Annotated in this window: 76 protein-coding genes and 1 riboswitch; of the genes, 25 read left to right on the top strand and 51 right to left on the bottom strand. The window is 60.4% G+C overall.

Going from position 1 to position 89,997, the window contains the following annotated elements; genetic code table 11:
• The 7 genes from RBQ93_RS09750 to RBQ93_RS09720 all read left to right on the top strand — a co-directional run.
• Positions 1-1,886 (top strand): cation:proton antiporter (locus RBQ93_RS09750; RefSeq protein WP_320371925.1); only part of this gene is annotated, 1,886 nt, incomplete at its 5' end.
• Between the two features lie 86 nt (positions 1,887-1,972).
• Positions 1,973-3,001 carry a 4Fe-4S dicluster domain-containing protein gene (locus RBQ93_RS09745; protein ID WP_320371924.1) on the top strand — a complete coding sequence of 343 codons (1,029 nt, stop codon included), beginning with the start codon at positions 1,973-1,975 and terminating at the stop codon, positions 2,999-3,001.
• Positions 3,001-3,663, top strand: coding sequence for a formate dehydrogenase subunit gamma (locus RBQ93_RS09740; protein ID WP_320371923.1), 663 nt, complete (start codon positions 3,001-3,003; stop codon positions 3,661-3,663). The genes RBQ93_RS09745 and RBQ93_RS09740 overlap by 1 nt, the downstream gene beginning before the upstream one ends.
• A gap of 135 nt (positions 3,664-3,798) precedes the next feature.
• Positions 3,799-4,689: a zinc transporter ZupT gene (gene zupT, locus RBQ93_RS09735; protein ID WP_320371922.1), complete on the top strand. Its 891-nt coding sequence runs from the start codon at positions 3,799-3,801 to the stop codon at positions 4,687-4,689.
• Positions 4,690-4,767: 78 nt separating this feature from the next.
• Positions 4,768-4,961, top strand: a riboswitch (cobalamin riboswitch).
• A gap of 147 nt (positions 4,962-5,108) precedes the next feature.
• Positions 5,109-7,133, top strand: coding sequence for a ribonucleoside triphosphate reductase (locus RBQ93_RS09730; protein ID WP_320371921.1), 2,025 nt, complete (start codon positions 5,109-5,111; stop codon positions 7,131-7,133).
• Positions 7,130-7,312 carry an anaerobic ribonucleoside-triphosphate reductase gene (gene nrdD, locus RBQ93_RS09725; RefSeq protein ID WP_320371920.1) on the top strand — a complete coding sequence of 61 codons (183 nt, stop codon included), beginning with the start codon at positions 7,130-7,132 and terminating at the stop codon, positions 7,310-7,312. The genes RBQ93_RS09730 and nrdD overlap by 4 nt, the downstream gene beginning before the upstream one ends.
• Entirely contained in the window at positions 7,291-7,887 is a 597-nt protein-coding gene (locus tag RBQ93_RS09720) for an anaerobic ribonucleoside-triphosphate reductase activating protein (protein ID WP_320371919.1), read from the top strand. The genes nrdD and RBQ93_RS09720 overlap by 22 nt, the downstream gene beginning before the upstream one ends.
• On the opposite strand, the gene RBQ93_RS09715 is transcribed toward RBQ93_RS09720, so the two are convergent.
• The 8 genes from RBQ93_RS09715 to RBQ93_RS09680 form a co-directional block, all read right to left on the bottom strand.
• Positions 7,888-8,013, bottom strand: coding sequence for a FeoB-associated Cys-rich membrane protein (locus RBQ93_RS09715; RefSeq protein WP_320371918.1), 126 nt, complete (start codon positions 8,011-8,013; stop codon positions 7,888-7,890).
• A gap of 2 nt (positions 8,014-8,015) precedes the next feature.
• Positions 8,016-10,178 (bottom strand): ferrous iron transport protein B, encoded by a 2,163-nt coding sequence (gene feoB / locus RBQ93_RS09710; protein ID WP_320371917.1) that lies wholly within the window; start codon positions 10,176-10,178, stop codon positions 8,016-8,018.
• Positions 10,175-10,408: a FeoA family protein gene (locus tag RBQ93_RS09705; RefSeq protein ID WP_320371916.1), complete on the bottom strand. Its 234-nt coding sequence runs from the start codon at positions 10,406-10,408 to the stop codon at positions 10,175-10,177. Before RBQ93_RS09705 ends, feoB begins: the two co-directional genes overlap by 4 nt.
• Positions 10,405-10,680: a FeoA family protein gene (locus RBQ93_RS09700; protein WP_320371915.1), complete on the bottom strand. Its 276-nt coding sequence runs from the start codon at positions 10,678-10,680 to the stop codon at positions 10,405-10,407. Before RBQ93_RS09700 ends, RBQ93_RS09705 begins: the two co-directional genes overlap by 4 nt.
• Before the next feature lie 21 nt (positions 10,681-10,701).
• A complete protein-coding gene (locus RBQ93_RS09695) occupies positions 10,702-11,508 on the bottom strand; it encodes a transporter (RefSeq protein ID WP_320371914.1) in 807 nt (268 codons plus the stop codon).
• Positions 11,509-11,592: 84 nt separating this feature from the next.
• Entirely contained in the window at positions 11,593-11,721 is a 129-nt protein-coding gene (hemP, locus tag RBQ93_RS09690; RefSeq protein WP_413818375.1) for a hemin uptake protein HemP, read from the bottom strand.
• A complete protein-coding gene (locus tag RBQ93_RS09685) occupies positions 11,718-12,452 on the bottom strand; it encodes a DUF3793 family protein (RefSeq protein WP_320371912.1) in 735 nt (244 codons plus the stop codon). The genes hemP and RBQ93_RS09685 overlap by 4 nt, the downstream gene beginning before the upstream one ends.
• Before the next feature lie 101 nt (positions 12,453-12,553).
• Positions 12,554-13,006: a transcriptional repressor gene (locus RBQ93_RS09680; RefSeq protein ID WP_320371911.1), complete on the bottom strand. Its 453-nt coding sequence runs from the start codon at positions 13,004-13,006 to the stop codon at positions 12,554-12,556.
• A gap of 172 nt (positions 13,007-13,178) precedes the next feature.
• On the opposite strand from RBQ93_RS09680, the gene RBQ93_RS09675 reads away from it, so the two are divergent.
• The 10 genes from RBQ93_RS09675 to RBQ93_RS09630 all read left to right on the top strand — a co-directional run bounded on the left by RBQ93_RS09675 (position 13,179) and on the right by RBQ93_RS09630 (position 22,816).
• A complete protein-coding gene (locus RBQ93_RS09675; RefSeq protein ID WP_320371910.1) occupies positions 13,179-13,889 on the top strand; it encodes a cytidylate kinase-like family protein in 711 nt (236 codons plus the stop codon).
• Positions 13,890-14,002: 113 nt separating this feature from the next.
• On the top strand, positions 14,003-14,509 hold the full coding sequence (locus tag RBQ93_RS09670; RefSeq protein WP_320371909.1) for a rubrerythrin family protein: 507 nt from the start codon (positions 14,003-14,005) through the stop codon (positions 14,507-14,509).
• A gap of 229 nt (positions 14,510-14,738) precedes the next feature.
• On the top strand, positions 14,739-16,949 hold the full coding sequence (gene katG / locus RBQ93_RS09665; protein WP_320371908.1) for a catalase/peroxidase HPI: 2,211 nt from the start codon (positions 14,739-14,741) through the stop codon (positions 16,947-16,949).
• A 129-nt stretch (positions 16,950-17,078) separates the two neighbouring features.
• Positions 17,079-17,789, top strand: coding sequence for a thioredoxin-dependent peroxiredoxin (gene prxU, locus RBQ93_RS09660; protein ID WP_320371907.1), 711 nt, complete (start codon positions 17,079-17,081; stop codon positions 17,787-17,789).
• A 92-nt stretch (positions 17,790-17,881) separates the two neighbouring features.
• Positions 17,882-18,352: a DUF4149 domain-containing protein gene (locus tag RBQ93_RS09655; RefSeq protein WP_320371906.1), complete on the top strand. Its 471-nt coding sequence runs from the start codon at positions 17,882-17,884 to the stop codon at positions 18,350-18,352.
• Between the two features lie 3 nt (positions 18,353-18,355).
• Entirely contained in the window at positions 18,356-18,934 is a 579-nt protein-coding gene (gene rbr, locus RBQ93_RS09650) for a rubrerythrin (protein WP_320371905.1), read from the top strand.
• Positions 18,935-19,125: 191 nt separating this feature from the next.
• On the top strand, positions 19,126-20,679 hold the full coding sequence (locus RBQ93_RS09645) for an acyl-CoA carboxylase subunit beta (RefSeq protein WP_320371904.1): 1,554 nt from the start codon (positions 19,126-19,128) through the stop codon (positions 20,677-20,679).
• A gap of 9 nt (positions 20,680-20,688) precedes the next feature.
• On the top strand, positions 20,689-21,246 hold the full coding sequence (locus RBQ93_RS09640; RefSeq protein WP_320371903.1) for an OadG family protein: 558 nt from the start codon (positions 20,689-20,691) through the stop codon (positions 21,244-21,246).
• A 17-nt stretch (positions 21,247-21,263) separates the two neighbouring features.
• The gene (locus tag RBQ93_RS09635) at positions 21,264-21,641 is read left to right on the top strand and encodes a biotin/lipoyl-containing protein (protein ID WP_320371902.1); all 378 of its coding nucleotides are present in this window, start codon (positions 21,264-21,266) and stop codon (positions 21,639-21,641) included.
• A 5-nt stretch (positions 21,642-21,646) separates the two neighbouring features.
• Positions 21,647-22,816: a sodium ion-translocating decarboxylase subunit beta gene (locus tag RBQ93_RS09630; RefSeq protein WP_320371901.1), complete on the top strand. Its 1,170-nt coding sequence runs from the start codon at positions 21,647-21,649 to the stop codon at positions 22,814-22,816.
• Here RBQ93_RS09630 and RBQ93_RS09625 read toward each other — a convergent pair.
• From RBQ93_RS09625 to RBQ93_RS09530, 20 genes are all read right to left on the bottom strand, one after another.
• A complete protein-coding gene (locus RBQ93_RS09625) occupies positions 22,813-25,461 on the bottom strand; it encodes an HAD-IC family P-type ATPase (protein ID WP_320371900.1) in 2,649 nt (882 codons plus the stop codon). The genes RBQ93_RS09630 and RBQ93_RS09625 overlap by 4 nt on opposite strands.
• 346 nt (positions 25,462-25,807) lie before the next feature.
• A complete protein-coding gene (locus tag RBQ93_RS09620) occupies positions 25,808-26,761 on the bottom strand; it encodes a Tim44 domain-containing protein (protein ID WP_320371899.1) in 954 nt (317 codons plus the stop codon).
• A gap of 314 nt (positions 26,762-27,075) precedes the next feature.
• The gene (htpX, locus tag RBQ93_RS09615; RefSeq protein ID WP_320371898.1) at positions 27,076-27,957 is read right to left on the bottom strand and encodes a protease HtpX; all 882 of its coding nucleotides are present in this window, start codon (positions 27,955-27,957) and stop codon (positions 27,076-27,078) included.
• A 123-nt stretch (positions 27,958-28,080) separates the two neighbouring features.
• Positions 28,081-29,736: a Na/Pi cotransporter family protein gene (locus RBQ93_RS09610; protein WP_320371897.1), complete on the bottom strand. Its 1,656-nt coding sequence runs from the start codon at positions 29,734-29,736 to the stop codon at positions 28,081-28,083.
• Between the two features lie 42 nt (positions 29,737-29,778).
• Positions 29,779-31,545: an SLC13 family permease gene (locus RBQ93_RS09605; protein WP_320371896.1), complete on the bottom strand. Its 1,767-nt coding sequence runs from the start codon at positions 31,543-31,545 to the stop codon at positions 29,779-29,781.
• 16 nt (positions 31,546-31,561) lie between these two features.
• On the bottom strand, positions 31,562-33,187 hold the full coding sequence (locus RBQ93_RS09600; protein ID WP_320371895.1) for a mechanosensitive ion channel family protein: 1,626 nt from the start codon (positions 33,185-33,187) through the stop codon (positions 31,562-31,564).
• Between the two features lie 63 nt (positions 33,188-33,250).
• Positions 33,251-34,132, bottom strand: coding sequence for a mechanosensitive ion channel family protein (locus tag RBQ93_RS09595; RefSeq protein WP_320371894.1), 882 nt, complete (start codon positions 34,130-34,132; stop codon positions 33,251-33,253).
• Positions 34,133-34,160: 28 nt separating this feature from the next.
• Positions 34,161-35,519, bottom strand: coding sequence for an FAD-dependent oxidoreductase (locus RBQ93_RS09590; RefSeq protein WP_320371893.1), 1,359 nt, complete (start codon positions 35,517-35,519; stop codon positions 34,161-34,163).
• 31 nt (positions 35,520-35,550) lie between these two features.
• Positions 35,551-36,987 (bottom strand): DUF294 nucleotidyltransferase-like domain-containing protein, encoded by a 1,437-nt coding sequence (locus RBQ93_RS09585; protein WP_320371892.1) that lies wholly within the window; start codon positions 36,985-36,987, stop codon positions 35,551-35,553.
• A 24-nt stretch (positions 36,988-37,011) separates the two neighbouring features.
• On the bottom strand, positions 37,012-38,448 hold the full coding sequence (locus RBQ93_RS09580) for a putative nucleotidyltransferase substrate binding domain-containing protein (protein ID WP_320371891.1): 1,437 nt from the start codon (positions 38,446-38,448) through the stop codon (positions 37,012-37,014).
• A 43-nt stretch (positions 38,449-38,491) separates the two neighbouring features.
• Entirely contained in the window at positions 38,492-40,783 is a 2,292-nt protein-coding gene (locus tag RBQ93_RS09575) for a cation:proton antiporter (RefSeq protein ID WP_320371890.1), read from the bottom strand.
• Positions 40,784-40,869: 86 nt separating this feature from the next.
• Entirely contained in the window at positions 40,870-43,557 is a 2,688-nt protein-coding gene (locus RBQ93_RS09570) for a UPF0182 family protein (RefSeq protein WP_320371889.1), read from the bottom strand.
• The gene (otsB, locus tag RBQ93_RS09565; RefSeq protein WP_320371888.1) at positions 43,557-44,318 is read right to left on the bottom strand and encodes a trehalose-phosphatase; all 762 of its coding nucleotides are present in this window, start codon (positions 44,316-44,318) and stop codon (positions 43,557-43,559) included. Before otsB ends, RBQ93_RS09570 begins: the two co-directional genes overlap by 1 nt.
• Entirely contained in the window at positions 44,315-46,549 is a 2,235-nt protein-coding gene (locus tag RBQ93_RS09560) for a trehalose-6-phosphate synthase (protein ID WP_320371887.1), read from the bottom strand. The genes otsB and RBQ93_RS09560 overlap by 4 nt, the downstream gene beginning before the upstream one ends.
• Positions 46,550-46,629: 80 nt before the next feature.
• Entirely contained in the window at positions 46,630-47,997 is a 1,368-nt protein-coding gene (locus RBQ93_RS09555; protein ID WP_320371886.1) for a chloride channel protein, read from the bottom strand.
• Positions 47,998-48,052: 55 nt separating this feature from the next.
• Entirely contained in the window at positions 48,053-49,621 is a 1,569-nt protein-coding gene (locus RBQ93_RS09550) for a TIGR00341 family protein (protein ID WP_320371885.1), read from the bottom strand.
• 153 nt (positions 49,622-49,774) lie between these two features.
• Positions 49,775-53,107 (bottom strand): maltose alpha-D-glucosyltransferase, encoded by a 3,333-nt coding sequence (gene treS / locus RBQ93_RS09545; RefSeq protein WP_320371884.1) that lies wholly within the window; start codon positions 53,105-53,107, stop codon positions 49,775-49,777.
• A gap of 2 nt (positions 53,108-53,109) precedes the next feature.
• Positions 53,110-54,603: a 4-alpha-glucanotransferase gene (gene malQ / locus RBQ93_RS09540; RefSeq protein ID WP_320371883.1), complete on the bottom strand. Its 1,494-nt coding sequence runs from the start codon at positions 54,601-54,603 to the stop codon at positions 53,110-53,112.
• A 9-nt stretch (positions 54,604-54,612) separates the two neighbouring features.
• Positions 54,613-55,665, bottom strand: coding sequence for a mechanosensitive ion channel family protein (locus RBQ93_RS09535; protein ID WP_320371882.1), 1,053 nt, complete (start codon positions 55,663-55,665; stop codon positions 54,613-54,615).
• An 83-nt stretch (positions 55,666-55,748) separates the two neighbouring features.
• Complete coding sequence (locus tag RBQ93_RS09530) at positions 55,749-56,213, bottom strand: MarR family winged helix-turn-helix transcriptional regulator (protein WP_320371881.1); 465 nt, start codon at positions 56,211-56,213, stop codon at positions 55,749-55,751.
• A gap of 169 nt (positions 56,214-56,382) precedes the next feature.
• Here RBQ93_RS09530 and RBQ93_RS09525 point away from each other — a divergent pair, with 169 nt between their 5' ends.
• Complete coding sequence (locus RBQ93_RS09525; RefSeq protein WP_320371880.1) at positions 56,383-57,678, top strand: peptidoglycan DD-metalloendopeptidase family protein; 1,296 nt, start codon at positions 56,383-56,385, stop codon at positions 57,676-57,678.
• A 43-nt stretch (positions 57,679-57,721) separates the two neighbouring features.
• Here RBQ93_RS09525 and mnhG read toward each other — a convergent pair whose 3' ends face one another.
• The 14 genes from mnhG to RBQ93_RS09455 form a co-directional block, all read right to left on the bottom strand.
• Positions 57,722-58,138, bottom strand: coding sequence for a monovalent cation/H(+) antiporter subunit G (gene mnhG, locus RBQ93_RS09520; protein WP_320371879.1), 417 nt, complete (start codon positions 58,136-58,138; stop codon positions 57,722-57,724).
• The gene (locus RBQ93_RS09515) at positions 58,131-58,406 is read right to left on the bottom strand and encodes a cation:proton antiporter (protein WP_320371878.1); all 276 of its coding nucleotides are present in this window, start codon (positions 58,404-58,406) and stop codon (positions 58,131-58,133) included. The genes mnhG and RBQ93_RS09515 overlap by 8 nt, the downstream gene beginning before the upstream one ends.
• Positions 58,403-58,876 carry a Na+/H+ antiporter subunit E gene (locus RBQ93_RS09510; RefSeq protein WP_320371877.1) on the bottom strand — a complete coding sequence of 158 codons (474 nt, stop codon included), beginning with the start codon at positions 58,874-58,876 and terminating at the stop codon, positions 58,403-58,405. The genes RBQ93_RS09515 and RBQ93_RS09510 overlap by 4 nt, the downstream gene beginning before the upstream one ends.
• A complete protein-coding gene (locus RBQ93_RS09505) occupies positions 58,873-60,372 on the bottom strand; it encodes a Na+/H+ antiporter subunit D (protein ID WP_320371876.1) in 1,500 nt (499 codons plus the stop codon). Before RBQ93_RS09505 ends, RBQ93_RS09510 begins: the two co-directional genes overlap by 4 nt.
• Entirely contained in the window at positions 60,369-60,779 is a 411-nt protein-coding gene (locus tag RBQ93_RS09500; RefSeq protein WP_320371875.1) for a Na+/H+ antiporter subunit C, read from the bottom strand. Before RBQ93_RS09500 ends, RBQ93_RS09505 begins: the two co-directional genes overlap by 4 nt.
• A gap of 3 nt (positions 60,780-60,782) precedes the next feature.
• Positions 60,783-61,190 (bottom strand): Na+/H+ antiporter subunit B, encoded by a 408-nt coding sequence (locus RBQ93_RS09495; RefSeq protein WP_320371874.1) that lies wholly within the window; start codon positions 61,188-61,190, stop codon positions 60,783-60,785.
• Positions 61,190-63,421 (bottom strand): putative monovalent cation/H+ antiporter subunit A, encoded by a 2,232-nt coding sequence (locus RBQ93_RS09490; RefSeq protein WP_320371873.1) that lies wholly within the window; start codon positions 63,419-63,421, stop codon positions 61,190-61,192. The genes RBQ93_RS09495 and RBQ93_RS09490 overlap by 1 nt, the downstream gene beginning before the upstream one ends.
• 115 nt (positions 63,422-63,536) lie before the next feature.
• Entirely contained in the window at positions 63,537-64,949 is a 1,413-nt protein-coding gene (gene nhaD / locus RBQ93_RS09485) for a sodium:proton antiporter NhaD (protein WP_320371872.1), read from the bottom strand.
• A gap of 120 nt (positions 64,950-65,069) precedes the next feature.
• Positions 65,070-65,456 (bottom strand): hypothetical protein, encoded by a 387-nt coding sequence (locus RBQ93_RS09480; protein WP_320371871.1) that lies wholly within the window; start codon positions 65,454-65,456, stop codon positions 65,070-65,072.
• Positions 65,457-65,466: 10 nt separating this feature from the next.
• Positions 65,467-66,753 carry a sodium:proton antiporter NhaD gene (nhaD, locus tag RBQ93_RS09475; RefSeq protein WP_320371870.1) on the bottom strand — a complete coding sequence of 429 codons (1,287 nt, stop codon included), beginning with the start codon at positions 66,751-66,753 and terminating at the stop codon, positions 65,467-65,469.
• A gap of 115 nt (positions 66,754-66,868) precedes the next feature.
• Positions 66,869-67,276: a hypothetical protein gene (locus RBQ93_RS09470; protein ID WP_320371869.1), complete on the bottom strand. Its 408-nt coding sequence runs from the start codon at positions 67,274-67,276 to the stop codon at positions 66,869-66,871.
• A 139-nt stretch (positions 67,277-67,415) separates the two neighbouring features.
• Positions 67,416-69,224, bottom strand: a complete 1,809-nt coding sequence (locus RBQ93_RS09465; protein ID WP_320371868.1) for a sodium:solute symporter family protein — start codon at positions 69,222-69,224, stop codon at positions 67,416-67,418.
• A gap of 15 nt (positions 69,225-69,239) precedes the next feature.
• Positions 69,240-69,494 carry a DUF4212 domain-containing protein gene (locus RBQ93_RS09460; protein WP_320371867.1) on the bottom strand — a complete coding sequence of 85 codons (255 nt, stop codon included), beginning with the start codon at positions 69,492-69,494 and terminating at the stop codon, positions 69,240-69,242.
• A 185-nt stretch (positions 69,495-69,679) separates the two neighbouring features.
• The gene (locus tag RBQ93_RS09455) at positions 69,680-70,438 is read right to left on the bottom strand and encodes an IclR family transcriptional regulator (protein ID WP_320371866.1); all 759 of its coding nucleotides are present in this window, start codon (positions 70,436-70,438) and stop codon (positions 69,680-69,682) included.
• A gap of 517 nt (positions 70,439-70,955) precedes the next feature.
• On the opposite strand from RBQ93_RS09455, the gene RBQ93_RS09450 reads away from it, so the two are divergent.
• Positions 70,956-72,416, top strand: a complete 1,461-nt coding sequence (locus tag RBQ93_RS09450) for a DUF294 nucleotidyltransferase-like domain-containing protein (RefSeq protein WP_320371865.1) — start codon at positions 70,956-70,958, stop codon at positions 72,414-72,416.
• A 60-nt stretch (positions 72,417-72,476) separates the two neighbouring features.
• Here the strand turns inward: RBQ93_RS09450 and RBQ93_RS09445 are convergent, their stop codons facing one another.
• The 8 genes from RBQ93_RS09445 to RBQ93_RS09410 form a co-directional block, all read right to left on the bottom strand.
• A complete protein-coding gene (locus tag RBQ93_RS09445) occupies positions 72,477-73,856 on the bottom strand; it encodes a TRAP transporter large permease subunit (protein ID WP_320371864.1) in 1,380 nt (459 codons plus the stop codon).
• The gene (locus RBQ93_RS09440; RefSeq protein ID WP_320371863.1) at positions 73,853-74,527 is read right to left on the bottom strand and encodes a TRAP transporter small permease; all 675 of its coding nucleotides are present in this window, start codon (positions 74,525-74,527) and stop codon (positions 73,853-73,855) included. Before RBQ93_RS09440 ends, RBQ93_RS09445 begins: the two co-directional genes overlap by 4 nt.
• Positions 74,528-74,606: 79 nt before the next feature.
• Positions 74,607-75,602 (bottom strand): TRAP transporter substrate-binding protein, encoded by a 996-nt coding sequence (locus RBQ93_RS09435; RefSeq protein ID WP_320371862.1) that lies wholly within the window; start codon positions 75,600-75,602, stop codon positions 74,607-74,609.
• Between the two features lie 197 nt (positions 75,603-75,799).
• Positions 75,800-77,026 (bottom strand): MFS transporter, encoded by a 1,227-nt coding sequence (locus RBQ93_RS09430; protein WP_320371861.1) that lies wholly within the window; start codon positions 77,024-77,026, stop codon positions 75,800-75,802.
• Positions 77,027-78,394 carry a sigma-54 dependent transcriptional regulator gene (locus RBQ93_RS09425; protein WP_320371860.1) on the bottom strand — a complete coding sequence of 456 codons (1,368 nt, stop codon included), beginning with the start codon at positions 78,392-78,394 and terminating at the stop codon, positions 77,027-77,029. It abuts the gene before it with no gap.
• Between the two features lie 9 nt (positions 78,395-78,403).
• Positions 78,404-78,805 (bottom strand): response regulator, encoded by a 402-nt coding sequence (locus RBQ93_RS09420; RefSeq protein ID WP_320371859.1) that lies wholly within the window; start codon positions 78,803-78,805, stop codon positions 78,404-78,406.
• A 21-nt stretch (positions 78,806-78,826) separates the two neighbouring features.
• A complete protein-coding gene (locus RBQ93_RS09415; protein WP_320371858.1) occupies positions 78,827-80,281 on the bottom strand; it encodes a two-component system sensor histidine kinase NtrB in 1,455 nt (484 codons plus the stop codon).
• A 74-nt stretch (positions 80,282-80,355) separates the two neighbouring features.
• Positions 80,356-82,836: an ATP-binding protein gene (locus RBQ93_RS09410; protein ID WP_320371857.1), complete on the bottom strand. Its 2,481-nt coding sequence runs from the start codon at positions 82,834-82,836 to the stop codon at positions 80,356-80,358.
• A 94-nt stretch (positions 82,837-82,930) separates the two neighbouring features.
• Here RBQ93_RS09410 and RBQ93_RS09405 point away from each other — a divergent pair, with 94 nt between their 5' ends.
• Both RBQ93_RS09405 and RBQ93_RS09400 read left to right on the top strand, forming a co-directional pair.
• Complete coding sequence (locus RBQ93_RS09405; protein ID WP_320371856.1) at positions 82,931-84,778, top strand: UbiD family decarboxylase; 1,848 nt, start codon at positions 82,931-82,933, stop codon at positions 84,776-84,778.
• 87 nt (positions 84,779-84,865) lie between these two features.
• A complete protein-coding gene (locus tag RBQ93_RS09400; protein WP_320371855.1) occupies positions 84,866-85,375 on the top strand; it encodes a chemotaxis protein CheW in 510 nt (169 codons plus the stop codon).
• Between the two features lie 80 nt (positions 85,376-85,455).
• Here RBQ93_RS09400 and RBQ93_RS09395 read toward each other — a convergent pair whose 3' ends face one another.
• Positions 85,456-86,577 (bottom strand): methyl-accepting chemotaxis protein, encoded by a 1,122-nt coding sequence (locus RBQ93_RS09395; protein ID WP_320371854.1) that lies wholly within the window; start codon positions 86,575-86,577, stop codon positions 85,456-85,458.
• Between the two features lie 111 nt (positions 86,578-86,688).
• Between RBQ93_RS09395 and RBQ93_RS09390 the strand changes: the two genes are divergently transcribed.
• The 4 genes from RBQ93_RS09390 to RBQ93_RS09375 all read left to right on the top strand — a co-directional run.
• Positions 86,689-87,642 (top strand): metal ABC transporter solute-binding protein, Zn/Mn family, encoded by a 954-nt coding sequence (locus tag RBQ93_RS09390; RefSeq protein ID WP_320371853.1) that lies wholly within the window; start codon positions 86,689-86,691, stop codon positions 87,640-87,642.
• Complete coding sequence (locus tag RBQ93_RS09385; RefSeq protein ID WP_320371852.1) at positions 87,630-88,379, top strand: metal ABC transporter ATP-binding protein; 750 nt, start codon at positions 87,630-87,632, stop codon at positions 88,377-88,379. Before RBQ93_RS09390 ends, RBQ93_RS09385 begins: the two co-directional genes overlap by 13 nt.
• Position 88,380: 1 nt before the next feature.
• Entirely contained in the window at positions 88,381-89,217 is an 837-nt protein-coding gene (locus tag RBQ93_RS09380; RefSeq protein WP_320371851.1) for a metal ABC transporter permease, read from the top strand.
• 2 nt (positions 89,218-89,219) lie between these two features.
• Positions 89,220-89,997: N-6 DNA methylase (locus RBQ93_RS09375; RefSeq protein WP_320371850.1), on the top strand; the 778-nt coding region annotated here is incomplete at its 3' end.

Here is an 89,997-nt window from a genome sequence, read left to right as displayed (position 1 = left end):
TCATCGGTTTTTTGGTGACCGGTGTCCTGGCCGGACCCTATGTGCTGGGACTGATCAAGGACACCCATCAGGTTGAGCAGATGGCCGAGATCGGCGTGGTGCTGCTCTTGTTCACCATCGGTATTGAATATTCGCTCAAGGAGTTGATGCGGATCAAACACTTAGTGCTGTGGGGCGGCGGGGTGCAGGTGGCAGTAACCATCGTGCTGGTGGCGCTGGTGGGACTGGGCTTTGGCGTGCCCTGGAAGCAGGCCGCCTTCTACGGCTTTCTGGTTTCGCTCTCCAGTACCGCCATCCTGATGAAGCTGTTGATGGATGCCGGTGAGATGGATTCGCCCCACGGCAAGATCTGTCTTGGCATCCTGATCTTTCAGGATCTGTGCATCGTGCCGTTGATGCTGTTTACCCCCTTTCTGGGCGGGGCCGGCAACGGCCTGACCGGGATTGCGATCGTCTCCCTCAAGGCACTGGTGGTGGTGGTGGCCTCCCACTTCGGGGCCCGCTTCGCGGTGCCCTGGATCTTCAACCAGGTGGTTAAGGCGCGCAGTCGCGAACTGTTCATCCTGACCATTATCTTCGTCGGTTTCGGCACTGCCTGGCTCACCGCCCAGGCCGGCCTTTCGCTGGCGCTGGGTGCCTTCATCGCCGGTCTGGCCATCTCCGAGTCGGAGTACAGCCATCAGGTGATGGGCGATATCATCCCTTTCCGCGATGCCTTTATGAGTCTGTTCTTTATCTCGGTTGGCATGCTGCTGGACCCTATGACGCTGGTCAAGCATCCGCTGGCCGTGCTGCTGATTGTGGCCGGTATCGTGCTGATCAAGTGGCTGGTGGCCACCGGGGCGGCCCTGATCCTGCAGTTCCCCCCCCGTCCGGCCCTGATGAGCGGCCTGATGCTGGCCCAGATCGGTGAGTTCTCCTTTGTGCTCTCTCGCGCCGGCCAGCAGTACAACCTGCTCAGCCCCGAGCAGTACCAGATCTTCCTGGCGGCCTCAGTGGCCACCATGGCGCTGACCCCCTACGGAATTAAATACGCCGAGCCGATTGCCAATCTGGTGTCATCCTGGCTGCCGGCCGTGTTGAAGAGCGGCAGTCGGGTAACCGGGGTCAGCCATGACCGTTTCCCGATGGAAGACCACGTGATCATTGTCGGCTTTGGCGTCAATGGCAAAAACCTGGCCCGGGTGCTGAACGGCAACGGTATCCGCTACATCGCCATTGAGACCAACCACCATACCGTCAAGGCCGAGCGCAAGAAGGGCACCCGCATCATCTTCGGTGATGCCTCCAAGGCCGAAATCCTGTCCCACGCCCTGGTCGAGAAGGCCCGGCTGATGGTGATCGCCATCTCCGACGCCACCGCCACACGGCGGGTGGCGGCCCAGGCCCGCATGATGAAGCCGGGGCTGCATATCATCGTTCGTACCCGCTACATCGCCGAGATGGAGCCGCTCTACCAGTTGGGGGTCAACGACGTGGTGCCTGAGGAGTTCGAAACCTCGGTGGAGATCTTCTCGCGGGTGCTGCGAGCCTATCTGGTGCCCCATGACCAGATCGATCACTGCGTTGCCGAGATCCGCCGCGACTCCTACCAGATGTTCCGCACCATGAGCCGCCGTCACAGCCATGCCACCGGCGTCACCGGTTACCTTTCGGGGGTCGAGCTGGGCACCTTTCGGGTACGTAGTGGCTCACCGCTTGATGGCACGCTGCTCAAGGACGGCCTGCTGCGGGACCGCTGCGGCGCCACGGCCCTGGTGATCAAGCGGGGCGAGCAGGTCACTTCCAACCCGGACCCGATCTGGAAATTCGAGCCGGATGACATCGTGCTGGTACTGGGTAAGTCAGACCAGCTGGTCTTTGCGGCCCAGCTGTTCGAATCATAATCCTGCCGTCGTTTCACGCTCCTTGACAAAATATTCAAATATTCATATATTCTGTTTAATTTTGTCACTGAGGAGCGCAAACGTCCATGCATACCACGACCCACAACGGCATATCCCGGCGGGGCCTGTTCAAGGTCTCGGCCGCTTTGCTGGCAGGCGCCAGCGGTCTGGCGGCATTGCCCAAGCAACTGCTGGCTGCGCCGGTTGAGGGCAGGCTGGCAACCCTGATCGATCTGTCACGCTGTGACGGTTGTGCGGGACGTCCGCAACCGGCCTGCGTCACCAGTTGTAAGCAGGAGAAAAATCCCACCGTGCCTATGCCGGTTGATCCGATCCCGTCGCCGTTTCCCACCAATATCATCGAGGATTGGTCCAAGAAGCAGGAGGTTGCCGACCGGCTGACTCCTTACAACCGTATCTTTGTGCAAAAGGCCCAGGTAACCGTCAACGGCAAGGCACAGACCATCTCGATCCCTCGGCGCTGCATGCATTGCGACAACCCGGCCTGCGCCACCATCTGTCCCTTTTCGGCCAACACCAAAGATAAAAATAGCGCCGTGGTGATTGACCAAGAGCTCTGCTTCGGCGGGGCCAAGTGCAAGACGGTCTGTCCCTGGAAGATACCGCAACGCCAGTCCGGGGTGGGGCTCTACCTGAAGGTTGCCAAGGAGTTCATGGGCAACGGGGTGATGTACAAGTGTGACCTGTGCATTGATCGCCTGAAAGACGGCAAGGCACCGGCCTGTATGGAGGCCTGCCCCAAGCAGGCGATGCTGATCGGGCCCCGTGATCAGATCTACGCCGAGGCGGAAAAACGGGCTGCGGCCATCGGGGGGCATATCTTCGGCAAACAGGAAAACGGCGGCACTGCCACCTTGTATGTCTCGCCGGTGCCGTTTGAGGAGCTTGATCGTCAGCTGAGCCCTGCCTCGGCCGACCCCAAACAGGGACAGCCGCAACTGAAGCCGGGGGTAACGCGCAAGATGGCCGAAAGCGACGGCATGGCCAAGGCGGTGCTGGCAGCGCCGGCCATCGGGCTGGTGGCTGGCCTGGTGGGCGCTTTCAGTAGATTATCACAGCGTAAGGCTGAAAACGCCGGAAAGGAGAGCCGCTGATGGCCGGGAACAGTCTGGTGAAACGTCATGAACTGATTGTGATGCTGGAACACTGGGGCATTGCCATCTCCGGCATCGTGTTGCTGTTGAGCGGCATCTTTCAGCTGCCTTCGGCTGCCCGTTACAAGATCACTGCCATCCCCGGTTTCTGGTGGTCGGGAGAGTTTTTCTTCACCCTCAAGCTGCACTACATCGCCTCGCTGGTCTTTGTGGGACTGGTGCTGTTTCACCTGGTCTACCACCTGCTGCTGAAAGAGCGGGCCATGGTGCCCAGGCAGGGTGATGTGGCGGAGTCGATCAAGGTACTGAAAAGCTTTGTGACCAACCAGCCAGAACCGCCCTTTGGCAAATACCTGCCGGAGCAGCGCCTGGCCTATGTGGCGATAGCGATCCCGGTGTTGATGCTGGTGGTGTCGGGCCTGATCAAGACCTGGAAGAACGTCTATGCCCCGGACATGGATCGCACTCTGCTGTTGTGGGCCACCTGGGTGCATAATGTGGGCTTTATCCTGTTCTTCCTGGCCTTTGTGGGGCACATCGGCGCCTTGCTGATCAAGCCCAACCGGCCGATGCTGCGGGGGATGCTGACCGGCAAGGTGACGCGGGACTACGCCGAACACCGCCATCCGCTCTGGATCGATGAGCTGGAGGGTAAGCGGTAACGCAGGCAGCAGCACCATAGCACTACCATCATCCGGCAGAGGGGCCTACCCTCTGCCGTTTTTATGGGCTGGCGGATGCGTCGTCCTATGGTAAGCTTGCCAACGAATCAGTACCGAGCGAGGGACAGGCCAAGTATGGATCAGGTATGGATAGCACTAGGGTTGACGCTGTTTGCCGGCATGGCCACCGGCATCGGTAGCGCCATCGCCTTTCTGGCCAAGCGGACTGATTACCGCTTTCTGTCTATCGCCACCGGTTTTTCGGCCGGGGTGATGCTATACGTCTCCTTTGTGGAGATCTTTCACAAGGGGGCGGTCGCCCTGGTGGAGAGCTACGGCGAACCGTGGGGGCACTGGGTTAATGTGGGCTCCTTCTTTGGCGGCATGCTGCTGATCGGTCTGATCGACAACCTGGTGCCGGCGGCTGAAAACCCCCACGAGGTACACTCCGAGGCCGAATCTGCACCGCTGCACAACCCGGCTGCGCCGCTACCTGATTTCTCCGTCGTGAGCCCAGCCGCTGTGGGAGAACATCAACACAGCGACAGGCATCGCAAACTGATGCGAATGGGGCTGTTCACCGCCCTGGCCATCGGTATCCACAACTTTCCCGAAGGTCTGGCCACCTTTCTGGCGGCTCTTGAAGACCCCAAACTGGGTGTCGCCATCGCCATTGCGGTGGCCTTGCACAATATCCCTGAAGGCATCAGCGTCTCGGTGCCGATCTTTTACGCCACCGGCAACCGCAGCAAGGCCTTTGCCTACTCGGTCTTGAGCGGCCTGGCCGAACCGGTGGGGGCCGTGGTGGCCTACCTGTTTTTGCGGTTGGTGTTTGGCTGCGAGGCCGGCATGATCCCGCCCCAGGTGATGGGGGTGCTGTTCGGCGGTGTGGCCGGCATCATGGTCTACATCAGTCTGGATGAGCTGCTGCCCACCAGCCGGGCCTACGGCAAGGGCCACGACAGCCTGCTGGGGCTGGTGGCCGGCATGCTGGTGATGGCCCTCAGTCTGCTGCTGATGAAATAGTTGTGTGACTGCTTGACTCTATATCTTGTGGTGTGGTAGAGGTGTTGCCACAACATATTCCGCTGCTGGTTGGCGGGAGCAGCATACACGATCAACGGTGCCCGTAAGGGCTTGATAGGGAAGAGGGGTGACGCTCCACAGGAGCCATTCCCCCACGGACCCGCCGCTGTAAGCGACGACAACGGGCAACAGACCACTGGCTGGTTAGGCTGGGAAGGCGCCCGGAGGATGACTCGCAAGTCAGAAGACCTGCCTTGATCCAGTGCACAAGATTACTCTCCGGGGACTGGGAGTAGGTGAACAACGGAATCAGGCGACGTTAAATTCGGAACGTCCGCATGCTGTTTCAAGCAGCTGCGGACGTTTTCAGTTTTTGCCCCGCGACCTATCCCCGGACTCCAGACCAAAGGAGTCAGACCATGCAACAGATCGTATCAGCAGCACCCGTCAGTGTCATGAAACGTGACGGCAGCCGCGTCCCCTTTGAGGCGGCCCGTATCCAGTCGGCCATTATACGTGCAGGTCGGGCCACCAACGAGTTCGGTGAGGATGAGGCACAGCTGATCACCGGCCAGGTGCTGAAGGTGTTGCGGCACCGCTTCCCCCATGAACCACCCAGCATTGAGCAGATTCAGGATGTGGTGGAGCAGGCCCTGATCTCGGCTAACCACTTCGCCACCCTGCGGGCCTATGCGGTCTATCGCGAGCAGCGCAGCCGTCTGCGTCAGGATCGTAAAACCGTGGTGGATGTGACCGCCTCGGTCAACGAGTATCTGGAGCAGAGTGACTGGCGGGTCAGCGCCAATGCCAACCAGGGTTATTCCCTGGGGGGGCTGATCCTGAACCTGTCCGGCAAGGTGATCGCCAACTACTGGCTCTCCCAGGTCTACCCGCCGGAGGTGGGGGAGGCCCACCGCGACGGCAGCATCCATATCCACGATCTGGATATGCTGGCCGGCTACTGCGCCGGCTGGTCGCTGCGGATGCTGTTGGCCGAAGGGTTGAACGGCGTGCCGGGCAAGGTGGAGGCCGGTCCCCCAAAACACCTCTCCAGCGCCGTGGGGCAGATCGTCAACTTTTTGGGTACCCTGCAGAACGAATGGGCCGGGGCCCAGGCCTTCAGCTCCTTTGACACCTACCTAGCGCCCTATGTCCGCAAGGACAAGCTGAGCTACCGGGAGGTGCGTCAGTCTATCCAGGAGCTGATCTATAACCTGAACGTGCCGTCCCGCTGGGGCACCCAGACCCCCTTCACCAACCTGACCTTTGACTGGACCTGCCCCGACGACCTGAAAAATCAGGTGCCGGTGATCGGCGGGCAGGAGATGCCGTTTTGTTACGGCGAGCTGCAGGCCGAGATGGATCTGATCAACCGGGCCTACATCGAGGTGATGACCACTGGCGATGCCAAGGGCAGGGTGTTTACCTTCCCGATCCCCACCTACAACATCACCCCTGATTTTCCCTGGGAGAGTGAGAATGCCGAGCTGCTGTTCGCCATGACCGCCCGCTACGGCCTGCCGTACTTCCAGAACTTTATCAACTCGGAGCTGACCCCCAACATGGTGCGTTCCATGTGCTGCCGCCTGCAGCTTGATCTGCGGGAACTGCTCAAACGGGGCAACGGTCTGTTCGGTTCGGCCGAGCAGACCGGTTCACTGGGGGTGGTCACCATCAACTGCGCCCGCCTGGGCCACCAACACCAGGGTGACGAGGTCGGGCTGTTCAAACGGCTGGATCAGCTGCTGGAGATCAGCCGCACCAGTCTGGAGATCAAGCGCAAGGTGATCCAGCGCCATATGGATAACGGTCTGTTTCCCTACACCAAACGCTATCTGGGCACCCTGCGTAACCACTTTTCCACCATCGGGGTCAACGGCATCAACGAGCTGATCCGCAATTTTACGGCTGACCAGGAAGACATTACCACCCCGACGGGCCACGGTCTGGCGGTGCGGTTGCTGGATCACCTGCGGCAGCGGATGGTGGCGTTTCAGGAACAGACCGGCCACCTCTACAATCTGGAAGCCACGCCGGCTGAGGGCACTACCTACCGCTTTGCCAGGGAGGACAAAAAGCGTTTCCCCGCCATCATTCAGGCCGGCAGTGCGGAGGCGCCCTATTACACCAATTCAAGCCAGCTGCCGGTGGGCTTCACCGACGACCCGTTCGAGGCCCTACAGCGGCAGGAGGAGCTGCAGCGCAAGTACACCGGTGGCACCGTGCTGCACCTTTACCTGGGAGAGCAGGTCTCCAGCACCGAGGCCTGCAAGCAGCTGGTGCGACGTTCGTTGGAACGGTTCCGGCTGCCCTACATCACCATTACCCCCACCTTTTCGATCTGCCCCAAGCATGGCTATCTGAGCGGTGAGCACCCGTTCTGTCCGCTCTGCGATCAGGAGTTTGTTCGCCAACAGGCCATCAATGAAAGGAGTAACGCATGAACAACGAGCACCAACAACCGCAGACAGCACTACCGCAAGAACAACGGCAACCCTGCGAGGTCTGGACCCGCGTGATGGGCTACCACCGGCCGGTGGCCTCCTTCAACACCGGCAAAAAGTCTGAGTATGCCGAGCGTACCTTCTTCAAGGAAGTGGCATGCTCGCCATCGGCGGACTGACCCCCTTCACCACCATCGACTACCCCGGCAAGCTGGCAGCGGTGGTCTTCTGTCAGGGCTGCCCCTGGCGCTGCGGCTATTGCCACAATCAGCATCTGCTGGCAGTTGATCGTCAGGCCGGTATCGCGTGGCAAGAGGTCATGCAGCTGCTGGAACAGCGGCGGGGCTTGCTGGATGCGGTGGTCTTCAGTGGTGGCGAGCCGACCCTGCAGCCCGGATTGCCCCTGGCCCTGGACGCGGTGCGCCGACTGGGGTTTCTTACCGGCCTGCATACTGCCGGGCCGTTTCCCGACCGGCTGGCGGCCTGCCTGCCGCAGCTGGATTGGGTGGGGATGGATCTGAAGGCCCCCTTTGATTGCTACGACGCACTTACCGGGGTGACGGGCAGTGGCCGGGCAGCAGCACGCAGCGCGGAACTGGTACGAACGAGTGGTGTTGCACACCAGTTCCGCACCACGGTTGATCCGTTGCTGCAGTCGGACGAACGCCTGAAACGGTTGCAGCACACGGTTACAGGGTGGGGCGACCAACTGGTGCTGCAGGAGCTGCGGATCACCGCAGCTCCTGCAGCGTAATCAGTGGTGACAGCTGCCGCCGCAGTCGCCGCCGCTGCAGCCCTTTTTCTTCCAGAGTGAGCAATAGAGGAGCCAGATGGCTCCTCCCGCAATGGCTACCATCAGGATGATGTCGAACAGTCCCATGTCTAGCCTCCCAGACCCAGCAGCCTGCCGCCCTGATAGATGATCAGCGCCACCAGCCAGGCCAGCATGGTGGAGTAGGCGAAGGCCACGCCGGCCCATTTCCAGGTGCCGAACTCGGCCCGCATGGCCGCCCCCACCACCACGCAGGGCATGTAGAGCAGTACGAAGGCCATGAAGGCAAAGGAACTGAGCGGCGTGAACTGGCCTTTCAAGGCGGTCTTGAGCGCAGATTGCTCTGCCTCAGGTTCTTCTTCCTGGGGCAGGTAGAGCACGGTGCTGACTGCAGTCGTGACCGCGCCGCCAAAGGAGACCACGATCTCCCGCAGGTCTTCGCCCAGGGTGGGCTGCTTTTCTTGCTCTGCCTCTTCGGCTGCCGGGGCGTAGATCTCGCCCATGGTGCCCACCACGATCTCCTTGGCGATCACGCCGGTGATCAGCGATGAGGCCGCCTCCCAGGTGCCGAAGCCCACCGGCTGGAAGATCGGTGCGATGGTGGCGCCGGCCCTGCCCAGGTAGGAATCGCGCTTGTGTTCCAAGCCCCAGGGCAGGTTTAACAGGAACCAGACCAGTATCGAAACGGCAAAGATGTAGGTGCCGGCCTTGATCAGGAAGTGTTTGCCCTTTTCCCAGGTATGCAGCATCAGGCTGGTGAAACTGGGCATCCGGTAGGGCGGCAGCTCCATGATGAATAGGGGCGCCTCGCCCCTGAAGAGGGTCTTCTTGAAGATGTAGCCCATCATCACCGCCAGCAGCATCCCCAGGATGTAGAGTACCCAGATCACCGAGCCGGCATTGTCCGGAAAGAACACCGCAGCGAACAGCACATAGACCGGCAGCCGGGCACCGCAGGACATCAGCGGGATCAACAGGGCGGTCAGCACCTTGTCCTTCGGGTTTTCCAGGGTGCGGGTGGCATAGATGCCCGGTACGTTGCAGCCGAAACCCAAGAGCATCGGGATGAAGGACTTGCCGTGCAGGCCGATGGCATGCATGGCCCGGTCCATCACAAAGGCGGCCCGCGCCATGTAGCCGCTGCCCTCCAGGAAGGTGATGAAGAACATCATGGCAAAGATCACCGGCACGAACACCAGCACCGAGCCGACCCCGGCGATCACACCGTCGTTGATCAGCGACACGGTCCAGTCAGGCGCCCCGATACCGTTCATGATGGCGGTGGTCCAGCGTTTGAACGGTCCGCTGGTCATGGCATCCAGCCAGTCACTGAAGGGGGACGACAGGTCAAAGGTCAGCTTGAACAGCAGCCACATGGCCAGGGCAAAGATCGGTATCCCCAGGAAGCGGTTCAAAACCACCCGGTCGATACGTTCGGTCAGCTCGATGGTGCGTTTCTCCGGCTTGGTCATCACCTCGCGGCACAGGCCGCTGGCCAGCCCGTAGCGGCTGTCGGCCAATAGTCCCTCGACGTCGTCGCCGTGGGCGCGGCGCAGGTGTTCAAACAGCTGCTGCGGCAGCGACTCCGGTGTGATGTTGACCAGCTTCAGCAACGGGGCATCCCCCTCCAGCAGCTTCAGCAGCAGCCAGCGGGTCGGATACTGTTCCAGCAGGGCAGCGTGGTCACACTGGAGAACATCATGCAGCCCTTTCAGGACGGTCTCGATATCCTCACCATAGCTGAGCCGCTTGGGTGTGTGCTGTGCCGGTTCGGCAGCCACCGTCACCACCCGTTTAAGCAGCTGCTCCAGTCCGGTCTTGCGGGTGGCCGAGGTGGGCACCACGGCAACCCCCAGCACCTGTTCCATCTGGGTAGTGTTGATCTGGTAGCCCTTGGCCAACGCCTCGTCATGGATATTGAGGGCTATTATCATTGGTATGCCCAGCTCAAGTAGCTGGATGGTCAGGTAGAGGTTGCGCTCCAGGTTGGTGGCATCCACCACATTGACGATCAGGTCCGGTCGCTGGTTTACCAGATAGTCGCGGGTGATGATCTCCTCCTGGCTGTAGGGGGACAGGGAATAGCAGCCCGGCAGGTCCACCAGGCGAATGCTGCGTCCCTCCACCTCGAACAGGGCCTCCTTTTTCTCCACCGTCACGCCTGGCCAGTTGCCCACATGCAGACGACTGCCGGCGATGGCGTTGATCAGGGTCGACTTGCCGGCATTGGGGTTGCCGGCCACGGCCACAATGAGCGGTTTTTGCTGGCTCATGCCGCCACCTCTTCGATCTGGATACCCTTGGCCTCGCCCTTGCGCAGCGATAAGTTATAGCCCTTGACCGTCACCTCGATCGGATCACCCATTGGCGCCACCTTCTCCACCCTGATCCGCTCGCCGGGGATCACCCCCATGTCCATCAGCCGGCGTCGGATCGGTCCGATGCTGCTGTCCAGCTTGATGATCGTACCCTGCTGTCCTGGCTTGAGGTTGCTCAGGTTCATGCCGTTACTCCCTTCATGCTGATGCCACGGGCCATCCTGCGGTCAATGGCGATGCGTGCTTCGTCAACCATCAACAGCAGCAGATTGCCGTCGTTCTTGAGTACCTCTACGGTTTTGCCAATCCTCAGCCCCATCTCCTCAGCGCGGGTGGTGCTGGCCTGGTGCTTGTGCTTGCCATGGTGGTGCTGGCAGACGCCTCCGCAGCCACCGCAGTGTTTGATATCGGCGATCTGTCCCCGTTCGCCGGGGCTCATCAGTTCCAGTGGCATCATTCGTTCTCCTTGTGCGTTTTTCTAGAATTTCAACACAACGCCATACAGGGCCGTGATGTCGGTTTCGGAGCTGGTCAGGCCAAACTTGACGCCGGCATTGATATCCAGCAGGTCGTTCATCTCGTAGCGGGCGCCGGTCAGACCGTAGACCGGTAGCTCGTGGGCGTTTTTTTCCGGGTTAGACCCCAGCCCGAAGTCCGCCACCACCACCAGCCCTTCAATCAGTTCTGCCTCTCCGGCAATCGATCCGGTCCAGAGGTTGCCGTGGGTGGTGGATCTGATTGCATGGGTGCGGTAGCGGTGATGCTCGTAACCGAGGTTGGCATGCAGGGCGTAGCGTCCATCAGAAAATTCCTTGCTGGCGATCAGGGTGCCACCGCCATGCCAGTGCCCTTCTGAAAGTCCCTCTGAATATCTGCCGGTGGGTACTACCAGCCATGGTTTAACGGCCAGTGCAATGCCGCCCAGCTCGGTAAAGGCATATTTGAGTTCCAGCACCATATCGCCCAACCCCTGCGTCTTGTGAGTCAGCGCGTTGTCCTCTTCCACGCGCAGGTTGAAGGTATAGGGAAGCGCCAATGAAGCACTCAGGTCTTGGTAGAGTCCGGTGCTGATCTTCAGTTCACTGTCGGATGAAGACGCCTTGTAGCTGATTCCGCCTGAACGCTGTCTGTCCGATGCGTAGGAGCCGTTGAGCTCTACTTCGACTGATCCGACAGCGACGGTGCCGGCATCGTCGGTTGCCAGGGGAGGTCCGGCCAGTGCGGCTGATGTGGTCATCAGGGCAAACATCAGGGCGGTAGCGGTGGTGCGCAGTGCAGTCATCATGGTACTACTCCTTTGTGTGTAGTACTCTGGCTGGCTGCATGGCGTGACGACGGCCACAGGCTGGCTTGAGCGAATTGTTAAGGGTTACTTGGTCATAATCAGTTTGTTGTTGCTGGTAATCCGAATCCGGTACTGCTCGCCGGCGTGCAGGATGATCACCTCCTGGTCAGCCTGAAACAGGTTGCAGCTATCAATGGTTCTTTTGTTCATCATGTCACCTCTCTTTTTGTCTGGTAATGAATGCTTTTATCAATTTGCGATAAAAATAAATGTTGGCTATTGCGGTTAAGCGTCTCAAGGCAGGGGCCAAGCGTCGCACAATCTGACAAGCGGGCCCCCATCAATTGTCGTTGGTGACGGAACTGGTCTGCAAGGGACAGGCTTTGCCCAGGGTTGCCGTAGATCTTCCAGGGCCCCTGACAGGTGAAGGGAAGCTTGACCAGGCCCATAAAGGCGGCCACATCCTTGGCCGGATAGCCGATGAACAGGCCGATCTCGTGGGGGAAGGTTCCCTTGTTTGCTATGCGCTGTTGCAGTTCAGAAAGTAGTGCGTCGGTCCCTGCTTCGGGCTTGTAACCGGCCTTGCGAAGCAGGACACGGATGCCCTTATGAGCAAGATGGCGGTCGAGGGATGTTCTGTTGTAGCACAACAACAGCAATGCCGTTCCCTTGTTCTGCAAGATCGTGATCTGTAGTGTGCTGAGACGTGACTCAAGCTGATCCCCAAGCTGCTGCCACAGGAGATACAGGTTTCTGCCGCAGGGACGGGTGCGGTTAACCAGTGAAATAAGGTTAGCCGGTTTGACTTCTGCCAGCACCTCGGCAGATTCTAGCATCAGGTGGGCCGTCAGGCAGTCCAAGGGATCATGAAACTGTTCGAGCAGTGCGTTGGTAGGCGTTGCTGCCTTTGGGTGTTGGGTTTTTTGTGCAATCAGTGCTGCCATGAACCACCAGCCATGCAAATGAATTTTGTTATCAATAACTATTCACTGGAATCTTGTCAACAGATTTTTAAGCAGGATGGCAGAATGTGATGGGTGAGGGATTAGTGGCCGGCGCAGCTGTTACAGATGCCATAGACAACAATGGTCTTGGAGTCGATACGGCCCCAGGAGTCGATGTCTGAAGGCAGATCAAGGCGGTCGATGGCCGGCCAGAGGAAGTCGTACACACGTTTGCAACGACTGCAGATCAGGTGGTGGTGCGGGGCGTAGACGGCCTCAAAGCGGGCCTGACTTTCAGCGGTCTGGATGCGCGACACAAGTCCGTGTTGCTCCAGGGTGGTCAGGGTGCGGTAGACCGTGTCCAGCGAGATGGTCGGTAACGTTGGCAGCAGACGCTTGTGCAGTGTCTCGGCCGATGGATGATCGGGCTGCGACAACAGGTGACGAAAAATCTCGGTCCGTTGGTGGGTTACTTTCAAGCCGGCCTGTTTGCAGGCTGCGGTAAACTGTTGCATGGTCTGCTCTAGCTGTTCCGTTGTAAGGGGCTTCGCCACGGCAAGACTCCTGTTTTTGTATTATTTGTTAAGAAGTATTATTTTTTGCACTGGTTTTGTCAAGAAAACATTGTGTGCTTTTCTGCAGAAGCGCTTGTCCTGGCTTGCTTGTAGATTCATTAAACTGCGCTACACTTGGCCTGAACGTTACCACCTGAGAAAGGAATACGACATGCCTGACAATCTGTTTATTCCGTCGGTTGACCTACGGGTCGGCGCACTTGAAGAATATAATCGTAGACAGAAAGAACGTGCAGCGCAGCATAAGCAGCGTCCCAAGCCGCGTCCTTGTATTACCCTTACGCGGCAGTATGGCTGCCAGGGCTATCCGGTGGCTGAGCGGGTCTGCGAACTGATGAACAAACGGACCGGCGAGCCCTGGCTGTTGATCGATCGAGCAGTGCTTGATGAGGTGGCGCAGCGACATAATATCTCAAGGGACCTGCTGGAAGGGTTGGGTGAAAAAAATACTCTTCTGGCTGATGTGCTGGCGACCTTTTCGCCCCGTTGGGTGCATAGTCAGGATTGTTTCCAGTTGCTGTGCAAGCATGTGGTTTCGTTGGCCGAACAGGGCAACGTGGTGATCATGGAGCTGGGCGGAGCCATCATTACCCGTCATTTTGAGCATGCTCATCACTTCAGGATGTTTGCGTCGCAGCAGTACAAGGTGCGTACCATTGCACAGCGTCTGAAACTTTCGGAAGAAGATGCCGAGGCATTGGTACTCAAGCAGCAGCGCAAGCGGGATGATTTCGTGCGTGATTTTCTGCACTGTAACGATCATGATCCGCTGTTGTACGATCTGCTGATCAATAATGAGCGAGCGGGCATTGAGCAGATCGCGGATACTATCGTGCAGTTTGTGCTGGATGGCGAGCAGTGATATTCAGGACGGATTTTGTCTTGACAGATTACTAATTAGGTATTATTCCTGTTTTGCGTAGTAAGCAGACTGCATTTAACACGACACACAACACCACTAAGGAGGATGTACCGATGGCCAATGGACCGAAGACCGAAAAGAATCTGATGGAAGCCTTTGCCGGTGAATCACAGGCCAACCGTAAGTATCTGGCCTTTGCCAAGCAGGCAGATGCTGATGGTTACCCCCAGGTGGCTCGTCTGTTCCGCGCCGCAGCCGAAGCCGAGACGGTGCATGCCCACGCCCATCTGAAGGCATTGGGCGGCATCAAAAGCACCAAGGAAAATTTGCTGGAGGCGATCGGCGGGGAGACCCACGAGTTCAAGGAGATGTATCCGCCGATGATTGATGACGCCAAGCAGGAAGGCGCCAGCGAGGCGTTGCGCTCCTTCAGCTATGCCAACACCGTAGAGAAGACCCACGCCGAGCTGTATCAGAAGGCCTTTGATGCTCTGGGCCAGGCCGGTGAGCAGTTCGATTACTACGTCTGCCCGATCTGTGGCCATACCCACGAGAAGGTTGCTCCAGACAAGTGTCCGGTCTGCGGCGCAGCTGGCTCGGTCTTTATCAAGATCAATTAATTCAGGTTCTTGAGCGGGCAGCCGGTTTGGTGTCCGCTTTTAAACAATCAGTTGATAAGTATTTTTATTGTCTAGTTATGAGCCTTGATTTGTAGACATTCGGGAAATGTATGCTAATCGTATAGATGAGCAGTTGGTTTTGGCTGATGGCATCGGCAACAACTGATTTGGAGTAACGGGCGACGTCAGGATGCAGAACAGACCAAGCATAGCGAAAGGAGCCGGTTGTATGAGCAATGAAAGCAAGTGTCCGGTGACAGGCAAGTCCAGCAGGCAGGTGGCTGGCGGCGGCAGATCTAACCGTGATTGGTGGCCGAATCAGCTGAACCTTCATATCTTGCACCAGCATTCTGCCAAATCCAATCCGATGGGTGAGGATTTCAATTATCGGGAAGAGTTTAAAAAACTCGACCTGGCCGCCATCAAAAAAGACCTCTGCACCCTGATGACCGACTCGCAGGAGTGGTGGCCGGCGGACTGGGGCCACTACGGCGGTCTGATGATCAGGATGGCCTGGCACAGCGCCGGCACCTACCGGATGGGTGATGGTCGTGGCGGGGCCGGTTCAGGTTCCCAGCGACTGGCGCCGCTCAACAGCTGGCCGGACAACGTCAACCTGGACAAGGCCCGTCGGCTGCTCTGGCCGATCAAACAGAAGTACGGCCGCAGGATTTCCTGGGCCGATCTGATGATCCTGGCCGGTAACTGCGCCCTGGAGTCGATGGGCTTCAAGACCTTCGGTTTTGGCGGTGGTCGTGAGGATGTCTGGGAGCCGGAAGAGGATGTGTACTGGGGTTCAGAGGAGGAGTGGCTGGCCACCAGCGACAAGCCCAAGAGCCGTTACAGTGGTGAACGGGATCTGGAAAACCCGCTGGCCGCAGTGCAGATGGGCCTGATCTACGTCAACCCTGAAGGGCCGGACGGCAATCCTGACCCGGTGCTTTCGGGTCGCGACGTGCGCGAGACCTTTGCCCGTATGGCCATGAACGATGAAGAGACCGTCGCCCTGGTGGCCGGCGGCCATACCTTCGGCAAATGCCATGGCGCCGGTACGGCTGATCATGTCGGGCCCGAACCGGAAGCTGCGGGCCTTGAGGAACAGGGGCTGGGCTGGAAGAGCAGCTTCAAGAGCGGCAAGGGTGGCGACACCATCAGCAGCGGTATCGAGGGTGCCTGGAAACCAAACCCCACCACCTGGGACATGGGCTACCTGAAGGTGTTGTTCAAATATGACTGGGAGCTGGTCAAGAGTCCGGCCGGCGCCAATCAGTGGCTGGCCAAGGATGTGGACGACGAAGATATGGTGGTGGATGCTCACGACCCTTCCAAGAAGCGGCGGCCGATGATGACTACCGCCGACCTGTCGCTCAAGTTTGACCCGGTGTACGAAAAGATTGCCCGACACTACCTGGCTAATCCTGACCAGTTTGCCGATGCCTTTGCCCGGGCCTGGTTCAAGCTGACCCACCGCGACATGGGTCCCAAGCTTCGTTACCTTGGCCCTGAGGTGCCGGCTGAGGACTTGATCTGGCAGGATCCGGTGCCTGCGGTTACGCATGCTTTGATCGATGCCAAGGACGTTGCCGGCCTGAAAGAGAAGATTCTGGCCTCGGGTCTTTCGATTTCGCAGCTGGTCACCACCGCCTGGGCCTCGGCATCCACCTTCCGTGGTTCCGATAAACGGGGCGGCGCCAACGGTGCCCGTATCCGTCTGGCCCCGCAGAAGGACTGGGCGGTCAACCAGCCAGCCCAGCTGGCAAAGGTGCTTACCACCCTTGAGGGTATCCAGCAGCAGTTCAACAACACCCAGACCGGCGGCAAACAGGTTTCGCTGGCTGATCTGATCGTGCTGGGGGGCTGCGCGGGGGTTGAGCAGGCGGCCCAAAAGGCCGGCCACAACCTGACGGTGCCCTTTACGCCGGGCCGCACCGATGCCACCCAGGAACAGACCGACGCGGCATCCTTTACGGTGCTGGAGCCGAAGGCCGATGGTTTCCGCAACTACCAGAAGGCCAAGTATGCTGTGACTGCAGAGGAGTTGCTGGTTGACCGGGCCCAGTTGCTGACTCTGACCGCTCCCGAGATGACGGTGCTGATCGGTGGTATGCGGGTTCTGAATGCCAATTTTGGTCAGTCGCCCCACGGTGTGTTTACCACGCGTCCCGAAGCGCTCACCAACGACTTCTTCATGAACCTGCTTGACATGGGGACCAGCTGGAAGCCGACCGCGCAGGATCCAGACCTGTTCGAGGGGCGTGATCGGCGTAGCGGCGAACTGAAGTGGACCGCCAGCCGGGTTGACCTGGTCTTTGGCGCCAACTCGCAGCTGCGGGCCATTGCCGAGGTGTACGGCTGTGCCGATTCTCAGGAAAAGTTTCTGCAGGACTTTGTTGCAGCCTGGACCAAGGTGATGAACCTGGACCGTTTCGATCTTGACTGATGGTGAAGGTGTGTAGTCGGTATCGTCTGTCAGGTTTGTTTGATTATGTTTGAAGTATGATTACGTGCTGTTACGGGTTTGTCGAGGGGGTGGTTGCTCCCTCTGATTGCACTGAAAGGAGAACACAACATGGAAGCGGGACAAGGCTGCGTCAAACCGGCCGGAGGACCAGTCAGCATGCAAAGCGCTGCGCCACCATCTACCACACCACAAACTGCACAGGGGGTACAAACCATGAACATCGCACGGGTCGGGCATCCTGCCCCTGATTTTGAGGCAAATATCTATCTGAATGGCGGCTTTCAGACCATGAAACTTTCCGATTACAAGGGAAAGTGGATTGTGCTGTGCTTTTATCCGGGCGATTTCACCTTTGTCTGACCGACTGAACTGACGGCGGTCGCCGTCAAGCATGCCGAACTGAAGGAACTGGGTGTGGAAAGCTTCGCAGCAAGTACCGATAGCCGTTTTGTCCACAAAATCTGGCAGGCCGAAGAGCTTTCAAAGATGGTACCCGGCGGGGTGCCGTTCCCGATGATTGCCGATGCCAGCGGTCTGATCGGTCAGGCCTACGGTGTCTTTGAGCCGGCCGCCGGGGTTGATATTCGCGGCAGGTTCATCATTGATCCCGATTTCATCATTCGGGCCATGGAAGTGCTGACCCCTGAGGTTGGTCGCAGTGTCAACGAGCTGATCCGTCAGATCAAGGCCTTCCAGCATGTGCGTGCCACCGGCGAGGTGATGCCGGCCGGCTGGACACCGGGCAAGCCGACTCTCAAGCCGGGTCCTGACCTGGCTGGTAACGTCTGGAAGGAATGGAAGCCGGAGATGGCGTTCTGATTCTGCGATGTGAACTCAGCTTTATTGAGTAAACTGGCCGGGTGCTTAACGGCATCCGGCCAGACATATGTCGTTTATTCTGGAGGTTTTTTGTGCAGTACCTGTCCATTCTCTACCGTCTGCTGATCGCCTTTTGGGTGGGTGGTGCTGCCCTGTTCACCTTTATCCTGACACCTACGCTTTTCAAGAGCTTTGATCGTGACCAGGCCGGCGCCATTGTGGCAGTGTTGTTCCCCGGCTATTTCAAATGGGGGCTGATCTGCGGCGTGTTTGGCTTGGCCTGCCTGCTGTTTAGCCGGGGCCGTCATTGGGTGGCCTCCAGTGCGATTGTCGTGGCCATGCTGGCGATTACCTCGCTGCAGGCCTATGTTATCGAGCCCCGGGCTGCAGCCATTAAAAAAGAGATTCCCTCCTTTGTTACCACGCCGGCCGATCATCCGGCACGTCAGGCCTTCAAAAGGCTGCATGGCTGGTCGGCGGCGAGTAACCTGGGAGTTATCGGCGGTGGCATTGCCCTGCTGATTCTGTTACCATTTTACAACACCACAGGAAAGGAGCAGTAACCGATGGGAAAATCAGTAAAAGGTACCAAGACTGAACAAAACCTGATGAAGTCATTCGCCGGCGAGAGCCAGGCCCGTATGCGCTACACCTATTTTTCAGCCGCCGCCAAAAAGGAAGGCTACGTTCAGATCGCCGACATCTTCGAGGAGACAGCAAATCAGGAAAAAGAGCATGCCAAGCGCTTCTTCAAGTTTCTGGAAGGTGGCATGCTGGAGATTACTGCCAGTTTTCCGGCCGGCGTGATCGGCACCACCGCCGAGAACCTTAAGGCCGCTGCAGATGGCGAGCATGAAGAGCACACCGATCTGTACCCGGCCTTTGCCGAGGTGGCCAAGCAAGAAGGTTTTGCCGATATCGCTGCCGTCTGGACCGCCATCTCGGTGGCCGAGAAGCAGCATGAGAAGCGTTACCGTGACCTGCTGGCCAACATTGAGGCCGGTCGGGTATTCAAGCGGGACAAGGTGGTGGTCTGGCGCTGCCGTAACTGCGGCTACCTGCATAGCAACGCCGAGGCTCCGGATAAGTGTCCGGCCTGCGCTCATCCTCAGGCCCACTTTGAACTGCTGGGTGAAAACTGGTAACAGCAGACGAAGCTGCGCTAAATACAACGGCCGTCCTGGAATAACCGGGGCGGCCGTTTTTATGCAGGTTAGCCGCCAGGCTTGTTTGATGATCCTAAACTATATATGTGTCATTTGCTTGCATGTTGGCAGACCGGTTCTATAGTTAAAGGTAGGAGAAACGATCTGACGCGTTTGTAAGGAGTAGCACTATGGCATTACAACAGAAGTTGCTGGATGAGTTGCAGCAGCGTCGCGCAGCGGCGCTGGCGGGCGGCGGCAAGGACAAGATCAAGAAACGGCACGACGAGGGGCGCTTGAGCGCCCGTGAACGGGTCGAGCAGTTGTTTGATCCGGCATCGTTCAGTGAGTTGGGTATGCATGTCAACCATGCCTGTCATATGCCGGGCTTTGCCGACAAATTCATGCCGGGCGACGGGGTGGTGACCGGCACGGGCAACGTGGATGGCCGTCCGGTGGCGGTCTTCAGTCAGGACTTTACGGTGGGCGGCGGTGCCCTGGGGCATATGCACGCTAAAAAGATCTGTGACATCATGGCGATTGCCTGCGAGACCGGTATTCCGGTGGTGGCGATCAACGATTCCGGCGGCGCCCGCATTCAGGAGGGTATCCACAGTCTGTCGGGCTATGGCCAGGTCTTTTATCAGAATGTGGCCGCCTCGGGGGTGGTGCCGCAGATCGCCATCATCGCCGGTCCCTGTGCCGGCGGAGCCGCCTATAGTCCGGCCCTGATGGATTTTCTGATCCAGACCCGCACCCATTCCAGCATGTTTATCTGCGGACCGGAGGTGATCAAGTCCGCCACCGGTCAGGTGGCGCCGATCGAACAGTTCGGCACCGCCGAGGCCCATGCCACGGCCAGCGGTAATATCCATTTTATTGCCGAGGATGACCGCCATGCCATCAGCATTGCCCAGCAGCTGATCAGCTTTTTGCCGCTCAACAATATGCAGGACCCGCCGCACCAGATACCGGAAGAGATCGATCTGCAGCCGGACCCGGCGATGAATCAGCTGGTGCCGGATGATCCCAAGAGCGCCTACGATGTCTATGCCGTGATCGATCGTTTGCTGGATTCGGGCCAATGGCTGGAGGTGCAACGCGAATTTGCCCGCAATATCGTGGTTGGGTTTGGTCGCATCTGCGGCATGGTGGTCGGGGTGGTTGCCAACCAGCCGGCCTACAAGGCCGGGTGTCTGGATATCGACAGTTCGGACAAGGCGGCTCGCTTTATCCGCTTCTGCAATGCCTTTAATGTGCCGCTGGTAAACCTGGTGGACGTACCCGGTTTTATGCCCGGTCTGGCTCAGGAACGGGGCGGCATCATCCGTCACGGCGCCAAGCTGCTGTTTGCCTATGCCGCCGCCACGGTGCCCAAGATCACGGTGATCATGCGTAAGGCTTACGGCGGCGCCTATCTGGCCATGTGTTCCAAGGATATGGGGGCCGACTTCATCTTTGCCTGGCCCTGTGCCGAGATAGCGGTGATGGGAGCGGAGAGCGCAGCCAAGATCATCTACAAGAAGGAGATCGAGGAGGCTGCAGATCAGAAGAGCAAGGAGGCTGAGCTGGTGCAGTCCTACCGTGAACATTTCGCCACCCCGTATCAGGCGGCATCACGCGCTATGGTAACCGATGTGATCGAGCCGTCGGAGACCCGATCACGGGTAGCGCTTGCCCTGCGTATTTCGCTCACCAAACGGGTGAGCCGTCCGGCCAAGAAGCATGGTCTGATACCGTTGTAAGGGGGGATCGTGTCAACAACTGCACAACCGGAGACAACAACGCAGACAACCCCGGCCGTTTTCACGGTGTTGCCCGACGGCACGGTGTTGTACAAGACCTACCAAGATGCGGAAGCAGCTCGTCTGCTGAAAAACGGACAGCAGGGGTCTGAAGCGCTTACACACAAGTCGCAGGTCAAGCTGGGAGAGCAGTACCTGACAAAGGATGGTCAGGTTGTGCCGTACAGCATGGGTGGGCTGGTTGAGTTTCAGGTCACCGGCCTGATTGCGGTGATGGTGGTGCTGATCGCGTTGAGTCTGATCTGTTCAGCCATCGGTCGGCTGCTGGGCGCCCTGCAAAAACCGGAACCATCACCGGTTGACGTCCCGACGGTGAGCCCAACGGCGACATCAGGCATGCATCCCGGGCTGACCGATCAGCACCTGGTGGTGCTGTTGACCGCCGCTGCCAGCCAGGTTTTGGAGGGACCGGTGCGGGTCGAGCGTTTTCGTCCGCTGACCGCCAAAGATATGAACTGGGCTACCCAGGGCCGGCATGCCCTGCAGGATCACCGCTTAAACAAGTAGCGAAAGGAATGTACGTCATGAAAATGCTTCGAATTACCCTGGAAGGAAAAAGCTACGAGGTAGGTGTGGAGGTGCTGGATGACGACAATGACGCATCCCGTTCGTCTATTGCCTCGCTTCATCCTATCCAGCAAACATCGCAATCGACGGTTTCACCGGCAGGTAAGCCGGCGGCGGGTGGCCGGATGGTCACCAGCCCGATGGCCGGTAATGTCTTCAAGTGTCTGGTCAAGGTGGGCGATCAGGTGGCGGTCAACCAGACCGTGATCGTACTGGATGCGATGAAGATGGAGACTCCGGTTGCCTCGTCAATGGCCGGCACTGTTCAGGCCGTGCTGGTCAAAGAGGGCGATGCGGTGGATGAGGGCGCCGCGTTACTGCAGATCGGAGGGTGAGCACCATGCAGACCATTCTGAACGAAGTGCTGCAGATGTTTGTCCATGACACCGGCTTTCAGTACCTATCCGGACGGATGCTGATCATGTGGGCCATCTGCGGCCTGTTGTTGTATCTGGCCATCAAGAAACAGTACGAGCCGCTCTTGCTGCTGCCGATCGCCTTCGGCGCGCTGTTGGCCAACCTGCCCACCCGGGCCCTGTATGACGGCGGCTGGACCATTGACGGCATGTTTCATCCCACCGCCGGTCTGTACTATTTCATCAGCCAGGGGATCCATCTGGAACTGTTCCCGCCGATCATCTTTCTGGGGGTGGGGGCCCTGACCGACTTCGGCCCTCTGATCGCCAATCCCCGTACCTTGCTGTTGGGAGCAGCGGCTCAACTGGGGGTCTTCGCCACCATGTTCTGCGCCGTGGCCACCGGGATGTTTACCCTGGGGGAGGCCGCCTCGATCGGCATCATCGGCGGCGCCGACGGCCCCACCTCGATCTTTCTGGCCAACAAGCTGGCCCCGCACCTGATCGGCCCGATTGCGGTGGCGGCCTACACCTACATGAGTCTGGTGCCGCTGATTCAGCCGCCGATCATGCGGGCCTTGACCACCGATGCCGAAAAACGGATCAGGATGAAGAGTCTGCGTAAGGTGGGCAAGCTGGAGCGGATCGTGTTTGCGCTGGTGGTGATGGTGCTCTGCATCATGGTGGTGCCGGACGCCTCTGCCCTGGTGGCGATGCTGATGCTGGGCAATCTGCTGCGCGAATCCGGGGTGGTCGATCGGCTGGTCAAGGCCTGCCAGAACGAGATCATCAACATCACCACCATCTTTCTGGGTACGGCGGTGGGGATGACCATGCAGGCCGATATCTTTCTGCGTCCCGGCACCCTGGTAATCATCGGCATGGGGGTGGTGGCCTTCGGGGTATCCACCGCCGGCGGGGTGCTGCTCGCCAAACTGATGAACCGCCTGTCACCCAACAACCCGATTAATCCCCTGATCGGATCGGCCGGCGTCTCGGCGGTGCCGATGGCGGCCCGGGTCAGCCAGAGTGTGGGGGCCGAGTACGCCCCCCAGAACTACCTGCTGATGCATGCCATGGGACCCAACGTGGCCGGGGTGATCGGTACCGCCGTGGCAGCCGGCTATATGATCAGCCGTCTGGCTGGTGGCTAGGGCGCAGACCGCCGACGCAGCCACTTGTCCAGTTCCACCACCAGCACCACCGTTGCCGAGACCGCCAACACCCGCAGCCATTCAGTGCCTGTCAGCGGCACCGTGCGGAAGATCCACTGCAGGGGCGGCGCATAGATGAAGGCCAGCTGCGCCAGGCCGGCAGCGATCATGCTGGCAAACAGGAACGGGTTGCCGAGCGGATTGATGCTGAAGACCGACTCGTGTTCCGAACGGCTGTTCCAGGCCTGGAAGAATTGGAAGAAGACCATGGTGGTCACTGCCACGGTGCGGGCATTTTCCAGCGAGTTACCCTCCCGCAGGGCGGTCAGGTAGTTCCAGACCACGCCACAGGCGATCACCAACCCCACCAGGATGGTACGCTGCACCAGCAGGCGGGACATGATGCCTTCCTGGGGCGGTCGTGGTTGGCGACGGTCAATGCCGGCTTCTCCCGGTTCAAAGGCCATGGCCACATCCTGCAGGCCGTTGGTGACCAGGTTGATCCAGAGCAGCTGGGCCGCCAGATAGGGGATCGGCACCCCGAACAGCATGGTGATGGTGATCGAGATGATTGAGGCGATGCCGGTGGGCAGCAGGAAGAAGATCACCTTGCGCAGGTTGTCGAAGACAATCCTGCCTTCCCGTACCGCGCTGAAGATACTGCTGAAGTTGTCATCGGTCAGCACCATGTCCGAGGCCTCCTTGGCCACGTCGGTGCCGGTGATGCCCATGGCCACCCCGATATGGGCGCTTTTAAGGGCCGGGGCGTCGTTGACACCATCGCCGGTCATGGCCACCACCTGGCCGTGGCGGATCAGCTGGCGGGTGATCCGCAGTTTGTGGTCCGGCGCCACCCGCGCATAGACCGATACCTCCATGACCCGTGCGTAGAGTGCGTCGTCATCCATCCCCTCCAGTTCGCGGCCGGTCAGTACGGCGTCGTCCTGATCAATAATCCCCAACTGGCGTCCTATGGCTTGGGCGGTCACGGCATGGTCGCCGGTGATCATCACCACCCGGATGCCGGCCCGTTTACAGCCGTCAATGGCTTCGATCGCCTCGGTCCGGGGCGGGTCGATCATCCCCTGCAGGCCCACCAGTTGCAGTCCCTGGCCGGCATCGTCATGGGTCAGATCATCCTGATCCTCTCTGGCCTCTTTCCAGGCAAAGGCCAGCACCCGCATCCCCTCGGCAGCAAAGCTGGTGGCGGTGGCCAGCACCTGCTCCGTGGCCTGCGGGTCCAGGGTACACATCTCCACCACCCGCTCCGGCGCCCCTTTCACCAGGATCAGGCGGCGGGCGCCGTCCTGGTGTAGGGTGGCCATGTAGCCCCGTTCGGATTCGAACGGCACCATGGCCAACAGCGGGAAGCGTTCCTTTTCCTGCTCCTGGACCAGTCCCCCCTTGAGGGCCGAGACGATCAGGGCCCCTTCGGTGGGGTCGCCGTCCACCCTGAATTGATTATCTTCTTCATACAGGCTTGATTCATTGCACAACAGCCCGATCCGCAGCAGCAGTTCAAGAGCGGGGCGTTGATCAAGCCGTACGACCTGACCGTCGCAGGTCAGCGAGCCACGGGGGTCGTAGCCGTTACCGTCGGCCTGGTAGCGCCGCTGGCCGTCGAAGAGCCGGGTAACGGTCATCTGGTTGCGGGTCAGGGTGCCGGTCTTATCGGAGCAGATCACGGTGGTGCTGCCCAGGGTCTCCACCGCCGGCAGCTTGCGGATGATGGCGTTGTGCTTGGCCATGCGGGCCACCCCCACCGCCATGGCGATGGTGACCACAATCGGCAAGCCCTCCGGGATGGTGGCCACGGCTGCGGCCACCGCCACCATGAACATGGTCTTGACGGTCTCTCCCAGCAGCAGGCCGACTGCGAACAACAGCGACGAGGCGCCCAGCACCAGCAGGCCGATCAGCTTGGCAAACTGCTCGATCTTGATCTGGATTGGCGCCTTGACCAGGCCGATGTCGCGAACTTCACCGGCGATGGAGCCCAGTATGGTCTGGCTGGCAGTGGCCACCACCAGTCCCTTGGCCCGGCCGTTGACCACGGAGGTGCCCATAAAGGCCATGTTGATCTGATCGGCCGGCGGCAGGTCGTCTTCGACTATGGCGGCGGTCTGCTTCTCCACCGGCAGTGATTCACCGGTCAGCATCGCTTCATCGACCCGCAGTTCAATGGTCTGCAGCAGACGTAGGTCGGCCGGCACACGGGAACCGGAGGCCAGCAGCACGATATCTCCCGGCACCAGCTCGTGGCCTGCGATCTCCTTTTCATGGCCGTCACGGATGACCCGCGCCTTGGCCACCAGCAGGTTTTTCAGGGCCCGGACACTCTCCTCGGCCTTGTACTCCTGCAGGTAGCCGATCACCGCGTTCAAGAGCACCACAGCCAGGATTACACCACTGTCGATATACTCTTTCAGCAGCAGCGTCACGCCCGCTGCGATCAGCAGGATATAGATCAGGGGGCTGGTAAATTGATGCAGCAGGATCTGTAGCCGACTGATCTGCTCTTCCTCGGCCAGTTTGTTGGGGCCAAAACGGGCCAGCCGTTCGGCTGCCTCCCGGGATGAGAGCCCGCCTTCGCTGCTGGCCAGCTCACCCAGGGCCTGTCCGGCCTCTGTACGGTACCATTCCATGCGAGTTCCTTTCTGGTTGCCCTGCTGTTGCTGCAGACAACGGCATCTGCGTGCATGCCGAAAGCATAGCCGAGAAAGCTCGTGTTGACAAATCAGGGTCTGCTTCGCCTCCCCAGATTTATCTGGATATCTTCATGCCTTCCGACTAGCATGCCTATCTTGAACGGAAGCCCTAATGACCTGTCGCTGTATGGTTGGTACTTCGATCTTGCCGAAGGAATGCTTTTGGATTACCGGCCCGGGTGTCGGGAGCGGTCAAGTATCCGCTGTAAGCTGGTGGCGGGGAGGGTGTTCGTCTGAGTTGCTCCCCGGTGCGGGCACCGGGGAGCTTTTTTGTGGTTTCTATTCAGCGTTGATGGATGCCCGACAGCTGCCACGGGTTGCTGCCAACGGATCTGACGAAGGTCCAGTTCTCTTCAAAACGCACCGGTTCCGTAGTGCTCCCTGAAACCACGGCGCCTGTCGCCTCATCGGTCGTATAATCTAGCAGGTTGGCATGCACCAGCGCCGTAATGTAATCCTGTCCAGACTCCTGCCAGGCCTCGGCGATCTCCACCTTTCTGACGGCTATGTTTTCGAGCCGGTTGATCTGCTTGTCCTTCAACAGCTGGTCGATATCGCCCTGCATGATCGTCCGCATCTCGTCGGTCAGGAGCCCGGAAACCGTCGACAGGTCGCGGTTCATCCAGGCGGCCTGGATTCTGAAAAAATAGTCCATCACCATGTCCTGAAAGGCTGTTTCGTCAAAGCTGCGGTCCATCTGCTGGATATGCTGCAGCCCTGAATCGGCTGGCAGGTAGGCGGCCTCGACCGGCTGCATCCTGATCGCTTCGGGTTGCCGTGCGCCAAACGGTGCGCTGGAGTGCAGTGCTGGCGCCAGTTGGCTCTGCTCTCTCTTTTTCTTCATAAAGCGATAGATCAGGTAGGCGATACCGGCCAGCAGGGCGATCTCGAACAGGCCGATGCCACCCCCGCCCGGCATACCACCGGAGGCCCCGGCAAAACTGCTGAACAGCATACTGCCGAGCATGCCGCCCATCAGGCCGCCGGCCATACTCCTCATGAAGCTTCCGCCTGCTGCAGGCTGCTGCTGGAGCGACCCTGGAGTCGCTGTGGCCTGCTGCCGTTGCTGGCTTGACTGGTAGGTCGGTGCTGCCGGTTTGCTGTAGGTGCGGGAACCGCGACTGCCGATGGAACGTCTGCCGCCACCCCTCGCTTCGGCATGCAGTTCGAAAACGGTGATGCTCAGAAACAGAACTGCTGCCAGTACGGTAAATACTCTTGCGACCTGTCGTTGCATGTTCACTCCTTGGTTGGTTGGTAAGGTGGATACTTTGGGGTCTGCTCATTGTGTGCCCCGGCGTTCTACGTGAGTAGCGAGGGCAAAAAAAAAGACCTTTACCCCCGGTTGATTACCTGGATAAAGGTCTTGTTGACAGTATGCACTGTCCCGTTTCCGGGCTTTTCAGCCGTAGTGACGAAAACGGGTCGGCCTTGTTTGCGGCCGATAACTACTCCCCTTTAGGAGACTTACTTATACGTAAACTGGCCGCAGCTTGTCAACAGGTATCGTGCTCAGCACTGCAGGGTATGGCAGCGACCTGGTCCGGCAGATTACCTGCTACGCTGCAGGGCTGCGATCCGCTCTTCCAACGGCGGGTGGGTCATGAACAGTTTTTTCAGTCCGCTGCCGGCGCCGCCGGAGATGCCGAAGGCGGCCATCTGGTCCGGCAGGTGGGGCTGGGCAGTGCTCATGCGCAGTTTCTGCAGGGCTGCGATCATCTTCTCGCGGCCTGAAATGGCCGCCGCGCCGGCGTCGGCTCGGAACTCACGCTGGCGGCTGAACCAGCAGACGATGATGCTGGCCAGGATGCCGAACACCAGTTGGGCGATCATCGAGGTGATAAAGAAACCCGGACCGTGGCCCCGCTCGGTCTTGAAGATCACCCGGTCCACCAGGTAGCCGGCCAGCCGCGAGGCCACGATCACGAAGGTGTTGACCACCCCCTGGATCAAGGCCAGGGTGATCATGTCGCCGTTGGCCACGTGGCTGATCTCATGGGCCAGCACCGCCTCGGCCTCGTTGCGGTCCATGGCCCGCAACAGCCCGGTGCTGACCGCCACCAGTGCGTTGTTACGGTTCATGCCGGTGGCAAAGGCGTTGACATCCGGGGCGTCGTAGATCGCCACCTCAGGCATGCCGATGTTGGCCTTGAGGGCCTGCCGTCGCACCACCTCCACCAGCCAGTGCTCAAGTTCGCTGGAGGGCTGGCTGATCACCTGGGCGCCGGTCAGCCGCTTGGCGGTCCATTTTGAGATCACCAGCGAGATCAGTGAACCGCCAAAGCCGAACACGACGGCAAAGACGATCAGGCTGCCCATATTGAGGCCATGCTGGTCCAGCATTGGGCCGACCCCCAGCAGGTTCAGCACGATGCTGAGCACGAAGACGATCGCCAGGTTGGTGACCATGAACAGGATGATTCGTTTAAACATTGGCTCCTCCGGAGATGATAAGGTTAAGAAGCGTGTAGATCAGCTTGAAAACAGGTAACGGTGAGCACCAAGTGTAGCAAAAAACCGTCGGCTGGCAAGCTGTCGCACCGTCTGGCACAGATTCTAGGCAGCGTTTTCCTGCCGTTTTTCAGATTCGATCGCTTCAGCCAGGGCCGGGCTGCGCAGCAGACGGTCGGCCTTGACCAGTTGCTCAACCATACGCCGGGTGCCGCTCAGCTCTCCCAGCAGCTGGTTGACCACCGTTATGGACTGGCGCCGTGAGACCGCAGCATCCAGCAGTTCTGCCTTGGTCTGTTGGTACTGTTGTTCAAAGCCTTCCAGGGCCTCCAGCCGTTCCTGATCAGAGTGATCTTCGGCGGGCTCTTCCTGATGGGCCAAGCGGCAGCAGTGTTCAATCTGGTCGAACAGCTGCTGCAGCACCGCCACGGTTTCAGCATCGCTGCTGCCCAGCAGTTTCTGGTGCAGGGCCAGCGCAGTGCCTGAAAGGCGCGCCGCTTCGTCGAGATAACGGGCAGTGCGTAACGCCCGGGCGAGCTGTTCGCCCTCCTCACGCGACATGGTGGCGGTGCGCACCGTGCCGACAAACTCGGCCACTGCAACCACCAGGCGGTGAATGGCAGCCGCCTGCTGTTCAAATGCCTTGACGGCCACCGGCGAGGGCGCCATGGAGGCACGCACCAGGCGGTTGGTCATATCCCGCAGCCGCAGCAGTTCAGCCCGCAGGCCGGCCACCGCCAGGCTGGGGGTGGTGGCCAGGCTGGCATCCAGGTGGTGGGGGCGCCCGGCCTCTTCCTCAAGACTGCGGAAGCGTTTCTCCAGCAGCCGGGTGAGGCGTCCGGTCAGCGGCAGCATGATCACGACCCCTAGCAGGTTGAAGACGGTGTGGAACAGCGCCAGCACAGCTGCCGGGCTGCCTTCCAGATCCAGCCCGTCTGCCAGCTGCGCCACCAGCCAGAGCATGCCCGGCAACAGTGATAACGCCACCACGCCGGTGATCAGGTTGAACAGGATATGCCCCAGTGCCAGTCGTTTGGCATTGGGGGTGGCCCGGAGCACGGCGACGGCCGCCGTGGTGGTGGTGCCGAGGTTGGCGCCGATCACGGCGGCAGCAGCCGGTTGGATGCCGATCACTCCGCCCGTGGCGGCGGTCAGGATGATGGCGATGGCGGCACTGGATGACTGGGTCAGGACGGTGATCACAAAGCCGACCAACAGAAAGGTGATCACACCGCCGTTGGTGGTGAAGCCTGGAACGCCGTTGCCGTACAGCTGTGCCAGGCTGCCAAAGGAGTTTTTGAGGATCGACAGACCGAGAAAAAACAGACCGAAACCGGCCAGGGCTTCGCCCAGACCCTGATTGCGCCGACTGCTGGACCCCAGCCGCAACGCCACGCCCAGGGCCAGGATCGGCAGGGCAAAGTTCTCGATCTTGAAGCCGAACCCCACCAGGCTGACCAGCCAGCCGGTGACGGTGGTGCCGACGTTGGTGCCGAACACCACCCCCAGGCCCTGCCGTAGGCCCATCAGGCCGACGTTGACAAAACCGATCACCGCCACGGTGACCGCCGTGGATGACTGCACCAGGCCGGTCACCAGCACGCCGGCCAGTACCCCCTTGAGCGGCGTGGAGGTGAAGCGGCCCAGCAACTGTTTCAGCCCCTCGCCGGCAAACAGCTTCAGGCCTTCGGTCATCATCAGCATGGCCAGCAGGAACAGGGCCAAACCGCCGATCGCATTGATGGTCGTACTCAGTATCATCAGATCACCATGGTGTAGCTGGCTTGTGGTTAGCATCCAGAACTAAAACGGCCAGAAACGCGGGATAAAGATGGTTGCCAGGATCCAGAACAGGATGTTGAGCGGCGTGCCCACCTTGAGGAAATCAGCGTAGCGGAACTGGCCCGGCCCGTAGATCAGGGTGTTGGTCTGGTAGCCCACCGGGGTCATGAAGCTGGCCGAGGCGGCAAAGGTGATCGCCATCAACAGGGGCCGCGCATCGATCCCCAGGCTCTCGGCAGCGGCGATGGCGATGGGAGCCAGAAGCGCTGCGGTGGCGTTGTTGGACATCAGCTCGGTTAAGAGTGAGGTGGCTAGATAGAGACCCGAGACCAGCGCCACCGGCCCCAGGCTGCCCAGGTGCTCGACCAGCAGACCGCCGAGCAGGCGGGCGGCGCCGGTGGTCTCCAGGGCGGTGCCCAGGGTCAGCACCCCGGCCAGCAGGAAGATGACCTGCCAGTTGATGGAGCCGTAGGCCTCGTCCAGGGTCAGGCAGCGGGTCAGCACCATCAGGATGCAGCCCACAATGGCGCCGGCCACGATCGGCACGGCGCCGGTGGCGGCTGCTAGCACCACCCCGGCCACGATGGCGATGGCGGTCAGCATCCGGCTTTTTCTGAAATTTGGCAGCTCCACCTGGGACACCAGCACGAAGGTCCGGTCGTCGCGCAGCAGTTGCAGCTGTTTCTGGGCCACCTCAAACAGCAGCACGTCGCCGGCCTTGAGCTGCATCTCTTCGAGGTGTTCGCGCATCACCCGGCCCCGGTGCCGCACGGCCAGGGCGGTCAGACCGTAGCGGGAGCGGAAACGGGCCTGCTTGAGGCTGCGGCCGTCCAGGGTGGAGCCGGGGGCCACCACCGCCTCCACCAGTGCGGCCTCTTCATCGGCAGCTGCACCGGTTTCCTGGCGCAGGGCGATCCCCTGCCGTTCCTTCAGCTTGCGGAAGTTTTCCAGGTCAGCGCGCAGTTTCAGCTGGTCGCCCACCTGCAGCACCAGTTCCTGCATCGTTTGTTCCAGCCGTTTACCGTTGCGGAATACTTCTACCGAACGGATGGATACGTCGTGCAGAAGCGGTGAATCAACCAGGACGGTGCCCACCGAGCGGGCCTCGGGACCAAGCACAATCTCGATCTGGTAATCACCGCTGCCAAAGGTGGGGCCGCGTTCTGCCGCACCACCCCGTTTGGGGATCAGTCGGATGCCCACCAGCAGCAGGTAGGCCGAACCGGCACCGAAAAAGAGCAGGCCCAGGGAGGTTGGTTCGAACATGCCGATCGGTTGCAGGCCATGGCGCTCGGCAATGGAGGAGACCAGGATGTTGGTTGAGGTGCCCACCAGGGTGCAGACCCCGCCGAACATGGAGGCGAAGGAGAGCGGCAGCAGCAGGCGTGCGGCCGAGAAGCCACAGTCTTTGGCGATGGTCAGCATCACCGGCAGGAAGATCGCCACCGCCGCCGTGTTGTTGATGAAGGCCGACAAGAGACCCACCATCAACATCATCACCACCAGCACCAGCCAGAAGCTGATCCGCCCCAGTCGGGCCAGGCTGTTGCCCAGCAGGTTGACGGCGCCGGTCTTGAACAGGCCGGCCGACAACACGAACATGGCCCCCACCGTCACCGTGGCCGGGTTGCTGAAACCGCCGATGGCGTCCTCGGCCGAGATCATGCCGGACAGCAGCATGGCGCCCATGATGATCATGGCGGTCAGGTCCACCGGCAGCCGCTCGGTGGCGAACAGGATTACGGCCGACAGTACCAGCCCGCATACCAGGAGGATTTCAAGGGTCATGACGCCGGTCTCCGTTTCAAGCTTCCACCCTGCTGATGCGGTGGGCCGGCGGCTGGTAGTCCGATGGCAGATAGTTGGCCGGGATGGTGGTCAGGTTGCCGTCCCGCAGGGCGCTGTAGTGGGGCGACATGATCTCGATCCCGGCCTCATTGAAGCGGTCCTGGATGTTGGCGTGCAGCGCCGAGTAGACCGTGGCCATGGCCGAGGGTGTATCGGTGTAGGCGTTCAGCTCGTAGCTGACGGAAAAGTCGTTCAACGCCGTCTGCAGCACAAAGGGCTTGGGATCGGCCAGTATCCGTTCTGTTGCGCCTGCGGCGGCGATCAGCAGTTCGTGCACCTGGCGCCAGGGCACCTCATAGCCGATGGTGACGATGGGGTTGAGGATCAGTCGGGCCGAGGAGCTGTAGTTGATGATGTGGCTGCCCAGCACCATGGCGTTGGGGATGGTGATATCCACGTTTTTGGTGGTGCGGATACGGGTCACCAGCAGGGTTTTTTCAATCACGTCCCCCATGGTGTCGGCGATCTTAACCAGATCCCCCACGCCAAAGGCCCGCATGTAGGTCAGGATTACTCCGGCCACCACGTTGGCAACGGCCGAGGAGGAACCGAGTGAGAACAGCACCCCCAGGAAGACCGACACCCCCTTGAAGGCCGGCGAATCAGAGCCGGGCAGATAGGGAAAGGCCATCACCACCGCAAAGGCGATGATCAGGAAGCGGACGATCTTGAAGCTGGGCAGGGCCCAGTCGGGGTAGAAGCCGGGCAGGGAGATGTTCTGCCGTTCCACCTCGCTGAACAGAAAACGGCTGAAGCGGATCACGTAGTGGGTGCAGATGGCGATCACCGCCACAAAGAACAGGTTGGGCAGGTAGGCGGTTACCCCGTGCCAGACCTTGATCACCGGTGTCTCAATATAGTTGAACAGGCGGTCGGACAGGCCGGCGGTCCAGGGAAAGAAGCTTAACACCAGCGGGATGTACAGGTAGAGCAGACCAACCACCAGCAGGATACGGACAAAGCGCAGGCTGGAGAGCAACATGGCCACGGCCCGGTCTTGGTGCAACAGTTCGATGCTCTGGAAACGGATGGTACGGATGCGGGTGCCGCGCCATGCCTCGATCTGGGCGGTAAGACGGGGGAAAAAGCGTCTGATCAATGCCAGCAAAGTTGCCAGGATCAGCGTGACGGCCAACGCCTGGGCTGCGTCGATTGCCAGGGTGCGACCGCTACGGGCGGTGCGGTAGTCAGCTAGTGCCGTGCGGATCTGCTCCGCATAGTGCTGGGCCAATTGTGGGCGTTTCCTGCCGTCAGCCTCGGCATCCTGATCGGTGACCGTCATCAACACCCGGTCTTGCAGCACAATATCGGTACTGGTTGTATGGTCGTCAAGGGTGATCTGGTCAACGGTCAGCTGGCGATCCCGTGCCACGGCCAGCAAGCGGTTGCTGATGGTCTGCGCCCGATCAGCAGGGGTATAGGAGAACACGCCGGTAGTGATGCTGAAGAGCTCTTTCCCGTCCAGCAGCACCGGCGCACTGGTTTGGGCCACGGGTGCGTTTGTCGGTGGGGGCGCGGCATGCAGCGGGCCGTTGCTAATCAACAGGGCCAACAGGCTGCAGAGCAGGGTACGTAGCAACATGGTGGTCATCCTTTCATCGCCGAGCTTTGGCACGGTTTGCGGTTGCCACCGCAGCAGGCCGCGCTAGGCGTCTGGTGCCGTTGTGCGCAGCGGGGTGCGGAAACGCAGGTCAAGCTGGCGATAGGGAATCTCGATCCCCTGCTCGGTCAGTTTTTTGTAGAGCGCGGTGTTGAGATTGCTCGTTAACAGCCCTTTACGCTGGATCAGGGTGGTACTCCAGGCGCGCAGTTCAAACTGCTGGCCTTGGTCGCCAAAGGCCATCAGCCGTGTGCTTGGCGGTGGTTCCTGCAGCACATCCTTGTCCTGTCGGGCAACCTCCAAAAGCAGGCCGGTTACTTGGTCGATATCGCTGCCGTAGGCCACGGTCACCGGTATCTTGAAGCGCACCTTGCGTTCGTTGTGGCTCCAGTTGATCACATCTTCGGTGATGAATTTCGAGTTGGGCACGATGATCGAGATGTTGTCGTTGGTCACCACGGTGGTGCTACGGCCGCCGATTTGCACCACATCGCCCTCAACATCGCCCACCACGATCCGGTCCCCCACCTTGATCGGTCGCTCGAACAGGATGATCAGGCCGCTGATGAAGTTGTTGACGATGTTCTGCAGGCCGAAGCCCAGACCGATGCCGACGGCGCCGGCCAGTACATTGAGGGCGGTCAGGTCGATGCCGGCAGTCTGCAGGATCACCGCAAAGCCCACCACCAGCACCAGGTAGCGCACGATGGAGCCGATCGCCTGGCGTGCACCAACCTCCATTCTGGTTCTTACCAGCAGTCGGTCGGCGATCAGCACCCGTAGCTTGCCAGAAAGCCAGAACAGCAGCAATAGCAGGATGATCAGCTTGGCGATCATCTCCAGTGTGATCGGCGTGGCCCCCAGCTTGAGCAGCGTGATGTCCAGCGCGGAACGGGATTGATCGAACAGACGTTGGATAGCGGTCATGGCACGGTCCCTTTCAATGGATCAGGCACTAGTCGCTGCTGCCCAGTAGTTGACGGGCGGCGGTCTGGACCGGGTCCCAGACCGGCGAGAAGGGCGGGGCGTAGGACAGATCCAGATCAACAATCTGCTGCACGGTCATGCCGGCGGTGAGGGCGGTGGCCAGCACATCGATCCGCTTGGCGGCCCCCTCCTGGCCGACGATCTGGCCCCCCAACAGGCGGCCCGTACCCTGCTCGGCCAGCAGTTTGACCGTGATCCAGCCGGCGCCGGGGTAGTAGCCGGCCCGGGTTTTACTCTTCGTGGTGGCAGTCTTGTACTTCAAACCCAGACCGTTGATCTCCCGCTCCATCAGGCCGGTGCGGGCCACCTCATACTTGCAGATCTTGCTGACTGCCGTGCCGACCACGCCGGGGAAGGTGGCATAGCCGCCGGCCAGGTTGATGCCGGCCACGCTGCCCTGCTTGTTGGCCACGGTACCCAGGGCCACATGGAACGGCTTGCGGCTCACCAGGTGGAAGCTCTCGGCGCAGTCGCCGGCGGCCCAGACGTTGGGCGCCGAGGTCTGCATGCGGGGATTGACCCGGATCGAACCCTTCTCCCCCAGGGTGATGCCGGCCGCTGCGGCCAGACTGCTGTTGGGCCGGGTTCCCAGGCCCACGATCACCAGGTCAGCCGGCAGGGTACGCTGGTCGGTGACCACAGCGGTGACCAGCCCATTGGCAGCCTCATAACCGGTCAGTGATTCGTTCAGATACAGCTCCACGCCGATCTCCCGCAGGGCATCCGAGACCAAAGCACCCATGTCCGGGTCCAGGGTGCCCATCACCTGCTCTCCGCGCTCCACCAGTGCCACCTGCAGCCCCTGACGCACCAATGCCTCGGCCATCTCCAGGCCGATGTAGCCGCCCCCCACCACCACGGCGCGGCGGGGTAGCTGCTGATCCATGAATTGCTGCACCCGGATGCCGCTGGCCAGGGTGGACAGGCCGAAGATGCCGTCGCTATCACTGTTTGGCAGCTTGGGGAAGATCGCCTCGGCGCCGGTGGCGATCAACAGCTGGTCATAGGCTTCCCAGGCCTCGCTGCTGTCGGCCAGGCTGCGTACCCGCACCCGTTGGTTGCCCAGGTCCAGTTCGGTCACCTCGTGGCCGGTGCGGGCGTCGATGTTGTATTTATCGCGGAACTTCTCCGGGCTGCGGGCCACCAGTTTTTCAGGTCCGTCCACCAGTCCTGCGATGAAGTAGGGCATGCCGCAGGCCGAGTAGGAGGTGTGAGGGCTGCGTTCAAAGACCACGATCTCCCGTTTTGGGTCTTCTCTACGTACCTTGGATGCTGCGCTCATGCCGGCGGCATCGCCGCCGATCACCACCAGACGTTGTTGTGTCATGCTGTGTCCCCTTGTGCTGCTTGTTATCAGTTTACATCATCTGACCCAGGCGGTAGCGCTGTTGCAGCAACTGCTGAAAGGAGCGCACCCCTTCCAGGGCGCTGCGCAGTCGTCCCTGTTCCATCCGGTTCAGATCGGCCAGTGCGATCCGGTTGTCCGGCTGGCGGCCGGCATTCATATCATCAACCTGGCTGCGCAGCCGAAACTGCACCAGGCTGTCGTAGACTGCGGTCAGATCGTCAGCTTCCTGCGGGCTGAGCACCTCTGCCTGCTGCAGGGCCGCCACCCGCTGGCGGGTGTTCTGCACCTGCAGGCCGGTGGCCAGGGCCAGGATCTTGACCCCTTCGGTGACAGCGAAGATGCCGGCCTTTTTAAGGTCCAGCAGGCCGCTGTGGGGGGGCTTTTCGGTCTTGATGCGGCCAAACCAGCCCAGGGGCACGCCGAAGCGCAGCAGGTTGGCGGTCATGTGGCCCAGGAAGGCGTCGTTGCCCACCAAACGGCCGGAGACGTGGGCGCGCAGTGCCTGCTCCAGGCTTGGATCGCCGTACAGGGTGCGCATATCTGAAACCATGCTGATCTTGAGGATGTTTGCCGGGATCGGGGCCCCGAACCAGTGATTGAACTGCTGTCGCCAGCCCTGCAGGTTGTGGCGCCACTGGGGGGTGCTGGCCATGATGCCGCCGGGGCAGGGGGGGATGCCGATCCTGATTACCGCATCGATCAGGGCCTCCGAGAATGTTTTCAGTTCTTCCACCTGCTGCTGCGGCAGGTCGTCGGCGTAGACCAGGGCGTTGTCCTGATCAGTGGTCAGGGTCTGTTCGCCGCGTCCTTCACTGCCCAGCACCAGCAGCGCAAAGCGGTCGGTGAGCCCAGGAAACTGCTCTGAACGGACCAGCTCGGTCAGCCGGATCAGGATCCGGTCATTTAAGTGGGCGATCAGCCGCACCAGTTCGCTGATCGCGACCCCGGTGCCCACCAGATGTTTCACCAGGCCCTGCACCCGTTTGTGCAGCGCGGCCAGCTCGTCCAGCCCGGCGGCCTCCTCGATCTCTCGCACCAGCTGCTGCGGCGAGCGGGTCTGGATCCGCAGGATATCCGAATCGGTGATGATGCCGGTCAGGCTGTCGTCCGGAGCAATAACCGCCAGACGGTGGATGCGGTGGCGTGAGAGCAGGTGCAGCGCCTCGAACAGGAACTCGTCTTCAGCGATGGTGATCAACGGGCTGTTCATCACCTGTTGCACGGTCAGTTCGGCCGGGTTGCGGCCCAGGGCCACCACCTTGTTGCGCAGGTCCCGGTCGGTGATGATCCCCAGCGGCTGTCCCTGATCAGTGACCACCAGGCTGGAGATGGAGCGTTCACGCATCAGCGTGGCAGCCGTCACCAGCGGGTCGTCGGCCCCACAGGTGATCACCTCGCGGCGGCAGTACTGGCCCACCGGCTGGAACAGGACATTGAGTTCAGACATGGCGCCCCCATGGCACTGGCCGCGTTAAAGTAAATGCTTGAAGCGAAAAAGGTGCTGCAACGTCTTACGGAATACCGTTACTTCTTTCAGTGTCGTTTTAAGTTCTCCCAGTTCAATCGGATTGAGCTGGTCAAGTTCGAGCAGGTGCGTAGGGAGGTGCTTTTTACTCAGCGCATGTAGCTGAGCACGGAGCAGAAACAGGTTAAGGTTGTGAAAGACAGACCGTAGATCATCTCCTTGCCGCGTGGTGAGTACACTGGCCTCTACCAGCCATTTGACACGTTCCGCGGTGGTGTGAGCCTGGATTCCTTTGAATAGTGCGAGAAGGTGTACCCCATCCGTTATGGTCGTGAGGCCGCCTTGTTTCACATCGATCAGTTTTTTATGATTGCTGGTGATGGTATGCAGTCGGCCAAACCGGCTGAGTGGCGTCTTGCTTCGCAGCAGCTGTTCGAGCATCCGATCCAGAACCAGGTCATTTTCTTTCAGTCGTTGTGTAACGTGCAGCTGCAGTTCAGCGGTAAGTGCTGTATCGCCATACACCGTGCGCATATCGCTCAACAGGCTGATTTTTTGCATGTTTTCTTGCGACAGGTCAGCAATCCAGCGATCAAATAACGTCTTGAATCCTTCGAGACTAAGCCGCCAGGTTGGGTTGTTGAGTGTTGCACCTGCCGGACTGTGATGGATACCAATGCTTTGCAGGGCAGCAGCCAGTTCGTCGGAAAACAGTACGACCTGCTGGAATTCCGTTGGCGTCAGGTCATCGGCAAAGATCAAGGCGCTATGCTGATAGGAAACAAGCAGGTGCTCTCCCCGCCCCGCACTTCCCAAGAGGCCTATGGCAAAACGCTCATGCAGATCGTTGAAACGGCCGGAACGCAGCAGATCGATCAGACGCAGTATGATCTCGTCGTGCAGCAGTGCGCTGAAGTGCAACAGCTCCTCTGCCTGCAGGCCGGATCCGGCCAAACGGCTTACCAGTTTCTGCATCTGGCCATGCAGTTTTTTGAGGTCGTCAACGGATTGGGCCTGCTCGATACTGCGGATCAGGCTGTGGGGTGTGTCGGCCTGCAGTTTCAGGATATCGGAATCGGTGATAATCCCTGCTAGCCTGCAGTTCGCGTCCACGACCACAATCCGGTGAATGCCGTGGTGAAAGATGCGGTGCATCGCCTCAAAAAGCCGTTCATCTTCCCGGATGGTGATCAGGGGACGACTCATCACGCTGGCAACGGTCTGATGCTGGAGGTCCAACCCCTGTGCCACCACCTTGGTGCGCAGATCCCGGTCGGTGATCATCCCCACCGGATTTCCATCCTGGCAGATCACCAGACTTGAGACCCCTTTTTCGCTCATCAGACGCGCCGCATCCACCAGGCGGTTTTCAGGTGCGCCGGTTATCACCGCCCTGCGGCAGTGCGGTCCAACCGGTTCAAACAGGATGTTCAGGTCATACATAGGTTCACCTCACCATGTGCACTAGCGAATACATGTTTTCGGGTTACTCCATCGAGGCAGTCTGCAGATGCAGCCCCGGTGTCTGATTATCGGAGAGCCAGGCCTCAAACTGGCTGATCTGATTGGGCGAACCCAGCAACAGCAGTTCATCGCCCTCGGAGAGCTGCTCTTCACCGGCCGGGTTGATGGTTTTGACTCCTGAACGATTGATGCCTACCACCAGTACGCCGGTGTGCAGAGGAATGCTCAGCTCAGCCAGAGAGGCGCCGACATGGGGGCCGGCCGGCACCGGCACCGACTGCAGGCGCACCGCATCGAAGTCCGGAACTTGATCATCCGCCTTGACCCTGTTCAACTCCTCACGCAGGGCGGTGATCTGCTCGGCGGTGCCCAGCAGTAGCAGCCGGTCACCAGGATACAACACCATGGCCGGTTCCGGTGCCACAATCGTATATCCCTGGCGTTCAATCTCTACAATCGTGCAACCCAGGCGTGAGCGTATCTGCAGCTCCGCAATACTCTTGCCTGAACATGTTGCCTGTTCGGGCAGGCTGAACTGCTGCAGATTGATATCCCAACCGACGGAATTCTGCATCCAGAGCCGGCGGTGCGTTACCTCAAGGGCATCGGAATCAGTAAACACCGTGCTGATCGAACCATGCCACCTGCTGTGCCAGTAGATCAGGCGCCGGGAAAAGATAAACAGCACGGTTGCCAGTAGTGCCACGATAGTCAGCAGAGCCCATTTTGAAAGTGCTTCAACCGGTGCTGCCTGGTAGAGCCAGTAGATAATACCGAAGGCGCTCAGCAGTTTGAAGCTGTTTTCAACCAAGGGGCTGGGCATCCGGGTTCTGGTTTCGGCCAGCGCGGCAAAGATCATGGCCATTACCGAGAGATTCCGCCATATTGCAAAGAGCGGTATCAGCACCAACAGACCAAGCAGGATGAAAAAGGTCAGTTTTACCGCTACCGGTGACAGTCTGACCGCCGTCTGGCTGTGCTGAAAGAGGTCCAGCAAGGGGGCGGAAAAGGATAGCAGACCGGTGACAAGCAAGACTTCCAGGGTGATCTGCAGCACCCGTTTTTTGCTGAGTTGCCACCACAACTGGCTGGCCTGCAGGATGGCGAACTGGGCCAGCCACTGGTGATACACCCCGACAATCCGACGCACGAAAGCCGGCTCGGTTTTTTCGACCAGATGCAGCACCGTATCGGCATGCCGGTTGATCAGGGGGGCGATCAGTACCGTCAGGATGGAAGCACCAACGGCCACCGGATAAAAGTGCGCCGGCAACACCGCCTTGCTGACACCCAGCTGGGCGATCACAAAGGTAAATTCACCCAGCGGTGTCAGCGCCAGCCCTGCCCGGCGGGCTTCATAGGGGGGGGTGCCGATCAGGATCAGGGCCAAGCCGGTGGAGACGGAGCGGACCACCACCGTAAACAGCATCAGCCCCAGAATCATCGGCCAGACTTGAACCATCAGCTTGACGTCAATCATCATGCCGATGGAGACAAAAAACACGCTGCTGAACATATCGCGCATGCCGGAAAAGGCCTTGTCAACACCGCTTCTTTGCGGCATCTCAGCCACGATTGCGCCCAGCAGAAAAGCCCCCAGCGCCAGTGAATAGCCAGCCTTCACCGCCAGCAACGCCATCAGAAAAAGTACGCCGGCCACGGCAAGGGTCTGCAGCTCCGGGTCAGCCTTGGCCTCCATCCGGCCCAGCAGTTTCGGCACCAGGAACAGTCCGGTCATCACCAGCAGCACCACGAAGGCACTCATACCGGCCAGCAGGCTGCCCACCCCGGCAGACGCCTGGGAACCCAGCACCGCCAGCATCACCACGGCCACCACGTCCTCCAGCACGGTAATCGCCAGCGCCATCTGCGCATAACGCTGGTTGCCAAGGTTCATATCCTTGATGATCTTGGCGATTACCGCTGAGCTGGAAACCATCAGCATGCCGGCAACAAACAGGCTTTGAAACGATGACCAGCCCAGCAGCGAGCCCAACAGTTGGGTCAGGTTGAGCACAAAGAAGGCGCCCAGCCCGGTACCTAACAAGGTTGAAGCCCCCATCTTCTGCAGCTTGGTCAGGCTCAAGCCCAGGCCGATGCCGAACATCAGGAACACCAGCCCGATCTGGGACAGCGTCTCGATCCGCTGTACATCGAGCACAAAGGAAAACGGCGGCGTGTGGGGGCCGATGACGATACCGGCCAGCAGGTAGCCCACGATCACCGATAGCCCAACCCGCTTGCACAGAGCACCGGCGAAGCTGGCAGCCAGCAGGACAATCGCCAGGTCTTGAATCAGATTGATACTGTCCATGGTCTCACTTTCGACACGATATCAGGTGTAACGACCGCAATCATCCACTGGTCCTGCAGAAACATGCGTGCGTCAGCCAACCCGTTTCACTTTGCCAGCTGCTTCAGGATTCGCTGCAGGTTGCGCAGTTCCTCGCCGTAGCCGGACCAATCCCCCTGCCGCTGCAGGTTGATCGCCTTTTCGTAGCTGGCCATGGCCTGACGGGCCAGCTCTGAGGTTGAGGCACCTTTTTGCACCCCATCGGGCTGGGGTGCTGCTGCAACGGCAGCAGGCAGTTGGCGGCCGCCGAAGACCCGCTGCAGGGCCAGTTCCAGGGTTTCCTCCATCACGACTTCGTCACCGAAGGCCACGATCACCCGGCGCAGTTCCGGCAGGCCGGCCTTGTCGGCAGCTGCCAGGAACAGCGGCTGGACGTACAACAGCGATTTCTCGATCGGGATCACCAGCATGCTGCCCCGGATTACCTGTGAGCCGCGCTGGCTCCAGAGGGTTAACTGCTGGGAGATGGCCGAATCCTGGTTGATCCGCGCATCAACCTGTTTGGGGCCGTAGATCAGTCGATCCCGGGGGAAGGTGTAGGCGATCAGTTTGCCGTAGTTGTCGCCGTCGCAGCGGGCGGTCATCCAGGCTGCCAGGTTGTCCCGCTTGGAGGGGGTGAACGGCAGCAGCAGGATGTACTCTTCCTTTTTCTCGCCCGGCAGCTTCATGATGGTGTAGTAGGGCTCCATCTGCTCTTCACCCAGGGTCGGGATGTCCCACAGGTTCTCCTTGTTGTAGAACACCTTGGGGTCGGTCATGTGGTAGGTGGCGAACATGGCGGCCTGTACCTGCATCAGTTGGTGCGGGTAGCGTATGTGTTCGCGCAGGTCCTTTGGCATGGCGGTCAGCGGCTTAAAGATGCTGGGGAAAATTTTAGCATACACCTTCAGCACCATGTCGTCCGGGTCGCTGATGTAGAAATCGACGGAGCCGTCATAGGCATCCACCACCGTCTTGACCGAGTTGCGCATGTAGTTAATGCCGCCCTTCAGCGGCCGGGAATAGGGCAGCCGGTGGGAGGAGGTGTAGGCGTCAATCATCCACTTGAGTTTGCCGTCCGCCGTCACCACCAGATAGGGATCGTTGTCAAAGCGCAAAAACGGCGCCACGGTGCGGATCCGCTGGGCTATGTTGCGGTAGTACAGGATGCGGCTCTCGGGGGTGATGTCCGATGAAAACAGCAGTTTTTCGGTCTTGAACTGCGCTGCGAAGAGCGCCTTCTTGAGCAGCGAATCCAGCTGCACCCCGCCCGCGCCGCCATAGGTGGTGTTGATGTTGCCGGTGGCGGTGGGGTAGCTGAACTCCGGCACCTTGGTCTTGACCACCACGTAGTCGTTGGACAGCTCGCCGTAGTAAATCTCCGGCCGGGTCACCTTGATGTCGGCCAGGCTGACCGCCGGGATATCCTTGACAAAGAACTCCGGCAGCCCCTCCTTACTGATCCGGCTGACCGGGCCAAAGGTGATGCCGTTGCCGTGGGTGAAGATCAGCCGTTCGTTGATCCAGTTCTTGCTGGGCAGGTCGGCGTAGGACAACTCACGGGGGGAGAGCATCACCTGGGTGTACTGGCCGTTCACCAGATAACGGTCGTTATCCACATCGAAAAACTTGTAGTAGGTGCGGATCTGCTGCAGCTGGCTGTAGGTTTTCAAGAGCGGCGCATGGTCCCACAGCCGGATGTTCTTGATGGTGGCGTCGTTGGCGGCGATACCGGCCGCCGTCAGCCGGCTGTCCACATCGAACGGCACGGTCTCGATCTTCTCCAGATCGTAGCCCAGTCGAGTGAAGCGGATGTTGTGTTCGATATAGGGTAGCTCCAGCGCCATCTCGTTGGGGGCCACCTTGAACTTCTGCAACAGGGCCGGATAGACCTTGACCCCCAGCCCGAACAGCAGAGCCAGCACCAACAGCGGTGCCAGGGCGACCCGCCAGATACCCTTCCAGATACCCCAGGCGCAGGCGGCCCCGGCCAGCGGGGTAAGCAGGGCCAGGATACGGTAGGTGGGGATGCGGGAATGAACGTCGCTGAAACCGGCGCCGCTCACTAGGCTGTTGCCGTGGTAGAGCAGTTTGATGCCATCCAGGTAGAGACCGGCCGCAAACACCAGTGAAAGGCACCACAACAGCAGCGCCAGATGACGGCGTACTGTCACATCAAGCTGTATCTTGCGCTCGGTAAGGATCAGACCGCCCCGCAGGTAGTAACTGGCCATCACGGTGATGGCGGTCAGCAGCACCACCAGGCCGCTGAACTCCTTGACCTGTTCCAGAAGCGGCATCCTGAACAGATAAAAACTCAGGTCTTTACCCAGGATCGGATCGTTGACCCCCACCGGGATGCTGTTGGTGAACAGCAGCAGCTGCTGCCACTGCACCGCGCCCCAGCGGGCAGCCAACAGTGCCAGCAGCAGACCGGCCACCAGGCTTAACGGGGCCACCAGCTGTGCCAGTCCGCTGCGTTGCAGTTGGTGGATGGTGCCGTCTTCAAACACCATGCTGCGTGGTGGGAAGCTGATCCGGTTGGCGTATTTGAGGTTGGCCATCACAAACAGAAACACCAGGCTGCCGGCCACGAGCGACGCCACCGCCTGGGTCTGCAGGGCGGTGGTGAAGACCTTGGCGTAGCCGGTTTCCACAAAAAAGAGCCAGTCGGTGTAGTAGCCGAGCAGGGTGGAGATCAGTCCGAACAACACCATGGCCAGGGCTGCGGTTGCAATCAAGCGGTGGTTACCCATCAGTTACTCCTTAACAGTGCGATCATCAGTTCCAGGGCGTGTGGCATGGCGTTTTGGTCGTGCAGGTAGTAGGCGGCCGCCGTGGGACGCTGGGTCCCCACGCAGATCGTAAATATGCGGCGGTCGCGCAGGCGAAAGACATCCTCATCGGTCTCGTCATCACCCACAAACAGGGCGTTGGGGCAGCCGCTGTGTTCCATCAGCCGCAGCAGGGCGTCGCCCTTGTGCGGGGCCTCCGGCGGCAGCAGGTTTTCCACAAACTTGCCGCCCACTCGGCGCGGGGTCGGTGTCAGCCGGTCAATGGCCGCCAACAGTTGGGCGTGAACCTCCTCGCGTTGCAGGGCGTGGCGGTAATGCAGCGACAGCGAGCTGCTTTTCTGTTCAACGTACAGCGCGCCCCAGCTTTCGGGACTCATCTGGTGCTGCAGTTGCTGCTGCCAGTGCAGGATCAGCTCCGCCAGCGAACTGGCCTGGTCATCGCTGCCCGGCAGCCCCTCATTGCCGTGGTTGCCCACCAGATACTGGGGTTGAAAGCCAAGCCGGGGCAGGGCATCGCTACAGGAACGGCCGGTGATAACCGCTGTAACCGCCAACTGGGCCAGCTTTCGCAGGCCGTCGCGCACCTCGCTTGGCGTCCTGGCCGCCGTCGGGTCGTCCACGATCGGCGCCAGCGTGCCGTCCAGATCGAAGGCAAACAGGGTGGACGGGGTGATAAAGTTTCGTAGTGCCTGTTGACCTGCAGGGCTCAACAACTCGGTCATAGTTCCCGTCCGATCCGGGCCGACAGCTTCTCCCGCTGCCGCACCCGTGCCGCATCCAGCAGCATCCTGCCGGCCCAGCGGTAGACGTTGAAATCCTGCACCAGTGACCGCATGCTGCGCATCCGTTCCCGTTGTTCATACTCCGGCATGGTCAGGCCCTGGTAGAGCGCCTGGGCGGTCTGTTCAACATGGTAAGGGTTGACGATCAGCGCCTCGTGCAGCTCGTTGGCGGCGCCGGTGAACTGGCTCAAGACCAGTGCGCCCTGCTCGTCGTCCCGTGCGGCCACGAACTCCTTGGCCACCAGGTTCATGCCGTCGTGCAGGCTGGTGACCATGCAGACGTTGCTGGCCCGGTAGTAGCGGGTGACCTGGTCGGCTTCATGGTGTTCGGCCTTGAGGATGATGGCCCGTTCAAAGCGCTGGTTGATCCGTTCGGTCAGGGCATACACCCGCTGCTCGAAGGCGTGGTACTCTTCCAGGGCCGAACGGCTGGGGGCGGCGATCTGCACAAAGCTGAAGCGGCCCACCAGCTCGGGGTGCAGTTCCAGCATCCGCTCCACCGCGCTGAACCGCTCCAGGATCCCCTTGGTGTAGTCCATCCGGTCCACACCGATTCCCAGCAGATGTCCCTGCGGCAGTCCCAGCTCTGCCAGTATCTCGGCCCGCGTCTCGTCCACCGGCGGCAGGCTGCCCTGCCAGTCCGGCGGCCACTGGATCGAGATCGGATAATCTTCCACCATGGTCAGCTGGCCACGGTGGAAGATGGTGGATGATTCATGCTCGATACGGGTCTCCAGATAGCGGTCCACCGTCTCCAGGAAGTTTTTGCAGTGGAACGGCGTATGGAAGCCGAGGATGGTGCTGCCCAGCATCCCCTTCAGCAGCTCCTCCCGCCAGGGACAGATGCCGAACGACTCAGGGTTGGGCCAGGGGATATGCCAGAAGGTGATAATGGTGGCCTTGGGTAGCCGTTTGCGGATCAGGGCCGGCAGCAGGGCGAAGTGGTAATCCTGCACCAGTACCACCGGGTCGTCGCTGCGGGCCTCTGTCACCACCGCATCGGCAAAGCGCTGATTGATGGCCTGATACCAGGCCCAGTCGCTGCTGCGGAAGATTGGCCGCACATGGGCGTTATGGCAGAGTGGCCAAAGCCCCTCGTTGGCAAAGCCGTAGTAGTAGCCCTGCTCCTCTTCGGCGGTCAGCCAGATGCGGCGCAGGTTGTACTCCGGCTTCTTAGGCGGCACGCCGACACGATCATGCGAGTCCACAGTCTCACGGTCGGCCGAGCCGCTGCCGTGGGCGATCCAGGTGCCGGAGCAGGCCCGCATCACCGGTTCCACCGCCGTCACCAGACCGCTGGCCGGACGGTGCACCACGATACCCTGCTCGGTCTTGACATGGATGTACGGTTCACGGTTGGAGACCACCAGCACCTGATCGCCGGTCAGTTGCTTGTTGAGCAGCGAACGCAGGGCAGCCGGATTCCAGCTGACGGTCATGTCGTCGGCATGGCGGCGTTCGGCCTCCAGGTTGCGCAGCAGGCTGCGCATCTCTCCCACCAGCGGTTGCAGTTCCGCCCCGGCCGGTTGGCTGAAGGGACGCAGAATCCCCTCGCCGCGCATCATGGCTCGCACCCCCTCCAGCCAGCCTCGCCAGCTTAAGTGGGCCACCAGCACGGTGATCAGCGAGATCACCACCCCCAGTACCACGAACAGCAGCAGCAGGTATTTGCGGGTGTCGGCGCTGCGGCGTTCTATGTAGCTCATGTCATGCACCAATACCAGGGTGCCGATCTCGGTGCCATCCTGCTCCAGCGGGGCGTTGAAGACATGCACCGGCCCATGGGGCAGGTTGATCAGGTGTAGCTGTTCCTGCTGGTCTGGCTCATAGCTGACACAGGTGATATCGTTGGGAAAGGCCTGGGTGCGATAGAGCAGTTTGCGCTGGTCATTGCAGACCCCCACCGCCAGCAGGCGCTCGTCTTTGGTGGCTCGCTGCAGCAGCGCATTGATGCGTGTCCGTTCATTGCGCTGCAGTAGTTCTGCCAGCGGTTCCTGCAGGGTGCTGCTGATCAGGCGGGAACGCATGTTCAGGTCGCGGGCGAACCAGCGCAGGGTCAGGTCATCGAATAGCGGCACCACGGCGTAGGCCAACAGCGCCAGGGCCGCCACCAGTGGAATTACAAAGCGTAGCGACAGGTGCAGCGATCTGAGCGAGAACAGGGTTTTCATGCAGTATCAAACCTCCCCTCGAACGTGGTTGTATTCGGCTGGAGACAGGTGTTGGGGGTGATCCTCATGCGGCCATCTCCTTATCGATGATCAGGTTCTGTTCCGGTCGTCGGTTCGTGTTTGTCCGGTGTGCGCGGCTTAGGAGTAAACGGCGTTTGCCGGGCCTTAAGGGTGACCTGCCGCAGTTCGCTGATAGGCATGCCGGTGGGCGCCTCCAGCGAGGCACTTTTCTGGGCGCCCAGGATCTGACTGGGGTAAATGCTGCGATACCCGGCGATCAGGAAGCTGACCATGCAGGCCAGGGCCGCATAGGGGGCCATCTCTGAGCCGAACAGTTCGATGGCCATGACCGAGGCGGCTATCGGGGTGTTGGCGGCGCCGGCCAGCAGTGCCGTCAAGCCGATGGCCGAATAGGCCGCCAGGTACTCAGGGCTGAACAGTTGGGCAAACAGGTTGCCGGCAGCGGTGCCGACAAAGAAGATCGGCGTGACCACTCCGCCGCTGCCGCCACTGCCGAGTGTGATCGAGGTGGCGACACTCTTCCAGAGCACGGCGCCGGCTGGCAGGGCCTGGCCCTGCAGCCCCTGATGCATGGTTTCCAGCCCGAGGCCGAGGTAGGTCTGCGATCCAAAATGCCCGATCACTACCAGCAGCAGGCCACCCAATAACGCCTTTAGCGACCAGTGCCAGCCGAGTTTAGCGAAGCAGCGTTCACCCAGTTTCATGACTTCAATCAGCAGCAGCGCCGCAAGTCCGCACCAGACACCCAGCATGATGATCTCGATCATGCTCCAGCCGCTGAAGGTCGGCATCGGCGGCAGCAGGTCATGGGGGAAACTGGCCCCCAGACGCAGGGCCACATGGTAGCCCACCACCCCGGCGACAAAGCAGGGGAACAGCACATCGTAGAACATCTGGCCCAGCACCAGCACCTCAACCCCGAAGATGGCGCCGGCCACCGGCGTGCCGAACACCGTGGCAAAACCTGCGCTGATGCCGCAGATCACCAGCTTGCGGCGATCGACATCGTTGACCCGCAGCAGGTCGGCACAGGCCGATGCCAAACCGGCGCCGATCTGGGCTGCCGGACCCTCCTTGCCGGCAGAGCCGCCACCGGCAAGGGTGATGACGGTTGCCACCAGTTTGACCGGTATCACCGCCACCGGAATCTTGCCCATCCGCTTGTGTACCGCCTCGATCACCTTTTCGGTGCCGTGTCCGGCCGCCTCGGGGGCCAGCCAGCGCACCAGGGCACTGCTGGCAAGAATCACCAACGGCAGTAACAGGTACTGCTGGGGAACCAGCTGAGCCGTGCCGGAGGCCCAATTGAGTGTACGCAGGAACACCGTGGTGCCGCAGCCCACCAGGATGCCGACCAGTGTCGCATAGCACGACCACTTGATAACGCTGATAAACAGGGTGGCCTGTTCAGTAAAATGTTCCTTCATGCAGCTTTCTCCAGTGTTGCATGGCGTCGGGATCGTACAACCCGCGACTACGCCGTCAGCGTCTCATGATGCGCAGCGTGGCTTCCGTCTGGCGGTCGGTGCTGCGTTTGTATTGGGTGCTGATGGAGGATTCCGGCACTCCCAGCTTGGTTATCAGGTGGCGCCGGACCACGGACGCCAGCTGTCGGTCATTGCGTCCGCTGGCCTCCAGTTGCAGGCGGTAGCCGGTCACGCCACCCGGTAATTGCGCAATCAGGCTCAAGGCCTGCTGGCTCTCCTGGTTGAGCTTGCCGTCGTCGTCAAGCAGCAGCGTCGGCAGCAGGGGCGCAGTCCTGAACGAGACAATCAGCGGCAGCTGCAGGGCCTTTTCAAGCTGGCGGGTTAAGAGTAACAGTTCATCCTCGTTGACCGGCCAATCACGGCGCACCACTGCCGAAAGCCCCAGGGGTTGTGCCTGGGTGGCGAAGCTGAGCCGCACGTTTCTGACCGGAAACGGGGTCAGCAGGGCGGCCAGTTCCCGCTCGGCGTTGTGTACCAGTCGCACCACCTTGTTGTGTATCTCGGTGGGTGTCTCTTCCCTTGGTTTGTTGCTTTCGATCTGCTCGGGCAACCGTTCCGAGGCCACCAGCACCTGCTCCAGATACAGGTTGACCGGCGGTTTGAAATCGGCCTGCAACTCCTGCTCAATCTTTTGTTCAAGCGGCTTAGCAATTCTTCTGACCGTGTTGACGGTTGCCCGGATCTGTACCCCGTCCTTGCGGGACTGGTAGGTGTAGCCGGTCATACGCGATGATTGTTGCTGATTAAGGTGTTTCTTCAATACCCGTTCGATCCGTTTGCTGGTGTTCATCTTGCGTAGATCCACCACCAGCGTGTAGACCAGCGGGATCGAGATCAAAAGCATCAGGCCGCCGATTACCAGCAGCCGGGTGCGTTGCGAGTACTGGATGGTCTCCACATGGCTGGTGCGGAAACCCATGATGAAGAATACCAGGTCCGAGGTGAGCACGATGGCCACAAAGTTGGTGAAAAACAACAGAAAACCGCCCATGCCCAGCATCAGCTGGCCGGTGCCCAGGCCGTAGCCGGCCACGCTCAGGGGGGGAATAACCGCCGTGGCCACCGCCACGCCGGTGGCGGTGATCAGGTAGTTGCGCTTGGTGCAGAGGGCCACGGCTCCCACAATGCCGGACAGTACCGCAATAAACAGATCATAGATGTTGGGCCGTACCCGGGCCAGGATCTCGCTGGTGGGCTCCTTGAGGGGCGACAGCAGGGTAAAGAAGGCGGTTACCAGGATGGTCAGGCCGACGCTGATGGCGATGGTACGGAAGGCGCGCCGGGCCAGGGCCAGATCGCCGATGGTCAGTGCCAGGCCGGAGGAGATGATCGGCCCCATCAGGGGCGAGATCAGCATGGCGCCGATCACCACGGCCACGCTGTTGGTTAGAAGCCCCAACAGGGCGATCAGACCGGACATCAGCAGCATCAGATAGTAGACCCAGGAACGTTCAACCCCTGAGGCCACCTCTTTGATGATGGCCTGATGGTTGACCATCTCGGTCTTAAGGGCCAGAAAGTCTTTCAGTTTTTTGGTGTAGTAGCGGATTTGCGCGCTGGTCATAATGGGGTAGCTCCGGTGGTTGTTGCAGACGTCTCGCGCTGCCGGGCGCAGGCTGTTGTCTGTCGTGCAAGAGCAGGCGTCGCAATATGGGATAATTGCATGTTTGTACCTTTTCAGGAAAACGTTTTCGTTCAGCGAGCGTAATCCGGCGCACTAGTCCTTCAGGAGCATCTCAATGCCGCGCAGCGAGAGCTCGATGCCTTCCGGGTGATTGTGCAGGTCATGCCCCAGTTCGTGAACTACCCGCTGGATCAGGTAGCAGCGCAGCATGATCGCAAGGTGTGCCTTGTTTTCTGGCAGCAGTGGCGAGTTTTTCATGGTGTGCAGGTACGCCTTTAAATAGGTGTCGCTCACATAGACGTACCAGGCGTCAAGCCATGGTTCAAGCAGTGCACGGTCTTCCGGGTGGCTGGCGTTATGGTGGGTCAGGATGGTTGTGGCGGCGTAATGAAACGAGTGAATCATGCCGGCCACGTCCCGCAGGGGAGAGCGCTTCAGGCGCCGCTCATTGAGTGAATGGGACGGTTCGCCTTCAAAATCAATGAACACGAAGTCTTTGCCGGTGAACAGCGCCTGTCCCAGGTGCAGGTCGCCGTGGATGCGGCACTTCATGGCAGAGATCCGCCGGCCGGTGATCTTCTGGAGGATGCTGATCAGCTCTTTTTCCGCAGCCAGTACCCGGGTGGCTTGTTCCTGAACCTGCTCCGGCAGTGTTGCCAGCTGTGCGGTCAATTTTTGGAAGTTCTTGCGCACCAGCCCGCGCATCGACTGAAAGAGTGAACGTTGGTACAGGGTGGAGAACTCTTCCCGGGTCCAGGGGCTGTTTGCCGTGCCGGACGCCAGGGCCCGATGCATCTCGGCGGTACGGCGACCCAGCAGCAGGGCCATCTCAAGGTGCAGGCCGCGCACAAGATCACGGAACTGGTCAGGGATGCCGCTCTCCACAACCTCGAGCAGGCTTGGCAGTTGAGTCGGCAGCTTTGGCAGGTCATGTCGGTGCGACAGCAGGTGTTCAACAAACTGGGACAGACTGGTCAGGGTGTTGCGCCAGGCGTCGCCGTGACACTCGATATAGGTCTGTAGCACGCCCAGGTCATAGGTCTTGCCAGCAGCGGTGTGGTACTCGATCTTGCCGGCATAGACCGGCACATGCTGGAAGCGGTTCTTGCCGGCCAGAAACTTGAGAATTTCCGGCTCCGGATTGATCCCTTCATCAAGCTTGCGGTACATCTTGAACAGCAACTGGTCACCATACAGGATACTGGTGTTGTTCTGTTGTACCGCTACGACCCGGCTGGGGAACAGGTCTGCCCTGGGCGGCGAGGTTCTGGTTACCCCGCTGCCCTGCAATCCGAGCAGCAGTGAGCCGCCCGTGCCCTGCAGTTTCGTGCGGTCGCTGATCAACCCGAACAGGATGGTTCTGAACTCTTCGAAGTAAATCGCATCGCACAGTACCCCCTCCACCTCGCCAAGGCTGAGCGTGGTGATGATCGAGAGTGGATGTCGGTCAGCCACGGCCTGAATCTGATCAGTGGAGAGCCAGTTCATCGGGATCAGATAGGTCTCGGCATCGCCCTCCGTGTAGTCCACCTGCAGGAATGTCAGCAAAAACAGGTGTTCGTCCTGACGGATCTGGAAACTGTCGAGTACCTTGATCCGTCTGGTGGTGCGGCCTTTACCGAAAAACCAGAAGACACGTTGCAGGTAGTGGGGCATGACTTCGCCACACAGACGTTCCCCGTTTTTGCCCTTTACCACGTCCCACCAGGGCTGGCCCTCGCGCAACTTGAGCTGCAGGCATTCGTCACTGCAGGTCTCGGAGTATGCCTCGGTACTGCGCAGTGCAAACCAGAAATAGTCGTATTGGCCAAGGGTGAAGTGGTAACGGGCCTCCTGAATCATCGGGAAACGATTGCGACTGAAGACCTCTTCGGGAATCAGTCCGGCATACCGGGAAAGATCAACCGATGCTGTCTGGGCAAAGCGAGAGAGGTTGATCACCACCAGCAGCGTCTCTTCTCCATGACTGCGGATGAAGGTTAGCACCTTGGGATTGTCAGAGGGAACCATCTCCAACGCTCCGCAGCCAAAGGCCTTGAATCGTTTGCGCATGGCGATGGTGCGCCGCATCCACCAGAGCAGGGAGGAGGGGTTGCGCTCCTGATTTTCTACGTTGACCGATTCATAGTGATAATCCGCCTCGATGATTACCGGCAGGAACAGCTTGTGGGCGCTGGCCTGGGAGAAGCCGGCGTTACGGTCAGGGTTCCACTGCATCGGGGTGCGCACGCCGTTGCGATCCCCCAGGAAGTAGTTGTCGCCCATGCCGATCTCGTCACCGTAATAGATGATCGGCGTGCCGGGCATGGAAAACAGCAGCATGTTCATCAGTTCAATCTTGCGGCGATTGTTACCCATCAGCGGCGCCAGGCGGCGGCGGATACCGAGGTTGATCCGTGCCCGCGGGTCGGAGGCGTAGACCCGGTACATGTAGTCCCGCTCCTCGTCGGTGACCATCTCCAGGGTCAGTTCATCGTGGTTACGCAGAAAGATTGCCCACTGACAGCCTTCAGGGATGGCCGGGGTCTGGTCCAGGATATCGACGATCGGGAAACGGTCCTCCATCTCGATGGCCATGAACATACGGGGCATCAGGGGGAAGTGGAAGGCCATGTTGCTCTCGTCGCCGTCGCCGAAGTAGGCGGCGGCATCTTCAGGCCACTGATTGGCCTCGGAGAGCAGCATCCGGTTTTTGTAGGAACGATCCAGGTGGGCCCGCAGTTTTTTGAGAAACTCATGGGTTTCCGGCAGGTTTTCGCAGTTGGTGCCCTCCCGTTCGAACAGGTAGGGCACTGCGTCCAGACGGACGCCGTCAACCCCCATCCGCATCCAGAAGTCGATTACCTTGAGCATCTCCTGTTGCACCTTGGGGTTGTCAAAGTTGAGATCGGGCTGGTGGCTGTAGAAGCGGTGCCAGTAGTAGGCCTTGGCAACCGGGTCCCAGGTCCAGTTTGATGCCTCGAAATCCTGAAAGATGATCCGCGTTTCTTGGTACTTCTCGGGGCTGTCGCTCCAGACATAGTAATCACGGTGCGATGACCCCGGCTTGGCCAGGCGGGCACGCTGGAACCAGGGGTGCTGGTCCGAGGTGTGGTTCAGCACCAGCTCGGTGATGACTCGCAGCCCCCGGTTGTGGGCCTCCCGCAGAAACTGTTTGAACTCGCGCAAGGTGTTGTAGCTGGGGTTGACGTTGTAGTAATCGGCGATGTCGTAGCCGTCATCCCGCAGCGGAGACGGGTAGAACGGCAGTATCCAGAGTGCCGTGATGCCAAGTTGCTGCAGGTAGTCCAGTTTGCCCATCAAGCCCCGGAAGTCGCCAATGCCGTCGGCATTGGAATCGGCAAAGGCCTTGATATGTGCCTGATACATGATGGCATCCCGGTACCAGAACGGGTTGTCTTCAAGCAGTGAATCTTTATGGCGCATAGTTATGGTGCTCCTCGTTGGATTCTGCCGTAGCGTCCCAGCTGCTGCCGAAGCGTCTCGATCAGGTCCGGCGGGATCATCTCCCAGGTAAAACGCCACTCCCAGTTGCCCGAGGGGGTGCCGGGGATGTTCATGCGGGCCCCGCTATCCAGCCGCAGCAGGTCCTGTAACGGGATGATTGCCATGTCAGCCACCGACATCAGGGCAGCTCGTAGCAGGTCGCCGACACCATCCTCGCCGGAGGTACCCAGGTAGCGGTGCATCTCTTCGCGTTCGTGCGCTGTCCGGGCAGTATACCACCCCTTTGTGGTGTCATTGTCATGGGTACCGGTGTAGACCACCCCGTGTTTTTCGTGGTTGTGGGGCAGGTCCCGGTCGTCGATGTCGGCATCAAAGGCGAACTGCAGGATCTTCATGCCCGGAAACCGGTAGCGGTCACGCAGCGCCAGCACGGCGGGGGTGATCACCCCCAGGTCCTCGGCAATGATCGGCAGCTCCCCCAGGGCAGCCTGCAGGGCATCGAACAACCGCTCGCCGGGGCCGGTCACCCAGGCACCGTCCACCGCCGTGGTGGCCGTGGCCGGGATCTGCCAGGCCGCTTCGAAGCCCCGGAAGTGATCCACCCGCACCAGGTCAAACAGTTCAAGCAGGAGCCTGCAGCGTTCGATCCACCACTGATAGCCCTGCTGTTCCAGCAGGTCCCAGTCGTAGAGCGGATTGCCCCACAGCTGGCCGGTGGCGCTGAAGTAGTCGGGCGGCACCCCGGCCACAACGGACGGATTACCGTCGCTATCCAGCAGAAACAGTTCCCGGCGGCTCCAGACATCGGCAGAATCGTAGGCCACAAAGATCGGGATATCGCCGATAAGGGCGATGCCGCGCTGGTTGGCATACTGACGCAGGGCGTGCCACTGCCTGAAGGCCTGCCACTGCAGGTAGCGCTGCAGGTCTATCTCCGCTGCCAGTTCGCACGTGCAACGCTCTCGTGTGGCCGCTGTCGGGTGGGCCAGTTCGGCCGGCCAGCGGTTCCAGGGGGCGCCCTGCTGGCGCTGCTTGATGGCCATGAACAGGGCGTAGTCATCGAGCCAGTCGTGTGTGTGGCAGAACTGCTCGAATTCGTCCCGGCGTTGGGAGGCGGGTTGGGAGAGAAACCTTGTGGCGGCCTGTTGCAGCAGCTGTAGTTTGTCGGGAATGACCTGTCCGAAATCGACCCGTTGGCTGGGGTAGCCGTCGGTGGTGCTTGATGACAGATCCCCTTCGGCCACCAGCTGTTCCAGATCGATCAAGAGCGGGTTACAGGCAAAGGCGCTTAAGGCTGAGTAGGGCGAGTTGCCGTAGCCTGCTGGCGACAGCGGCAGCACCTGCCAGTAGCTCATCCCCATGGCCTGCAGCAGATCCACGAAGCGCCGCGCATCGTCACCCAGGCTACCGATACCGCCGGGGCCGGGCAGGGAGGTGGGGTGCATCAATATGCCGCAGCCGCGTTTATTCTGCATACAGTCCTTTTACGCCTCACGCTGCAGGAAGAGGGTCTGGGTCGGATAGGCAAACTCGATACCCTGCTGCGCGAAGCTGCTGAAGATTGCCAGGTTGATCTGCTCCTGCACACCCATGTAGAGCGCATAGTCCGGGTCGGTTACAAAATAGACCACTTCAAAGTTCAGCGCTGAATCGCCAAAGGCCTGAAAATGTACCCGGTCAAGTCGTGCGTGCTCCTGACGGTCAATGATGTCGCTGACAATTTTTTTGGCAGCGCTAAGCTTTTCGAGCGGCGTCTGATAGGTGACGCCGAGGTTAAAGGCGATACGCCGCTCGGTCATCCGTTTGTAGTTGCGGACACGGCTCTTGAGGAGGTCGTTGTTGGCGATGATCAGCTGTTCGCCGCTCAGGCAACGGATTCTGGTGCTTTTCAGTCCAATATGCTCAATGGTACCAGAAAACGTATCAACCACAACAAAGTCACCGATCACAAACGGCTTGTCCAGGACGATCGACAGCGACGCAAACAGATCGCCCAGGATGTTTTGTACTGCCAGTGCGACGGCAATGCCGCCGATACCGAGACCGGCAACCAGGCCGGTCACGTTGACCCCCAGGTTGTCCAGCATCAGCAACAGGACAATCGTCCAGAGCGCGATCCTGGCCAGAAAACCGAGAAAGGTGAGGGTGGTGGCGCTGGATTTGTCCTGATCCATCCGTTTCTGCATGCTGCGTTCAAGCCAGAACGTGATGCCGGCGCTTACCCAGAAACCGCCCTGCAACAGGAGCGTCAGCACGAGCAGTTTCAGTCCGTGGCCTGTCAGGGTCGGCTTGAGCGTGAGGATGGTGGTCGCAAGGTAGGTGGAGGTCGCGAAGAGGATAAAGGTCTTGGTGTTTTTCAGCACCGCCACCAGCAGGTCGTCAAATTCGTGGGCAGTAATCGCAGCCAGTCTGGAGAGCCTGCTGATCAGCACCCGTTTCACACTGCTCAGCAGCAGGAAGGCGCCAACCAGTATGCCGATGGCGATCAACCAGTCCTGTACGGTATTGCCGAGATAGATGCCTTCCAAAAATGCCATCTGCACTCCTTTCCCTTGTCTGGGTGCCGTATCTGTCGCTGCTTATAAACAGCAGCCGGTCGTGTACTCGACGGTGTCATGGTTCAGCTGTGCAGCGGTTGCGGGGTGAGATGCTCTGCATTGAGCAGTCGTGCCATTAACCTCATTCCCTGCTCGACACAGAGGAGTTGTTCGTCTGTTAGCTCGCCTAACCCTTTCAGCAGCATGTCCTGAGCAACCTCAGGCGCCCCGGTGACGATCTCCCACGCCTGTGGTGTGAGCTGCAGTTCCACCACCCTGCGATCGTGTTTTGCTGCGCTTCGCTGAATCAGCTGTTTGGCTTCAAGCCGGTCGAGAATGCCCACCACGGTCGGAGGCCGCAGGTGCATCGTGCGGGCCAGATCGGACACCCGCATCGGCGAGGTAGTGGCCAGAATCTTGAGTACCCATAGCTGGTGCGCGGTCAGGCCTGTTGTACGTTCAGCCACCTTCGAATATTCGTTGATGGCCTGAAAAACCCGCCGCAGGTTGTCGAAAATTTCCATGGTGGTTGCTGATTCTTTTTGCATGGCTGCCCCAGAACAGTCTTGACACATATTGTTAGCATCGCTAACATTCAGCATTGCAAATGTTTGGCGGAACGTCAAGTCTTGTCTGCGTCGCTGGCACCTGCTGCAGACCGTGTGGATTGTTCTTTTTCCAGCCACATAGACGTGTGTGGCCTCTAAGGATCTTGTTGTGTATAGCTACCCAAACCACCCGTTGTCGCCGCACAACCACCGACCCCGAATACTGCGGAGAGTGCTGGCTGTTGCCGTGCTGGCCGGCCTGGTGCTGCTGCTCCTGATGCTGTGGCGCAGCAATCGGCCTGCAGGTTCGTCTGCGGCCCGGCCTGCCGAACATCCTGTCAAGACCATCAGCGCTACGGTCAAACCGGGCGAGACCGCCTCATCCCTCTTCGGCTCACTGCTTGATCAGCAACAACTCCACGTACTCACGGCACAGTGTCGTAAGCTGTTCCCGCTCAGGCAGCTGGCGGTTGGTCAGCCCTATCAGCTGACCGTGAACAATGGCGCCTTTGAACGGTTTGCCTATGATATCAACTCCGACGAACAGCTGATCATCGCCCGCACCGCTGACGGTTTTTCTGTTACCCGCTCGCCGATCGCCTATACGGTGGAGCCGGTGGTGCTGCAGGGGACGATTGATTCAAGCCTGTTTCAGGCAGTGGTGGATGCCGGTGGCAGCGACGGGATGGCGGTGCAACTTGCGGATATCTTTGCCTGGGACATTGATTTTTTCCATGACGTCCAGGTCGGTGACAGCTTCAAGGCGGTGGTTGAAAAGCGGTATCGCGATGGCGCCCCGGCCGGTGATGGCCGCATACTGGCTGCCCATTTTACCGTGCAGGATCAGACCAACACGGCCTTCTACTTCAAGGACGGCACACGGACGCCGGGCTACTACGACCAGCAGGGACGCAGCCTGCGCAAGGCCTTTCTCAAGGCTCCGCTCTCGTTCAGCCGTATCTCTTCCGGCTTCACCATGCGCCGTCGCCATCCGATCACCAAGCGGGTCAAGCCCCATCCGGCCATTGATTATGCGGCGCCCACCGGAACGCCGATTCATACCGTTGGCAATGGCACCGTGCTGGTGGCTGCCAGCAACCGCTCCAATGGTAAGTATGTCAAGATCAGGCATCCCAACGGCTGGATGACGATGTACAACCACCTGAGCCGTTTTGGCAAAGGGATCAGAAAAGGGGCTACGGTGCAGCAAGGCCAGCGGATTGGCTACGTCGGCAGCACCGGCCTGTCAACCGGTCCCCACCTCGATTTTCGCATGTACCGGGGTGGCGTGGCGGTGAACCCGCTCACGATCAAATCGCCGCCGGCGCGACCGGTGTCAAAGGCGCAGCTGGCGGCCTTTAAGGCCATGGTCGCCGAGCGGACCGCCCTGCTGGAGAAGGGGGATGTCCTGAAGCGTGCCTCCCTGAAACTCCCCTCTGCCCGTCCGGTGCACGTTCGGATGTAACATTCCGCTGGCGTTGGTGCCGAACAGGAGCGGATCAAGCGTGTTATGCGCTGCGATCTTCCGTCATTGCGTCATCACTACCGCCATCAGCTGCAGCGCCGGAAGGTTTTTCGGGTTGATCGTCCAGCTTGCACCAGTTTCCAGCCCCCCCCAATTCATCCCGTACACTCTTTTCCCACAGCGGTTCTCCGCTGAAATAGGCCGCCCGCCCCAGCATATGGGCCGCCACCGGCGCCGTCAGCAGGGTGAAGGCGATGATGGCCAGCACCTTGCCGGTAACCGCCGTGGTGCCGAAGAAGATCGCCACAGCGGTCAGGATGAAACTGGCCCCCAGGGTGGATGCCTTGGATGCGGCTGACAGCCGCATGTAGATGTCCGGCATCCGCACCACGCCGATGGCCGCCACCAGGGCAAAACAGGTGCCGCCCAGCAGCAACAGGGCGATCAGGGTGTCACGCATTACTGCTCCTTTTGTGCAGGTAGTAGGCAAAGGCAACGGTGCCGAGGAAGGTGATCAGGGCCAGCACAACGGCGGCATCCAAGTAGGAAGGCTCATTGCTGGCAATGGAGTAGACCGCTGAAATGGCGATGATGAAGGTGGCCATCAGGTCCAGGGCCACCACCCGATCCGGCAGGCTGGGGCCGCGCACCACCCGGATAAAGGTGGTCAGCAGGCCCAGCCCCAACAGGGGCAGGATGATCCAGGTGATGTAGGTTGCCAGGGTCATTGGACGATCTCCCGTATCCGCAGTTCGAATCCCTGCTTGATCTCCTCCACCAGTTTGGCAGGGTCGTCGATGTACATGGCATGCACATACAGCATGCGCCGGTCTTCGCTGACGTGCAGGCTCAAGGTGCCGGGGGTCAGGGTAATGCAGGTGGCCAGCAGGGTGATCTGCAGGTCGGTCTCCAGATCAAGGGGCACCGCCACAATACCCGGCACCATGTAGTCATGGGGGGTCAGCACGTCATAGGCCACCCGCAGGTTAGCCACCACCATCTCCTTGATGAAGTAGGGGATGAAACTGGCGATGGCCAGCAGTCGGCGGTGGTAGGCCGCCGTCTGGCGGTCCCGCCGGCCGATCCAGATCACACAAAAGCCGAACAGGAAGCCGGTGACAAAGCCACCGGCATCAAACGAGTCGGTCAGGGCCATCCAGGCCAGCGCCAGCAGGATATTGGCCAGAAAGGCGGTCACGGCACTACCCCCAGTACGGCGCTGATGTAGGCAGTCGGGTTCAGTAACTGTTGGGCTGCCACGTGACAGAGCTTGAAGAGCGGCTCCGGCAGCAGTCCCAGCACCAGGCTGACCAGAGCCAGCAGCAGGGTGGGGGCCAGCAGCTGCTGACGGCGGCGTGGCGGCAGATACTGCAGCTTGGCTGCATCGTCAGATGCCGGCTTCCAGTAGATCTGGATCCAGGCATTGCTCAGGTAGTACAGGGTTAAGACACTGACCCCCAGGGCGGCGGCTACCACTAGATACTGTCCGCTTTGCAGGCCGGCCTGTACCAGGGCCAGTTTGCCCCAGAAGCCGGACAAGGGCGGGATACCGGCCACCGACAGGGCCGGCACCAGGAACAGGGCGGCCAACAGCGGGTAGCGGCGATACAGTCCGCCCAGTTCTGCCAGCTGACTGGTGCCGGTCAGGCGGGCCACCACGCCGGTGGTCAGGAACAGGGCCGATTTGGCTGCCATGATATGCAGCATGAAAAAGATGCTGCCGGCTAGGGCCAGTGTGGTGAAAAGCCCCAGGCCCATCAGCAGGTAGCCGATCTGGCTGACCACGCAGAAGGCCAGCATCCGCCGCAGTTCCGGCTGGGCCACCGCCCCCAGGGCGCCGAATAGCATGGTCAGGCCGGCGGCGGCCAGGATCAGCGGTTGTCCTGCCAGGGCCTCCTGGGGAAAGATCAGGGTAAAGACCCGGATCAGCACGTAGATGCCCACCTTGGAGAGCAGGGCCGAGAAGATGGTGACCACCGCGATCGGCGGCGTGTGGTAGGAAGCCGGCAGCCAGAAGTAAAACGGAAACACCGCCGCCTTGATGCTGAAGGCGCAGAACAGCAGGGCCGCAATCACCGGAATGGTGCCGGTATGGGCCATGGCCTGCATCCGCAGCGCCAGGTGGGCCATGTTCAGGGTACCGGTCACGCCGTACAACAGGCCGATACCGGCCAACAGCAGGGCCGAGGCGATCAGGTTGAGGGCCACATACTTGATGGCGCCCTCCATCTGCTCCCGCTTTCCTCCCAGGGCCAGCAACACAAAGGAGGCGATCAGCATCACCTCGAACCAGACGTACAGGTTGAACAGGTCGCCGGTCAGAAAGGAACCGCAGATCCCCAACAGCAACACCTGCAGCAGGGGGTGGTAGCCCAGGCTTTCCTGGTGGGTATCGGTATCGGCCAGGGAGTAGATCGTCACGCACAGGCCCATCAGGCCGGTGGCGGTGATCAGCAGCGCGCTCAAGGTGTCCGCCACCAGGGTGATGCCGAAGGGGGCCGGCCAGTTGCCGGCCTGGGCGCTGATCACCCCCTGCTGCTGCACCGCAGACAGCAGCAGCAGGCCAACCATGAACAGCGTTGCACTGCTGCCCACCCCCAACAGCCGTTGCAGCTTGCGCCGGTTCCAGGCCAAAAGGCCTAGAATGGCGGTGCCCAGGGGGATCAGCAGCGGCAGAAAGAGCAGATTGTTCATTCCTCTTCCCCCTGTCTTTCCTGACCCGTGCCCCTTGACCCTTGACCCAGCTGTTCTTGCACCTGATTCTCAGTCACCATCACATCCTGATCATCGCTGCCCACGGTCTGGTAGACCCGCTTGATCAGCACCAGCGCAAAGGCCTGCACCCCGAAACCGATCACGATGGCGGTCAGGATCAGGGCCTGGGGCACCGGATCGGCCACCGGTAGGTTCGAGAGAACACCATCCAGCGGGATGTGGGGCGGTCGGCCCCGGGTCAGACGACCCACGGTAAAGATCAGCAGGTTGGCGGCATTACCCAACAGTGCCAGACCGAAGATCATCTTGACGATGCTGCGTCTGACCATCAGGTACATGCCTGCGGCGTACAGGCCGCCGATCACCACTGCCAATACCGGTTCCATCTGCTACTCCTCCATCAGGGTGAAGATGATCAACAGTGACATGCCGGCCACCAGCAGATAGACCCCCAGGTCGAACAAGAGCGGCGTGCCGGCATGGCCGATTACCGGGGCTGGCACACTGCTCCAGAGGGCGGTCAGAAACGGCAGTCCCCCCAGCATCGGCAACAGGCCACTGACCAGGGCCACCAAAAGTCCGCTTGCCACCAGACGCAGCGGATCAACCCGCAGCATGCGGCGTCCTTCCTTTTCGCCGTGGGCCAGGGTGTAGAGGGCAAAGGCCGCCGCCACCACCAGGCCACCCACAAAACCGCCACCCGGCTCATTGTGCCCCCGCAGCAGCAAAAACAGCGAGAACAGCAGCATCAGCGGCAACAACAGGCGGATAGCGGTGGCCAGGATCACGGAATGCATCAGTCGCTCCCCTCTGTGCCGGAGCGGGGCTTCAGCATGGCATAGACCCCCAGGGCCGCCACCGCCAGCACGGTGATCTCACCCAGCGTGTCCAGAGCGCGAAAATCCACCAGGATTACGTTAACCACGTTACGGCCATGGCCGGCCGGCAGGCTCTGTTCCATGAACCAGGTGCTTAAGGAGGGCACCAGCGGTTGCGAAATAGCTCGCCAGACCAGCATGGTCATCACCGTGCCGATCCCCAGGGCCACCATCAGGTCGCGCAGGCGCGAGGCGGTGCTGGAGAGCAGGGTAAAGTGGGGCAGCTTGTGCAGCACCAGCACAAACAGGATGATCGAGAGGGTCTCGATGCAGAACTGGGTCATGGCCAGGTCAGGGGCGCCGAACAGGATGTAGACCAGCGCCACGCCGTAGCCCACCACCCCCAGCGAGGCCACGGCTGCCAGGCGGGAGCGGGTGATGGTGGCAAACAGGGCGCCGGACAGGATCACCAGGGCGGTTAACCACTCGTGCAGACTGCCGTCCGGGCGGGACAGGTGCAGTTCATCAGTGCTGCTGGTCAGAAGGTTTCCGGCCATCAGGGCTACCGCCACACCGGTTACCGTCATCAGGTAGTAGCGCAGCCGACCGCTCTGCAGCCGCAGGGTTACCCCCGAGGCCAGCCGGGGTAGTCCTGCCAACAGCCAGTCGTAGAAGCGCTCCGTATCCCAGCCGGCACCCGGCTGGCTGGGTTGCAGCCGTCCCAGCAGCGGCCTGCGCAGGCTGAACAGGGCCAGACCGGCACCCAGGGTAGCCAGACTCAAGAGCAGCACCGGGCTGAAGCCGTGCCAGAGCGCCAGCGTAAGCGGCACCGGACTGCCAGCCACCTGTGCAACGGCAGGGGCCACCAGCAGACGTCCGGCCGGGCCGGGGAACAGGCCGATCAGCAGCCCCAGCAGGGCAGGCGCCAAGGGTGGCAACCAGAGCCGCAGATCAACCGGATGGGGGTTCAACTCGGCATCCTTGAGCCTGCCGTAAAACGGCAGGTAGCCGGCCAGCAGGGCAGCGCTCACGGTCAGCCCATTTCCCGCAAAGGCCAACAGCGTCAGCAGACCGGCGGCAGCCGGGGCCTGCAGGGTGGCCTCGTAAAACAGCTCTTTGGCGATAAAACCGACCAGTGGCACAACCCCCGCCATGGAGAGGGCTGCCAGGCCACTGGCCAGGGCCACCTGCGGCATGCTGCTGGCCAGGCCACCCAGCCGGTTGATGTCGCGGCTGCCGGCGCCGTGGTCAACAGCTCCGGCAGCCAGAAACAGGGCGCTTTTGTAGAGGGCGTGGACGGTTACCAGCAGCAGAGCGGCTGAGATGGCCAGCGGTGTGCCCACACCCAGCAGCAGGGTCAGCATCCCCAGGGCGCTGACCGTGGTCCAGGCCAGGATTTGTTTCAAGTCAGTGCAGGTGATGGCCCGCACCGCCCCCAGCACGAGGGTGATGCCGCCGACCGTGGTCAGCACGATGAACCAGCTGTCGGTGCCGCCCAAAATCGGAGAAAAACGGGCCAGCAGGAAGACCCCCAGCTTGACCATGGTGGCCGAGTGCAGGTAGGCGCTGACCGGGGTGGGGGCCGCCATGGCATTGGGCAGCCAGAATTGGAACGGAAACTGGGCCGATTTGGTAAAGGCGCCGGCCAGCACCAGCAGCAGCACCGGCAGGTAGAGCGGGTGGCTGCGTAGCTGATCGCCGCTGGCCAACAGTGTTGATAGCTCCAGACTGCCGGCCATCTGTCCCAGCAGGATGATCCCGCCCAACAGGGCCAGACCACCGGCGCCGGTCACCAGCAGGGCCTGCAGGGCCGCCTTGCGGGAGGCCTCCTGCTGATGGTCGAAGCCGATCAGCACAAAGGAACAGAGGCTGGTCAGTTCCCAGAACACGAACAGGGTGATCAGGTCGCCGGCCAGCACCGTACCCAGCATGGCCAGCATGAAGGCCAGGATAAAACCGTAAAAACGTCCCAGGTGGGGATCATCATGCAGGTAGGATGAGGCGTAGAGCAGCACCAGCGCGCCGATGCCACTGATCAGCAGGGCAAACAACAGGCCCAGGCCATCCAGCCGGAACGAGAGCGCAATGCCGAGGGTGGGCAGCCAAGGCAAGGAGCCTTGCAGGAGCTGGCCGTTGGCCACTGCGCCGATCTGCAGGGCAAACCAGGCAAACAGGCCGCACGGTATGGAAAGTACTGCCACTATGCGCATGGGTGATTAAGGATCTCCAAAAATGGCTGCGGGGAAGCAGCTTCCCCGCAGCCAAGTATACCCAAGCCTGACATGAAGGCAAGCCAAGCCGGTATTTGCCTGTTGTATCAGTATGCTACGGCGTGAACAGCCGCGCATTCAGGAAGAGGTGTACGACGATGCTGGCGGCATAGCCCAGGGCGATGGCCCAGGTCCATTTCAGGTGTGCCCCGAAGGTATAGATGCCGCGGGCCGAGCCCATCAGGGCCACGCCGGCGGCGGAGCCGATCGAGAGCAGACTGCCCCCCACGCCGGCAGTCAGGGTCACCAGCAGCCACTGGCCGTGGGACATCTGCGGGTCCATGGTCAATACCGCAAACATGACCGGAATGTTGTCGATCACGGCGGACAGAATACCCACCAGTACGTTGGCGGTGGTCGGCCCCAGGTCGAGGTACATAAACTTGGAAACCATGGCCAGATAGCCGAACTGTCCCAGGCCGCCCACGCAGAGGATCACACCGTAGAAGAACAGCAGGGTATCCCACTCGGCCTTGGCTATCTTGCGGAACAGGTCGAAGGTCTCATGCTTGTGGCCGGTCACGTCAAGGGGGTTGTCACCGGACAGCAGGCGATCTTCTTTTTTCTTGAGCCAGTAGGCAAAAAAGGAGAGGTAGCCCATCCCCAGCATCATCCCCACCGCTGGCGGCAGGTGCAGAAAGTTATGAAACGATACCGCTGTGGCGATGGTGGCCAGAAACAGGGCCATGATCCGCTTGGCCCCCAGCTTCATGTGCACCGCCTCATCAGCCACCTCTGGTTTTTCTTTGGGCACCGCCAGGCTCATAATGAAGGCGGGGATCAGCCAGTTGACCACCGAGGGAACAAAGATCGCAAAAAACTCAAAGAACTGCAGCTTGCCCTTCTGCCAGACCATCAGGGTGGTGATGTCACCAAAGGGTGAGAAGGCGCCGCCGGCGTTGGCAGCCACCACGATATTGATGCAGGCCACCACCACGAACGAGGTATTGCTGCCGCCTACGGCCAGGGCAACCGCACCCATCAGCAGGGCCGTGGTTAGGTTATCGGCCACCGGCGAGATGAAGAAGGCCAACAGGCCGGTCAGCCAGAACACGGTGCGCAGGGTAAAGCCCTTGTTGACCAGCCAGGAACGCAGGGCCTGAAAGACGTTACGTTCTTCCAGTGCGTTGATGTAGGTCATGGCTGCCAGCAGGAACAGGAACAGCTCGGCGTACTCGGTCAGGTTATGCATGATGGCACCGTGGGCGTGCTCCGGCCTGCCCAGAGCCTGATAGGCAAGGGCCACCAGCACCCAGATGATGCCGGCTGCCACCAGCACCGGCTTGCTCTTGCGCAGGTGCAGTTTCTCTTCCAGGATTACCAGGCTGTAGGCCGCCACAAACAGCACCAGGGCAACGATCCCCATGCCGGTGGCGGTCATGTCAACGATCTCGCCGCCAGTGCCGGCCGCAAGGGCGGGCACGGTTGACGCAAAGCATGCAATTATAGCGAACAAGGCTGATTTCATGGCGCTCTCTCCAGTAATCGGTCTAACGTCAGTGGTGTCGTGCAAAGATTAGATAGGTCCTGTTACTGTCGCACTGGCGACAGATCATCCGAATGGCAAACAGGAACAGGGTGCTGCAGATCAGGCAGGTGGCGCTCGGCTGGGAGCGTTGTAGCTGAGTTTGAGCAGGGGAGGGAGCACCGCTGCGGACGGCGCATGACGTGTTGCAGGGGCTGGCAGTTGGTGTAACGCCAACGGGGGAAGTCGGAGTTGGATGCCGACATTCCGGTTGTCCTTGATGGAGCAACCGGCAGAAACCGGGCACTCGTAGGTGAAGTTGGTGACCTTGTCGGTGGAGAAGGACAGGGGGGAAATCAGCAGCAGGATCAGGATCAGCGACTGGGACAGGCGCCTGAGCGGCGCCCGTCCCAGCAACAGCTGCAGCAGCATCACGACACGCGCCGGAAAGCAGACCCGTGGAACGGGCAGCTTGCCGGACTGCGTATCGGCCGTGCTGAAGAGAGTCATGGTCTTTCCACTAATGAAACAGTCGGTACTGGATGATATAGGCGATCACACCGCCAAAATAGCCCACCAAGGCCAGGCCGCTGATCCGCTTGACGTACCAGAAGAAGTGGATCTTCTCCAAGCCCATGGCCGCTACGCCGGCTGCCGAACCGATGATCAGGATCGAACCGCCGGTACCGGCACAGTAGGCCATGAACTCCCACAGGAAACTGTCCGGCGGATACTGGGCCATGCTGTACATCCCCATGGAGGCGGCCACCAGCGGCACGTTGTCCACAATGGCGCTGACCATGCCGATGATGGTTACGATCACGTCCTCGCGGCCCACGGTATTGTTGAGCCAACCGGCCAGGTTCGTCAGGATGTGGGTATGTTCCAGAGTGGCCACCGCCAGCAGGATGCCGATAAAGAAGACAATCGAACTCATGTCGATCTGCTTCAGGGCCCGCACGAGGGTCAAATGCTCCTTGGCCTCGTCCTCTTTTCTGCTGTGCAGCAGTTCACCCACCAGCCAGAGGAGACCCAGGCCGAACAGGATCCCCATGAAGGGCGGCAGATGAGTGACGGTCTTGAAGATCGGTACCGAAACCAGGATGCCGATCCCCATGGCGAACATCAGGTTCTGTTCAAAGGGGGTGGTCGTGATCCGCTGCCCGCATTCAACAACCTTGGCGGGGCTGATCACCTGGCGCCCCTTCAGGATGTAGCTGGTGATAGCAAGCGGCACAAGCATGTTGATCATGGAGGGGATGAAGACCCCCTTCATGATGGCCAGGGTGGTGATCTGTCCGCCGATCCAGAGCATGGTGGTGGTCACGTCGCCGATCGGTGACCAGGCACCGCCGGCATTGGCGGCAATCACGATGATCCCGGCAAAAAACAGACGGTCGTCGTGGTTGTCCAATAGCTTTTTGATCAAGGAGATCATCACGATGGTGGTGGTCAGGTTATCCAGCACCGAGCTCAGGAAGAAGGTGACAAACCCGATCAGCCACATCAGGGTGGACAGCTTGGTGGTCTTGATCCGGGAGGTGATCACCTCAAAGCCGTTGTGGGCGTCCACCACCTCAACAATCGTCATGGCTCCCATCAGAAAGAACACGATCTGGGCCGTGGCTGCCAGGGTCTCATTCAATTGGTGTCCCACCTGGTGGTGATCACCGGTGTACAGGGCGTAGATGGTCCAGAGCAGGCCGGCTCCCAACAGGGCCGAGGCGGACTTGTTGACCTTCAGCGGATGCTCCAGAGCAATCGCGGCATAGGCAATAACAAAGACAATGATCAGTGTGGTCAGCATGAATGAGGTACCCCGGCTATGGATTGGGAGAGTTATTGCTCTCCTACTTTTTTGTCTCAACGGTGTGTTACAGGTGATCAAACTTTCACGAACAACAAATGATATTGGAAGCAGGTTAAGAACCTGATTGTTCCTGTGGTGCTTCCTTCTTTTTGCCCCAGACAATCGGGTGGGCCTGGCGCTTGATGATGAAGTCAATGATCAGTTTAAGCCAGATGGTTGAGCCGGCATAGGCGTTCCAGCCGTCAAAGGAATTGAACGGGCCGATCAGGATGCCGGTGGCGATGAACAGGATAACACCGATAATGATCCAGATTGCCGCCAGTCCTGCCAGAATGTTCACGACACCGGTAACGGTAGCCCATTTCTCCGGGTTGGCAGGCGGCACTCCCTTTTTGAGGGCAACCTCGCTGTAATCTTTGTTAATAAAAATCTTCCAGGCGCGGCGAAACCAGTAGTAGGCCATCGGGAACAGGGCCAGGTAGAGAAGCCAGATCAAAGCCGTTGCCACATCAAAGATCATTGCATCACTCCAGAAGTAAGATGATGTTTTGTATACAACCTTACGGGGCCAGGCAACAACTTTATGCATACAGGCCCCGCTGGAAACCAGCGGGGCCTGTAGTTACTGCCACTGATTCAGATAGACACAGTCTTCAATCCTAGTGAGCGCCTTCAACGGTCTTGGCAGCGCCACGGGGGGTACGCACATCCTCAACCAGGTGCTGGATGTGCTCCGGGCAGGCCGGGGTCATCTTGCTGACAACGTAGGCCACCAGGAAGTTGGTAATAGCGCCGATGGTGCCGAAGGCCTCCGGGGTGATCCCGAAGAAGGAGTTGGCGCCGCCGATCAGGCCCAGATATTCAGTGCCCTTGATGAAGAAGAGACCTTTGTGGGCAAACACGTAGAACAGGGTGATGAACAGACCGGCCAGCATACCGGCGATGGCGCCTTCCTTGTTCATCTTCTTGTTGAAGATACCCATCATCAGTACCGGGAAGATGGTACTGGCGGCGATACCGAAGGCCAGGGCCACGGTACCGGCGGCGAAGCCAGGGGGGTTGAGGCCCAGGTAACCGGCCACGATAATGGCGAACACCATGGCGATCTTACCGGACATAAGCTCGCCCTTCTCAGACAGGTCAGGCATGAAGATGTTCTTCATCAGGTCGTGGGAGAAGGCAGCCGAGATGGCCAGCAACAGACCAGCAGCGGTGGAGAGGGCGGCAGCGATACCACCGGCCGCCACCAGGGCGATAACCCAGTTGGGCAGCAGGGCGATCTCGGGGTTGGCCAACACGATAATATCGGCGTTGACGGTCAGTTCGTTGCCTTTCCAGCCGGCAGCAGCGGCCTTGTCAGCCACGGCCTGGTTCTTGGTCTTGTCGTTGTAGTACTGGATACGGCCGTCGTTGTTCTTGTCTTCAAACTTCAGCAGGCCGGTTTTTTCCCAGCGACCAACCCAGGCCGGTTTGTCGGCATAGGCCAGGGAGCCTTCCGGGGCAAAGATGTCACCGCCGGTCTTGATGGCCGGGGTCATGGTGGCATGCAGGTTGTAGCGGGCCATGGCAGCAACTGCCGGGGCGGTGGTGTACAGCAGGGCGATAAAGACCAGTGCCCAGCCGGCCGAAGAACGGGCCGAGGCCACGGTAGGCACGGTGAAGAAACGGATGATAACGTGGGGCAGGCCGGCGGTACCGACCATCAGCGAGATGGTGTAGACGAACATGTTCAGCTTACTGCCTGGCATTGAGGTGGTGTACTCGGCAAAACCGAGGTCGGTAACCACCTGGTTCAGCTTGGTCAGCAGCGCGGTGTTGGTGCCGACGATGTCGGAACCGAGGCCCAGTTGGGGGATCGGGTTGCCGGTAAGCTGGAAGGCGATGAAGATAGCCGGCACGGTATAGGCCAGGATCAGCACGCAGTACTGGGCCACCTGGGTGTAGGTGATGCCCTTCATACCGCCGAACACGGCGTAGGAGAACACGATGGCCATACCGATGTAGATACCCATGTCATTGGATACGCCCAGGAAGCGCGAGAAGGTAACGCCAACGCCGGTCATCTGGCCGATAATGTAGGTGATCGACATGACCAGCAGGCAGAGCACCGAGACGGCCGAGGCGGTCTTTGAGTAGTAGCGTTCCTGCACAAAGGAGGCCACGGTAAACTTGCCGAACTTGCGCAGGTAGGGGGCCAACAGGCAGGCCATCAGAACGTAGCCGCCGGTCCAGCCCATCAGAAACAGACCGCCGCCGTAGCCCATGTTGGAGATCAGGCCGGCCATCGAGATGAAGGAAGCCGCCGACATCCAGTCAGCCCCGGTAGCCATACCGTTGATAACCGGGTGGACACCGCCGCCAGCCACGTAGAATTCACTGGTACTGCCGGCCCGTGCCCATACGGCGATGCCGATATAGAGTGCGAAGGTGAGGCCGACAACAAGATACGTCATAGTTTGCAGTTCCATGTAGTATGCCTCCTCTTATTCTTCGTGAACGTTAAATTTTTTGTCCAGGTTGCCCATCAACTTGGCGTAGATGAAGATGATGGCAACAAACGCGTACATGGAACCCTGATGGGCAAACCAGAAGCCCAAGGGGTAGCCGCCCACATGGATATTGTTCAGGGCCTCAACAAACAGGATGCCGAAACCGTAGGACACCACAAACCACGCGCCCAGAACCCACCCCAGCAGTTTGAGTACTGCAAACCAGTAAGCTTCTCCACTCTTGTCCATAACTGCCTCCTCTCTGATTGATTCAGCTTTCTAAGGTACCGCTTCCTCGTGAAACATCACTCTGGTGCCCGGATCCGTGACGGCCATTCCTCCTTTCCTTGTCAGCCCGTGCTGTCTGGGCCTGCCATCCTCTCTGTCCGCGCCTGAACTGAAGACTGCATAGTCAAATCGGTCTTGCCTGTCCTTCAGGCAAAGGCCCGTGTGTAACCAAACTTCATGGAGAGCGCCTCGGCCTCCTCCTGCAGGGAGGGGATGATCTCACTCTCCAGCCGGTCGGTGAGCAGGCGGAATGATGGGCCAACCAGGGTCAGGGCGCCCACTACCTTGCCGGCGTAATCCCGCACTGCCACGGCCACGCTGATGATCCCTTCGCCCAGGCCGTTGCGGTCGATGGCCACCCCGCGGTGACGGATTTCCTGTAGTTCGGCGTCCAACAGGTCCAGGTCGGGCAGCTCCTTGCGGCGGCCGCTCTTTTTGAGCAGCTTTTCCAGCAGATCCCGCGAATCAAGGGCGCGCATTACCTTGCCGGCTGCGTTGGTGAAGAACGGCACCCGCCGTCCCATCATTGAAGTGGTTTTGATCGGCTGACTGCAGTCAACCATGTCGAGGAAGAGGACTTCATTGTCCTGGCTGATCACCATATAGGCGGATTCATCGTGGCGGCGGGCCAGCTTCTCAAGCACCGGGTGGGCATAACTGACCACGCTGACGCTCTTGAGCAGCTTCTGGGCCAGGGTGGCGGAGTAGACCCCCAGGCGGTAGACCCCCTGCTGCTGATCAAACTCGACCATCCCTTTTTCGCAGAGGGTCTTCATGATGCGGTAGGTGCAGTTGAGCGACAGCTGCAGCTTGGCGGCCAGTTCGCCAAGGTGTATGCCGTACTCGTACTCGGTCAGGATCTCAAGCACATCCAGCGCGTTCTTGACACTCTTTACTGAGTACATTGATGTCTGCGTCGTTTGACGTTTCGGCATCATGATACCTCGTAGTAGCCGGATAGTCGGGCTCGGGCTTGCGTGTTCTGTTCTGCTGGTACTGTCGGTGCTGCGATCGCTGTGCTGCTCTTTTGAGATTTTCAAAATGCTTTTTTATTTTTATGGGTTTTTTTATATAACAGCTTTATAAATCTTAATAGCAAAAAAAATACTATCGATGAATTTTTTTCAGATAAATAATAATAGACTGATTTTATTGTATAAAATATGTTTTATAGAAATGGTTGTTTGGGTAGACATTCGGAAATATGTATTTAACAATGTTATTGTGGTGGCATTTCGTAATCTTTTGCACCTCGGTTTAACATCAATTTGTGTGCTTTTTGTTTGTGTAAGTATCTGTAATTAAATGCAATAGTTTGTTATAACGGCGTTAGGGGTGCTGGGGTGTGGTGCGAAAACAGATTGCGTGCTGACAAAACTGGGGTACTATATCGGGATATTTGTGTAGGGAAAGGGACAGGCCATGCCGTACGATGCAGCCCATAGCGAAGAACGGCTGTACTTTATGACCATCGGCAGGATCTGTCGCCGGCCGCCGGTGATCTGCAGTCCCGGGACAACCCTGCGCGAGGCCACCCGGATCATGCAGGAACGCAACATCACCTGCGTGGTGGTGCAAAATGCTGACGGCTCCCACGGCATCTTCACCGTGCGCGACCTGCGCCGGGTAACGGCCAGTTGTGACGCTAATCCGGCCGAGCTGACCCTGGCCAGTTGCATGACCCCCCAGTTGATTACCCTGCGGGAAGATGCCTACCTGTTTGACGCCATCTCGCTGATGTCGCGCCGTAACTTCCACCGGGTCGGGGTGGTGGACCACGCCGGTCACCTGGTGGGGGTGCTGACCGATACCGATCTGTTGACCTTCCAGACCCGCACACCGTTGTACCTGCTTAACGAGATCGAACGTGCCGCCAGCATTGAACAGTTGCAGCGCCTCAACGCCCGGCTGTTCGAGATGATCAACCTGGCCTACAAGGCCGGTGTGGATGTGCGTGGGGTGGTGCAGCTGCTGGCCCACTTCAACGATGCCTTTACCCAGCGCCTGATCGAGCTACTGGATCAGCAGGAGGGGGTCAGGTTGCCGCTGGGGGCGGCCTACTTGAGCCTGGGCAGCGAGGGGCGGCGCGAGCAGACCTTCCGTACCGACCAGGACAGCGCCATCGTCTATGCCGATGATTTTCCCGATGCACTGCGGCCCCAGCTGGAACAGTTTGCCGAACGTCTGATCGCCGGGCTGGAGCAGTTGGGGGTGCCTCGTTGTCCGGGCAACACCATGGCCAGCAACCCTCAATGGCAACACTCGCTCTCCGAGTGGAAACAGATCCTGGACACCTGGATCGGCACACCGCTGCCCGATAATATGGTCAACTTCGGTATGTTTCAGGATATGCGGGTGCTGCACGGTGACCGCAGCTTTGAGGATGCCCTGCGTAAGCATATCTACGAGACTGCCCATCAGAAGAGTCTGTTCTTTCCGTATATGGCCCGCAACATCGTCGGCTTCAAGCCGCCGGTCGGCATGTTCGGGCGGCTGCTGGTCGAAAAAAGCGGTCCTTGCCGTGGTCGGATTGATCTGAAAAAAGGGGCGCTGTTCGCCATGGTGCGGGGGATCGGTCTGCTGGCGCTGGAGGCGGAGGTGATGGGGGGCAGCAGCTGGGACAAGCTGGACCGGATGCGGGAGTTGAACCTGGTGAGCAGCCGCAGTCTTGATCTGATTGAGGACTCGTTCAGCTTTCTGGTGGGCCTGCGGCTGGGGCGCCAGCTGGCGGCGCTGGCTGGCGGCCAGAAGCCGGATAACTGTGTCGACCCGGAACGGCTGCCGGAGCGGCAGCGCAGCCAGTTGCGCAGCGCCTTCAAGGGGGTGGATGCGTTGCTGCAGATCCTGCGCAGTCAGTACAAGCTGGACATGATCGCACGGTAGAACAACAGAAGGGCCGGTCTGATGACCGGCCCTTCTGTTGGTGAGTGCTACTGCCAGCTCCTACTTGTACAGTAGGTTGGGCAGCCAGAGCGAGATGGCCGGCACGTAGGTGATCAGGGTCAGATAGACCAGCATCACCAGGATCCAGGGCAGGCAGGCCTTGGTGGTTTCCGTTAGCCCCAATCGGGAGATGCCGCTGGCCACATACAGGTTGAGGCCCACCGGCGGCGTGATCATGCCGATCTCCATGTTGACGGTCATCAGCACCCCCAGGTGGATCGGGTCGATGCCCAGCTCCATGGCGATCGGGAACAGGAGCGGCGCCGTGATCAAGAGGATTGAGGAGGGTTCCATGAAGTTGCCGGCCGCCAGCAGCAGGATGTTGACGAAGATCAGGAAGGTGACCGACGACAGCCCGAGGCCCACCATCCAGGCGGTCAGGTTCTGGGGCACCTGCTCGGAGGTGAGCAGGAATGAGAACAAGACCGCGTTGGTGATGATGTAAAGCAGCATGGCCGACATGCTGGCCGACGACAACAACACCTTGGGCAGGTCCTTAAAGCCCAGGTCCTTGTAGACAAAGATCGATACAAAAAAGGCGTAGACCGCGCTCATGGCAGCAGCCTCGGTGGGGGTGAAGATGCCGGAGTAGATGCCGCCGATCACCACCACGATCAGGAACAGTCCCCAGAAGCTTTCGCGGAAGGTTTTGATGATGGTGCCGATGGAGGCCCGGGGCTGCTTGGGGTAGTTGCGCTTCTTGGCCACCAGCCAGGTGACGCCCATCAGGGTAGCGGCCAGCAGCAGGCCCGGGATGATGCCGGCGATGAACAGCCGGCCGATGGATTCGTTGACCGAGACCGCGTAGATCACCATCACGATCGAGGGGGGGATCAGAATCCCCAGGCCGCCGGCGGTGCCGATCACCCCCACGCCGAACTTCATCGGATAGCCCTGCTTGACCATGGCCGGCAAGAGGATCGAGCCGATGGCGACAACAGTTGCCGGGCTGGAGCCGGAAACCGCCGCGAACAGGGCGCAGGCCACCACGCCGCCTAAGGCCAGGCCGCCGTGAAAGTGACCCACCAGGGCGGTGGCAAAATTGATCATCCGCTTGGCCACCCCGCCGTGGGTCAGGAAGTTGCCGGCCAGGATGAAGAACGGAATCGCCATGATCTCGAATTTTTCGATGCCGGTGAACAGCTTCAAGGCCACCGCCTCGGTGGGTACATTGGAAAAAAAGAACAGAAAGGCCAGCACGGTCAGGCCCAGGGAGATGGAAATCGGCATGCCGGTCAGCATCAGGCCGGCCAGGATGGCAAACACGATGCCGGCGTGACCCAGGCTGCTGAGGCCGAACAACGCTACGGCAATACAAGCCAGCATGATGACTGCCTTTTTCTTGCTAAGCTGCTCCACTACAATGGCAGCTGAACTCATTTCACACCTCCTGCTTTGTCCTCATCCTCAAATTTATGCTCTTCGTATTCTTCCAGCGCATCGGTGGCGTCGACGGTCTCTTCCTCAATGCCGTCCACATGGCCGTGGTCGTGGTGGGGCAACTCACCGGTGCGGAAGAAGGTCCAGCCCACTTGCAGGAAGCGGAAGCACATCAGGAACGATCCCAGTGGCACAGCGGAATAGATGATCCAGGTGGGCCATTCCAGGTCAGGGGTGATAGGACCTTCATACAGGTCATCAGGCATAGGCAGACTGAAGGTGTTGTACACGGCATAGTGCATGCCGTTCTCCCAGATAAAACTAAAGCCCAGGCTGCCGATGATGCCGGTGAACAGGGCGCCGCCGGCAATACCCAGCAGTACGCATTTGACCCGCCACGGCTCAGGCAGACGGGTGACCATCACGTCCACTCCGACGTGGATGCCGGTCCTCACACCGTAGGCAGCGCCGAACTTTGCCATCCAGACGAACATATAGATGCACAGTTCCTGGGCCCATGCCATGTTGATGCCGAGGAGCCAGTCCTGGAAGGCCGGGACAGGAATGCCCATCAGGTAGCGTCTGGTAACGGCAACAAAGATGATTAGGGTCGCCGCACCGATGAGAAATGCAATGATGATTTCCTCAAGGCGGTCAAGATATTTCATCATGGGAGTATCTCCTGCAGAACTATTCGCAAAAAAGGCCGCTGCGGAAGGCCGCAGCGGCCAATAGAGTACAATAATCTGGTTATGGTTTGTAGCCGGTTGCCTTGTAGACTTCACGCACGGTGTCGGCACCGATCCGGTTGATGTTATCGCTGTGGGCCTTATCCATGGCCTTGCGCCAAGCTGCTTTCTCTTGTGCGGTCAGCGTGATGATCTGGGATTTGCCGGATTTCTTTACCTCGGCCATGGCCTTGTCGTTGTCCTTCTTGGCGATATCGTTGGCATACTTGGTGGCATCCTTCATGGCGCCTTCCAAGATGGTGCGGATATCGGCCGGCAGGCCCATCCAGAACTTCTTGTTGACCAGCACGGCGTAGCCCAGGTAGCCATGGTTGGACAGGGTCACGTACTTCTGCACTTCATGCATCTTCTGGGTGTAGAGGTTGGAAGGGGGGTTCTCGGTGCCGTCAACCACGCCGGTCTGCAGGGCCTGGTACACCTCGGAGAAGGCCATAACCTGCGGCATGGCTCCCATGGCGCGCATTTGGGAATCAAGTACTTTGGAGGACTGGATTCGCATCTTGAGGCCTCTGAAGTCGCCAGGAACCTTAAGCGGCTTGTTGGCGGACATCACCTTGAAGCCGTTATCCCAGTAGGCCAGACCCATCAGGCCTTTGGTTTCCAGCTTCTTGAGCAGCTTGGCGCCCACCGGGCCCTGGGTGACCTTGTGCAGGTCTTTGTAATCTTCAAAGATGAACGGCAGGTCGAACAGTTCAAACTCCTTCAGGCCCAGCGGAGCGAACTTGGCCAGGGAGGGGGCCAACATCTGGACGGCTCCCATTTGCAGGGCCTCCATCTCTTCCTTGTCCTTGTAGAGCTGGCTGTTGGGGTAGACTTCCACCTTGACGCGGCCCTTGGTGCGCTCTTCGGCGATCTTCTTGAAATACTCCGCTGCTGCGCCTTTGGGGGTGTTGGTGGCGACCACGTGACTGAACTTGATCACGATCGGCTCAGCCTGGGCTGCCAGCGGCAGGCTCAGGGCCAGGGTCAGAACTGCTACGGTGATCTTTCTGAACATCGTCGTTCCTCCTTGTGATTGGACGTACTACTGAAAGTCTGGAAAGTGTATCCTAAAATCGGGTTTTATCAAGCAATGCAAATGCCAACATATGTTGTTTACGCTAATTAGCTGTTATGGCAGGCAATCGTTTTTTGATATGGCCGCTTTGTCGGGCGAAGCGCTGCTTGCTGGCGAAAATCCGCCAGTGATGGTGGTCAATTTCCGCCACTTGGGGCGGGTTGTTCGCTGAAGGAGCGGTGGAGTTGCTCGGTGCAGGCGATGGTCAGCAACAGCAGTAGGAAGATCATGGCCGAGACGCCGCGCCAGCCGAACTCAAGCCAGAACAGGCCGCCCAGGGTGCCGGAGACGCTGGAGCCCAAGTAGTAGGAGAACAGATACAGTGAGGTGGCCTGGGCGCGGTGCACCTGTGCCCGGCGGCTGACCCAGCCCGAGGCGATGCTGTGCAGGCCGAAGAAGCCGCAGGTGAACAGACCGACGCCGGTCACGATCATGGCCAGCGGGGTGGCCAGCGTGAAGATGGTGCCCAGCACCATGGCCGCGATGGTCAGGCGGACCACAAAGCGCCGGCCAAGGCGCTGCATCAGGCGGCCCATGGCGGCTGAACTTAAGGAACCCAGAAAGTAGACCAGAAAGATCAGGCTGGTGGTGGATTGGCTCAACAGGTAAGGCCGGTCCAGCAGGCGGAAGCCGATGTAGTTGTACATGCTGATAAAGCAGCCCATGCAGAGAAAGGAGACCCCGAACAGGTAGCGCATGCCGGGGTCTTTAAGGTGGTGTAACAGCGACGGCAGCAGGGTGTGCAGGGAAAAGGGCCGTTTTTTGAAGCCCACCGCCGGTGGCAGCATGGTGGTGAAGTAAAGCGCCAGCAGCAGGCTGACGCAGCCGATGATGCCGATGGCGGTGCGCCAGGGCAAATAGTCGGCCATGATGGCGGTGATGATCCGGCCGCACATGCCGCCCACGGCGTTGCCGCTGATGTAGAGCCCCATGGCAGAGGCGATGGCGGTGGCGTCCATCTCGTCGCCCAGGTAGGCCATGGCCACCGACGGCACTCCGGCCAGGGCCGCCCCCTGGGCGAAGCGGATCAGCAGCAGGCTGGTCAGGTTGTGGGAGAAGGCGGTGGCGATGGCCAACAGCGAGGTGCAGAGCAGGGCCGCCACCATCAGCGGCTTGCGGCCGATGGCATCGGAGGTGATACCGGAAAAGAGCATGCCGATCGCCAGGGTGGCGGTGCTGATCGAGAGCGTCAGGCTGCTGGTGGCCGGTGAGATGCCGAATTCGCGGGTAAACAGCGGCAAGAGCGGCTGCAGGTCGTAGAGGGTGACAAAGGTGATGAAGCCGGCGCAGAACAGGGCCAGGTTGGCGCGGCGGTAGCGGGCTGAACCGAGGCTGATCGGGGTGGTTTCAGGAGATGTGCCCATTCAGAGCCCGTATTTTTCCATCTTGTAGCGCAGCGTGCCGCGGGGGATCTTGAGCTGGCTGGCGGCCTTGACCACGTTGCCTTCGGTCTGCTGGAGGGCCTGGCGGATCAGCTGCTGCTCAAAGGATGACAAGGCCTGCTCAAGGCCTTGAGCGCCGGCCAGGGAGGGGACGGCGATCGGCTGGCCAACGTTTGCCGTCTGCCGGGACAGGTCGGCGGGCAGGTGCTCCAACGTCAGCAGAGTGCCGTTGGCCATGATGGTGATCCGCTCGATGATGTTTTTCAGTTCGCGCACGTTGCCGGGCCAGCCATAGCCCTCCAGCAGTTGCAGCGCCTCCGGCGCGATCCCCTGAAAGTCCTTGCCGAAGCTGCGGCTGAAGCTGTCCAGGAAGTATTTGGCCAGCAGGCCGATATCCTCTTTGCGCTCCCGCAGTGGTGGCAGCTGGATCGGCACCACGTTCAGGCGGTAGTACAGGTCGGCCCGGAAGCTGCCGGTCTTGATACGCTCCTCAAGGTTGCGGTTGGTGGCGGCGATCACCCGCAACTCCACCGGCAGGTCGCGGCTGCCACCCACCCGGCGCACGGTTCGTTCCTCCAGTACCCGCAGCAGCTTGGCCTGCAGGGTGGCGTGCATGTCGCCGATCTCATCCAGGAAGATGGTGCCGTTATTGGCCTCTTCAAACAGGCCGGTCTTGCGGATGGTGGCGCCGGTGAAGGCGCCCCGCTCGTGGCCGAACAGTTCGCTCTCCATCAGCTCGGCCGGGATCGAGGCGCAGTTGACCGCCACAAAGGGGTGTTCGCGCCGGTCGGACAGGGTGTGGATCGCCCGGGCCACCAGCTCCTTGCCGGTGCCTGATTCGCCGGTGACCAGCACGGTGGCCGACGGGATGCGGGCCACGTCACGCACCTGTTCCAGGGCAGCGACAAACAACGGGCTGGTGCCCAACAGACGGGTCTGCTCGCCAAGATCGCTGCTGCGCCGCAGGCTGCGCACCTCACGCCGCAATTCCTGGGTCTGCAGGGCCAGTTTGACGATCACCCGCAGGGCGTCGGCCTTGAACGGCTTCTTCATGTAGTCGAAGGCCCCCAGTTTGAGGGCATCCACCGCCGATTCCACCGACCCGTAACCGGTGATGATGATCACCAGCAGTTCGGGGTTGAGTTCTTTGAAGGAGGTGAGCAGGGCCAGGCCGTTATCCGGCCCCAGGTTGAGATCCAGCAGGGCCAGGTCGATCTCCTCAGCCGCTATCAGCTCCAGGGCCTGCTGGCCATTGGCGGCCTCCAGCACCCGGTAGCCGTCTTCGGTCAGCACCCGCTGTACGTTTTCCCGGATGAAGGCCTCGTCATCGACAATCAGGATGGTTTCCATGGCGTACCGTTACTGAGCCTGGGGTGGCGTTGCGGGATGTGCGGTTGCCAGTACCTCGGTAACTGCTGTGGAGAGCTGCTGATAGCTGATCGGCTTGGCAAGCACCCGCTCGATCCGCATCTTGGAGGCCATGGCGAGCAGTATCTGCTGGGACAGGCGGGAAGAACCGCCGGAAATGGCGATAATACGGGGACGATCAGGCTGTAACGTCACGTGCATGATTACCTCAAAGCCATCCTGATCGGGCATGACAATATCGGTCAGCATCAGGTCGAAGTCCTGGCGTTCTAGTAACTGGGTGGCTTCTCTGCCGTTGGCGGCGCAGACCACCTGATGGCCGTCGTGGTTCAGAAACCCTTCCAGTACGGATCTGACCTGTGGATCGTCATCTATCAGCAGGATACTGGCCATGCTGCATCTCCTTGGGCAACGTCAGGAAGCGGTGCGCTGCTGCTCGATACAGGGCAGGTAGATGCTGACCCGGCAGCCCTGACCCGGTTCCGATTCGATCTGGATACAGCCGTGATGCTGCTTGATGGTGCCGTAGATCATGGCCAGACCGAGGCCGGTACCCTTGCCGACCCCCTTGGTGGAGAAGAACGGTTCGAATATCTTGTCGCGGATCTCTGCGCTGATCCCCTGACCGGTATCCTGCACCCACAGCAGGGCAAATGGCCCGGCAGGCAGTTGCTCGCCACCCACGGCCTGCTCTGGGGCCTGGTCGCTCCAGGCCGTGCCGACCGTGACGGTGCCATCCTCGGGCATCGCATCCCGTGCATTGGTTAGCAGGTTGAACAGCACCTGCTGCAGCAGGGTGGCGTCAGCAGTCACCGTCAGCGCTTCAGGGTGCAGCTGCAGCTCCAGCCGCTGGGTTTTTACTAGCAGGTTGCGTGCCAACGGCACGCTTTCCCGCAACAGGTCGTTCAGTTCCACCGGACGGAGGGCAATGGCCTGGCGTCGGGCAAAGGCCAACATGGCCCGGGTCAGATTGACACCGCGTTCAACGGCCTTGACGATCTCTCCCAGGCGGTGCTGCAGCGCTGCTGGGTCATGATCGCCGACCAGCTGCAGCAGCTGTGCGTTGCCCGAGATCACCTGCAGGATATTGTTGAAATCGTGGGACACGCCGCTGGCCAGCTGACCGATGGCCTCCATCTTCTGGGCCTGGCGCAGCTGGTCTTCCAACTGTGCCATCTGCGCCTCGGCCTGTTTCTGTTCGCTCAGGTCCATAAAGGCGCAGACCACACCGATGATCTGGTCGCCATCTTTTATCGGGTGGGCGGTGTAGGCCACCGGCAGGCTGCTGCCATCCTTGCGCCAGAATATTTCATGCAACGTGGTGACGGCTGCACCGGTGCCGATGATCGTGTGCACCTTGCATTCGTCGAGCGGGTAGGGGCTGCCGTCGGACCGGGTGTGGTGAATCAGTTCGTGCATCTGTCGGCCCAGCAGATTATGGGGACCGTCATAGCCCAACAGCTGCGCGCAGGAGCGGTTGGCCATGATACAGTTGCCAGCGCAATCAACCGCATAGATCCCTTCCAGGGTCGAATCCAGCAACAGTTCGATCTGACGCAGCTGCTCCCGGTTTTCCTGTTCGATCAGTAACTGGCGCAACCTGTTCTTGGCGGTGTACCAGGCGATCAGGGCAGCGGCCAGCAGGGCGATGATGGTGACGACGCCGATGGTCTCTACTTGGTGGGTATTGAACTTGTCCAGCAGCTGACGGACCTGGTGCGGGTTGAGGTCGATGCCGGTGCCGTCCAGGAGGTTCTGGTGGCCGTGTTGTTCAACCAGCCAGAATCCTCCGGCCAACAGGGTGATCATGAAGGCCAGCGGTGCAAAGTGCTGCAGGAACAGACGGTATGGTTGTAGCGGTTGGCTCATGGGCTGCTTCCGGAGCTGTCGTACGATAAGATACGTAGCCTATACACCATCTGGAACGGTTTGTCAGTCAGTCGTTAGGATGACGCTGTGTCGTTCAGCGGTAGCCGTACCGTGAAGCAGGCCCCCTGGCCGGGGCTGCTGGTGACCTCCAGACTACCGCCATGCTCTTCGATGATCCGCTTGGTGATCGAGAGCCCCAGGCCGGTGCCGGCCCCCTTGCGGGTAAAAAACGGTTCGAACAGCAGTTGCTGGTCGTCGGCGCCGATGCCGGGACCGCTATCGCTGACGCTGATCAGGTTCCAGCCGGGCTCATGGCTGACGCGGATCGCGAGCGTACCGCCGTCTGGCATCGCCTCCAGGGCATTTTTGACCAGATTGAGCAGGGCCTGCTGCAGTTTTTCGGCATCGAAGCGGCAGGGGGGCAGTTCGTTATCCAGGTCCAGCTTGAGGAGAACCCCCTGTTTTTCGCAGGGCCGTCGCACCAGCAGCACCAGGCTGGACACCGCCTGCGACAGGTCGCCGCTGCGCAGCTCCGCCCGGGGGGGAGCGGCAAAGGAGAGCAGCGAGGTGATCAGGCGTTCCATCCGTTCGATCTCATCCAGCGCCTTGCGCAGCAGTTCCCGTTCGTTGTTGGAGAGTGGCGCCCGGTCATGGAGGTCGTCCAGCAACAGCGAGATGCCGGTCAGAGGATTGCGGATCTCGTGGGCGATACCGGCCGCCAGCTTGCCCAGCGAGGCCAACCGGTCCAGCCGCAGGGTCTCCTCGCGCAACTGCTCCCGCACCGTCTCGTCCCGCAGGGTGACGGTCAGGCCCAGCTCGCCATTGGCGCCGATCGGGAAGATGCCGGCATCGAAGTGGCGGGTACGGCCCTTTTCTGTGATCTTGAGTGGTTCGCGGCCGTAGCCGACCCCTTCGGTAAAGGCCTGGGCGATACGGGCCGGCAGGTCGCCCCAGTCGGCGAAGACTGTGGCGTAGTGACTCTCCAGGGGCCAGCTTTGTCCCAGGAACTGATCGGCGGTGCTGTTGCGGGAGGTGAGGGTGCCGTCCGGTGCGAAGGTGGTGATGGCGCTGGAGATACTCTCCAGGATGCTTTCCTTGAAGTTGCGTTCATCCAGGATCTCCTGGCGGGACGCCCGCAGCTGGTCCAGGGTGGCGGTCAGGTTCTGCTTGCGCAGTTCCAGCTCCGCCACCATGGCGTTAAAGGTCAACGCCAGGTCGGCCAGTTCGTCGCTGCCGGTGACTGGCACCCGGGCACCGGTCTCGCCGTGAGCCACCTGGCGGGCGCTTTCGTTGAGCCGTTGCACCGGCTTGGTGATGCCCCGGGCCAGGAGCCAGGCAGCCAGCCCGGCCAACAGGACCGCCAGCGAGAGGATCAAGACACTGCGGCTGCGGTACTGTTTGAGTTGTTTATTGATCAGCAGGCTGCCGGCCTGGGCCTGCTGCTGGAACTGGCTGGCCTGGTAACCGATGGTTACCCCGCCGAAGATGCCGTAGCGCTGGTAGGGAGCGCGGTCATAGAGGATCGGGGCGTAGGCCATGATCTTACGGGCGCCGCCCACGTTGGTCAGGGTGGCCACGCCGGCATTGCGCTTGCGTACCTCGGCGGCCACCCTGGGGTAATTGGGGTGGATGAAACCGGCATGATCCAGGTTGTACGGAATCCGGCCGGTCTTGATCTGTTCCGGAGTGGAACGCTCACTGTAGGGGGGCACCAGTTGTCCCTGCTGGTCGAGCCCCCGGATATCCCAGAGCTTGGGATGGGTGATAATCCAGCCCTCGTCATCGAACAGAAAGGCGTAATTGCCGCTTTCGTAGGTGGGGGCCAGGGTCAGAAAACCGGGGCCAGGATCGATATGCTGGGAAAATTCCATCAGGTGCCGATGGTCCAGCGACAGTACCAGTATGCCGTTAAAGCGGCCATCGGGGCCGGTCAGCGGGGTGCCCAGGCGCAGTACGCCTTCGAACCGCTTGCCGGCGGCCTGCTCGGCGATGGTGACGTGCCGTCCGGTGACGCGGCTTACATAGACCTGGCCCGGCTTGAGGGCCTTGATCTCTTGAAAGTAGGTCTCGCTGCCAAACTCGGTGCCGGCTGGATCGGCAACATTACGCAGCCGGTGGTCAGGCAGGAAACGGCCATCCTTAAGTACCAACTGTTCCCGGCCATCGGGGCCCACTACGGCGATCGAGCGGTAGAGCGGGAGCTGCTCTCTGATCTCCCGCCGCTCATGTTCCGGGCCAACCAGTTCCCATACTGCGCGACGATGGCTGCTGTAGTAGCGCTGCAGGGTCTGGCGGTCGAGGGGCTGTGTGGCCAGAAACAGCAGGTCGTTTTCCCGCTCGTACAGAAAGGATGACACCGCCTCCGCCACTTGCTGCGCCCGCATCTGCAGGCTCTCCGAGGCCATCTGTTCGGAACTGGCTCCGATCTGCTGAGCCAGTCGGTCCCGCGCCTCTTCGACACCGGCCAACAGGACCAGCGCCACCGCAAGCATCGGCGCCAGGGCGATCAAGAGGGCGGCAAACAGGAATTTTCTGAAGATGGTCGGACGGATCATGGGACTCCACGAGGCCAGGAACAAGGTTGCCAGACAGCATCGTGAATGATACCGTATTCGACGCTAAACGCCACCCAAGAAATGAGGTTGAGCAATGGGGTATCGTAGCTTACAACAGTGTGTGCAGGATCTGGAACGCCACGGCATGTTGCGACGGATTGAGCATCCGGTGGATCCGTATCTGGAGGCGGGTGAGATCCAGCGCCGCGTCTATCAGGTCGGGGGACCGGCCCTGCTATTCACTAAGCCGCTCAATTGCCGTTTTCCGTTGCTGGCCAATCTGTTTGGCACCCTGGAGCGTACTCGTTTCATCTTCCGCGATACCCTGCCCACCATCGAACGGATGGTGGCGGCCAAGGTCAATCCCTTTTCGCTGCTCAAGGATCCGCTGGGTGCCCTGACATTGCCCGGCGCTGCCTTGCATCTGCTGCCGAAGCAGGTGTTAAACGCCAGCGCCCCGGCCCTGTCCTGCCGTAGCAGCCTGAGCAGTCTGCCGGCTGTTACCTCCTGGCCGATGGATGGCGGTCCGTTCATCACCCTGCCGCAGGTCTACACTGAAAGCCCGCTCAAGCCGGGCTTTGCCAAGTCGAACCTGGGCATGTACCGGGTGCAGCTGGCCGGCAACCGGTATCAGGCCGATCGTCAGGTGGGGATGCACTATCAGATCCATCGCGGCATCGGCGTACACCACAGTGAAGCGGTTGCGCGGGGTGAGCGGCTGCGGGTGAATATCTTCGTGGGCGGCGCACCGGCCATGACCGTGGCGGCGGTGATGCCGCTGCCGGAGGGGATGCCGGAGCTGGCCTTCGCCGGTCTGCTGGCCGGGCATCGGATCGAGATGGCGGCCCTGCCTGGTCAGCTGCCGGTGGCAGCCCAGGCCGATTTCTGTATCGTCGGCTCCATCGATCCCCAGGCCACCCTGCCGGAAGGTCCCTTTGGCGACCACCTGGGCTACTACAGTCTGTGTCACGAGTTTCCCTTTGTGGAGGTGGAGGCGGTCTACCACCGGCCGGACGCCATCTGGCCCTTCACCACCGTGGGCCGACCGCCCCAGGAGGACACCTCCTTCGGTACCTTTATCCATGAACTGACCGGCGGCCTGATCCCGACGGTGCTGCCCGGTGTGCGGGCGGTGCATGCCGTGGATTGCGCCGGTGTGCATCCGCTGCTGCTGGCCATCGGCAGCGAACGCTACACCCCCTGGGATGGTCTGCGCCAGCCGATGGAGTTATTGACCCAGGCCAACGCCATTCTGGGCCAGGGGCAGCTCTCGCTGGCCAAATACCTGCTGATCGTGGCAGAAGATGACAATCCTGGCTTGGACATTCACGATGTGGGCGCGGTACTGCGGCACCTGCTGGAGCGGATCGACTGGCAGCGGGATCTGCATTTCCACACCAGTACCACCATCGACACCCTGGACTATTCCGGCGACGGCCTTAACCGGGGGTCGAAAGTGGTGATGGCTGCTGCCGGTCCGCCGCAGCGGCAGCTGGCAACCGAGCTGCCAAGCCAGATCACGTTGCCCGAGGGTTGGAGCCGGCCGCTGCTGGCTCAGCCCGGTGTTTTGGTGCTGCAGGGCCCCGGCAGTAGTCAGGCCCGTGGCGAGAGTGACCCGGCGCTGGAGGCGTTGTGTCGTTTTTGGGACCAGGCGGGCATGCCGGATGGATTGCCGCTGGTGGTGGTGGTGGACGACAGTCCGTTCTGTGCCACCAGCCTCGATAACCTGCTGTGGGTCACCTTCACCCGCTCCAACCCGTCCTGCGACCTGTACGGTGTTGGCGCCCGGCGTCAGGGCCAGCATTGGGGCTGCCGGGGGCCGCTGGTGATCGACGCCCGGCGCAAGCCGTTCCATGCCCCACCGCTGGAATCGGACCCGGCAGTGGTACGTCGGGTTGAGGGTTTGGCCGCTGCAGGCGGGCCTTTGCACGGACTTTTCTGATCATTTTTGACAGATTCACTTTTGGTTTTTTAAAAATGTGTTATGCTTTCCGAAAATTACGATCAATCCCTCCGAGGAGGCTTCCCTATGAGCACGACAGCATTAGTGAAATCCGGTGACGGTGCGGTAACGGGCGGCGGCGATCAGCTGATCCAGCTGGTCAGTTTCATGCTGAGCAACGAAGAGTACGGTGTCGAGGTGCTCAAGGTGCGCGAGATCATCCGCATGCCCGGTATCACCAAGATGCCCAACACCCCCCACTATGTTGAGGGGATCATCAACCTGCGGGGCAAGGTGATTCCGATCATCTCGATGCGTAAGCGGTTCGGTCTGCCGGAGAGCGATTACGACAGCCATACCCGCATCATGGTGATGGAGGTGGCGGGTGGTCTGACCGGTTTTATCGTGGATGCGGTCTCCGAGGTGATCAGGATTCACTCCAGCGAGATTCAACCGCCCCCCACCATGGTATCCGGCAATATTGACCAGGAGTTCATCACCGGGGTCTTCAACCACGCCGAGCGGCTGCTGATCATCATGGATGTGGACCGGATGTTTTCGCAGGAAGAGCGTGATTTCTTTTCCAGTGTTGAGTAAGTAGCCCGTTACTTGAGTGGTGGCAGAAACAGAAAAGCCGGGGGACGCCCCGGCTTTTCTGTTTGGTATGGACTGGATGATCAGTTGGTGCGTGATATCTCTTCCAGGTTGCCGGCAATCACCGTGGCGGTGGCGGCCTGTTCCTCGGAGGCGGTGGCGATCTGGGAGATCACGTTCTTGATGTTCTCGATCGATTCGACGATCTCGATCAAGGAGGCCTCGGCCTGGTGGGAGAGCTGCTCACCTTTTTCGGCCTCGTCCTTGCCGCTCTCGATCGATTGCACTGCCTTCTGGGTGCCGGTCTGAATCTCGGCCACCATGGAGCCGATCTGCTTGGTGGAGGCCATGGTCCGCTCCGCCAGGCGGCGCACCTCGTCGGCCACCACCGCAAAGCCGCGGCCCATCTCGCCGGCCCGGGCCGCCTCGATGGCGGCATTCAGGGCCAGCAGGTTGGTCTGGTCGGCGATCTCATTGATCACGTTGACGATTTCGCCGATCTTCTCGGAGGTGGCTCCCAGGTTACCCACGATCTGGGCTGATGAACGGACCACCTCAGCCACCTGCTGCATCCCCTTGACCGCCTGGTTGACCACATTCTGCCCCATGTGGGCGCTCTCGGTGACCTGTATGGCCGAATCGGCCGCCTGGGAGGTGTTGCGGGCCACCTCGTTGACGGTCATGCTCATCTCTTCCATGGCGGTGGCGATCTGGTGCACCCGTTCTTCCAGGTAGTTTTTTCGCTCGATCTCCCGCTGCTGCTGCTCTTTAACCTGCTTTTCAGCGGTGATGTCGTTCCAGCAGGCCATGTAGCAGAGCACCTTGGAGGAATCGAGGCTGTCCCAGATCGGGTAGGCGGTGGTCCGCAGGGTCACGGAGCCGATCGGGATATCGGCGCTGTGGGGCATGGCGCTGCGCGGCTCGCTGAAGATGCGCCGGATGCGGCCCGGATCCTTGTGGTACTGGTGGATCGAGTTGCTCATGGCGTTGGCCACATCAGCCCCCCGCAGGCCGGCGTTGAGATCACTGCGGAAACGCTGCATCAGTTCCTTGGCGCGGCGGTTCATGTAGAAGATCTTGTTGTCCGGCGTGGTGTCGCACAACATCACGATGTTGTCCACATTGTCCATCATCTGCATCATCTTCTTAATTTCCAGATCTTTTTCCAGCAGTTCCTGCTTGGATGGTCCGCCAAAGAGTCCCATGGTACTCCTCCAAATGATTGTTGGTATGCCAAGCACTATAACCGAGAAGAGGGGAATTGCAAGCAACGGCGTGACAGGCTATGATGCCGTTCGCGAAAAAGGAGCCTGCTCATGAAAACACCGTATCTGGCACTGTGTGCCTTGTTGCTGATGATTGGGTTGTCTGTCGGTTGTGACCGACAGGAACATCCTGCGCCAACGGTCGCTAAACCGGTGGTGGTGACCACCCTCTATCCGTTGTACGAATTTGCCCGCCAGCTGGCCGGAGACCGGATGGAGGTGCAGCTGTTGCTGCCGCCCGGCGTGGAGCCCCATCACTTTGAGCCGACCCCCGATGATCTGGCCCGTATCCATCGCGCCGCGCTGTTCGTCTACATCGGCCCCTTTCTGGAACCGTGGGCCGAGCGGGTGATCGCCGGGGTGGATCGTCAAAAGGTGCGCGTGGTGGCGGCGGCGGAAAAGGTTAAGCTGCTGCCGGCCCCCTCCCATGGCGGACACGATCACGACCATGATCATCATGCCGGTGCTGCAGCGTCAGATCCCCATGTCTGGCTTGATTTTGTGGCCGACCAGACCATGGTGACCACCCTGCTGGACGCCTTGGTAGCCGCCGACCCGGCCGGTGCCGAGCAGTACCGCCAGCGGGCAGGCGAGCTTAAACGTCAGCTGGCCGAGCTGGATCAACGCTACCGCAATGGTCTGGCCAACTGCGACAACAGGGTGCTGCTGCATGGTGGCCACGCCGCCTTCGGCTATCTGGCCCACCGCTATCATCTGACCTACCAGTCTGCCGCCGGGGTGACCGCCGAGCTGGAGGCCACGCCCCAGCGGCTGGCTCAGCTGGTGCAGCAGGTGCGCCAGCACAAGGTGCAGGCGGTCTTTATGGAGCAGCTGGATTCGCCGCGGGTGGCCGACACCCTGGCCAGGGAGACCGGCGCCACCGTGCGCCGGCTGCATGGCGCCCACAACGTGGGTAAGGATGAGCGCCAGCGCGGCGTGACCTTCATCGGCCTGATGGAAGAAAACCTGACACAGTTGCAGGCGGGGCTGGGATGCAGGAACTGATCAGGGTCGAACAGCTGTCCTGTCGCCATGGCGCGGTGGAGGCCCTCTCGGAGGTCAACTTCAGTGTGTCTGCCGGCGATTACCTGGGGATTGTCGGTCCCAACGGGTCGGGTAAGAGCACCCTGGTGCGGGCGCTGTTGGGCCTGATGCCGGTCAGCCAGGGCAGTGTCAGTCTTTTTGGCCAACCGTTGGCCCGCTTTGACCAGTGGGGCCGGCTGGGCTACCTGCCGCAAAACCTGGGGCCGCTGAACCCGTCCTTTCCGGCCACCGTCGAAGAGGTGGTGCAACTGGGACTGCTGGCCAGCAAAGGCCTGCCACGGCGGATCAACCGCCAGGACCGCCAGCAGGTGCAACAGCTGCTGGCACAGTTGGGTATCGACCACCTGCGGCGGCGGATGATCGGCGAGCTGTCCGGCGGCCAGCAGCAACGGGTGATGCTGGCCCGGGCCCTGGTCAACCGGCCGCAGCTGCTGGTGATGGACGAACCGACCGCCGCCCTGGACCCGGAGATGCGGGAACGGTTTTATGGCCTGATCGCGCAGATGAACCGCGAGCAGGGGGTCACGGTGCTGCTGGTGACTCACGACACCGGCACCATCGGCCTGTACGCCTCAAAGATGCTCTACCTGGACAAAAAGGTCCTGTTCTGGGGTTCCTTTGACCAATTCTGTCACTCCCCCGAGATGGCCGCCTTTTTTGGCGAACACTCACAGCATCTGATCTGTCACAGGCACTGATATGACTACGCTTATCGATATGTTTTCCTACAGTTTCATGCAGCGGGCCTTGCTGGCCGGCTGCCTGATCGGCGTACTGTGTGCCGTGCTGGGGGTCTTTCTGGTGTTGCGGCGGCTGTCGCTGATCGGCGACGGACTGGCCCATATCACCTTTGGTAGTGTGGCCCTGGCCCTGTTTGCGGGGCTACAGGGGGCGGCTATGCTGCTGGTGTCGCTGCCGGTGGTGGTGCTGGCCTCGCTGGGTATCCTTAAACTGGCCCATAAGGCGCGCTTGGGGGGCGATGCGGCCATCGGCATCGTCTCTTCGCTGGGGATCGCGTTGGGGGTGATGCTGGCGGTGCTGGGGCGGGGCTACGGGGTGGACCTGTTCAGCTACCTGTTCGGCAGCATCCTGGCCATCAGCCGCACCGAGCTGCTGGTGGCGGCCGCCCTGTTCGTGACCGTGCTGACGCTGCTCTGGCTCTACTACCACGACCTGGTGGCTCTGAGTTTCAACGAAGAACTGGCCTCGGTGGGCGGTATCAAGAGCCGCTTTCTGAACGGCCTGCTGGCGGTGCTGACCGCCCTGACCGTGGTGCTGGCCATGAAGCTGGTGGGGGTGATGCTGATCTCGGCCCTGCTGATCCTGCCGGCCTCAACCGCCCTGCAGGTGGCCCGCGGCTTCAGGATGACCGTGTTGCTGGCGGTGGTCTGCGCCCTGATTTCGGTGGTGGGGGGGATTATCCTGTCGTTTATGCTCAACCTGCCATCCGGGGCCACCATCATCCTGCTGGCCTTCGGCCTGTTTGCCTTGGCCTTCCTCTACCGCAAGGTTCCAAGATCATCCACAAGTGAGTAATCATGTTTGAACAAGCCTTCAAGAACATCGATGACGTCCTCTGGAAAGAGGCCGGTTGCACCACCGAGCTGGACTACACCGAGCAGACCTCCTGGCTGTTGTTTCTCAAATATCTGGACGGACTGGAGCAGGACAAGGCCATGGAGGCGGAGCTGGAGGGGAAGAAGTATTCTTTCATCCTGGATCAGCCGTACCGTTGGGAGAGCTGGGCAGCGCCCAAAGCGGCAGACGGCACGCTGGACCACAACAAGGCCCTGACCGGCGATGACCTGCGGGATTTTGTGGATCGCAAACTGTTCCCCTACCTGCACGGTTTCAAGCAGAAGGCCAGCGGCCCCAACACCATCGAATACAAGATCGGTGAGATATTCGGTGAGATCAAGAACAAGATCCACAGCGGCTACAACCTGCGGGAGATCATCGACCATATCGACGAGCTGCGCTTCCGCTCCCAAACCGAGAAGCACGAACTCTCCCACCTCTACGAAGCCAAGATCAAGAACATGGGCAATGCCGGCCGCAACGGCGGCGAGTACTACACCCCCCGTCCGCTGATCCGTGCCATTGTGCAGGTAGTAGCACCCAAAGTGGGCCAGCGCATTTATGATGGTGCGGTCGGTTCGGCAGGCTTCTTGTGCGAGGCCTTTGACTATCTGAAGAATCAGGGGAACCTGACTACAGCTGACCTGAAGACCCTGCAGGAGCGCACCTTCTACGGCAAGGAAAAGAAGTCGCTGGCCTATGTCATCGCCATCATGAACATGATCCTGCACGGCATCG

The organism is Trichlorobacter sp. (genome assembly GCF_034008105.1).
GTDB lineage: Bacteria > Desulfobacterota > Desulfuromonadia > Geobacterales > Pseudopelobacteraceae > Trichlorobacter.
The sequence above is the reverse complement of the archived record's forward strand: the minus strand, read 5'-3'. Positions and strand labels throughout refer to the sequence as shown.

Coding starts and splice junctions, on each gene's coding strand:
- RBQ93_RS09745 (WP_320371924.1), top strand. CDS start 1,973: ATGCATACCACGACCCACAACGGCATATCCCGGCGGGGCCTGTTCAAG.
- RBQ93_RS09740 (WP_320371923.1), top strand. CDS start 3,001: ATGGCCGGGAACAGTCTGGTGAAACGTCATGAACTGATTGTGATGCTG.
- zupT (WP_320371922.1), top strand. CDS start 3,799: ATGGATCAGGTATGGATAGCACTAGGGTTGACGCTGTTTGCCGGCATG.
- RBQ93_RS09730 (WP_320371921.1), top strand. CDS start 5,109: ATGCAACAGATCGTATCAGCAGCACCCGTCAGTGTCATGAAACGTGAC.
- nrdD (WP_320371920.1), top strand. CDS start 7,130: ATGAACAACGAGCACCAACAACCGCAGACAGCACTACCGCAAGAACAA.
- RBQ93_RS09720 (WP_320371919.1), top strand. CDS start 7,291: ATGCTCGCCATCGGCGGACTGACCCCCTTCACCACCATCGACTACCCC.
- RBQ93_RS09715 (WP_320371918.1), bottom strand. CDS start 8,013: ATGGGACTGTTCGACATCATCCTGATGGTAGCCATTGCGGGAGGAGCC.
- feoB (WP_320371917.1), bottom strand. CDS start 10,178: ATGAGCCAGCAAAAACCGCTCATTGTGGCCGTGGCCGGCAACCCCAAT.
- RBQ93_RS09705 (WP_320371916.1), bottom strand. CDS start 10,408: ATGAACCTGAGCAACCTCAAGCCAGGACAGCAGGGTACGATCATCAAG.
- RBQ93_RS09700 (WP_320371915.1), bottom strand. CDS start 10,680: ATGATGCCACTGGAACTGATGAGCCCCGGCGAACGGGGACAGATCGCC.
- RBQ93_RS09695 (WP_320371914.1), bottom strand. CDS start 11,508: ATGATGACTGCACTGCGCACCACCGCTACCGCCCTGATGTTTGCCCTG.
- hemP (WP_413818375.1), bottom strand. CDS start 11,721: ATGATGAACAAAAGAACCATTGATAGCTGCAACCTGTTTCAGGCTGAC.
- RBQ93_RS09685 (WP_320371912.1), bottom strand. CDS start 12,452: ATGGCAGCACTGATTGCACAAAAAACCCAACACCCAAAGGCAGCAACG.
- RBQ93_RS09675 (WP_320371910.1), top strand. CDS start 13,179: ATGCCTGACAATCTGTTTATTCCGTCGGTTGACCTACGGGTCGGCGCA.
- RBQ93_RS09670 (WP_320371909.1), top strand. CDS start 14,003: ATGGCCAATGGACCGAAGACCGAAAAGAATCTGATGGAAGCCTTTGCC.
- katG (WP_320371908.1), top strand. CDS start 14,739: ATGAGCAATGAAAGCAAGTGTCCGGTGACAGGCAAGTCCAGCAGGCAG.
- rbr (WP_320371905.1), top strand. CDS start 18,356: ATGGGAAAATCAGTAAAAGGTACCAAGACTGAACAAAACCTGATGAAG.
- RBQ93_RS09645 (WP_320371904.1), top strand. CDS start 19,126: ATGGCATTACAACAGAAGTTGCTGGATGAGTTGCAGCAGCGTCGCGCA.
- RBQ93_RS09635 (WP_320371902.1), top strand. CDS start 21,264: ATGAAAATGCTTCGAATTACCCTGGAAGGAAAAAGCTACGAGGTAGGT.
- RBQ93_RS09630 (WP_320371901.1), top strand. CDS start 21,647: ATGCAGACCATTCTGAACGAAGTGCTGCAGATGTTTGTCCATGACACC.
- RBQ93_RS09625 (WP_320371900.1), bottom strand. CDS start 25,461: ATGGAATGGTACCGTACAGAGGCCGGACAGGCCCTGGGTGAGCTGGCC.
- RBQ93_RS09620 (WP_320371899.1), bottom strand. CDS start 26,761: ATGCAACGACAGGTCGCAAGAGTATTTACCGTACTGGCAGCAGTTCTG.
- htpX (WP_320371898.1), bottom strand. CDS start 27,957: ATGTTTAAACGAATCATCCTGTTCATGGTCACCAACCTGGCGATCGTC.
- RBQ93_RS09610 (WP_320371897.1), bottom strand. CDS start 29,736: ATGATACTGAGTACGACCATCAATGCGATCGGCGGTTTGGCCCTGTTC.
- RBQ93_RS09605 (WP_320371896.1), bottom strand. CDS start 31,545: ATGACCCTTGAAATCCTCCTGGTATGCGGGCTGGTACTGTCGGCCGTA.
- RBQ93_RS09600 (WP_320371895.1), bottom strand. CDS start 33,187: ATGTTGCTACGTACCCTGCTCTGCAGCCTGTTGGCCCTGTTGATTAGC.
- RBQ93_RS09595 (WP_320371894.1), bottom strand. CDS start 34,132: ATGACCGCTATCCAACGTCTGTTCGATCAATCCCGTTCCGCGCTGGAC.
- RBQ93_RS09590 (WP_320371893.1), bottom strand. CDS start 35,519: ATGACACAACAACGTCTGGTGGTGATCGGCGGCGATGCCGCCGGCATG.
- RBQ93_RS09585 (WP_320371892.1), bottom strand. CDS start 36,987: ATGTCTGAACTCAATGTCCTGTTCCAGCCGGTGGGCCAGTACTGCCGC.
- RBQ93_RS09580 (WP_320371891.1), bottom strand. CDS start 38,448: ATGTATGACCTGAACATCCTGTTTGAACCGGTTGGACCGCACTGCCGC.
- RBQ93_RS09575 (WP_320371890.1), bottom strand. CDS start 40,783: ATGGACAGTATCAATCTGATTCAAGACCTGGCGATTGTCCTGCTGGCT.
- RBQ93_RS09570 (WP_320371889.1), bottom strand. CDS start 43,557: ATGGGTAACCACCGCTTGATTGCAACCGCAGCCCTGGCCATGGTGTTG.
- otsB (WP_320371888.1), bottom strand. CDS start 44,318: ATGACCGAGTTGTTGAGCCCTGCAGGTCAACAGGCACTACGAAACTTT.
- RBQ93_RS09560 (WP_320371887.1), bottom strand. CDS start 46,549: ATGAAAACCCTGTTCTCGCTCAGATCGCTGCACCTGTCGCTACGCTTT.
- RBQ93_RS09555 (WP_320371886.1), bottom strand. CDS start 47,997: ATGAAGGAACATTTTACTGAACAGGCCACCCTGTTTATCAGCGTTATC.
- RBQ93_RS09550 (WP_320371885.1), bottom strand. CDS start 49,621: ATGACCAGCGCGCAAATCCGCTACTACACCAAAAAACTGAAAGACTTT.
- treS (WP_320371884.1), bottom strand. CDS start 53,107: ATGCGCCATAAAGATTCACTGCTTGAAGACAACCCGTTCTGGTACCGG.
- malQ (WP_320371883.1), bottom strand. CDS start 54,603: ATGCAGAATAAACGCGGCTGCGGCATATTGATGCACCCCACCTCCCTG.
- RBQ93_RS09535 (WP_320371882.1), bottom strand. CDS start 55,665: ATGGCATTTTTGGAAGGCATCTATCTCGGCAATACCGTACAGGACTGG.
- RBQ93_RS09530 (WP_320371881.1), bottom strand. CDS start 56,213: ATGCAAAAAGAATCAGCAACCACCATGGAAATTTTCGACAACCTGCGG.
- mnhG (WP_320371879.1), bottom strand. CDS start 58,138: ATGCGTGACACCCTGATCGCCCTGTTGCTGCTGGGCGGCACCTGTTTT.
- RBQ93_RS09515 (WP_320371878.1), bottom strand. CDS start 58,406: ATGACCCTGGCAACCTACATCACCTGGATCATCCTGCCCCTGTTGGGG.
- RBQ93_RS09505 (WP_320371876.1), bottom strand. CDS start 60,372: ATGAACAATCTGCTCTTTCTGCCGCTGCTGATCCCCCTGGGCACCGCC.
- RBQ93_RS09500 (WP_320371875.1), bottom strand. CDS start 60,779: ATGGAACCGGTATTGGCAGTGGTGATCGGCGGCCTGTACGCCGCAGGC.
- RBQ93_RS09495 (WP_320371874.1), bottom strand. CDS start 61,190: ATGCATTCCGTGATCCTGGCCACCGCTATCCGCCTGTTGTTGCCGCTG.
- RBQ93_RS09490 (WP_320371873.1), bottom strand. CDS start 63,421: ATGCGCATAGTGGCAGTACTTTCCATACCGTGCGGCCTGTTTGCCTGG.
- nhaD (WP_320371872.1), bottom strand. CDS start 64,949: ATGAAATCAGCCTTGTTCGCTATAATTGCATGCTTTGCGTCAACCGTG.
- RBQ93_RS09480 (WP_320371871.1), bottom strand. CDS start 65,456: ATGACTCTCTTCAGCACGGCCGATACGCAGTCCGGCAAGCTGCCCGTT.
- nhaD (WP_320371870.1), bottom strand. CDS start 66,753: ATGCTGACCACACTGATCATTGTCTTTGTTATTGCCTATGCCGCGATT.
- RBQ93_RS09470 (WP_320371869.1), bottom strand. CDS start 67,276: ATGATCTTTGATGTGGCAACGGCTTTGATCTGGCTTCTCTACCTGGCC.
- RBQ93_RS09465 (WP_320371868.1), bottom strand. CDS start 69,224: ATGGAACTGCAAACTATGACGTATCTTGTTGTCGGCCTCACCTTCGCA.
- RBQ93_RS09460 (WP_320371867.1), bottom strand. CDS start 69,494: ATGGACAAGAGTGGAGAAGCTTACTGGTTTGCAGTACTCAAACTGCTG.
- RBQ93_RS09455 (WP_320371866.1), bottom strand. CDS start 70,438: ATGTACTCAGTAAAGAGTGTCAAGAACGCGCTGGATGTGCTTGAGATC.
- RBQ93_RS09450 (WP_320371865.1), top strand. CDS start 70,956: ATGCCGTACGATGCAGCCCATAGCGAAGAACGGCTGTACTTTATGACC.
- RBQ93_RS09445 (WP_320371864.1), bottom strand. CDS start 73,856: ATGAGTTCAGCTGCCATTGTAGTGGAGCAGCTTAGCAAGAAAAAGGCA.
- RBQ93_RS09440 (WP_320371863.1), bottom strand. CDS start 74,527: ATGATGAAATATCTTGACCGCCTTGAGGAAATCATCATTGCATTTCTC.
- RBQ93_RS09435 (WP_320371862.1), bottom strand. CDS start 75,602: ATGTTCAGAAAGATCACCGTAGCAGTTCTGACCCTGGCCCTGAGCCTG.
- RBQ93_RS09430 (WP_320371861.1), bottom strand. CDS start 77,026: ATGGGCACATCTCCTGAAACCACCCCGATCAGCCTCGGTTCAGCCCGC.
- RBQ93_RS09425 (WP_320371860.1), bottom strand. CDS start 78,394: ATGGAAACCATCCTGATTGTCGATGACGAGGCCTTCATCCGGGAAAAC.
- RBQ93_RS09420 (WP_320371859.1), bottom strand. CDS start 78,805: ATGGCCAGTATCCTGCTGATAGATGACGATCCACAGGTCAGATCCGTA.
- RBQ93_RS09415 (WP_320371858.1), bottom strand. CDS start 80,281: ATGAGCCAACCGCTACAACCATACCGTCTGTTCCTGCAGCACTTTGCA.
- RBQ93_RS09410 (WP_320371857.1), bottom strand. CDS start 82,836: ATGATCCGTCCGACCATCTTCAGAAAATTCCTGTTTGCCGCCCTCTTG.
- RBQ93_RS09405 (WP_320371856.1), top strand. CDS start 82,931: ATGGGGTATCGTAGCTTACAACAGTGTGTGCAGGATCTGGAACGCCAC.
- RBQ93_RS09400 (WP_320371855.1), top strand. CDS start 84,866: ATGAGCACGACAGCATTAGTGAAATCCGGTGACGGTGCGGTAACGGGC.
- RBQ93_RS09395 (WP_320371854.1), bottom strand. CDS start 86,577: ATGGGACTCTTTGGCGGACCATCCAAGCAGGAACTGCTGGAAAAAGAT.
- RBQ93_RS09390 (WP_320371853.1), top strand. CDS start 86,689: ATGAAAACACCGTATCTGGCACTGTGTGCCTTGTTGCTGATGATTGGG.
- RBQ93_RS09385 (WP_320371852.1), top strand. CDS start 87,630: ATGCAGGAACTGATCAGGGTCGAACAGCTGTCCTGTCGCCATGGCGCG.
- RBQ93_RS09380 (WP_320371851.1), top strand. CDS start 88,381: ATGACTACGCTTATCGATATGTTTTCCTACAGTTTCATGCAGCGGGCC.